Genomic DNA, 115,343 nt, shown 5'->3' with positions numbered 1-115,343 from the left:
CGCCAGACGCGGACGGTGCTGCCGGCGGACAGACCGGGCCGGACCTCGGCCTCTCCCGTGCGCGGCCGCCCGTCGGGGCCGAAGAAGCGGACTTCGACCGGATACAGCGTGTGCCGGGCCTCCTCGGAGCCGGGTTCCGGATGGCGGGGAGCATCCCGCACCAGCACGGCGTCGACGGGAGCCCGCGAGCGGGCGTCGGCCGCGGCGTCCGCCCGCAGCGAACCGTGCACCGAGTTGTGCACGATCACTGTGACCGTCGGGGCCGCCGCCGGTACCACCAGAGCCAGCACCAGCCCGGTCCACGCCTGCAGCACGTCGGAGCGGCGACGCAAGGGGCTGCGCCGCCACCGCCGCAGCCCTGCGCGTGCCCGCACGGGCGGCGGCTGCGCCCGCGGTTCCGGGGCGGTCATGTCGCCCCCCGCCCCGGCACCTGTTCCTCCGCGTGGGTCGCCGGATGGCGGTGGGCCGACTCCAGGACGTGCGAGGCCCCCCGCAGTGCCGCCGTGTGCGGTGCGGGAAGGGGCTGGACGGGGACCCGCAACTTCCGGGTGAGGTCGTACGTGAACTCCGGCCGCAGCGCGCCACCGCCCGCCAGAAGCAGGCCCCGCCCCAGGGCGTCCAGGGTCTGCTCGGACTCGTCGAGCCGCAGCATGTCGGTGACCATGGCGGCGACCGCCCCGGTGATGTCGCGGAAGGTCACGGAGCCGCCGATGTCGCCGGTGCCCAGCGCCGTCCGGTAGGCGTCCGTCACCTCGCCGTCGCAGAGCAGCGCGACCTCGGTGACATGCGCGCCGATGTCCGCGACGAGCAGCGGCCGGCCCAGGTCCGCGCCCGCTCCCAGGGCGATGGCCTTCGCGGTGGGGACGGTCAGGACCGTACGGGGACGCAGCACCTCGAGCGCGGTGAGAGCCGCGCTGCGGAAGCGGGGCCCGCCCAGCACGGGGGTGGTGATGACGATCAGCGGGCGGCTGAGTGCGGACACACGGCGCCGGAACAGACGCTCGAGCATCCGGGCGGTGCCCTCGGCGTCGACGATGTCACCGCGACGGACGGGATACACCCCGTCGGCGCCCGGGAACGTCACCGTAGGGACGTCGAGGATGACACCGCGGCCCGGGGACCAGGCCCGGGTGCGGGAACTGCCGAGGTCGATGGCGAAGCGCGGGCAGACCCGGCACACCGGCCGAGCCGTTCGACGGTGCCCGCCGGGCCGGACGCCGAAGCCGGTCACCGTCCCGCCTCCCCGTCCCGCGGGCAGCGCCCGCAGTAGCGGGCCTGCGGCACGACGGTGAGGCGATCAAGCGAAATGGGACGCGAGCACACGTGGCACACGCCGTAGTGGCCCTGGTCCATGCGTTCCAGCGCGGCCTCCACGTCGGACAGGACCATCCGCGCGGACGCGCTGAGCTTCACCTGGACCTCAAGCTGAGAGGCCGACCGCCGGCGGAGCGCGTCACCGGCGCGCGACGGTCGGGTGAACCGCTCCAACTGCTCCAGACGGAAAGCACGTTGCTCCTTCAGGCTCGCGCGCAGCGCCGCAAGGTCGTCGGCGGAGAGCGGCGCGGCGCCGGCGTCGGCGATCCGGTGGTTCACGAAGTCACCCCTCCAGGTGCAAGAAGGACAGGACCGGGAGCGCGCCCGTCACGACGCCCGGCGCTGGCAGCCGACGCAGCAGCGGGCGTAGGGCAGGATCTCCAGCCGCTCCACGGGGATCGGCCGCCTGCACTCCTGGCAGAGCCCGTATCCGCCGGCCTCGAGCCGGGCGAAGGCCGCGTCGATCTCCGTCAGCACCCGCTTGATGGACGTCTTCTGCGCGATCATCAGCTCGCGCGGCGCGTCGTTCCCCTCCCGCTCGATCGCCTCCAGTTGCATGAGGCGGGAGTTGCGCTCGTGCTGGAGACGCTGACCGACCTCGTGGGCGGTGAGACGTTCGGGAAGGGAATCGGAGCGGGCCGCGTCGAGCGACATGAGAGAAGTCCTTCCAGGGGAGTCGAACGCCGTGGAGTCCCGTCGCGGTGTGCTCGCGGACCCGGTGTCCCGCCGGCGGAACCCGTGCTCCCGCCGGTCGGCGGGAGGGCGAAGGGTTCATGGTGCAACCATCACCGGTGCGCGGAGCCCGCACCATCGGTTCCAGCACCCATTTATCGGGGGTCCGGCAGTGCATGGCGTGCGGGGCCGCGCGGCTCGGTGACCGGCGCGGACGGCTGCCGCTGCCGGTCGGCACAGGCTCCGGTGGCGCGGCAGGCCGAGCCGCCCCGAGTGCGGGCCGGGCCCGGCGGTGACCCATAGTGGATGGCACACCGCGAAGACTGTGGAGGTTCGGTACGCCGTGTCGCTGTTCTGGCGGATTTTCGCCCTCAACGCGCTGGTCCTAGGCCTGGCGACGGCGCTGCTGCTGTGGGCGCCGGTGACCGTATCGGTCCCGGTGCTGCTCACCGAGGCCGTCATCCTGGTGGGCGGCCTCGGCGTGATGCTGGTCGCCAACGCGGCCCTGCTGCGCATCGGACTGGCCCCGCTGGAGCGGCTCACCCGGCTCATGACCACCGTCGACCTGCTCCGGCCGGGCCATCGGCTGCCGGGGCCGCCCGGGCGGGGCGGCGTCGCCGAACTGATCAGCACCTTCAACGACATGCTGGAGCGGCTGGAGACCGAACGCGCCACCAGCAGCGCCCGCGCCCTGTCGGCGCAGGAGGCCGAACGCCGCCGCATCGCGCAGGAACTGCACGACGAGGTGGGCCAGAGCATGACCGCGGTGCTGCTCGCGCTGAAACGTGTCGCCGACCGGTCCCCGGAGCCCCTGCGGGCCGAGGTGCGGCAGGCGCAGGAGACCACCCGCGAAAGCCTCGACGAGGTGCGCAGGCTGGCCCGCCGGCTGCGGCCGGGTGTGCTGGAGGACCTCGGCCTGGTCAGCGCGCTCACCGCGCTGAGCGCCGACTTCGCCACCCACACCGGACTGCGCATCGAGCGCGACTTCGACCCCGGACTTCCGGCGCTCGCACGGGAGTCGGAGCTGGTGCTGTACCGCGTCGCCCAGGAAGGCCTGACCAACATCGCTCGTCACGCGGAGGCGGAGCACGTCCGGCTCGCCGTGCGCCGCACACCCGGCGCGGTCGTGCTGAGCATCGCCGACGACGGCCGCGGCACCGGCCTCGCACGCGAGGGCGCGGGGATCCGCGGCATGCGGGAACGTGCCCTGCTGATCGGCGCCACCCTCGAGATCGCACCGGGCGGCGCGGGCGGCACCCGGGTTTCCCTCTCCGTGCCCGAGGGCTCCGCGCCCGTCCCCGCGGAGTCCGCCGGCACGGAACGCGCCGGGAAGGAGGTGGCGTAGCCGTGCCCGACTCCGACGAGATCCGCATCCTGCTCGCCGACGACCACGCCCTGGTGCGGCGCGGCGTGCGGCTGATCCTCGACGGTGAGCCCGGCCTGCGGGTCGTCGCGGAGGCCGGCGACGGCGCGGAGGCGATCGCCATGGCCCGGAGCCACACCGTCGATCTGGCCGTCCTCGACATCGCCATGCCCCGCATGACCGGCCTTCAGGCGGCCCGTGAACTCGCCGCGCTCCAGCCCGGACTGCGCATCCTCATGCTGACGATGTACGACAACGAGCAGTACTTCTTCCAGGCGCTCAAGGCCGGGGCCTGCGGATACGTCCTGAAGTCCGTCGCGGACCGGGACCTGCTGGCGGCGTGCCGGGCCGCGATGCGCGGGGAGCCGTTCCTGTACCCGGGCGCGGTCACCGCTCTCATCCGCAACTACCTGGACCGGGCCAGGCAGGGCCACGAGACGCCCGACCAGATCCTCACCGCTCGCGAGGAGGAGGTCCTCAAACTCGTCGCGGAGGGCCAGTCCTCCAAGGACATCGCGGAGACCCTGTTCATCAGTGTCAAGACCGTTCAGCGCCATCGCGCGAACCTGCTGCGCAAGCTCGGCCTGCGGGACCGCCTCGACCTGACCCGCTACGCGATCAGGGCCGGCCTCATCGAACCCTGACGCGGCTCCGCACCTCGGCGCCTCTCGAACCCTGCCGGCCGCACACCCCCGACCGGTACGGCAGCCCTGCACCGGCGCCCAGGATGGGGGCCGGGACGCGAGGAAGGGCCGCCGAGTGGGCCGCCGCCCCCACCTCCTACACTCGGTCACTGCTCTCGGCCGCGGTCGGCGCGGCAGGAGGCCAACCCTGTGAAAGGACCCTGTTCGAGATGAGTTCCGCAGACCGTACCGAGGCACCGATCTACGCGGACCTGGTGGAGGAGCGTGGCGACGTTCCCGCGGAGGTCCGGCGGACCGCCGAGGAGACCCTGCGGGAAATGGGCCGGGTCATGGACTTCAGCGACGTGCTGGCCGGGCGCTAGGTCGGCCGACCGCCGGCGGGCGCACGATCCTGCCCGCCGGTGACGTGCGCCACCGCGCCCTGACGTCCGTACCGGCCGTCGGGCGGCTCGCACGGCAGGGCCCTGTCGAGTGGGGAGCGATCACGGGATATCTTGATGTCGAGCAATGTTGCAGACGTGGAGAGCGGAGCACCCGGTGACTGACTCGACCATCATTTACACGCACACTGACGAGGCGCCCGCCCTGGCGACGTACTCGTTCCTGCCTGTGATCCAGGCGTACGCATCGACGGCCGGTGTCACCGTGGAGACCCGTGACATCTCGCTCTCGGGACGGATCATCTCGCAGTTCCCCGAGTACCTCGCCGAAGGACAGCGCATCGACGACGCGCTCGCGGAGCTCGGGGCCCTGGCCAAGACGCCCGAGGCGAACATCATCAAGCTGCCGAACATCTCGGCCTCGATCCCGCAGCTGAAGGCCGCCGTCGCCGAGCTCCAGGAGCAGGGCTACGCGCTGCCGGACTACCCGGACGACCCGAAGACCGACGAGGAGCGCGACATCCGCGCTCGCTACGACAAGGTCAAGGGCAGCGCCGTCAACCCGGTCCTGCGTGAGGGCAACTCCGACCGCCGTGCCCCGGCGTCGGTGAAGAACTACGCCAAGGCGCACCCGCACCGCATGGGCGCCTGGACCGCCGAGTCGAAGACGAACGTCGCCACGATGTCCGCCGACGACTTCCGCTCCACGGAGAAGTCCGTGGTGATCGGCGACGCCGGTTCGCTGCGCATCGAGCTCAAGGGTGACGACGGCTCCACCACCGTGCTGCGCGAGTCGGTGCCCGTGCTCCCCGGCGAGGTCGTCGACGCCTCCGTGATGCGCGTCGCCGCCCTGCGCGAGTTCCTCACCGAGCAGGTCGCCCGCGCCAAGGCCGAGGGTGTGCTGTTCTCCGTGCACCTGAAGGCCACGATGATGAAGGTCTCCGACCCGATCATCTTCGGCCACGTGGTCCGCGCCTTCTTCCCGAAGACCTTCGCCCGGTACGGCGAGTCCCTCGCCAAGGCCGGCCTCACCCCGAACGACGGCCTCGGCGGCATCTACAAGGGCCTCGAGTCGCTCGCCGACGGCGCGGAGATCAAGGCGTCCTTCGACGCCGAGCTGAACGAGGGCCCGGCCCTCGCCATGGTCGACTCCGACCGCGGCATCACGAACCTGCACGTACCGAGCGACGTCATCGTCGACGCCTCCATGCCGGCGATGATCCGCACCTCCGGACACATGTGGGGCCCGGACGGCCAGGAGGCGGACACCGTCGCCGTGCTGCCGGACAGCAGCTACGCGGGTGTCTACCAGGTCGTCATCGACGACTGCCGTGCCAACGGCGCCTTCGACCCGTCCACCATGGGCTCGGTTCCGAACGTCGGTCTGATGGCGCAGAAGGCCGAGGAGTACGGCAGCCACGACAAGACGTTCGAGATCCCGGTCACCGGCACCGTGCGGGTCGTCGACGCCGCCGGCAACGCCGTGCTGGAGCAGGTCGTCAGCGCCGGCGACATCTTCCGGATGTGCCAGACCAAGGACGCGCCCATCAAGGACTGGGTGAAGCTCGCCGTCACCCGCGCCCGCGCGACCGGCGTCCCGGCCGTGTTCTGGCTCGACGAGAGCCGCGCGCACGACGCCCGGCTGATCGAGAAGGTCCGGACGTACCTGGCCGAGCACGACACCGAGGGCCTTCAGATCGAGATCATGTCGCCGGTGGAGGCGACCGCGTTCTCCCTGGAGCGCATCCGCCGCGGCGAGGACACCATCTCCGTCACCGGCAACGTGCTGCGTGACTACCTGACCGACCTGTTCCCGATCCTGGAGCTCGGCACCAGCGCCAAGATGCTCTCGGTCGTCCCGCTGATGAACGGCGGCGGACTGTTCGAGACGGGCGCCGGCGGCTCCGCCCCGAAGCACGTCCAGCAGCTCGTCAAGGAGAACTACCTGCGCTGGGACAGCCTCGGCGAGTTCCTCGCGCTGGCCGTGAGCTTCGAGCACCTCGCGACGACCACGGGCAACGCCCGCGCCAAGGTCCTCGCCGACACGCTCGACCGCGCCACCGGCACGTTCCTCAACGAGGACAAGTCGCCGAGCCGCAGGCTCGGCGGCATCGACAACCGCGGCAGCCACTTCTACCTGGCCCTGTACTGGGCCCAGGAGCTGGCCCGGCAGAGCGACGACGCGCAGCTCGCGGAGGCGTTCGCCGGTCTGGCCAAGACGCTCGGCGAGCAGGAGCGGACCATCGTCGACGAGCTGATCGCGGTGCAGGGCTCGCCGGCCGACATCGGCGGTTACTACCGTCCCGACGAGGAGAAGGCCGCGGCGGTCATGCGTCCGTCGAAGACCTTCAACCAGGCTCTGGCGATCCTGGCCTGACACGGCGGCGGGCGTACCGTCCGCCACCCGCGCATCCGCCCCGGCCGGCACTCGTGCCCGGCCGGGGCGGCCTGCGTCCGCACGGGATCACACGAGGGCGTACCCGGGAACACGGCAGTGCCGCAGCGCAGTTGACGTGAAGGACATGCCGGCCGGGCACGGCCCGGGACGGCGGCCGACCGTGGACGCACAAAGGAGTCACCCGTGGCACTCAGCCGTGAGGACCGAGAGAAGTTCCTGGCAGAGCCGCTCGTCGCCGCGCTGGCGGTCGACGCGGGGGAGGACGGCAGGGCACCCCTGACGGTGCCGATCTGGTACCAGTACGAACCGGGCGGCGACATCTGGGTCATGACCGCCCGCGACTCCCGCAAGGCGAAGGCGATCGAGGCCGCCGGCCGCTTCACCCTGATGGTCGACCGCGTCGAGCCGACGGTCCGCTACGTCTCGGTCGAGGGCCCGGTCGTCGAGAGCGTCCCGGCCACCAAGGAGCAGCTGGTGGAGATCTCGGCCCGCTATCTCGACCCCGCGAAGGTCGACGCCTATGTCGACTTCGCCTGGAAGGAGCACGGCGAGCAACTGGTCATCCGGATGCGCCCGCAGCGCTGGATCAGCTCGGACCTCGGGGAGGCATGACGGGCGGCGACCGGCGGGGCATGGAGCGAACACGCGGCGGATCCGGGACGTGGCGTGAGCGGCCGCTGCGAGGCGGGACATGAACGGCCGCGGCGGGCGGTGCCTTTCGCCGCCGCCCGCCGCGGCCGTTCGGCGTGTGCGCGGTCAGTCGCGCTGGACCATCGGCGGTCCCACGTAGTGGGAGCCCGACAGGCCGAGCGTCGCGTCGTACGCCAGCTTGTAGTCGCCGTTCTCGTCGTGGGCCTGGAGCGCGTCGGAGACGGCGTCGCGCAGGGCCTCGTCGCCCTTGGCCATGCCGATGCCGTACGGCTCCTCCGTGAACGGCTGGCCGACGACCTTCAACTTGCCCGCGTGCTGGGCGGCGTAGCCCTTGAGGATGGCGTCGTCGGTGGTGACGGCGTCGACCTTCCCCTCGAGCAGCTGTTTGACGCACTCGGTGTACTTGGGCGTCTCGACCGTCCGGGTGTTGTACTCCGGCTTCTTGATCTCACGGAGCGAGGTCGACCCCTTGGCCGAGCAGACCGTCTTGCCCTCCAGTGAGAAGGGTCCCGCGATCGTCCGGTCGTTCTCGCGGATCAGGAGGTCGGCGCCCGCCATGTAGTAAGGGCCGGCGAAGGCGACCTTCTTCTTCCGCTCCTCGTTCATCGTGTACGTCCCGACATACAGATCGACCTCTCCGTTCGAGATCGCCGCCTCGCGGACGCCGGTGTCCACCGTCTTGAACTCGATCATGTCGGCGGAGAAGCCGAGGTCCGCGGCGATCATCTTGGCGATCTCGATGTCGAAGCCGGACCGGTTGCCCTTCTCGTCCTCGAAACCGAGGAAGGGCTGGTCGTTCTTGGCGCCGATGACGAGCTTTCCGGCCTTCTGCGCCCTCTCCAGCGTCGGCGAGTCGATGTCGACACCCGTGGCGACCTTGTAGGTGGGCAGCTTGGGCAGGTCCTCGGCTTTCGCCTGCAGGGTGGGACCGTCACCGGCGCTGTCGGAGCCGCCGCCGCACGCGGTTGCGGTGAGTGCGACCGCGAGCACGGTGATCGCCGCGGCGGCGGACTTGTAGGCCTTCATGGTGCGACATCCTTCACTCGATTTTGCGAGGAGAGTAAGGAGTCGATGGTCCGAGTGTCATTACATCTGAGCTGAACTTGAGCATCACATTCCGGATACGGCCGGGCGTACCAGGCCCGCGCCCGCGGCGCGCCCCGGCGATCGTGCCGCGGGGCGCGCCCGTGGGGCGCGGTTCAGCCGACCCTGAAGGGCCGGGTGGCACCGCTGAAACCGGTGATCCTGCCGAACAGGCTCCTGGAGTCACCGAAGTGGACGATGCGGTACGTCCCCTCCGGCGTCCCCGGGGCCACCTTCCAGGTGACGACCGCCTTGGACGTGCCGGTCACGCCGTTCAGCCGCACCCAGCGGTACGTGGTGTCCCAGTCGCCGTCGTCCAGCCGGCGGACCCACCGGCCGTCCACCAGCCGCTGCACCTCGAGGAACGTGCCGCCACGGCGCAGGTTGTTCTTCGGATGGCCGGTCACGAACTCGGCGGTGACGGTGGCCCCCTGCCCGTACGACTCGGCCGGCTCGGCCAGCACGTCGCCGAACTTCCTGCCCGTCGGGGGGTTGTCCATCACCACGCCGGTCTGCAATGTCGTCTGACGGTCCGAATGGTCGGCCGGCGCGGGGCCGCGGCCGATGGTGGTGCCGTCCCTGAGCGAGGCCGCGAGCGAGGCGAACTCCTGCTGGTGGGCGGGCAGGGTGTACCTGCCGTAGAGCGTCGAACCGCCCTCGTACTGCTGGAGGTCGTACTCCTCCGGCGTGGTCACGTACTGGCTGTAGGCGTTCGCGTAGCCCTGCATCAGCACGTTCTCCAGCGGTACGCCCAGCTCCTGGGCGACCGTACGGCGGATGCGCAGGCCGGAGACGATCGTGTACTCGGCCGGGCCGGCAACGAGGTAGAACTGGCCGATCTTGACGATCTGCACCGGAAGGACCGTGGGCGTCGTCGGCGTGACCGCGTTGACCAGGCCGGTGGGCACCAAGTTCGCCTTCGGGTACTGGCAGCTCACCAGCCACTCGGGCGGGTCGATGTCGAAGGGCTCCAGCAGCTTCGCCACCGGGCTGTTCATGCCCTCCGTGAAGCCGGGGATCGCGGGCCCGTCCTCCACGCTGCCCGCGAGCGTCGAGGCGCCCACCATGGCCGGACAGGTGCGGTGTTCCTTGCCGTCGGGGGTGTACTTCCCGTCGACGGTCACCTGCTCCATGTTCACGAATCGCATCCGGGAGTCGACACCGCCGCTGAGCGGGACGGCGGCGGCGTCGTAGATCTCCTGCGCCTTGCGGAACTGCCGGTCGCCGATGATCCGGGTGTTCTCGAACTCGTCCTCTGTCGGGCCCGAGCCCGGCTTCAGGTTCAGATTGGGCGACATGTCACCGGCGTTGGTGTTGGGGAACGCCGCGACGAAGCCCTCCTTGTTCTCCAGGTAGCGCACACCCTGGTCGTCGTGCTCCCACTCGTACGCCGCGTAGCCCTTGTTGTCCGGGCTGAGCAGTGTGTTCTTGTTGGTGAGCGAGGTGTTGTGCGTGGCGAACCAGCTGATGGCGCCGATGTCGCGGTCGCCCTGGCGGAAGCGCAGCACGGTCATCGCCGGGTCGATCGCGCCGGGGAAGGCCGCCTTGTCGCCTGCCGGATTCTTCTCGAAGGCCGTTTTCGACCGGTTGACGCTCGCGTCGCCCAACTCGCCCCTGCCGAGGGTGATGGTGCCCGGTGCGAGGTCCTCATGGGCCTCGGCCACCGATTCGACGATCCCGTCGACGATCGCCCGGTAGGTGTCCTTCTGGAATCCGAGAGAGGCCAGGTTGTACGCGAGGTGGTGCGAGTGGCCGCCCGATCCGGCGTGCGTGTGTGTCGCGGACAGCAGCACGTTCTCTTCGCTGTAGAGCGAGCCGTAGCGCGCCTTCAGGCCGGCGACGACCCCTTGCTGCACGGCCTGGAAGATCATGGCCAGATCGGCGTTGACGTAGACGACCCGCTTCCCGCTGGTCCGGTCGGCGACCACGAACGCCCGGGAGCGCTGCCGCTGATGGATGCCCGACGCCTTCTGCTCGAAGCTCGAGTAGCCCATCATGCCCACCTCTGCGGCCTCTCCGGTGACATCGGATATGCCCCGGCCGACCAGGTAGGTCGTGGGCTCCGGCGCCGCCGAGCCGGACGCCGGGGCCCCGCCGGCCGGTGCCGCTCCCGGAACGGCCGCCAGGACCAGGGCGCCGAGCGACCCCGCGAGCAGTAGAGGGAGCGCCTTCGGGCTGGTTGTGGGGAACCGCATGCCTTCTCCCTCGTGCCGGATACCGGAACCGGTGCCGTCGGTGACAGGTGTGACCGACGGTAAGGGCGGTGGGCGGCCGGGGGAGAGGACCCAACCGGCCAGTAACGGGACTTCAGCGGCCACCGGCCTGTCCTCCAGCGGCCGAAATCCCTACAGTGGCGGCCCGGAGGTGAGCCGATGCCGTCGCACGAACCCGTACCCGCCGAGCGCACCCGCCGGCCGTCGGGCGCTCCGCTCACCGCCCGACTGGCGGACCCGCTGTACGGGTCCGCCACCATCACGCCCCATCTGCTGCGCTACCTCACCCTCGTGGCGGCGGAACGAGGGCACGACCTCGGCCCTTCCCTGCGCCGTGCGGGCCTGAGCGAGGCCGCCCTCAGCGCGGTCGGCCAGCGGGTGTCCTACCGTCAGGGCAGCTCCGTGATCAGGGAGGCAATGCGGGACCTCGGCGATCCCGCGCTCGGCCTCGCCGTCGGCCGCCGCCAAAGAGTCACCGCGTGGGGACTGGTGGGCCTCGGCCTCCAGGCGAGCCCGACCCTCCACGACGCCCTGCGTCTCGGCGTCCGCCACCACGGAGTCACCGGTTCCATGCTCGACCACCGCATGGAACCGGTGCCGGACGGCGCCGCCATCCTCGCGACCGTCCGGTACACCGACTCCGGCCTGCGGGCCTTCCTCCTCGAAGAGGCTTTCGGCAGCATCGTCGCCCTGATCAGGGACGCCTGGCACGAGGAGTTCGCACCGCACTTTCTCGCCGTACGGCACGACCGCCCGCCGTACGGCGACGAGTACGAACGGTACTTCCGCTGTCCCGTCACCTTCGGCGCGCCTGACGACCGGATCGTCTTCGGGTCGGAGTGTCTCAACAGCCCGCTGCCCGGCGCAGACGCGTACACCCTGGCACAGGTGGTCGAGCTCCTTGACGCGGCACGCACCCGCCGCCGGCAGCGGCAGGACCTGGTGCAGGGGCTGGAGGTGTCCGTCGCCCGCGGCCTGCCGCACGTCCCCCCTCTCGCCCAGCAGGCCCTGGCACGCGGCATGAGTGAGCGGACGCTGCGCAGAAGACTGGCGGAGGACGGCACCAGCTACGAGGCGCTCGTCGATTCGGTCCGGCTCGTACGGGCGGAGGAACTGATGACGACCAGCGACCTCCCGCTGCACCGGATCGCGGCCATGCTGGGCTTCAGCGACGCCCGGACCCTGCGCCGCGCCGTGGCCCGCTGGTTCGGTACCAGCCCCTCCGCGCTGCGGGGATCAGCGGCCCGCCGCCCGTGAGTCCGCCAGTCGCGCCCGCTCTGTCCGGTCCGTCCGGCTGCCCGCGGGCGGCTCGGCCCCCGGCTCCGGATGGGGCACCGTAAGTCCGGGGGCGCACAGCAGTCACCCGCCCCATACTTGATCCAGCGACGGCAGGGAAGGCGGTGCGGTGAGACATCCGGGATGGGGGCGGCGGACCGGAGGATCGACGCTGCGCCGCCGGGCGGCCGGTCTGGCCGAACGGTTCACCATGCACAACCGCCTCGAATGGCTCAGTCACGCCAGTACCGAGATCGGCACCACGCTCGACCTGGAACGGACAGCCCAGGAACTCGCCGAATTCGTCGTGCCCCGCCTCGCCGACGGTGCCGCCATCGACCTTCTGGAATCCGCGCTGCGCGGCGAGCACGTCCGGCCGGGCAGCGCCGGCGAGCGGCCCGTCATGCGGGCCATCGCCGTCGCCGCCGTTCCCGAGCTCATGGAGCTCGAGCCCGACCCCGTGGGCGAACTGACCCCGGTCAACAAGGACACGGTCGCGGTCAGTGCCCTGATGCGCCGGCAGCCGGTGCTCATGAGCCGGCTCGCCCGGGACGACTTCGCGCGGGTGGCGCCCACGGCACGGGCCGCCGAGAAGATGCGCGCCGCCGGGGTGCACAGCTACATGGTGGTTCCGTTGATCGCCCGCGGGGTGCTGTTGGGCGTCGCCGACTTCGTACGGGCGGGCCGCAGGCCGCCGTTCTCCCGCACGGATCTCGCGCTCGCCCTGCAACTGGCCTCCAGGGCCGCCGTCTTCGTCGACAACGCCCGCCTGTACAAGCGGGAGCGGGAACACGTCGTCAGCCTTCAGCGCAACCTGCTGCCCCGCACCACGCCGCGGACGCCCGGGCTCGACGTGTGCGCCGACTACGCACCGACCGCCGACGCGAGCGGCGTCGGCGGCGACTGGTACGACGTGATGGCGCTGCCCGGCGGCCGGACCGCTCTCGTCGTCGGCGACGTCATGGGACACGGGCTCGCCGCCGTGGCCACCATGGGCCGGCTGCGCGCAATCGCCCGCACCCTCCTCGCCCTGGACATCGTCCCGGAGCGGGTCCTCGCCCGGATGGACCTCGCCGCCCGTGACCTCGAGGACGACCAGGTCGCCACCTGCCTGTGCGCGGTGTACGACCCCGCCAACGGGGTGTGCACCATCGCCACGGCCGGCCACCCGCCGCCCCTGCTCGTCGACGCGGCGGGCAACGCCGACTACGTCGAGGTGCCGGTGGGAGCCCCGCTGGGCGCCGGCGTCATCCCCTACGACCCCGCGAAGGTCACCCTGCCCGCCGCGAGCCGGCTGCTGATGTACACCGACGGCCTGATCAAGACCCGAGCGACCGACATCGACGTGCAGCTCGCACGGCTGCGCAAGGCCGCGTCGGGCGCCGCTCCTGCCGTATTCCAGTCCTGCGGGCTGCTGGCCGGCGACTGGGGACCGGACAAACGCTTCGACGAAGCGGTCATGCTGGTCGCCACGGCGCACGACGCGCGCGCCGGCGAGAAGGTGGCCGTCTGGCCGCTTCCCGCCGATGCCACCGCCGCGTCCGCCGCCCGCCGGCTCGTGGTGGAGCAGCTGGCCGGATGGGGCCTCGACGGCCTCGCCGACACCACCGCACTCGTGGTCAGCGAACTGGTCGGCAACGCCCTGCGTTACGGCGGCGGACCGGGACAGCTGCGTCTCCTGCGCCACGAAAGGCTCGTCGTCGAGGTCTCCGACACCGGCCCCGACCTGCCGGTCATCCAGCACGCGACGCTCAACGACGAAGGCGGCCGCGGGCTGCAGCTCATCAACATGCTCTGCCGGCGCTGGGGTTCGTGCCGGACATCGGAGGGCAAGGTCGTCTGGGCCGAGCAGGACATCGTGCCCCCTGCCTGACCGATCCCCGCCCCAGCTGCCCGCGGTGGAACCAGCGGGGGCAGCGGCTCGTGTTACCCGCAGAGCACACCGCCGGGAAGAGGGGAGTCCACCGTGGCCGCGAGCGCCGTACGCGTCGACGGAAACAGTCTGCTGCTGGGCGGGGGAGTAAGGGTCCGGTTCATCAGGACGCTCCGCCTGCCCGAATCGGGGACGCACCAACTGCCGCCCGGGCTCGGTGAGTTCCCCGTACGGCGGGTCGAGGACCACATCGGCGCCGTGCCGCCCCGGATGCGCGAGCGCGGCGGCGTGATGCTGCCGGTCCATCTTCGCGAGGCGATGTGGCTCAGCTTCGCGGGCAGCAGCGAGCCCGCCGCCCTCCAGGTCGGCGTCGGCAAGGTGTGCGCCGTCTCCGGCAAGCCGTGGCGCGGCACACTGACCCGCAAGCCGCAGAACTATGTCGTGCTGCCCCGCCAGCCGTGGCTGGACGGTATCAACTCGGGCAAGGGCACGGTGCGTCAGTTCGTCGCCGTCCCGCTCGGCCTGGGAGCCACGGTGGAGGGGCAGGTCACCGGCGAGGAGACCTGGGGCGGCGTGCAGCTCCAGGCGTTCGGTCTGTCCGACGCGGCGCTGGCGGCCTGGCGCGAGGAGGAGCGGGTCCGCGCGGAACGGGCCGCACGTGCCACTCCGGTGTATCCGACGGCCGCGCCGCCCGGCGGCGCTCCCGCCCACGGGGCGCTGCCTCCGCCCGCTGCTCCTGCCTTCGGAGGGGCCCCGCCCGCCGCGCCCGCCGCGCCCGCCGCTCCCGGCGGTCCGCCGCGGGCCCGCTCCGCCGCGATGGGCCTCGGTGTGGGCGGCTCCATGCGGCAGGAGGTCTACCGCGACGACCGGCGTCTCTCCGACTGGGCGGACGAGCCCTCCGGTCGGGTGTTCGTCCACCTGGTGACCCCGCCGGAGTGGCGCCGCATCACCGGCGAGGAGCCGCCACCGTCCCCCGTCGACCGCGCGGCCTACACGCGTGCGGGACTGCCCTGGTACGAGTACTACGACGAGAGCGCGGCCGACCTGGCGCCGGCGGACCCCCTGAGCGGTGTGCAGCCGGTCGGCGACTGGCTCGGTGACGACCACGACCCCTGGCAGCCGCCGGCCCCGGGACAGATCGTGCCCCTCGGCGACGCACCGGGAAAGCCGGTCGCGGACGGCGACTGGTGACCGCCGTCCGCGACCTCACCCGTCAGGAGTGCGTCAGGGCAGCTTGGTGAACGGGGAGAGGAACGCCCTCGCGCCGGGGGCGTCCAGACGGTACGTCACATTGGTGGCGTAGCAGGGCGAGTCGCCCGTGATGGTCGTCGACACGAGGGTCAGCCGGCCCTTCAGCGTGGCGAAGTTCGGGCCGCCGGAGTCGCCGTAGCACGCCCCGCCGTTGCCCTGGGGCGCGGTCATGGCCAGGCGTATCCACGACTTGTTGAGCGCGTCGAAGGTGACGGGGGCCTTCATCCGGACGCCGCCGCCCGGGTGGGTGTGGCCGCCCGGCGCGCGCACGGCCTCCTGCGTCCCGTAACCGGCGACGACGAACGGGGTGTCGTTCAGCCCCTGCGTCCCGAGCGTGTCGAGGGCGCCGGCCTCCGGCAGCACCGCCGGGGTGAAGGACCAGCGGGCCCGCATCTTCGCGGCCGGCACCTCGACTACCGAGATGTCATGGGTGTCCGCCGCCGGACCCGGGTAGCCGGGGTGGTTGTGGGCGGTGCCCTCGACCGCAACGGCGTCCGCCACGGCTGCCGGGTCGTCGGGGTGCCGGGCGGCGGCCCGGTCCAGACCCGCCTGCACGTCCTGGTCGAGGGAGACGTAGAACCGCACGTTCTCCGGCCAGTCGGTGGTGCAGTGGGCCGCGGTGAGGAAGGTGTCCGCGTCGATCATCGTGCCGGAGCACACCCAGTCGACCCGGTCCGGCGTCGCCGGGTCGTTGTCGGCGTCCCAGGTGGCGACGAGGGCTCCGACCTCGGTGCGCTCGGGAGCGGGTGTCGCGTTGTACGAGTTGATCGCCGAGGACGGCAGGGCGACGCCAAGGACGATGGCGCAGGCGGCGGCGCTGACGCCGGTCAGGCGTACGGGCAGGGCAGTCAAGGGAAACCCTTCGGGTCAAGGGACGGTTGCTCTCCTGTGGGGTGATCGACAGTGAAGCGTGCCGGACACGGCACGGCAAGAGTCCCGGACACCGCAAACCGGCGGATCGCGTGCCGTGGCCCCGCAGCCAGGGCGCGCGCTCCTTCAAAAGGGAGGTCGGTCGGTCAGCCGGTCACAGGCGCTGCCAGAGCGCCGGGACGTAGACGGTGCCCGCCGCCCAGGTCCCGCCCGCGGGGCTCCCCGGCCCACCCGGGCCCGTGGTGGTCTTCAGCGTCAGCCCGTATCCCTGGAGCAGCGGCCCGGAGGCGACGCCCTTCGCCTTGGTTCCGGAGATCAACTCCAGCCGCTACCCCGGCACGACCTCACGCTGATCACGCACGAGGTCGTAAGAAGCCGCGCCGTCCTTTGAGGCAGTGCCGTACCCCGGCGAATCGTTCCTGTCCTCCGTTGATCGAGTGCGGGACCAGCATGACGATCAAGCAGCGTGACCGAGGCAACCCATACAGCCCCACCCGCAGCGTCGGCCCGGCCGGCACGTGCGTGGCCGGACCGTGAGCCGTCCCGGGCTGCGGCCCGGTCACATGCCGAGCGCGCCGCGCAGACCCACTCGGTCGGTTCCCAGTTTGGTGAAGACCGCGGACAGCAATTTCGCTACGGCATCCTCGCCGGTGCCGAGCTCAACGGCGATCGCCGCGTTGCCGAGTCCGAGCGCGGCGTGGCGCGCTGCCACGCTCTCCGCTTCGGAAAGGGTGTCCTGTTCCGTGGCCCGGCGGCGACGCGGGCGCAGTCCGGCGGCGGCGAGCTCGGCCCGTGCGCGGCTTGCGAGGGCGTCGGCGCCGCAGCCGGTCGCGGCTTCCATGCCGGAGTAGAGCTGATGGGCGGCGCGCTCCAGGTTGCCCAGGGCATGCAGGGCGGTGCCGTGGTCGATGAGCGCGTGGGCGAGTTCGTACGCGGCCGGCGACTTCTCGAGGTGCTCGACCGCTTCCTGGAGGAGGACGACCGCCTCGACCGGGTCGGTGGTCGCCGCCTGGACGCGCAGTGCGTGACCAATGACGCCGGCGGTGCCGAACGCGCGGGCTCGCGCGACCGCCTCCTCTGCGGTGGCACGGGCCTTCTCGGGTGAATGCTTGGCCTGCGCCAGGGCGAGGTCGAGTTGCCAGGGGCTCCACGCGGGGTTGCGTGTGCCTCGGCTGTCGAGGCGCCGGCCGGCTTCGGCGAGCTGCCGCTCGGCCTCGTCGTTCATGCCGCGGGCCAGGAGGAGCTTTCCCCACACGGCTTGGGGGTCGGGATAGATGACCGAGTTGGGGAAGTCCGTTCCGAAGCCGTAGGCCTCGGCAACGCGCTGGGCCTCCGCGGTGTCTCCGTGGGCGAGCTGGGTCTCGATGAGCGTGCCGACCGCCTGCCACTGGGCGGGGATTCCGCGCCCCACCCGGTCGGCGATCTCAAGTCCCTGGCGTACGAAGTCCTCCGCTTCGGTGAGCCGTCCCCGCCGGTAACGGACGTAGCCGAGCAGGGTATAGGCGAAGGACAGGTGCGCGCCGCGCCATCCTCGTGCTTCGAACTCGGTGATGGCATCGCCGAACAGCTCTTCGGCCCTGCCCGGCTGATCGCAGTACATGAGGGTGAGAGCGATGACGGCCGGCACCTCGAACCCGAAGTCCTGGTCGGTCCAGCTCAGACCGCCGTCCAGAGCCCGTTCCGCGCACTGCAGTGCCCTGGCGGAGGGTTCGCCGCGCATGACGCAGTCCCAGCCCCGCAGCCCGAGGATGTGGCGTTCGGCGAGGCTGTGGCCGGTCAGGCGCTTGGCGAGCTGGGCCAGCAGCCGGGAGCGGGCCGGTGAGTCCTGCTCGTCGATACGGACCGCATTCCATTTGAACTGCTCGGCCTGCATACGAAGTTTGGTGCGGGCGCTGGCGGTGCGGCGGGCCTCGTCCGCGAGGAGTTCGGTCGCCTCGGCCAACTTGCCGGTGTGGGCGAGGGCTTGGGCGAGCCGGTAGACGACGGCTTCCCGCAGGCCCTGCTCGATCTCGGGCTCTTCCAGCGCGGCGCGCAGGTGGTTGACGGTGGTTGTGGGTTCATGGAGCAGACCGGCCGAGCCGAGTTCGAACAGCACTTGGGCCCGGTCCTCGGGAATCGGCGGTTCACGCAGAGCGCGGGCCAGATAGCGGCGGGCGGCGTCGGGGGCTCCTGCGGAGAAGTTTTCTCGGGCGGCCCGACGCAACTGCTGCACGACCCATGGGTCGCCTTCCGGGTGCATCTCCAGCATGTGGCGGGCGGCGGCTCCGGCGCCTAGGCCGGCGTCGATCACGGCCTTCGCCGCCATGCCGTGCATGGCGACGCGTACGCCCGGACGGATGGACCGGTACACGGCGGTGGCGATCAACGGATGGAAGAACTCCACGACCTCGTCGCGATTCACCGTGGTCAGGACCGTCAGGATGCGCGCTGCGTGCAGTTGGTCGATGGCCTCGTTGATCTGAGCGTCGCCGAGCGCGGCGACGCTCGCTGCGATCCTGGTGGAAATACCGGTGCCGAGCACCGCTGCGGCCCAAGCGAGCCGGACGGTGGAGGGACCGAGCTGTTCGAGCCGTTCGATGAGCCCGCTGCCCTTGACGGCCGAAGCGAGATCACGGAGGTGGGGAATGTTGTCCCGTTGTGGCTTCAGGCCACGCTCGCGGGCCTTCGCGGTGAGCTCGACGACCTCGAACGGGTTTCCACCGGTGATCGTCCAGCATTCCCGGCAGAACAGGTCGTCGGTGCCGTCGCCGAGGGCGCTGCGCACCATGTGCGCCACCGCACTCGATGTGAGGGGCTCCAGCTGGTGCGGGCGTGCCCCGTGGCGTGAGGCCAGGGTGTGCAGCACGGTGGCGTCGGGAGGGAGCTCATCCGGCCTGCAGGCCACGACGATCAGCATCCCCAGATGCTCGGCGCGTGTGGCGAAGGCGGTGAGCCACGCGAGGGATTCCGCGTCTGCCCAGTGCGCGTCGTCGAGGATCAGCACGACGGGCGTGGAGCGCACCGACAGTCGGGTGACGACCCAGTCGAGACCGTCGCGCACGCCCTGGGGGTCAGGTGCGGCACCGTCCTGCGGGACGGTCAGACCGATCGCCGGTGCGACGATGCCGTACCAATGCCCCAGGATCTCGCGGTGCTCGCCCTCGCTCATGGCGGCGACCGTGGGCTGGATGAGCTGGCGCACCACATGAAACGGCACCTGCTTCTCCTGCTCGCCGCCGCGCGCGGACAGCACCGTGCAGCCGCGTTCGGTGGCGTGTCGGCGCGCTTCGGCGAGCAGGGTGGTCTTGCCCAGTCCGGCTGGTGCTGCGAAGACGAGCACCCCGCCCCGTCGCACACCCGAGCCGTTGGCCGAGGATCCGTACAACTGGTCCAACGCACGCCGGATCGCGCGGACTTCGGATTCCCGTTCGAGAATGGGCTGGTCATCCCATCCTTGCTGCTCCACGACCTGTGTCACATCTGGCCCCTCAAACGCGTGCCGCCGAGTGTACGGTCAGAGGGGTCGGGTGATACTCTTTGCGACCATTTTCAGGGAAATCGGCCACTCATTCGTGGGCGAGCCTGTACCCTCCGCTGACGCAGCCGCAGGCACGGAGTCGCGAGACCGGCGCGAAGGCGCACGGACCGTATGCCGTCAGTGTCGTGGGAGGGGAATCATGGCCAGCGCATCCGGCTGCGGGATACCTGCGGGAACCTCGCGCACCGTGGTGCCCGGAGCGTGGACCAACCGCCACCGGGATGCCACGCTCGCCACGGCGATCACAATCTCCGACGCCGCGAAGGAATCCCCGATGCATTTGTGCTGACCGGCCCCGAACGGAATGAACCTGTGAGGGCGTGGCCGGTCCGCCGATTCGGTGCTCCAGCGATCCGGATCGAATTTCCGGGGCTCGTGGAACAGTGCGGGGTCCCGATGGAGCGCGTAGGGGCTGTAGCCCAATTCGGCTCCGGCCGGGATCGAGGTGCCACCGATCCGCACCGGAACCAGGGCGCGCCTGGTGAAAAGCAGTGGCGAATGCAGGCGAAGTGCCTCCTGGAACACATTGGTCGTATACGTGAGACGGGCGATGTCGGAGGGACGGACGGGCCGCGTGCCGACCACTTCGTCGACTTCGGCGTGCAGGCGCTTCTCCACCTCCGGATGGCGGGCGAGTTCATGGAAGATCCAGGACAGCACCGTGGCCGACGTCTCCGTCGCTGCGAAGAAGATGGAGATCACTTCGTCCCGCACCTGCTCGTCGCTCATCGTCTCGCCCGTATCGGCGTCCACGGTGGACAACAGCAGAGACAGGAAGTCGTCACGGCCCGTCTCCCCGGTGCCGTACCGCGCGATCACCTCGTCGATGATCCGGCGCAGCCGTGCGGCGGCCGCGTCGAAACGCCGGTTCATCGCGATCGGGAACCGATCCAGCGACTTCGGCATGATCGCTCGCCTGAGGATGCCCTCCACGAGGATGGGGAATGAGCGGTGCACTTCCTCGACAGCCGACCGTCCGAGGTCGCCGGAGAAGATCATCGCCGCGACCGAGGACAGCGCGAAACGGCGCATCTCCGTCGTCACCGAGATGCCTTGTCCGGCGGTCCACGAGGTGGACATCTCGTCCGCCTGTCGGCACATCATCTCCGCGTAGGCGGCGATGTGATTGCGGTGGAACGCGGGTTGCAGCAGACGGCGCTGCTTGCGGTGGAACTCGCCGTCGGTCAACGGAAGACCGTTGCCGAACAGCGGGCGCAGCCTGTCGAAGACCCTGCCGCGCCCGAAGTTCTTCGCGTCACCGACGAGTACGGTCTGGATCAGGTCCGGGCTGGTGAGGACATGGACGGGCCAGGTGGCCACGTCGACCCTCACGATGTCGCCGTGCGTCCGCAGCGACTCCAGGAACGCTATCGGCCTGCGCCACAACTGCAGCGCGTGGCCGATGACGGGAAGGCTCCCCGGTGCCACCGCCGCGTCGCGTGTCGGATTGCCGTGCGCCACGCGCCACCTCTCCGTCGTACCGCTCATATTCCTTGGACCAGATCCGGGCGGGTGTACGTGGACTCGAGGCCCGAGACCCACCGTTCATCGCTGTAGCGGGTGCATTCGTACCTTTGCCAGAGGTCCGCGCCGATCATCCATTCCTGATAGCTCTTCACGCAGCGCGCGACTCCGGCACGCACCGAGGGGTCTGTCACAGCGAGCGCCTCCAGCACCTCGGGCAGAGCCTGTGCGGCGGTCAGGAAGTCCTCGACGCGCGAGCGGGTGCGCTCCTGGACGGCGAGCACGGCCTGTGGCAGTGACCACTCGTTCCACCACGCAAGGAGGGAGACGAGGTTGTTGTTGTCCCCGCAGGAGAACTCCTTCCGCAGGGAGAAGACGTCGTTGCCCCATGAGATGACGTCCAGGGCACTGCTCAGGAGTTCCTGGAACACCGAGCTGTTGTACACCTCCGGGGGAACCTCGATGCCCAGGCCGGCCTCCACCATGTCCATCATCGGCAGCAATTGGGAGCTGTGCCGGCGCATACGGACGTAGTCGTCGATCGTCGGCTGCTGTGCGGCGTTCCGGTTGACCGCCTCTTGGTCGAGGGAGCGCAGCATGAGAGGGATGTGTGCTCTGTAGCGCTCGCGGATGCTCGACGGCATCTCGGCCAGGATGCGGTCGCACAGGTCGATGAATCCGGCCACCAGTGGATTTCGGACCAGCTGCGGCGCGCTCTCGATCTTCCCCGTGGCGAGATACCCGGTGATCGCATCGGTGAGGGGACGCCACACCTCCACCCGATCTGCTCTGATGAGGTGGTCGTGCTGGTCATCGAGTACGAACGACCAGGCCATCCACTCGGCAAGCAGCACGACGTGCCGGTAGCGCGCCTCATGACACACCCGCCCGGACAGGTGCCCGAAACCGATGCCGGCGAACTGCTCCGCCGCGTCGGTGATCAGTCCATGGTGAAGCGCCCACGAAGTCGCCTCGTCGTTGGCCTGATCCGATTGCGGATGCTTGGAGGATTCGAACGGGAGATGAAAATCTGGAATGGTGAAGGAGTCAAGAAGGGTCACAAATCTCTCCATCAAGGAATCCGAATTCGATACTTCCCGCCAAATTCTTCTCACGTTCACGAGCGGGTATCGCAAGCTCGGCTGGGGTAGGTTCACAGGCTTCACGATCACTCGGCCGCAAAATCGGTCGATTCACACCCCCGTGCGAGAACATCCGGCGCCTCATGTGGTCAATTAACGCGCGGAACCGAGCATACTGTCAATATAATCCGGACGCGGAATACCCGGGCGCAACGGCAATCGCCGGAGGCCTATTCGAAGAGTCATATGCGAATGCCATAATTGCTGCATCAGGGGTCCGACACGCCGTCCACACCCGCGCGGGGGCGCGGTACTTACCGGAGGCCACCAGGTCAGAGGGATCCATCGTCATGGCCTGAGTGAGGAAGATCAGGCCGGCGGAATCGAAGCCTTCACACTCCTGTCAGGTATCCGGGGGCCGCCCGTGAGCTGCCTCCGGCCTGGCCGGCGCCGAAATCAGCGACCCCCTTGCTGGATGCACCAAGCCAGAGTTCACGCACGCGTGGGAGGGTCTGCTCGATCGTGGTAGCCCCGAAGAGTCACTCGTCGTGCCTTTCGGGGCCACGGCCACACGGCGAAGAGCAGCGGCGTCCTGTATCCATCGGCAGCCGGCAGCACCACCCGCGAGGGCAGGCTGACCAGAAACCGTGTCAGCGTCGCCAGGCTCCCGGAGGGAACCGAGAACAGCAGGCGGCCGGTGCTTTTCTTGCTGGATGTATGTGAAGCCGGACAAGCCCTTGCCCGGCGGCAGCTCACTGAATTCGCTGCCCGCCGCCGACAGGACACCCGTACGGAATGTGCGGGTCATCGGAGCCTGCAGCAGCGACGCCATCACCTACGGCGCCCGCTTCACCACCGCTGCCGCCGAAATCTTGAGCCGACTCGCCGACGGCGACCTCGATATCAGCTCCACCCAAGAATTCGTGCCAATTGCCGCCTTCGCCGGGGCCATCGACCGGCCCCTCGCCCATGCGGACGCCGTCGCAGGCCGTCCCCGCCAGAACGTCTCCGCGGGCGTACGGGCCGCTACACGGGCGGGGCGCCGTCCGTTTCGCCGGGCAGCGAAGGAAAGTTCTGCTCCGTCCAGACCGTCTTGCCGTCCCGCGAGTGCCGGGTGCCCCAGCGCGCCGTGAGCTGCGCGACGAGAAGCAGCCCCCGCCCACCCTCGTCGGTGCTCCGGGCCCGCCGCAGATGCGGCGAGGTGCTGCTCGTGTCGGAGACCTCGCAGATCAGCCGCTGATGGTGGATGAGGCGCAGCGTCAGCGGTCCGCCGCCCGCGTAGCGGTAGGCGTTGGTGACCAGCTCGCTGACGATCAGCTCCGTGGCGAAGGCCATGGCCTCGAGTCCCCACGCCGCCAGCTGGTCCGCCGTGAGCCGGCGGGCCCGGGCGGGCGCCGTCGGCTCCGCCGGAAGTACCCAGGTGGCCACCGACTCCGGCGCCAGGGTGAGCGTCCGGGCCAGCAGCAGCGCGACATCGTCGGTGGGCCGCACCGGCAGCATCCGTTCGACCACCGCCTGCGCCATCTCCTCCACCGGCCTGCGCGCACCGGAGATCACGGCGCACAACGCGGCCAGCCCGGCATCCACGTCCTGGTACGCGCCCTCCACCAGCCCGTTCGTGTAAAGGGCGAGCACGCTGTTCTCCGGCAGCGTCAGTTCGGCCGACTCGAACGGGAGCCCGCCCAGCCCGAGCGGGGGACCGGCCGGCAGCTCGGCGACGGCGGCCTCTCCCTCCGGCGTCACCACCACCGGCGGCGGATGGCCGGCACGGGCGACGGAGCAGCGCCTGCTCACCGGGTCGTAGACGGCGTACAGACACGTCGCGCCGACCACCTGCTCGCCCGGTGCGCCCTCGATGTCCTGCTCCTGCTCCCCGGCCAGCCTGTTCACCAGGTCGTCGAGATGGGAGAGCACCTCGTCGGGGTCGAGATCGAGGTCGGCCAGGGTGTGCACGGCCGTACGCAGGCGGCCCATGGTGGCCGCGGCGTTGATCCCGTGCCCGACGACGTCGCCCACCACCAGGGCGACCCTGGCACCGGACAGCGGGATGACGTCGAACCAGTCGCCGCCGACCCCCGTGGCGCCGCCCGCCGGCATGTAGCGGTGGGCGACGACGACGGCCGGATGGACGGGCAGTTCACGGGGCAGAAGGCGGCGTTGCAGCGCCAGCGCGGCACGGTGCTGTTGGGTGAAACGGCGGGCGTTGTCGAGGGAGAGCGCGGCCCGGGCGGCGAGCTCGCCCGCCAGGGTGAGGTCGTCCTCCTCGAACGGCTCCGGCAGCTGCGACCGCCACAGACTGACGAAACCGAGGACGAGCCCGCGTGCCTTCAGCGGCACCACCATCAACGAGTGCATGGTGCCCGGCGGCACCTCACCCTGCCCGAGAGCCCTGGCGTTGTCGGACACCTCGATGGAGGGCTCGAGCACAGGCAGCCCGGTGGACAGGCACCTGCCCTGCGGCGTGTCCTCGGGGAACGTGTTGACAGTCCCCACCCGGAACAGCAGCCGCTCCGTCTCCGCGGTAACGGTCAGGGACGCGGTCCTGCGCACCGGCCCGGCGCCTCCGTCCTCGACGGGTTCCTCACCGCGGCTGACCGATTCGAGCAGGTCGACCGACACACAGTCGGCCAGTTCGGGAACCGCCGCCCGGACGAGCTCCTGCGCGGTCGTCTCCACGTCCAGGGTGGTGCCGACGCTGGCGCCGGTCTCGGTGAGCAGAGCAAGTCGGCGACGCGCCCGGTGGCGGTCGGTGACGTCCTCGACAAGGTCCGTCACGCCCAGCACCCTGCCGGCCGCGTCCTCCACACGGAACGCGGACACCGAGACGAACCGCTCCCTGCCGGGGTTCACCGCCATGCGGCACGGCTGCTCGGTGAAGATCATCGGGCTGCCGGTCTCCAGCACCTTCCGCAGCCCCGCCTCCACGATCCGGGCGTCCGCCTCGACGAGGAATTCACCGATCCGGTGACCGCGCGCCTCCTCGGGGGTGACGCCGCCGATGCGTGCGATGGCCCGGTTGATCCGCAGGATGTTCAGGTCCGTGTCGTGCACGGCCAGACCGATCGGGGACCTGCGGAACAGCCCGTCCATCACGGACCGGTCGATCTCCCACTGCACCACCTCCTCGGCCGGCGCGGCCACCAGGTACCACTCGCGGCGGCCTTCCGCCCGGATCACCTGACGGGCCCGGATCCCGAAGCCGACCCTGCGGCCCTCACGGGTCCTGACGGGGACGGTCCCGAACCAGCCGCGCCGCCGGACGCAGGCAGCGCCGGCTTCGAGGACCTCCGCGTGGTCGTCGGGGTCGACCAGGACCTCCACCGCCGGACGGCCGAGCACCTCCTCGGCGGACCAGCCGACCAGCGTGCGGGCACGTTGGCTCCAGCCGATCACCAGGCCGTGGCGGTCCAGCACCACGGAGGCGGCTCGACCGTGCGAGTACGGGTCCTCCGGGCTCTCACTGATCCGGGTCACGGGTCCTGTCATCGCTCCTATCCTCCGCCCGGTCCTACGGGGACGCGAGCGATGAATTCCGGGCGGCGCGGCGGTCGGTGAAGAGACAGTACCGAAGGCACAGTGCGGAAGGGACAGTGCGAACTTCCGCAACGGACCATGTCAGGAGCACCCCATGCCGCGCATCACCCCGAATCTCTGGTTCGACACCCAGGGCAAGGAAGCAGCCGAGTTCTACGTCTCCGTCTTCCCGAATTCGCAGATCAAGCACATCTTGTACTACGGCGAGGCCGGTCCGCGGCCGGCCGGGAGCGTGCTGACCGTGGATTTCTCCCTCGACGGCCAGGACTACACCGCGATCAACGGCGGCCCGGACTTCACCTTCAGTGAGGCGATCTCCCTGCTGATCAACTGCGCGGACCAGGAGGAGGTCGACTACTACTGGGAGAAGCTGGGCGAGGGCGGTCAGGAGGGCCCGTGCGGCTGGCTGAAGGACAAGTACGGTCTGTCCTGGCAGGTCGTCCCGGTCGCTCTGGAGGAGCTCCTCACGGACGAGGACGAGGCGCGGGCACAGCGGGCGATGAAGGCCATGCTGGGCATGAAGAAGCTCGACGTGGCGGCGCTGTACGCCGCCGCCGACCAGGCATGACCTCAGGGCGCGGCCGGCCCGGCGCATCCGGGCCGGCCGCCCCGTGCCGGTGCCTCGCCGCCGACCGCGTGACGGCGGGCCGCCGTCCGGCGTGCCGGCGCCGACGGGAACGCGTACAGCACCTGCGCCTCGTCCCATTCGACGAAGCTGTCCACCAGGGTGGCGCCCAGCCCCTCGAGCAGCCGCCGCGACCGGTGGTTGGCCTCCTGGGTCAGCGCGACCACACCGGGTGACCCGGGCGGGACGCCGTCCTGGACCCAGGAGACGGCGGCGGCGACGGCCTCACGGGCGTAACCGCGGCCCCAGTGCTCGGGCAGGAGCTGGTACGACACCTCGGTCCTGCCGTCCCTGGCCCCGGCGGTCACCGACACGAGGCCGACGACCGCCTCGTCCGACTGCCGTACCACCGCGAAGACGCCGGGTGCGCCGACGCACCTCCGCTCGCGGATGCGTACGACGTTGCTGTCCACCGGCCCGCCGAGGTGGCGGCGGACCTCGGGGTCCGTCCACAGGCGGCTGATCACCGGCACGTCCGCCCGCTCGACCGGGCGCAGGGCAAGTCGTGCGGTGGCGAGCGCGGCGGGCCAGGCCGCCGGGGCGGACAGGAAGGACATGAAGCCGATCATGGCATGGACGCGGTGTGCCGTGGCGGACTCGCGAGGAGGCGACGGACGGTGGGGCCGACCGAGGGCGCCGCGCGGCGAGGCTCGAACGCAAGCGCCGATCCTGGTTCGACCGGTGGGTCCGATCCAGCCCCTCGGCTCGCAGAACGGCTCCGCGACGGTCGGCGGCGTTCGGCCACCTGGATGATCAATTCCAAGGGATACCTGCGCGATTCCCGTTTCTGGTGGCCGAAGCCCCATTGGGGTGGCGGCGCGATGACGGATACGCCACCGATGCGGTTGCCCTCAGCAGTGCAGCATGAACGAGGCTTCCCCGTGGCATCGGCCGTTGACCTGGAGCTGCACCAGATGGACACCAGGGTGGTAGCGCCGCGTGCTGATCTGCTTGAAGGAGTGTCTGCGTGTCGCGCGCCACGTCTCGCCGGGAGCCAGGGACCGCGTAGTGAGTTTGAAGACCTTGGGGGTACGCGTCCCGTTGGCTTTCATGTGGAGGACGACGTAGTCGACGACGAGGTGAGCGGTCTGATCGTGAGTGTTGGTCACCGAGTAGTCGAACAGCAGATAGTCGCCGACCCGGATCTCTGAGGCGTGGACGTGCGGGCCCTCGACTGCGACGGGACTGTCCGGGAAGTGACCGAGCAGCGTGAGGGCACCGGCGTGGCCGGACTTGATCAGGGTCCGCAGGCCGTGCCGTACCAAGCGGGTCGTCGTCGGCGCAGGGTCGCTCAGCCAGCGAGCCGCCACACCAGCGGCGATGTCGGGATGGTCACGACTGATGTCGTTGAGGTGGTTGGCCACTGATCTGCGGACGTACTCGGAGTCATCCCGGTACAGCGCGTCGAGCAGGTGCAGTGTGGGTGTCGGATCCGCGATCAGCTCCGGAAGCCGGGGCGCCCAGGGCAGTCGTGGCCGCGTGCCCTCACTGGCCAGCCGTCGGACGTGGAGGTCGGGATGCGAGGTCCACGGCGTCATGACCCGGAGCGCGCGTTCCAGGTCGGCCCGGAGGAAGGGCCGTACGGCGTTCTCCGAGGTCAGGCGCGGGGTGAGGTCTGCCAGCAGGGAGAGCGCCGGTTCGAAGGCGTCCAGGCCTCGTACGGCGACGGCCTCGGTGACGGGGAAGATCATCCATCCGGTGAACTCGCTGTCCCGCAGGGCGGAGCGCAGGACGCGCGCGAAGGCCGCATAGTCCCCCGGAAGATCAGCCAGGAGGGCATTTCTGATCACGGCGACACGCTCGGTGAAGCTCAGCCCGTCCAGGACGGCGCCGCATCCCCGGGTCTCATGCGCCGTGGTCCCGTCACCGGCTCGCGTAAGGCATCGGGCGAGGTCGGCGACGGTGTCCGCGCTGAGTAGTTCGTCAGCCGAGGGCACAGCGTCATTCTCCTTGATCGCGAGGGCTATGCGGTGTGCAGTACCTGAGCGTGCCGCATCTCGTGCACTGTCCCGATTCGGCTGAAGAAGCCCTGTGCCCGGGGGTCGGTCGGCATTTCCTTGGCCGCGCGCTCGGCGACGGCGGCGGACGACCAGATGATGAAGTCCAGGACGGTGCCGTCGTCGAACTTGGCGAGGTGGGCGCCCTGAAAGCCGTCGCCGTAGAGCTCCTTCAGTAGTTCGACGAGCCGCTCTCGGTGGGCGGTGAGGCCGGCGAGGTCGTCGGTGTCGAACCTGACGTACTCGATGGTTGCACTCATGGCATCACCCTTCGTCGATCACGTAACTCACGGATTTACTGGATCAAATCCGTGAGCCCACGTTATCACGGGTTCGCTGAGCTGAATCCAGTAGATTGAGGGCATGACCATCCGGGACCTGCAGGAAATGCCGTGGATCGGCGAGGACCCGGTCCTCGACCTGGCCAACACCGTCGTCGTCGGTGCAGGCCCGGGGCGCGGCGACGTCGACTTCCTCGCCGATCGGGAACTCACCAGGCGATGGCGCGCCCGCGCCGCCGACCGCAGATTGGCCGCCCTCTCCTTGGAGGAGTTGGAGCGGCTGCGTGGGTTGGTCCGCGACGCGCTGGACGCGACAGCCGGACAGCGGCCGCTCACCGACAGCCTGCGGAGCCGCCTGAACGAACTGGCCTCGTCCGCCCCCGTCGTCTTCCGGGTGACCGGCGACGGCGTGCTGGCACAACAGGAACAGGGTGGCGGCGCCGACGCCGTCGTCGCCCGCGAGACGCTCGTCCTGGCCGCGGGTCCGGACCGTCAGCGGGTGCGGCGCTGCAACGCCCCCAGTTGCGGCATGTTCTTCCTGGCCAGGCGCCGTGATCAGGCATGGTGTTCCCTCGGATGCGGCAACCGGGCCAGGTCCACCCGGCGCCAGTCACGAGAAACGGGAACCCCCAGCTGATGGGACAAGGGAACCCGAAATCAGGTGCTGTTGTGACACAAGACCTGGACTCCCTCGCGCTCGCACTCCAGGCGGAGACGGACGACCTGCTGCAGGGTGCGCCGCAGCTTGCTCCGTGGCGGCCGGCCGTGGGGATCGCTCCGAAGCTCCCGACGCCGAACTGGTCACGCTCGCGATGATGCAGGCCATGCTCGGCTTCACCTCCGAGCCCGGTGGCTCCGCGCCCTCTCCCACCTGCGGCATCTCTTCCCGTACTTGCCCAAGCAGCCCGGCTGCAACAAGCGGCTGCGCAAGAGCGCCGGACTGCATCGGCGCGTCACCCGGCTGCTGGCCAACGACACCTCCGTGCGGAGCGCGAAGTGTGGGTCGTGCACTCCACGCCGGTGGAATGCGGCCGTTCACGCGAGACCGTCAGGCGCTTTGACCTTGCCGGATGGGCTGAGTACGGGTACTGCGCCAGCCGCAGCCGCAGCCGCAGCCGCAGCCGCTTCCGCTGGGTGCGCCTGCACATGGTGTGCACCATCCAGGGCCTGCCCGTCGCCTTCGCCCTGACCGGAGCCAAGGCCGACAAACGCGAGACCCAGCAAGCGGCCGGGCGCCCACGGCGCGCTCGATGCGTGAACGCGGGACGCGCCGGAAGGGCTGCCTCGAAAGCCTGGCCGGCACCTGTCACGTACAGTGAGTGATGTGATACTGACGGACGGAAACCACCGCCTCGGACCGTCGACCGGCCGCCTGCTGATCAAGACCAGCCGGACCGGCCTCGGCCGCAAGGCGGGACACGACCTCACGATCGAGGCCACTCGATGGTCCGGGGACGCGATGGTTGTCCTCGGCGATCCTGAGAAGTCGTCGGTGACCGTGACGGTCGAGACGGGTTCGTTGGACGTGCGGGAGGGGAGGGGCGGGCTGAAGCCCCTCACCGATGCCGATCGGGCCGAGATCAAGCGCACGTTGGCGAGCGAGGCCCTGTTGCACACCGCCCGGCATCCGGTGATCACTTTCAGTTCCACCCGTATCGCGGGAACGCCTCAGTCCTTCGAGATCACCGGGGACCTCACCATCAAGGGCCGGACACATCCGGTGACGGTTCACGGAGCCGGCGACATGCCGCTGCACGGCTGGGCGACCGTCACGCAATCCGCTTGGGGAATCAAGCCGTACAGCGCGTTCCTGGGTGCGTTGCGGTTGGCCGACGAGGTCCGGATCGAGTTCGAAATGACGCAACCGAATCCGGCAACCGGAGGCGGGCAATCGCTGCGGTAGGCGCTGCGGGCGGGCCGCGTGGCGAAGGCGAGCACGAAAAGCGCATCCGGCGGTTACGCCAAGAAGTACACGGCGATGACTGAGGCTTGGCTGTCGCGCAGGGCTGTCGGTGGCCTCTCGCTCGCCTGGAGCGGCGGCGAAGTGGCGTGCGGTTCCCGCCGGGGCGCCGGCCCTGGTGCGGTGGCGTCCCGGGCGTGCCCGGCGGGGGGATCGAGGTCTGTGAGGAGTGAGGGTTGTTACCCGCCAGGAAGGCCCGTACTGGACCGCCGCATGTCACTGACTGTTGATGTCACAGCAATTCGGCACTCGTAGGTTCCGGAACCGCGCGACCCCGCCGCTCGTCGGCTGCGGGGCCCCTCCACCCGATGGAGTGACCGTGGAACGTCGTACATTCCTGCGCGGTGCCGTTATCGGCACCTCCGCCGCCGCCTTCGCAGGCACCCTGATGCAGGGTGCCGCGTACGCCGCCCCCGCCCAGCCGGGCCCTGGCCCCTACGGGGCACTCGGTTCGGCCGACGCCAACGGCATTCAGCTGCCCAGCGGGTTCACCAGCAGAGTCATTGCCCGCTCCGGCCAGAACGTCGGCTCCACGACATACAAGTGGCACAGTGCCCCAGACGGCGGCGCGTGCTTCGCCGACGGCACCGGCTGGATCTACGTCTCCAACTCCGAGATCTCCACCACCGGCGGCGCGAGCGCGGTCAAGTTCAACTCGTCCGGCACCGTGACCGGCGCGTACCGGATCCTGTCCAACACCAACCGCAATTGCGCCGGCGGGGCCACGCCATGGAACACCTGGCTGTCCTGCGAGGAGGTCAGCACCGGCTACGTCTACGAGACGGACCCGTGGGGCGTGAACGCCGCCGTCCGCCGTGACGCGATGGGGCGGTTCAACCACGAGGCGGCCGCCGCGGACCCGGTGCGCAAGGTGATCTACCTGACGGAGGACGCGTCGGACGGCTGCCTCTACCGGTTCGTCCCCACCACCTGGGGCAACCTGTCCTCGGGCACCCTCCAAGTGCTGAAAGCCGGCACCGGCACCTCCGGATCGTTCACTTGGGGGACGGTGCCCGACCCGGACGGTTCCCCCACCGCGACCCGCAACCAGGTCTCGGGCGTCAAGCGATTCAACGGCGGTGAGGGCTGTCATTACGCCGGCGACAACGTCTGGTTCACCACCAAGGGCGACAATCGCCTGTGGCAACTCAACCTCACCAACAACACCTACGAGCTGGCCTATGACGACTCGCTGGTCGTCGGCGGCGGAGCGCCGCTCACCGGCGTCGACAACGTCACTGGAGCCTCCTCCGGCGATCTGTTCGTCGCCGAGGACGGCGGCAACATGGAGATCTGCATCATCACGCCGGACGATGTCGTCGCACCCTTCCTGCGCATCGCCGGGCAGTCCAGCTCCGAGATCTGCGGCCCGGCCTTCTCGCCGAACGGCCAGCGGCTGTACTTCTCCAGCCAGCGCGGCACCAGCGGCTCCTCCTCCGGAGGCATTACCTACGAGGTGACCGGACCGTTCCGGGCGTAGCCCACGGGCTCCACTGCGGCGCCGCTCCTCAGCAGGGCGGCGTCGCAGTGGCGCGAGGGCGTGCAGGTCGGCGTTGCAGTGGCGCGCGCGTGCGCAGGACGGCGTTGCCATGGCGCAGCGTCCATCAGGACCGCCTCCCGCAAACCCGGCGTGCCGGAGGGAGCAGGCCAGTGACGCCTCTGCCCTGCCGGCGACTTCACTGTCGTGCCGCGGTTACGGATGCCTGCACGACGCGCGGGTGCCCGACCGACTGGGCCGGTGAGCGGCCGTAGCGCTCGCCCAAGCCGCGCGAGAGTTTCAGGCCCGCGACGCCGCGCCATCACCCTGAACGACACTTACACTGAGTAACAGGGTTGGTTGTCACTCACCAGGTCTGTCATGCGCTATCAGCGGGTGTTCGTACCGGCACTCGTCCTGTGGTTCCTGGTGATGGTGCCTGTGGGCACCGTGTCAGCACAGGGCGAGGAGGTCCCGCGCGGCCCGACGTTCGCTGCCCGGGCCCTGCAGGCGCTCATCGACGGCATCCAGTTCGGGGTGATCATCGCCATCACCGCGGTCGGCCTGTCCCTGATCTTCGGCACGATCCACCTGATCAACTTCGCTCACGGCGAGCTCGTGACGATCGGCGCCACCTTCGCGTTCTTCCTGAACGCCTCCGCGTCCGGTCCCGGCTGGCATCTGATTCCCGCGGCGATCGTCGCCGTGGCCTTCGGAGCGCTGCTCGGCGCGGCCATCGACCTGGGGCTCTGGCGGCCGTTGCGGGCCCGCGGCACCGGCTTGATCAACATGTTCATCGTCACCATCGGCCTGTCGTTGCTGCTGCGCCACATCGTGCTCGTGCTGTACGGAACCCGCCCCGGCTCCTTCGTGCAGTACGACATCCAGAACGCGCTCGACCTCGGCCCGGCCGGCATCACCCCACGGGACCTCACCGTCACCCTGCTCTCCGTGGCGGTGCTGCTCGGCGTCGCCGCACTGCTGCAGAAGACCCGCATCGGCACGGCCATCCGCGCCGTCTCCGCCAACCGCGACCTCGCCGAGGCCTCGGGCATCGACGTCCAGCGGGTCGTCCTCGTCGTCTGGATGATCGGCGGCGGGCTCGCCGCTCTCGGCGGCGTCTTCTTCGGACTCGTCGAGATCGTCACCTGGGACATGGGCTTCAAGCTGCTGCTGCTGATGTTCGCCGGTGTCATTCTCGGCGGTCTCGGCTCCGCGTACGGCGCGATGGTGGGCAGCCTCGTCATCGGCATCGTCGCCCAGATGTCCACACTGTGGTTCCCGGCCGACCTGCAGTACGCATGGGCGCTGCTCGCGCTCATCATCGTCCTGCTCGTCCGGCCGCAGGGCATCCTCGGCCAGCGCGAGCGGATCGGATGAGGGGCGGTCTGCCATGGACTTCGAGGTCATCCTCTCCGACGCCCTGCGCTCCGGGCTCGGCCCCATCGCCGCCATCTACGCACTCGCCGCCATGGGCCTGAACCTGCACTTCGGCTACACCGGACTGCTGAACTTCGGCCAGGTCGGTTTCATGCTCGTCGGCGGTTACGGGCTCGCGATCACCGTGTCGACCTGGGGCGCCTCCATGTGGCTCGGCGTTCTGGTCGGACTGGCCTCCGCGATCGTGCTTGCCCTGCTGCTCGGCCTGCCCACCCTGCGGCTGCGCGCCGACTATCTCGCCATCACCACGATCGCCGCGGGGGAGACGCTCCGGCTGTTCTACCGCTCCAGCTGGGCCGAGCCGACCACCGGCGGCGTGTTCGGGCTCCAGCGGTTCGCCAAGGACTTCTACGACCTGAACCCCGTCCCCCGGGGTTCGTACGGCGTGTGGCTGGTCGAGTTCAGCGCCCGGGACATGTGGGTGCTGATCGTCGCCTGGGGGCTCGTTGTGGTCGTCGGGATTCTGCTCGCCCTGCTGGTGCACAGCCCGTGGGGGCGCGTCATCCGGTCCATCCGCGACGACGAGACCGCCGTACGCAGCCTCGGCAAGAACGTGTACGCATACAAGATGACGAGCCTGGTGCTGGGCGGTGTGCTCGGCGGGGTCGCCGGCATGCTCCAGGCCATCCAGGTGCAGTCGGTGAGCGCGGACAGCTTCGACCCGGCCGTCACCTTCTTCCTCTACACGCTGCTCGTGCTGGGCGGTGCCGGGCGGATCCTCGGTCCCGTCATCGGCTCGATCCTCTTCTGGTTCGTGCTGACCTTCCTCGACAGCGCGCTGCGGCAGGCCATCGACAGCGGAGTCATCTCCTCGGAGCTCATCAACACCTCGGAGATCGGCGCCGTCCGCTTCGCCCTGGTCGGGCTCGCCCTGATCCTGCTCGTGGCGTTCAGACCGCAGGGCATTCTCGGCAGCCGGAAGGAGATGTTGCTCAGTGGCCGTTGATCCGCAGCGCCCGTCCGACGGCACGCCCGCGCCCGAGCCCGGTGTGCCCGCGCCCGAGCCCGGTGTGCCCGCGCCCGAGCCCGGTGTGCCCGCGCCCGAGCCCGGTGTGCCCGCGCCCCAGCCCGGTCTGCCCGCGCCCGAGCCCGGTGTGGGAAAGCCCGATCCGCTGCTCGTCCTCGATCAGGTGACCCGCACCTTCGGTGGCCTCGTCGCCGTACAGGTCGATCACCTGGAGGTGCAGCGCGGCACCATCACGGCCCTCATCGGGCCCAACGGCGCAGGAAAGACCACTCTGTTCAACGTGGTGAGCGGCTTCGACCGGGCCGACGGCGGTGAGTGGTCGTTCGACGGACAGCCGCTCGCCGGGCGCCCGGCGCACCGGATCGCCCGGTACGGCCTGGTCCGTACGTTCCAGCTCACCCGGACCATCGCCCGGCTCACCGTGCTGGAGAACATGCTGCTCGGGGCGACCGCACAGCGCGGCGAGCGGCTGCTGCCCGCGCTGCTGCCGCCCCTGTGGCGCGGACAGGAGCGGGAGATCACGGACAGGGCCGACGAGTTGCTGGAACGCTTCCGGCTCACCAAGCTGCGCGACGACCACGCGGGCACCCTCTCCGGTGGCCAGCGCAAGCTGCTCGAACTGGCCCGGGCGCTGATGACCCGTCCGGTCATGCTCATGTTGGACGAGCCCATGGCAGGGGTGAACCCCGCGCTGACCCAGTCCCTGCTCGGTCACATCACCGCGCTGCGAGACGAGGGTCTGACCGTGTGCTTCGTCGAGCACGACATGGACGTGGTGATGGGCATCAGCGACTGGGTGGCCGTCATGGCCGGGGGCCGCCTCGTGGCCGAGGGCCCGCCGTACACGATCGGCCGGAATCGTGCCGTCGTGGACGCCTACCTCGGCAAGCGGCACGACGAACCCGAAGCGATGGGCGAGGAGGCGTGACCCCATGCCCGAGAACGGAGAAGGGCCTGTGCTGGTGGCGGACACGATCGTCGCCGGGTATGTGCCGGGCGCCGATGTGCTCCGCGGCTGCAGCATCGAGGTGCGGCCGGGAGAACTCGTCGGTGTGATCGGCCCCAACGGAGCCGGCAAGTCCACCCTGGCCAAGGCCGTGTTCGGCCTGCTGCGCATCCGCGGGGGGACGGTGCGGCTGCACGGTGAGGAGGTCACCAATCGGCCCGCGCACGAGATGGTCCGCCGCGGCGTCGGATACGTACCGCAGTTGCAGAACGTCTTCCCCGAGCTCACCGTCGAGGAGAACCTGCGGATGGGTATGTATCTGCGGCCGAAGGCTTACGCCGAGCGGTCCGCCGCGGTCGAGGAGCTGTTCCCCGTCCTGGCCGCTCGCCGGAAACAGAAGGCCGGCTCGATGTCCGGCGGCGAGAGGCAGATGCTCGCGATGGCACGCGCGCTGATGATGGAGCCGCAGGTGCTGCTGCTCGACGAGCCGTCGGCGGGACTGTCCCCCCTCTTCCAGGACCAGGTGTTCGCCCGGGTGAAGGAGATCAACGGCGCGGGCGTCGCCGTGCTCATGGTCGAGCAGAACGCCCGCAGGTGCCTGCAGATCTGCGCCCGAGGCTACGTCCTGGACCAGGGGCGCAACGCCCACACGGGCGCCGGTATGGATCTGCTGCACGACGAGAAGGTGATCGAGTTGTACCTCGGCACTCTCGCCCGCGTCCGCTGAACTCGGGTTTCCTCGCTCCGGTCTCCTCCCTCACTCCTGACCCTTGCTCACCTCGGTGCTCACGGTCTTCAGCTGCCCCTTCTCGTTGTACGTGTACACCTCGATCGTCGCCTCGCCAGGTTCACCGGCGTCGGTGAAGTCGAGTGGACCGCTCACGCCGTCGTAGTCGATGTTCTTGCCGTCCGCCAGCAGCTCCTTGCAGGCGGCGAACGACGTGCACTTGTCGCCGTCCTTGGTGACGGCGTTCATCTCCTCGACGAACGTGCCGGGGTCGTCCGACCCAGCGGCCTCCGCGGCGAGCGCGATGGTCGTCACGCAGTCGAACGTCTGTGGCGCGAACTGCAGCTCCTTCAGGTCGGGCGCGAACTCCTTCAGCGTCTTCACGTACTGCGGGTTGGACGCCGATGCCGGAGCTGTCCCCTTCATCCCGGCGAGGGTGGCGGGCTTGCCGGGGGCGACGAGGGCAGGCAGTTCCTCACTGCGCAGCCCGTCGGTGCCGTACACACCGATCTGCTGGGGCCCGAGTCCGGCCTCGATCATGCCCTGAAGGATCTGTGTGCCCTCCTCGAAAGCGATCACCACGGCGGCATCCGGATCCGAGTTCTTGACCTGCTGCACGACCTGGTCGTAGTTCGTGGCCTTCGTGTCGTACGTCTCGGCGACCGTCACGGTCACGCCGCTGTCCTCCAGTGCCTTCCTCGTGGAGTCCAGCAGGCCGCGTCCGTAGTCGTCGGCTCGTGCCACCAGAGCCACCCGATCATGGCCGTCGCCCTTGATGGTCTTCGCCAGGACCGGCCCTTGCAGGGCGTCGCTCGGCGCCGTACGGAAGTAGAACCCGTCGTCCTCGTAATCGGTGAAGGTGGGTGCGGTGTTCGACCCGGAGCACTGGACGATGCCCTCACCGGTGATCCTGTCGATGATCGCCAGCGACATCCCGGACGCCGCGGCACCAATGATCGCGTCCACTCCGCCGGCCAGTACCCGATCGGCTGCCTGTGCCGCCACGGCCTCCTGGCCTGCCTCGTCACCGGAAACCAGGGCTGGGATCGGCTCGCCCAGGACTCCACCGGCGTTGTTGATCGTCTCTATCGCGAGCCTCGTCGACTGGATCATCGGCGGCCCGAGAAAGGCCAGCTGTCCCGTCTCCGGCAGGACGTAGCCGATCTTGAGCACTCCGTCCTCGTCACGGGCCGGAGCTGCGGATTCCGCACTGGTTGCCGCGCCGCAGGCCGTGACGAGAAGGACGGCTGCGCTCGTGAAAATTGCGGACCGCCGCACAGGCGTCTTCATGTCCGCCTCCTCTCACCAGAGGCTGGCGGCGGTCGACAGGCCGGCCTTCCGCCCGCCTTCTGTAATGAGGGTAGAACGCCCGGGTCATGTTTGGGATCCCGGAATGCCTGAAATGCAGAGAACGTGCGTGGGTCCGGACGCTGCCGGGCAGAGCCCGGCCCCGGCCCCCGTGAGGAACGCCGCGCGGACGAGGTGGGGCGTGAAACCGAAGTGCTCCGCGAGAGCTCCGATGCCGGTCACTCGACCTCCGGGCATGGCCGCCCGCGAAGTGCTGCGGGTGCAGGAAGCCCACCCGGCCGTCGTCTGCGCGCGCCCACGCTCACGCGCTGGACCTCGTCCCCGGCGGGGGCCGGCGGCAGTGCTGAGCCCGCGCCTTCCCGCGGGCGGGCCGCTGACGAGCGGCGGCCGCCCCCGCGTTCGGCGTGCTCGACCAGCTCGAAGCCGAGGCGTCGGAGGGCTCGACGCGATGAAACAATGCGCACCATGCATGCGCCCCTGCCCCCGCCACGCCCACAGTTTCCACCGCACCTCCTGTACCGGGCCCGTGACCTCGCCCTCCCGGGCCGCCGCACCGTCCTGGGCATCGCGGGAGCCCCGGGCGCCGGAAAGTCGACCCTCGCCGCCCATCTCGTCGACGGGCTCGACGGACTCGCCGTCCTCCTCCCCATGGACGGCTTCCACCTCGCCCAGGCCGAGCTCAAGCGCCTCGGCCGCGCGGAGCGCAAGGGCGCGCCGGACACCTTCGACCCCGCCGGGTACGCCGCCCTGCTCGCCCGGCTGCGCGCTCCCGCCCCGGACGCGCCGGTCTACGCCCCCGCCTTCGACCGCACCCGGGAAGAAGCGGTGGCCGGCAGCATCCCGGTCGCCCCCGAGGTCCCCCTCGTCATCACCGAGGGCAACTACCTCCTCCACGACGAAGGCCCCTGGGCACAGGTCCGCCCCCTGCTCGACGAGGTCTGGTACCTGGAGATCGACGACGCCGTACGCCTGAGCCGCCTGGTCGACCGGCATGTGCGCTTCGGCAAGCAGCGGTCCTTCGCCGAGCGCTGGGTCCACGAATCCGACGAGCCCAACGCCCGGCTGGTCGCCCGTGGCCGCAACCGCGCCGACTTCGTCGTCACCCAGTCGTTGTAGACCTGCGGCCCGCGTGCGCCACCGCCGCCGCCAACCTCCCCGCACGATCGGGCATCCTCGACGTCCTGCACTGCGACACGGGGCCCATCGCAAGACCGCAGACACCTTCACGATGTCCGCGAAGGAAGCGTCCGGGTCGTGCCGGACCACCACATCCCGCGTCAGCGGCGGGACACCGGGTTTCAGGCGACGGTGACGGCGTACGTGACGTGATCAGTTGTTGTTCGAACTCGGCTCGTGCGAGGTAGCCGAGTGCGGATCGGTGTATCACCACGACGGCTGAGCGCCGGCCTTGGGCACCGCAGGTTCAGAAGCTCGGGCTCGGACGGAGGATGTCGTCGATGTCCAAGGAGGGCCGATCCGTCGGGTAGCGCGGATCGGGGAGGCCCGGCGCGGCAGGATCGGGGACGTCCGTCGGATCAGCCGTGGGTTCGCCCTCGGGGCTGCACACGTGCGGAGCCGCCGGTTGCGACAGGTCTTCGACAGCCACCCGCTCGGTCCGGAACTCGATGTTGTCACCGAAGGCGGTACCGACATCCGAGGCGCTGCCGCCGATGTCGATCTCCTCGGGCAGCTCCTTGGCGGTGAGCGGCTTGCCGACGTACACGGCGATCAGGGCGCCGACGCACACGCTGCGGTCCGCGGCGTACAGCTTCCCGGGCAGCGGGACCACTTTCTCCTCGGTCCCGTCGACACGTACTTCCGACCGCTTCACGGACTGCATGGAGAAGTAGTAGTCGGGCCTGGGCTTCGTGCGATCGCGGGCCGCTTCCCGTCCGTCGGCAGAGGCGTAGGTGAGCTTCCGGACCTCCACCTGGACGCTGACCGGCTTGCACAGGGGGCCATCGAAGCCCTCGCTGCTCTTGCGGATCGTGACCTCGTTCCCGTCGGAGGTGATGTCGTCGGGAGTGAGGGTCTCCAACCGCACCCAGCTCAGCGTTTCCTCCCGGGACCAGTCCTCGTTGGGGTGGCACCCCGCGGCGTTGGTCGGGTACAGCGGGGTGGGTGAACTCGCGGGCGTGGCGCCGGCGATGCCGGTGGCGCTGCCCGTGCTGCTCGGGGAGGGCTCCGCGGCGGAGACGCCGTCAACCCCGCCGCCCGAGCAGCCGGTTCCCACGAGCGCGACCACCGCCACAGCAGCCGCGCAGACATGAAGACGTAAGGCATTTCCGCTGGGCACCGGCTCCCCCTCTTCCAGCCCTCGCACCGGCTGCACCGTGCAGCCTATGCCCAGGACACGGTGACAGGGGTGCGTAAATCCGATACGTAACCCGCCGCTCCGCCAAGCGTCCGGATGTCGCGCGGTGTGTCCTCGTTCGCCTGCATGCGGGCCCGTTGATGGTCTGCGGGGCACGTCTCGAGCCGGAGTTGTCGGCTGACAAGGTGGCAGCGTTGAGTCAGGCGCTCCCATCGGAGCGCTGAGCAAAGCCCTGGCCGGCCATCACCATCCCGCCCGGGGCTTTGCTCGTCTTCAACGTCCGGCCCCTGGGGCATCTGTGGACAGCCGCCAAGAATGGCGCGCCCGGCGAGGCGGAGTCTCGCGCCTGATTGCACGTGCTCTCGCTGTGGGATTGGTCCGTTCGTATCTGCCGGGGTGCGCGTGCTGCGGTGGGCGGCGACGGTGGTGCGAGCGCCGGTCGACCGCCGGTGCTTGGTGCTGTGTGAGGGAGCCACATGATGTTGCAACGCAATACCGTCGTCCGCAGTCTGCACGATCTGGGCCTGGCCGCGTGGTTCGGCGGTTCTCTGATGGGAGCGGTCGGGTTGAACGGGGCGGCCTCATCGGAGGTGGGCCAGGGGCGGCAGGGGGCACGGTTCGCCAGCGTGGGCTGGGCAAAGTGGGTGCCGGTCAACGCCGTGGCGATCGGGGCACATCTGGTCGGCGGTAGCGGGCTGCTGGCCGTGAACGCTCCCCGGGTCGCGGGCCAGCAGGGGGTGGCGGTCTCCACACTGGCCAAGACGGTGCTGACCGGTGCGGCGCTGGCCGCCACCGCTTACAGCCGCGCCCTGGGCAAGAAGATCGAGCTGGCCTCGTCCGACGACCCCGAAGACACCGAGAAGGCCTCCCGCCACCCCATCGACACCGACAAGGCCCAGCGACAGTTGGAGCGAATGCAGTGGGCGGTCCCGGCTCTGACCGGCGGCCTGGTGATCCTCAACGCCCTCCACGGCGAACAGCAGCGTGCCGAACAGCAGGTGTACGGGATGTGGCAACGGGCCCGCTCCATGGGTCCGGCCCTGATGCACTCCGGCTTCCACGGGCTCGGCAATCATGGAACGCGGTGCCGACGGAACCACCTGTCACACGCCCGCGGCGGTCATGCAACGGAGTAGGTGGAGTGGGAAGGCACTCGGGCTGAGACCGTCACACCTCCGTCCGAGCACCACCTGCACGCTACAAGCCCCACCTCAACAAGCCCCACCTCACGATCCCCGCCGGACTCTTACGGTCTCCGCTTCTACCAGGCCCGCCAGGACTGGCCGGACGGACGCGCCGTCCATCAGTTGTGGTCGGCCTCGACGGCTGGAGTCGCTTGGCAAAATACCAGCTGAGAGGCGCTTTTCCTGGGAGAAAGCGGCTGAGGCGACCGAAGGTCAGGGGTATATGAGGAGCGGGTGCCGGACCGCCGTTCTCACGGGACGGCACGGCGTGGGCGCTGCTCGGACCGCCGGGTGACACAGACCGCACCGTTCCCCCGCACGAGCAGGCCGGGGACCAGTGCCCCGCGGCCCGCACCCACCGACCGGCACGGCGGGGACCGAGTGGGATCCTGGGTAACGGCACGGTGTAGGCGTGGTCGGGACCGTAAGGAGCACGGTGGACCTGGAAAGCACCCTCGACGAGCTCTACGCGCTGCGTCCCCACGAATTCACCGCGGTCCGCAACCAGCGAGCGGCCGAGGCCCGTCGGGCCGGTGACCGCGAACTGGCCGAACGGATCCGGGCACTGCGCAGGCCGACCGTGTCGGCCTGGGCCGGAAACATGCTCGTCCGCAAGGAGCCGGACAAGGTCCGGCCGCTGATCAGCCTCGGCGAGGGTCTCCGCGAGGCCCACAGGAACCTCGACGGCGAGCAGTTGCGCGAGCTCGGCAGGCAGCAGCACCTCCTGGTCGGGGCGCTGGCCCGAGAGGCGCGGCAGTTGGCTGCGGAGGAAGGACACTCGGTCGGCGAGGCCGCGTTCCACGAGATCGAAGCCACTCTGCACGCGGTGCTGGCCGACCCGGAGGCCGCACGGCAGTGGGCCGCCGGGCATCTCGACCGGCCGCTGAACGCGCCGGTCGGCTTCACCGGGTTGGAGGCGAGCGCGGGGGCGACGGTGCGGCCGGCCCGCGCGGAACCCCGGCCGGGGCCCTCGCCGGAGCCGGCGGAGGACGCCGGGGCCCGTCGCCGCCGGGAGAAGCTGGACCACGCCCGGCAGGAGGCGGAGGTTGCCGAGCGGCAGGCCGGCGAACGCGAGCAGGCACGCGAGGAGGCGTCGGCGGCGCTCGATCGGTCACAGGCGGTGCTGGATGGGATCAGTGAGCGGGTGGCGGCTCTGGCCCAAGAGCTGGACGAGGCGAGGGAGCAGCAGCGTCGCGCCGAACGCGGGGTTCGGGACGCGCGTGACGAGGCCTCGCGTGCGTCCCGGGCGGCCCTGTCCGCACGGCGCCGCGCGGACAGGGCGGCGACGGTGGCGGAGCGGCTGGGTGGGGGGTCGTGACGGTGGCGGCGCCGCCGCGGAGCTGTTTCCCCCGCCCGGTCCCTTCCCGGAACCGGGCTCCGCCCGGACCTGTCACCGCGCTCCGCGCGGTGTTTCGGGGGCTCTGCCCCCGGACCCCCGTGCCCCCGCGCCTCAAACGGCGGCGGGCTGGAGCCGCCTGGGGCACTTCCCACGGCCGCCGGACCGTTAGGGGGAGTTCGAGGTCCCCGCGCGGAGCGCGGTACGGGGCCTGGGGCCTCCCGCGCCACGCGCGGAGCCGCACATCGGTACAGCGGGAAGGGGCACACAGGGGAACAGCCCCCCCCGGCGGCCCCGCCCCGGAAGGCCTCAGCCGCCCCCCGCCCTCCCCAGCGCCTTCACGATCTCGTCCGCGTTGCGGTACGTGCCCTCCTCCGGCAGCCCGCGGGCCCGGTCCACGACCGGGTCGGGGGCGTGGCGTTCCTCCAGGGCGCGGACGACCGCGGCGCGGTCCGCAGGGAACGTCGTGCGGTCCAGGTGACGGGCCAGTTCGAGCCGCAGGGCCTCCGCCTCGGTCTCCGCGCGCGCCCGGTCGCGTTCCTCACCGGGCGGCGGGACGGGTCCCGACGCGTCGACCCGGACGTCGTCGTCAGCGGCGGGCTCGGGGTCGTTGGCCTCCTCGACGTGGGTGTGCTGCCCGGACCGGAGGTAGCCCTCCAGTTCGTGCTTCATCTCGTCGTCCTTGCGTGGGCTGACGGGATTGCTGCCTCGCTCGATGTCCCCCATGTCAGGAGCACCTCCTTCGTGCGTCCGTACGTCCGTGCAAGTCGCGCCGGACGGTTACCCGCAAGGGGCGGAATGACGCGAAACGGGCACTACTTTTGGCCGGCGTGACGCGTGAGCAGCGTGCGGGTCTCCAGCGCGACCCGCTGCCCCTCGCCGGTAGGGACGACCACCACCGGGACCGTCGCACCGGCCGGGCTGACGACGGTGTCCTCCCGCACGTTCACCGGCCGCAGGCCGCCCGTGACGCCGAGTACGCCCAGACCTGCGCAGACCGCCTCCCGCACCTCCGGCTGGTCGCAGCCGATCTCGCCGGTGAAGACGAGAGCGTCGAGCCTGTCCAGTGACGCGGCGCAGGCGGCGACGCCGCGCCGGACGCCCAGGGTGAAGACGTCGAGGGCCAGGGCGGCCCGCCGGTCGCCGTCCGCCGCCGACCGTACGAGGTCGCGGGTGTCGCCCGAAGTGCCGGACAGGCCCAGCAGGCCGGATCCACGGTTCAGGGTCTCCGTGAGCTCCTCGGGCTCCATTCCGGCCGATGACTGGAGCCACAGCAGCAGTCCGGGGTCGACGCTGCCGCTGCGTCTGCTCATCACCATGCCTTCGAGCGGGGTGAACCCCATGGTGGTGTCGACGCTGCGGCCTTCGCGCACCGCGCACGCCGAGCAGCCGCCGCCCAGGTGCGTGATCACGATGTGGAGGTCGCGGGCAGGCCGGTCCAGCAGGGCCGCGGCACGGTCGAGGGCCCACGCGTACGACAGGCCGTGGAAGCCGTATCTGTGCAGCCCGTACCGGTCCGTCCATTTCTGGGGCAGCCCGTAGGTGCGCGCCGGCTGCGGCAGCCCGGCGTGGAAGGCCGTGTCGAAGCACACCACGTGCGCGGCGTGCGGCAGCAGCCGCCGTGTCGCGTCGAGGGCGGTGAGAGCGGGCGGCACGTGGAGGGGGGCCAGTTCCGCGGCCCGGTCGAGCTCCGCTCGCACCGTGTCGTCGACGAGCGTGGGGCCGAGGAGCCGGGGCCCGCCGTGCACGAGGCGGTGGCCGGTGGCCGCCACCGGCGGGGCTTGGCGCAGCAGTTCCTCGATCACCTGCCGCGTCCCGCTGCCGGGAGCTTCGCTTTCGTGCCGTGCGGCCAGTTCCCGTCCTTCGCCGTCGACCACGCTCAGGTGGAGGCTAGAGGACCCGGCGTCGACGACGAGCAGGTTCGAAGCGGTCGTGGTGCCGGCGTCCGTCATGATTCCCACGTCCATTCGGTGATCTCGGCGGGATCGACTCCGGTGCGTCGCAACTCCTCACGGAGCCGGTCCCGGTGGAGTGCGTAGCGGGATGCCAGATCCCCCGTGGCCGCCGGACGGCCGCGCAGATGGCGCAGTGCCGTGATCGCCAGGTCATGACGGGAGACGCCGTTGCTCGCCAGCAGGTCGTACGGGGTGGTCGTGGTGCCCTCCTCGACGTAGCCGCGCACATGGAACCGGCCGGGGTGGGGGCGGCCGTGCAGCAGCTGGTGCACGGCGGAGGGGTAGCCGTGGAAGTCGACGACGACAGGGAGTTCCGTGCCGAACAGGGCGTCGAAGTCGGCGTCGGTCATGCCGTGCGGATGCCGTTCCGGCGGCGCGAGCGCGCACAGGTCGACGATGTTCACGACGCGGATGCGCGCCTGCGGCAGGTCGCGTCGCAGGAGCTGGGCCGCGGCGAGGGTCTCGACGGTGGGAATGCCGCCCGCGCACGCCAGGACGAGCTCGGGGTCCTCGCCGTCGTCCGTCGACGCCCACCGCCAGACCGACGCGCCCGCCTCGCAGTGCGCGCGTGCCTCGTCGAGGGCGAGCCACTGCGCCGCCGGCTGCTTGCCCGCGACGACCAGATTGATCCGGCCGGTGTCGGAGAGCACCCGCTCCATGGTGACCAGCAGGGTGTTGGCGTCGGGCGGCAGAAAGACACCGGTGACCGTGCTCTTCTTCGTGAGCAGGTTGTTGATGAATCCCGGCCCCTGGTGGCTGTAACCGTTGTGCTCCTGCCGCCAGCCCTCGCTGGTGAGCAGGTAGTTGAGGCTGCTGACCGGCGCTCGCCACGGCACCTCGCGGGACATCTTCAGCCACTTGGCGTACTGGTTGAGCATGCTGTCGACGACGGACGCGAACGCCTCGTACGTCGGGAACAGCCCGTGCCGCCCGGTCTGCAGATAACCCTGGAGCCAGCCCTGGCAGTTGTGCTCCGAAAGGATCTCCAGCACCCGGCCGTCGGGGGTGAGGTTCTCCGCGTACTCCTCGACGGGCCACACGTATCCGCGGCCGGTCACCTTCAGCACACCGTCCAGCTTGTTGGAGGCCAGCTCGTCGGGGGACATGATGCGGAAGTCGCGGGCGGCGGCGGTCCTGCGCATGATCTCCGTCAGCCAGTCCGCCAGCACCTCGTTGGGGCTCGCCTTCGCCGAGCCGGGGCCGTCCGGGACGTCGACGGCGTACGGCTCGAGCGGCGGCAGGTCGAGCGGCCGCCGCAGCCGTCCCCCGTCCCCCGCAGCCTGCATGCCGATGCGCCGATCGCCGGACGGGCAGGCGTCGAGCACCTCCGCGACCGGCCGGCCCTCCTTGTCGAACAGTTCCTCCGGGCCGTACGAGCGCAGCCAGGCCTCCAGTGCGGCGAGCTGCTCCGGGTCGTCGTGGACACCGTCCAGCGGCACCTGGTGCGCGTGGAAGGTCCCCTCGATGCGTTTCCCGGCGACCTCGGCCGGCGCTCCCTGCCCCTTGAGGCTGCGCAGTACGATCATCGGCCACGCCTGACGCTCAAGGATCCGCCCGGTCCGTGCGCGGCCCTGGATGTCCCGGATGCCGGTGTGCGCGGCGCGCACCGCCGCGGCGACCGGCTCGCCGTCCGGATCGTCCGTCACGTCGACGATGCGCGGGTCCCAGCCGTAACCACGGAACAGGGACGTCAGTTCGTCGTCGGACATGCTCGCGAACACGGTCGGCGAGGAAATTTTGTAGCCGTTGAGATGCAGCACCGGCAGTACGGCGCCGCAGGTCACCGGGTCGAGATACTTGGACGAGTGCCAGGCGCCGGCCGTCGGGCCCGTCTCCGCCTCGCCGTCCCCGACGATGCACGCCACCAGCCGGTCGGGTGCGTCGAACGCGGCGCCGAACGCGGTGGACAGGGCGTAGCCCAACTCGCCGCCCTCGTGGAGGGTGCCGGGCACCGAGGGGGAGAGGTGGCTCGGGAAGCCGTCGGGAGCGCAGTAGCGCCGGGCCAGCTCCCTCAGCCCGGCCTCGGTCCTGGCCAGCGAGGGGTCGTAGTGCTCGTGCGTGCCTTCGAGCCAGAGACCGGCGTGGTTGGCGGGTGCGCCGTGGCCCGGCCCCGTGATGAGGAGGACGTCGGCGTCCCGCTCGCGGATCAGGGTGTTGAGCGCGGAGTACACCATCGTGATGCCGGGACAGGAGCCCCAGTGGCCGAGGAGCCTGGGCTTGAGGTGCTCGGGCCGCAGCGGTTCACGCAGCAGCACATTGTCACGCAGGAAGATCAGCGCGGCGGACACGTAGTCCGCCGCCCGCCGGTAGGTCCGTGTCATGGCCTCACTCCGGCGGGGTGCCCAGCGGATTGGCCGCCAGCGCCTTCGCGGTGCCGAAGAGGTTGGCCGCCATCGCCCGGCCGGTCCTGTGCGACCAGTCGCGCCCCCGCTCGTCGTCGAGGTAGTCGGGTCCCGGCCCCGGCCCGAGGTGCCAGTACGTCCACGCCTGGCCGGGAATGGTGTAGCCGATGTCCGCCAGCGCGCCGGAGATCTCGGTGATCACATGGTGCGCGCCGTCCTCATTTCCGGTGACCACCACCCCGGCGACCTTGTTGTAGGCGACGGGGCGGCCGTCGTCGTCGGTCTCGGAGAGCATCGCGTCCATGCGCTCCAGCACACGCTGGGCCAAGGAGGAAGGATGCCCGAGCCACGTCGGCGACGCGACGACGAGGATGTCCGACTCCATCAGCTTCCCGTGCACCTGCGGCCACTGGTCGCCCGGGCCGACGGCTTCGCTCACCACGCCCGGACGGATGTCCAGGTCCACCGCCCGGATGAACTCCACCTCGACCCCGTACTTCTCGAGTTGACCCGCGACGACCGTCGCCAGCGCATGGGTGTTGGAGGGCTCGGGGGACGTCTTGAGCGTGCAGTTGATCACCAGTGCCTTCATGGGCACACCGGTACCCGGTCGGCGCAGGGGCACGCCGGGCGCCGAGCCGTTCGGGTGAGAGCGCGATGTTTCCGCCGGCGCCCGCATGGTTACCCAGGACAGGCCGGGACAGCGGCGCACACGGCACAGTGAGGAGCGGAACACCGACATGGCCAGTACGAAAGTGTCCGACCACATCCTCCAGCGGCTGCGTGAATGGGACGTCACGCACGTCTTCGCCTATGCGGGCGACGGAATCAACGGGCTCCTCGCCGCGTGGGGCCGCGCGGGCAACAAGCCGAAGTTCGTGCAGTCCCGCCACGAGGAGATGTCGGCGTTCCAGGCCGTCGGCTACGCCAAGTTCTCCGGAAAGGCCGGCGTCTGCGCCGCCACCTCGGGACCGGGCGCGATCCATCTGCTCAACGGGCTCTACGACGCGAAGCTCGACCACGTTCCCGTGGTGGCGCTCGTCGGGCAGACCAACCGCAGTGCCATGGGCGGGTCGTACCAGCAGGAGGTCGACCTTCAGAACCTCTTCAAGGACGTCGCGTCCGACTTCTGCGAGACCGCGATGGTCCCGGAACAACTGCCCAACCTCATCGACCGGGCGATGCGCACGGCCTACGCCCGGCGCACCGTGACAGCGGTCATCATCCCCGCCGACGTCCAGGAACTGGACTACAGCCCGCCGAAGCACGCCTTCAAGATGGTGCCCTCCAGCATGGGCCTCGGCCGGTACGCGCCCGTGCCCGTCGACGAGGACGTCGAGCGGGCCGCCGAGATCCTCAACGCGGGCGAGAAGGTGGCCGTGCTCGTCGGCCAGGGAGCCCGCGGAGCCCGCGCCGAGGTCGAACGGCTGGCCGACGTCCTCGGCGCCGGCGTCGCCAAGGCACTGCTCGGCAAGGACGTCCTCCCCGACGACCTGCCCTACGTCACCGGCTCGATCGGCCTGCTCGGCACCCGGCCCTCCTACGAGATGATGCAGGACTGCGACACCCTGCTGATGATCGGATCCAGCTTCCCGTACACCCAGTTCATGCCGGAGCTCGACCAGGCGCGGGCCGTGCAGATCGACATCGACCCGCACATGATCGGGCTGCGCTACCCGTTCGAGGTGAACCTCGTAGGCGACGCCCGCGAGACGCTGCGGCGGCTGCTGCCACGGCTGCACCGCAAGGAGAGCCGCGCCTGGCGCGACGGGATCGAGCAGAGCGTCGACCGCTGGTGGGAGGTCATGCAGCGCAGGGCGGCCGTCGACGCCGACCCCGTCAACCCCGAATACGTCGTCCACGCGTTGGACGGGCTGCTCCCCGACGATGCGATCGTCACCGCCGACTCGGGCTCCGCCGCGAATTGGTACGCCCGCCATCTGCGGCTCCGCGGCAGGATGCGCGGCTCGCTGTCCGGGACGCTCGCCACGATGGGTCCCGGCGTCCCGTACGCCATCGGCGCCAAGTTCGCCCACCCGGACCGCCCGGCGATCGCCCTGGTCGGCGACGGCGCGATGCAGATGAACGGCATGATGGAGATGCTCACCGCGGCGAAGTACTACCGCGAGTGGTCCGACCCGCGGCTGATCGTGGCCGTGCTGAACAACGGCGACCTCAACCAGGTGACCTGGGAGATGCGCGCCATGTCCGGGGCCCCGCAGTTCGAGGAGTCGCAGTCCATCCCGGACCTGCCCTACGCCGACATCGCCGAACGGATGGGGCTGCACGGCGTCCGCGTCGAGAAGCCCGAGCATGTCGAGTCCGCCTGGAAGCAGGCCCTCGCCGCCGACCGGCCCTTCGTCATCGACTTCCGCACCGACCCGGCCGTGCCGCCGATCCCGCCGCACGCCTCGCTCGACCAGATCGAGGCCGCCGCGTCCGCGATCCTGCGCGGGGACAGCGACCGAGGATCGATGATCCGGCAGGGCTTCAAGGCCAAGGTGCAGGAGTTCCTTCCCGGCACCCGGCACCGCGGGGACCGGCCCGGCGCGACGAAGGACAGCGCCGACGACGACAGGTGACGGCCCTTCACCGGGTGCCGCGGACCCGGGTGTCTCCCGTTGGCGCACCGGCCGTCCCAGGAGGATCGTGGGGAGATGACCACCACCATCGGAGCGGAGGAGGAGTTCTTCCTCGTCCGGGCCGACGACCGGTCCGTCGAACCGGCGGGCAGCCGCATCGTGGCGCGAGCCCGCCGCACCGTCGGCGACCTGGTGTCCGGCGAATTCCACGAGGGCCAGCTCGAGGTCCGCACACCGCCGTGCGAGGGCGCCGGCGAACTGCACCGGCACCTGGAGGCGGTACGGAAGGCGGCCGGCGCGGCCTCCGGCGCGGAAGGGCTCGTTCTGTGCGCCACCGGCACGCCGGTCATCGGTGGCGCGGGAGCCCGCGTCCTCGGCGACCACCCCCGCTACCGGGCGGGGGTGCGCCAGTTCGGCACCATGCTCGACGACTTCACCGTCTGCTCCGTCCATGTGCATGTGCATGAGCCGGACCGTGAGGTGGCGGTGCTGACGGCGAACCATCTGCGCCCCTGGCTGCCCCTGCTGGTCGCCATGAGCGCCAACTCGCCCTTCTTCGAAGGCCGTGACACCGGATACGCGAGCTGGCGGACCGTCGTCCGCGGCCGCTTCCCCGCGCTCAGCGCCCCTCCGTACGTCGATTCGCTCGCCCACTACCGACGCCTGACAGCGGCCCTGGAGGAGTCGGAGGCGATGCTCGACGCGAACATCCCGTTCTGGGACGTACGGCCCAATCCCCGTGTGCCGACGCTGGAGATCCGGGTCATGGACGTGCCGTCGGACGTGGCGGACACCGCCGCGCTCACCGCCCTCGTCAGAGCGCTGGTCGTGGACTGCGCCGAGCGGGTCCGGCGCGGCGACAAGGGGCCGCGTACCTGCGGCGAACTGCTGCGCGCCGCTTACTGGCGGGCCGCCCGCGACGGCTGGCCCGGCAGCGGCGTCGACGCGCTCACCGAACGGGTGCTGCCGTTCGCCGTCCAGGCGGCACGGCTGGTGGACCGCGTACGGCCGCGGCTGGAGGAGTACGGCGATTGCGAGCGGGTCACCGCGTTCCTGCGGCGGCTGGACGAGCACGGGTGCGGCGCGCAGCGGCAGCGGGCGTCGTGGAGCCGCCGGTCACGGCCGGCCGATGTCGTCGACGACCTCGTCGCCGCCACGGCGGGGAAAGGACCGGTCAGCCCGGCGTGAGGGTCGTCACCAGGACGTCGCGGTGGGCCGGAAGGGCGTCGTCGACCGGCCGGATGGGCGATACGCCGTGCAGGGTGCCGCGGTCGTCGGAGACCAGCAGACTCGCCGGCTCGCTCAGCGTGGCCGACAGGATCTCGTCGCCCTCGGGGCTGTAGACGGTGCTTTCGCCACCGGTGGCGTTGTCGCGGCCGATGAGCAGCGAGGACACCAGCGTGACGCCGTCCCGGTGCCTGCCTTCCGGTGTCGGCTCCCCGCCGCCCTCCGCCGTGGCGACGACCCGGAAGGGATGGACCTTGACACTCCACCACTCGGCCACGTCCAGCGCGCCCGCCACCCTGCCCAGCAGACCGAGGATCTGGCGCAGCACCGGATCGGCGACGAAGGCGCCGGTCAACGGATCGAAATGGCGGTCCACCGACTCGTAGAGCGGATTGGTGTTGTCGGGCTGGACGAACACGGTGTGGGGCAGCAGCCGCAGTTCCCCGGTCACCGGCGAGAGGGAGAAGTGTCCGTAGCGCCGCAGTCTGCGGGTGCCGCGCCGGGCCGCGTACTCGTCCTCCGTGAGGTCCTGCCAGTGGGTCGCGAAGTGGGCCCAGGACGAGGCGTCGGCACCCAGGCACGTCAGCACGTCGGCCGGGGGCATGAGGTACGCGCCCGTGCCGGCGAGCGCGGTGCGGGCCGCCTCCTCGGCGGAACGGGCCGCCGCGTTCTCGTCCGCGGGGTCGAGGAAACCGGTGTCGGTGTCCACGGTCTGCCACCGCCCTTCCTCCGGTGGGGTGAGATCTCGGGCTCAAGCCATCATCGGGCGGCCCCCCACCGGGCGCACGTCCGCACGATCGGGACGCGGGGACCGCGGCCCCGCGGCTCATGATTGGCTCCTCCCGGTCCGGGAACCCGGCGAGCTGTACGGTCCGGCGGACCGGCGCCGGGTCCGGCACAGGCACGATCATCCGGCTCCGACGGTGAGGAAGTGGGCCATGAGCGAGCAGACACCCTCCCAGGCGGAGGGCGAACGGCCGGAGGACGAGCTCCGCGCGAACTTCCCCCGCAGCACGCCGTCCCAGGCGGAGGGCGAGCGGGACGACGAGCCCGAACCTCAGGCGGAGGACACGCCGGCCCAGGACCGGCACGGCCCCAAGACCTGACGGCGGGACCGTACGGACCGCCGGCCCGGCCCTTGCCTGGCGTGGCCGGCGAGGCCGGGCCTTGGCGTGGCCCGCCCCAGGGGGGCCGGCGAGCTCCGGGCCGGGTTCGGCATGGTCCCGGGCCTGATGACGGGACCGTACGGACCGCCGGCCCGGCGCTCCCGCGGCATGGTCGGCGAGCTCCGGGCCGGGCCTCGGTGGGGCCTCCGGCCGTCGGTCCGACCTCGGCGCGGCTTCGCGGCCGAATGCCCGTCCCGCTCGCGGCGGCAGTAACACCGCGAGCCTTCCCCACGGTCGGCCGCGGCCGACGTCGCGGAAGGCTCCGGCGTGGGGGAGGCGTGGGCGTCAGCTGTTGGGCGTGACGGCCGGCTGCCGGTGTCGAAGCAGTACGGACCCGGCGAGGAAGGCGCACGCCCCCGTGCACAGGACCGCGGCCGCTCTGCCCCAGGCGAACGAGTCGCCCAGGCTGCTCTGCAGCAGATTCAAGGTCCCGACGCCCGCGAGCGCGTGCAGCGCGGCGACGCCGACCGCCAGGCCGGCGGCGGCCGCCCAGACCAGCGCGGTGTCACACACCGCGAGCCATACGGCGACGATCAGGCAGAGCACCGTGACGGCGACGGAGAGGGTCTCGGCGTAGCCGCCGGAACGCAGGCCGGCGACGTCGGTGGGCAGATGGATGACGCCGCAGGCGAAGAGAACGACGGCGGCGGGCCAGCGCAGTCCCGAACGCATGGCCGGCGAGACGGTGTGGCCGTCCGGGCCGGCGGCCAGGGCGCCGTTCAGCGCCGCCATGGGCCACGGCGTCTTCGACGGCCGTGTCTCGGCGGCGGCGGTGGCCTGCGGCCCGGCGGGGACCTCGTGCCGGGAGGCGTCCTCCCCGGGGGACGGCGAGGGCTCGTGACCCGCGGCGGCCTCGTTCGCGGCCGATCGCCATTCGCCGGCGTCGGTGCCGATCATGTTGACCAGCTGTACGACGTCCTCGATGGGCCGGCCGACGGCGGCGGCGCGCAACGTGGTGTCCGCCTCGTGCAGGGGGCGTGGGTACTCGTTGAGCAGGGCGACCAGCTGCCTGACCTCCTCGAGCGGGCGGGAGACCGCCGCGGCGCGCAGGGCCAGGTCACCGGGGCTGTTGACCTCTCCGGTCCGCTTCAGCCGGCTCACGAGGGCGGCGACCTCGGCCACCGGACGCTCGGTGGCGGCCGTCCGGAGCAGAGTGTGGATGGGCGGCTCGCTGTCGTTGGGCGCCGGCTCCACCGTGGGATCGGCGGCAAGGGCCCGGTCGGTTTCACCGGCCCGGCGTTCGCCGGGGGGCCCGGGCGCCGGGGCGGGGGCCTGGATCGGTGTCTCCCTGCGGAGCGGGCTCGGGTCCTCGATCGCGTCGCGCACAGGCGTCGGTGCCTTGGCGACGGCGTCTTTGCGGGCGGCATCCTCGGCGACCGGGTCCTTGGCGGCCGCGCGTGCCGGCCTCCAGGCGTAGACGCCGCTGCGGACCGGGCCGGGCTTGTCGACCGGCGTGGCTATCGGCTCCCGCCTGTCGTCCGGGTCACCGGCCGTGGCCGGGTCGTCGGTCGTGTCCGTCAACGGAGCCTCAGCCTCTGCACCGGCCTGGGGCGCCCGCGGCTTCCCGGCCGGGGTGCGCACGGGGACCGGCTCCTGTGCGGGAGCCGGCCGCGGCCTCTCCGGTCCGCCGGAACCCGTGACCGTGCCGGTGCCCGGTCCCGTCCCGCGGAGGGGGGACGGGTCCTCGGGGAGCAGCGGACTCCCGGGCTCCGGGTGGACGGGGTCGAGAGGACCGGGCGGAATCGCGGCAGCGGGGAAGACCGGCGGGTGGGAAGGGATCGGCGGCAGCGGCGGAACCGCGCGGGCCGGGAACGCCGGGGCGGCGCTGCCGGCGCCCGTCGTGCCGTCAGGGGGCCGCGGGCGGTCGTCCTGGTGGTCGGACGGGGTATGGGTGTTGGGGTCGGTGCTCATGGCGCGGGCTCCGTTCGCGGAACATCCGGGTAGGCGTACACCGTGTCGTTCGTCGTGCGCCGCCTGAGCGCGCACACTTTGTTACATCTAACGGGCACAACGTGACATTGCGCCATCCGGGAACGTCGACCGTGGGCCACCAGGCGGAATCCCCCGCGGGGCCCGTCGTTCAGCCCTACGCGTCACCACGGCCGGACCACGGCCGCGCGGTCGCCGTTCCGGCCGCCGTGCCGCCGGCGCCGAGCAGCCCGGTCGGCGACAGACCGGCCTCGCCCTGGAGGCGACCGAGGTCCCGGCGTGCCCGCAAGGCGACGGGTCCCGGCAGCCAACCCCGTGCCGCCCGCGCCAGACGGAGCCACGGCTGGCCGTACACGGCGGGCGCGCGCCGTTCGATGCCCCGTACGAGACGGTCGGCCACGGGCTGCACCGGATAGACCTTCCCGGCCGGCCACGGCAGCGCCGCCCGAAGCTCCCGCATCACCCGGTGCTCGTCCGCGGCCCGGATCATCTCGGTGTCCGCCCAGCTGAGATAGCCGACTCCCACCCCTACGCCACGGTGGGCCACTTCGGCCCTGAGGGAGTACGCGAACGCCTCAGCGCCGGACTTGGCCGCGCAGTAGGCGGTCATCATCGGGGCGGGCGCGATCGCCGCGAGGGAGGCGACCTGGAGGAAGTAGCCCCGGGTGCGCAGCAGACCGGGGAGATGCACCTGGGCCGTGAGACAGGTGCCGAGGAGATCGACCTCGAGGATCCGCCGCCAGGTCGCCGGGTCCGTCTCCAGGAACGGCCCGCCCGCCGCAACACCGGCGTTGGCCACGACCACGGACACGGGCCCGAGACTTTCCTCCACCAGGGCGGCCGTGCGGGTCATGGCCTGTTCGTCGGTGACGTCGACGGGCCAGTGCCCAGCGCCGGGAAGGCTCGCCGCCACACGTGCGAGCAGCGGTTCCTCCAGGCCGAGCAGGGCGACCCGGGCGCCGCGCCCGGCGAGGCTCCTCGCCATGGCCGCTCCGAGGCCGCGGGCCGCGCCGGTCACCACCGCCGTACGGCCGAGAAGAGGAAGGTCTTCGGCCATGGTCGGGTCTCCGTCTCCGTCGGCTTCCCACCGGGTCACCGGTAGCGGATACCCCTTTCGGCGACGTCCATCGATCCGGTGCGGCGCCGCCCTCGCCCGTCGTGAGAAGGCCGGCGCCTCCCCCGTCGTCCACGGGTCATAGATCACCGGGTAACGGGCACTCGCTGGTCGACGACGTCCCTTCCAGCCGCTGGAGGACCCATGGCCGTGCACCACCAGCTGATCGGAAAACCGCCCGCCACCGTGTGGTCGGTGCTCAGCGACCGGGACCGTTACGGCGACTGGGTCGTCGGTACCGACGACAGCCGGCCGGCGTACGGCGACTGGCCGGACGTCGGGGCGGCCCTCGAATACTCCGTCCGGGTAGGGCCCTGGACCATGCACGGCAGAACGATCGTGCGGCACTGCGAACCGCCGCGGACACTCGAACTCGAGGCGGAGAGCGGTCGGCTGGGCACAGCGCGGATCGCCATCGACATCCGGCCGTGGGGCGAGGACACCCTGGTCGTCCTGGACGAGCATCCGCTGAAGGGGCCCGGAGGCACCTTCCACAACGCGGTGCTGGACGCGTTCCTCCTTGTGCGCCACCGCCGCATGCTCAGCCGCCTGGCCGACGTCGTCGAGAACTCAGGAGAGCGCGATGCCGGACGCAGTGGTGATCGGAGCAGGGCCTAACGGTCTCGTCGGGGCCAACCTCCTCGCCGACGCGGGCTGGAGCGTCGAGGTCCTCGAGGCGCAACCGGAACCGGGCGGCGCGGTACGCAGCGACCGGGGAGTCCATCCCGACTTCATCAGCGACGTGTGCAGCTCGTTCTACCCGCTGGCAGCCGCCTCCCCGGTGATCTCCGGTCTCGAGCTGCAGCGCGAGGGTCTGAGCTGGGGCCACGCCCCTCACGTACTGGCCCATCCCCTGACCGACGGCCGGTGCGCCGTCCTGCGGCGCCGCGCCGAGGACACCGCGGCGGGCCTGGAGACCTTCGCACCCGGCGACGGTGCGGCCTGGCGCGACCTGTACGACGTGTGGGAGCGGCTGCGGCCGGACATCGTCGACCTGCTGTTCACCCCCTTCCCGCCGGTGATCCCCTCGATGCGGATGGCCGCCCGGCTTCGGACCGGCGGCGGACTGCGGCTGGCGCGGACCCTGCTGCTTCCCGTACGCCGCCTGGGGGAGGAGGAGTTCGGCGGCGAGGCGGGCAGACTGCTGCTCGCGGGCAACGCGCTGCACGCGGATCTGGCGCCGGAGGCGGCCGGCAGCGGGGGCTTCGGCTGGCTGATGTCGATGCTGGGCCAGAGCCACGGCTTTCCCGTGCCCGTCGGCGGCGCGGGCATGCTGACCGAGGCACTGGTCCGCAGGCTGGAACATCGCGGCGGCGCGGTCCGGTGCGGTCGGCGTGCCGTCGAGATCGTGGTCCGCGAGGGCCGCGCGGTGGCCGTACGGACCGCGGACGGCGAGTCGGTCCCGGCGCGCCGGGCCGTGCTGGCGGACGTGTCCGTGCCTTCGCTGTACGGGGAGTTGGTCAACGAACGGCACCTGCCGTCCCGGGTCCTGCGCGATCTGCGCCGCTTCCAATGGGACTTCGCGACGTTCAAGGTCGACTGGGCCCTCAACGGCGCCGTTCCGTGGACCGCGGAGGCGGCTGCCGGCGCCGGGACCGTCCATCTCGCCGACGGCGTCGACGGGCTCACCCGGTTCGCCGCCCAGCTGGCCATGGGGCAGGTGCCCGACCGGCCGTTCCTGCTGTTCGGCCAGATGACCACAGCGGATGCCACCCGCTCCCCGGCGGGCACCGAATCGGCATGGGCGTACACGCACGTGCCCCACCGCACCAAGGGCGACGCGGGCGACGACGGTCTCACCGGCCGCTGGGACCCGCGGGAGGGGGAGGCGATGGCCGACCGGATGGAGGAGCAGGTGGAGCGGTACGCGCCTGGCTTCCGTGCCCGGATCATCGCCCGCCGCATCCTCGCCCCGCCGACGCTCGAGGCCGCCGACGCCAACCTCGCGGGCGGTGCCATCAACGGCGGAACGACCGCACTCCACCAGCAGTTGTTCTTCCGCCCCATGCCCGGCACGGGCCGTCCGGAGACGCCCGTCGAGGGTCTTTACCTGGCCTCCGCGGGGGCGCACCCCGGCGGAGGCGTGCACGGGGCGCCGGGCGCGAACGCGGCGCGGGCCGCGCTGCGGGTGCTGTCCCCGGGCCGGCTGCTGAGCCGGACACAGCGCGTCCTCGCCCGCCGGGGCCGTGGCGGTGAGCCGACGGACCCGGGCGGGCGGGAGACGCGAGGGCGGTGAGGTCAGCTGCCGCCGCTGCCGTACGGCCGGGTGATGACCTCCATGCCATGGCCGGCCGGGTCGTGGAAGTACATGCCGCGACCACCGTCGTTGTGGTTGATCTCGCCGGGCCGCTTTCCGTGCGGATCGGCGAAGTAGGTGATGCCCGCGTCCTGGATGCGCCGGAAGACCTGGTCGAACTCTTCCTCGGAGATCAGGAACGCGTAGTGCTGCAACGGGACTTCGTGGTCGACGGTCACGAAGTCCAGAGTGACGTTGTTGCTCAGGGTGAGGGGGACGAACGGTCCCCACTCCGGGCCGGTCTCGAGCCCCAGGATGCGGGCGAGGAATTCGGCGGACTCCCGGTTGTCCCGGGCCAGAACAATGGTGTGGTTCAGCTCTACTGACACTGTGGAATGCCTCCGTAAGGCAAACTCACGGGCACCTCCATGCCTCACCCGGTCGGTGACCGACACGCGATGCCGTGCCGGCGATCATAGGACAGCGCATTCTTCGATGTCATATTCGATTCCGGTCGCCGACGGGCGGCCCCCGACGGTGTGGAGTTCAATGAAGGCGCGGGGTCCGTACGCCTGCCGCACCTGCGGCACAGCACAGGGAGCTCGGGAGCGCCATCTGGGAGTGATCGACGCGTGAGCACCAGCGGCCACATCGTGAACACCGGGTCCGAGCGGCCGGAGGACTCGGCACTGCTCGTACTCGATCACGTCGGCCGGGTGCTCGCCTGCACCGGCGGAGCGGTGGAGTTGACCGGCCTGTCCGCCGGTGAACTTCAGGGCCGCACGATCGAGGAACTGCTGACGGACCCCGGTGTCTGGTCCGCGCTCCTGGACCACGACCCGGCCGACGACTCGCGCTCGGTGCGGACGGCACTGCTGCACGCCGACGGTTCCCGCCGGGTGCAGCTCGACCTGCTTCCGGTGGACGGCCCTCTGGCCGCCCGGTATCTGATCCGGCTGGTACCCGCCGCCGTGGCCGACCGACGGGAGGAGAACGACGCGCTGCTCCGGGCACTCTTCTCGCAGAGCGGCATCGGCCTCGCCGTCTACGACAGTGAGCTGCGGCTCATCAGAGGCATCTCATTGCCGAGCGACCCGCGTCCCTCCGCCCTGCTCGCCGGCCGCCGGCTCGGCGAGCTGCTGGTGCCGGAGGACGCGGCCGCCGTGGAGGAACGCCTGCACCGGGTGGTGGCCACGGGGGAGCCGCTGATCGACTTCGTCACCACGGCCCGGCTGAGCCGGGCCCCCGAACGCGAACGGATCGTCTCCCTGTCGGCCCTGCGCATGGCCGGCCGGGACGGCGTGGCCCGCGGTGTCGCGGTGACGTTCACGGACGTGACCGAGCAGGAACGGGAACGGAGCCGCTCGGCGCTGGTGGCCACCGCGGCCTCCGCGCTCGGCCGCTCCCTGGAGGTCGGCCGCAACACGCAGGTGCTCGCCGACCTGCTGGTGCCCGCCTTCGCCGACCTGGCCTGCGTGGACATCACGGAGGCCCTGCTCGTCGGCGAGGAGCCCGGGGAGTTCGTCACCGGCGCACCGCTGCGCCGGGTCTCCGCCGTCGCGGGCGGCGGCGAATGGCCGGACCAGCTGTATCCGCAGGGCTCCATCATCCGGGTCAAGGCCTACGAGAGCGACCGGCTGCGCGGCGGTTCCGCCGTCATCGTGCCCGACCTCGACGAACTGCTGCCCAGGATCGCCGGGGACCCGGAACGCCGGAGGCTGGTTCTGGCGCCGGGCGCCGCCTCGTACATGGTCGTGCCGCTGCAGGCACGCGGCCACGTCCTCGGCGCGGTGTCGGTGTGGCGTTCACGGCAGCGGGCGCCGTTCGACGCGCGGGACGCCGCGGTCGCCGAGGACATCTGCTCCCGAGCGGCCCTCGCCATCGACAACGCCCGCCGCTACACCCGCGAGCGCCGTACGGCGGAGAGCCTCCAGCGCAGCCTGCTGCCCCGTCCGGTGCTCAAGGTGACCGCGGCGGAGACCGCCGGCGTCTATGTGCCCGGCAGGACACTGGCCGGCACGGGCGGCAGCTGGTTCGACGTCATCACCCTGTCCTCGAGCCGGGTGGCGTTCGTGGTCGGGAACCTGCGGGGTCGCGGGCTCAACGCCGCTGCCGCGATGGGCAGTCTGCGCACGGCGGTGCGCACCCTCGCCGACCTGGACCCGCCGCCCGACGAACTCCTCACTCATCTGGACGACCTGGTGGTACGGCTCGCCGACGACGAGCAGCCCGGCGAGCCCGAGGGAACCGTCCGCGGGGCCACCTGCCTGTACGCCGTCTACGACCCGGTCACCGCCCGCGCACTGATGGCCAGCGCGGGACACGCGGCGCCCGTGCTGGCCCGGTCCTCCGGGGAGACCGGCCCCGTCGACATGCTTCCCGGACCGGCGCTCGGGCTCGAGGGCGCCCCCTTCGAACCGGTGGAGGTGGCGCTCTCACCCGGCGATCTGCTGGCCTTCACCGCCGGATCGCTCTCCGACGCGCCCGGGTCCGGCGCCGGACACGTGATCGACCACCTGCGGGAGATCCGGGGCACGGGTGCGGGCGACGCGGTCGCCGTGCCCGAGATCGCGCGGGACATGCTGGTTCCCTTCCTGGCGCGCCCCCCGGACGACGACGCGGCGCTGCTGCTCGCGCGGCTGTCCGTGTCGCCCGAAGGGTCCGTCATCGCCTGGGAGTTCCCGGCCGACGTGCGGATCGTGTCCGACGCGCGGGCGCTGGTGACCGAGCGGCTCACCGTATGGGGGCTCGACGAGCTGGTGTTCACCACCGAGCTGATCGTCAGCGAACTCCTCACCAATGCGATCCGCTACGCCGGTGGCCCGGTGAGGGTGCGGCTCATCAGGGACCAGCGGCTGGTGTGCGAGGTCTCCGACCCGAGCGAGACCCAGCCCCATCTTCGCCGGGCACGGCTGACCGACGAGGGCGGCCGCGGGCTTTTCCTGATCGCCCAACTGGCGCACCGGTGGGGGAGCAGGAACACGGCCGCCGGCAAGACCATCTGGACGGAGCAGCTGCTGCCCTGAGCGGAACCGGCGCCGCGGGACTGTCCGCGCGCCGCCTGACGTGGTCCACTGACCCACGGGGAGCGTGGCCGATGAACGCGAGACACAGACGGGGACGCAAGGACGACGGCCGTGGCCGGCCGGTACGCAGACGCACCGTGGCCGCCACGCTGACCGCTGCCGCCCTCACCGTGTCGCTCTACGGATGCACCGGCCCGGAGCCCGGACCGAAGGAGACCTCCACCTCGTCCGCCGCGCGCGGGACGTCGTACTTCACCGGGCTGCCGGCCAAGCAGGGACCGGTGCTCGCCGTGAAGATCGACAACGTCCGGCCGGCCCGCCCGCACACGGGGCTCGGGGCCGCCGACATCGTCTACGTCGAGCAGGTCGAGTCGGGACTCAGCCGGATACTGGCCGTTTTCTCCTCCACCCTGCCGCCGCGGATCGGCCCGGTGCGCAGCGCGCGGGAGTCCGATCTGGAGCTGCTGCGGCAGTTCGGCAGGCCCGCGCTCGTGTACTCCGGCGCCCAGTCGGCGCTGCGGCCGCTGATCGAGGCCGCGCCCGTCGCCGCGCTGCCGCAGGGGGAGGCGCCCGACGCTTTCGTCCGCTCCGGCGACCGCCCCGCGCCGCACAACCTCTACGTGCTTCCCGATCGTGCCCTCGCCGCCGCCCGCGACGTGAGTGACGCCTCGGACATCGGCATGCGCTTCGGCGCCGCTCCCGACGGCGGCCGTCCGCTCGAGGAGCACACCGTGCGCTATCCCGCGGCCCGGTACACCTTCAGCTGGTCACCGGAGCGGAAGCGGTGGCTCGTGGCGATGGACGGGGCCGCCGCGCGGACCACGGACGGGGGACGGCTCGAACCCTCGACGGTCGTCGTGCAGTACACGCAGGTCCGGCCCTCCAAGTTCCGAGACCGCGGCGGCAGCGTGTCTCCGTACACGGAGACGGTCGGCTCGGGCACGGCGCTGGTACTGCGGGACGGACGCGCCTACGACGCCCGCTGGCAGCGGGCGAGTGCCGACGGGGACACCGTCTTCACCGACGCGGCCGGTGAGCGGCTGGACTTCGCCCCCGGCCAGGTGTGGGTGCTGCTCACCGCCCGCTGAGCCTCGCCCGCGCCGTCGTCCCGCCCGCGGTGATCAGGCGGTGCAGGCGGTCCGCCGCGGCCCGGCCGAATGCCGGGCTGTTGATGTCCGTGTCGTACTCGACCACTTCGACGGCGCTGCCGGACAGACCGTCGCGCAGGGCGGCGAACAGCGCCTCGTCCAGGGCCGGATCGTGGTAGGGGCCGCCCGGCGCGCCGAGCGTCGACAGGCCCCGCAGCGGTACGCACACCTCGGCCGGACCGGTGGCCGCCCGCAGCTTGGCGGCGACGCGGCGGCCGAGCTCCGCACACTCCTCCGCCGTCGTGCGGACCACGGTGATCGACGGGTTGTGCACCCGCACGTCGCGTCCGCGCAGATGCCGGGGGAGGGTGTCGGGCGGACCGAACTTCACCATGTCGAGGGCGCCCAGGCTCACCACCTGGGGTGTGCCCCGGCGTCCGGCGGCGCTCAGCCGGTCCGGTCCCGCGGTGAGGATCCCGCCGACGAGGTCGTCGGCGAGCTCGCCGAGGGTCAGGTCCAGTACGCCCGCGAACAGACCCTGCCCGGCCAGCGACTCCAGCGTCCGGCCGCCGGCTCCGCTGACGTGGAACACCAGCACCTCGTAGCCCAGCCTGGTCAGCCGTTCACGGGCGGCGTCCACGCCCGCGGTCGTCACCCCCGCCATGCTCGCGGCTACGAGCGGCCTGCCACCGGCGGCGAGCTCCGTGGGGAGCAGCGCCTTTCGGTGTGCTTCGAAACCTTTCGCCATGCCGGCCGCCGCGTGCGCGGCGTTCGCCAGCACCGGGGCCAGGACGCTGTTCACGCCGGCGATGTCCACGATGCTGTACATCATGGTGATGTCGGACACCCCCACATAGGGCGACACATCACCGGCGGCCATCGAGGAGACCATCAACTTCGGCACTCCCAGCGGCAGTTCCCTCATCGCCCTGGTCGCGATCGACGTTCCGCCGCTGCCGCCCAGCGCGAGGACGGCGTGCAGCCGGCCCTCGTCGTACAGGCGCAGCACGCTCGCGGCGGCACCGCGGGCCATGGCCGTCACGGCCGTGCCGCGGTCCGCCGCCGCCCGTAGCCCGGCCAGGTCGGCGCCGGCCGCGCGGGCCACTGCGGAACGAGGCACGTCAGCCTCGATCCGCGGCTCGCCCACCACGCCGGCGTCGACCACCAGCACCTCGACCCCGGCGGCCAGCAGCCGTTCACGCAGCCAGCCGTACTCCACACCCTTGGTGTCCAGCGTGCCCACCAGTACAACTGTCGCCATGACACGTACTGTTCGCGGAAATCCGGCGGTCGACAAGAGTGCCCGACCGGTCGTCCCCGGTCAGGCGGCGGGCGGAGCGGTGCTGTTGCGGACCACCAGGCTGGTCGCCAGGTCGATGCGGGTCGCGGCCGGCCGCCTGCCGCGACCGAGGTCCAGCACGAGCCGTGCGGCGGCCTCGGCCATCTCCGTCAGCGGCTGCCGCACGGTGGTGAGCGGCGGGCCCACCCAGCGCGCCAGCGGCAGATCGTCGAAGCCCACGATGCTCAGGTCCTCCGGGATCCGGACCCCGAGTTCCCGGGCGGCCTCGTAGAGACCGAGGGCCTGAAGGTCGTTGCCCGTGAACACGGCGGTCGGCGGCTGCGGCAGGCGCAGCAGTTCGAGACCGGCGGCGTGGCCGGCCTCGTGGTGGAAGTCGCCCTCCCGTACGAGCTCGGCGTCGACCGGCACGCCGGCGCTCTCCAGCGCCGAGCGGTAGCCGTCGATGCGGGCGCGGCTGCACATCATCCGCGAGGGGCCGCCGATCACGCCGATCCGGCGGTGGCCGAGCTCGAGCAGATGCCGGGTGGCGGCGAGGCCGCCCTGCCAGTTCGTGGCGCCGACCGAGGGCACGTCGTCGCCGGGGTCGCCGGCCGGGTCCACCACGACGAACGGGATGTCGCGGCTGGTCAGCTGGGCCCGCTGGGCCGGATCGAGGTCGGAGAGGACGAGGATCACCCCGGCGGGGCGACGGGCGAGGACACCGTCCACCCACGTCTGGCCGGGCATGAGCCGCCCCGCGCTCTCCGAGAGGACCAGGGACAGTCCCTCTTCCCGCGCCACGTTCTCCACTCCTCGGATGACCTCCATGGCCCAGGAGCTCTCCAGCTCGTGGAAGACGAGGTCGATCATCCGGGACTGCTGCGAGGCACCGCGCCGCCGGCGGTAGCCGTGGCGGCGCAGCAATTCCTCCACGCGGGTGCGGGTCGAGGCGGCGACATCGGCTCGCCCGTTCAGGACTTTCGAAACTGTCGGAGCCGACACGCCGGCCGCGCGGGCGATCTCGGCCAGTGTGGCACCGCCCCCGACCGTTTCGTCCGAGGACGGATCCTCCGGTCGGGACTGGACGTCTGCGGGTCTCATGCAGGGATCGTAGCCCGCCGCACTGTGTGCACAAGCTCTGACCACTGATCGCGGAAAGCTTTCGTGGGACCTCTTGACGCGCCGGAAACGCACTCGTACCGTTCCGGCAACATTCGCAAGGCGATTCGAAACATTCGATGGGGGCAGTTATGGGGTCGGGCTTTCTCCGCAGAGGTACGGGTACGGCCAGATGGACCGCGGCGCTCGCCGCGACGGCGATGGCCGCGGTCCTCGCCGGCTGCGGCTCCGGCAGTGGCACGGGGGCCGCGAAGAGCGCCATCACCGCCTACGTCTACGGCGACGACGCGGTGAAGGTTCAGCAGGCGGCCGTCGAGGAGTTCAACAAGACGTCGGACGTCAAGGTCAAGCTGGTCCCGGTCCCCGGCGCCGAGTACGTCAACAAGCTCCGCACCGCCATGGGCTCGCCCAACGCCCCGGACGTCTTCTTCAACTGGGGCGGCGGCTCCATCAAGCCGTACGTGGAAGCCGGCCAGCTCGTCGACCTGTCCCCGCACTTCCAGAAGGACGAGACCCTGCGGAGCGGGTTCCTGCCGTCCGTCGTCGAAGCGGGCAGGCTCGCCGGCAAGGTCTACGGCGTACCCATGCGCGGCATGCAGCCGGTGATGCTCTTCTACAACAAGACCCTGTTCGCCGAGAACGACCTCCAGCCGCCGAAGACCTGGGACGACCTGCAGAAGGCCATCAGCACCTTCAAGGCGAAGAAGATCACGCCGTTCGCGCTCGGCGGCACCGACGCCTGGACCCAGCTCATGTGGCTCGAGTACCTGCTCGACCGCATCGGCGGCCCCGAGGTCTTCAAGAAGATCCAGAACGGTGACTCCTCCGCCTGGGGCGACCCCGCGGTCCTCAAGGCCGCGCAGACGACCCGGCAGCTGATCGACGACGGCGCCTTCGGCAAGAACTTCAACTCGGTGTCCTACTCCAACGGCGGCGCCCCCGCGCTCTTCGCCCAGGGCAAGGCCGCGATGCACCTGATGGGCTCGTGGGAGTACCCCACCCAGCTGGGCAAGGCCCCCGACTTCGCCAAGAAGGACCTCGGCTGGACCGCGTTCCCGACCGTGGCCGGCGGCACCGGTGACCCGGGCAACGTCGTGGGCAACCCCACCAACTACTGGTCGGTCAACGCCCGCACCAAGTACAAGGACGCCGCCATCGACTTCCTGAAGACGATGGCTTCCAAGGAGTACTCGAAGGCCCTCGTCGACAACGGCGACATCCCCACCACCGCCAACGCCTCCCAGATGCTCCAGACCTCGCCCAACCCCGGGTTCGCCGAGTTCCAGTACAAGATGGTCCGGACGGCCCCGAGTTTCACGCTCTCCTGGGACCAGGCGCTGGAGGCGAGCAAGGCCACCCCGATGCTCACCGAGATCAACAAGCTGTTCGCAGGCAAGTCGACGCCGGAGCAGTTCGTCGAGGCCCTGAAGGCGCTCAAGTAACCATGACACAAGTTTCCACACCGCTCGAGAAGCAGCGGAGCAGAGCGGCGGCCGCCACGAAGCGCGGCCGCCGCACTGCGGCGGGCCAGGGCTTCGGCCGTCCCTCCGTCACCTGGGCACTGCCCGGCATCCTCTTCTTCGGGCTCTTCGCAATCGTGCCGATGGCGCTGGCCGTCTATCTGTCCTTCTGCTCCTGGGACGGACTCACCTCGCCGACGCCCGTCGGACTCGACAACTGGACGCGGCTGTTCAAGGATCCGGAATTCCGCCAGGCCGGCTCGCTCAGCCTGCTGCTGACCGTCATCAGCTGGGCCTTCCAGACGCCCATCGCGCTGCTGCTGGGCGTATGGGCGGCAGGCAGGCAGCGCAACCGCGCAGTGCTCTCCGCGATCTTCTTCGTCCCCCTGCTGCTGTCCACCACGGCGATCGCGGTGCTCTTCCACTCGCTCCTCGACCCCAACTTCGGTGTGATCAAGGAGATCGGGCCCTGGTTCGGGATCGACCCCAACATCCTGGGCTCGTCCACCGGAGCGCTGCTCACCGTGGCCTTCGTCGGCGGCTGGCAGTTCATGCCGTTCCACACCCTGATCTACCAGGGCGGCACCCGGCAGATCCCGCAGGTGCTCCACCAGGCGGCCTCGATCGACGGGGCGGGACCGGTCCGGCAGTTCTTCTCGATCACCCTCCCCCAGCTGCGCAACACCATCACCACGTCGTCGGTGCTGATGATCGTCGGATCGCTGACGTACTTCGACACCGTGCTCATCATGACCAAGGGCGGACCGGGCACCGACACCACGATCGTGCCCTACCTGATGTACCGCACCGGCTTCCAGAGCTACGACCTCGGCTATGCCAGCGCCATTGCCACGGCGCTCGTCGTGGTGGCGACCACCCTGTCCCTGCTGATGGTGAAGTTCAGCGGATTCGGGGCCATGCGCTCCACCAGGGAAGGAATGTGACCGGCGTGTCCGTACAGCTGAACACCGCAAGGACCGTGCGCAGGACCCGCCGCCGGCCGAAGGGCAACCCGCTCGTCGGCCTGGGAGCACTGGCCTGGCTCGTCATCGTGCTGGTGCCGCTCTACACCCTGCTCTCCTCCTCATTGACCCGGCAGGGCCAGGCGCTCAGCGGTAATCCGCTGACCTTCCCGGCCGATCCCACGCTCGAGAACTACAACACCGTGCTCGGCAGCGGCTTCTTCACCCTGCTGGCCAACACCGCCGTCGTGGCCGTCGCCACGGTCGTCATCGTGCTGGCGCTCTCCGTCCCGCTCGCCTACGTGGCCGTGCGCACCAGGAGCAGGCTGTCGTCGATGGCCTTCCGGACCCTCCTGCTCGGCGTGGCCATCCCGGCCCAGGCCGTCGTCGTGCCGCTGTACCTCCTCATCGCCGAGATGGGACTGTACGACTCGCTGGCAGCGGTGATCCTGCCGACCGCCGCGTTCTCGATGCCGGTCGCCGTGCTGGTGCTCACCTCGACCCTCCGCGACATCTCGGAGGAGCTGTACGAGGCGATGGGGCTGGACGGCGCCACGCCGCTGCGCATGCTGTGGCAGCTCGCGGTGCCGATGTCGCGGGCCGGTATCAGCACCGTCGCGATCTTCTCGGCACTGCAGGCGTGGAACGGCTTCCTGTTCCCGCTGATCCTCACCCAGTCCGAGGAGCAGCGTGTGCTGACCCTCGGCCTGTTCGACTTCATGGGCCAGTTCGGGCTCAACGTCCCCGCCCTGCTCGCGGCCGTCGTGTTGTCCGTGATCCCCATCTTCACGGTCTATCTCTTCGCCAGGCGCGCCCTTGTCAACGGCCTGATGGGCGTCGGCGGCAAGTAACCCGCCATCGAGCCGGCACATTTGCCACCACCGAGAGGAACCCCTGCCCGATGGCAATTCCGCATGCCCCGGACGCGCCCACCACGCTCCCCGACGCCGAAGGCCCCTGGCGCGACCCCTCGCTCAGTGACGCGGCGCGGGTCGACGACCTCATGGGCAGAATGACCCTCGAGGAGAAGACGGCCCAGCTCTACGGCGTGTGGGTGGGCGCCGACGGCGACGGCGACGGTGTGGCCCCCCACCAGAACGACATGGTCGACCCCGTCGACTGGGACAGCCTCATCAGCCGCGGCCTCGGCCAGCTCACCCGGCCCTTCGGCACCGCTCCCGTCGACCCGGCGACCGGCGCGGTGGCACTGGCCCGCGCGCAGCGGGAGATCGCCGACGCGAACCGCTTCGGCATCCCGGCGCTCACCCACGAGGAGTGCCTGGCCGGCTTCACCGCCTGGTCCGCAACCGCCTACCCCGTACCGCTGGCCTGGGGCGCCACCTTCGACCCCGATCTGGTCGCCGGGATGGCGCGCCGCATCGGCGAGGACATGCGCGCCGTCGGCGTGCACCAGGGACTCGCCCCCGTCCTCGACGTCGTCCGCGACCTGCGCTGGGGGCGGGTGGAGGAAACGATCGGCGAGGACCCGTACCTCGTCGCCACCCTCGGCACCGCCTACGTGCAGGGGCTCCAGTCCACCGGGATCATCGCCACCCTCAAGCACTTCGCCGGCTACTCGGCATCCGCCGGTGCCCGCAACCTCGCCCCCGTCCGCGCCGGCGCGCGCGAACTCGCGGACGTCATCATCCCGCCGTTCGAGATGGCCCTGCGGGAGGGCGGCGCCCGCTCCGTGATGCACTCCTACGCCGAGATCGACGGAGTGCCCGCGGCGGCGGACGCCCGGCTGCTGACCGAACTCCTCCGGAAGACCTGGGGCTTCGACGGCACGGTCGTCGCGGACTACTTCGGCATCGGCTTCCTCGAGACCCTCCACAAGGTCGCCGCCGGGCGCGGCGACGCCGCACGGCTCGCCCTGACCGCCGGCGTCGACGTCGAACTGCCGACCGTCCGCGCCTACGGCGACGCGCTCGTCGAAGCGGTGAGGGACGGGCTGGTGCCGGAGGCGCTCGTCGACCGCGCGCTGCGCCGGGTCCTGCTCCAGAAGTGCGAACTGGGGCTGCTCGACCCCGACTGGTCCCCGCTGCCCCCGGTGCTCCAGGGATCGGACGGCGTGCTCCAGGGATCGGACGGCGAGACGGAGACCTTGCGCGGCACCGTCGACCTCGACCCGCCCGCCAACCGGGAGACCGCTCGTCTCGTCGCCGAGCAGTCCTGCGTACTGCTCGCCAACGACGCCGGGGTGCTGCCGATCCGCGACACCGCGCGGATCGCGGTCGTCGGACCCCGTGCCGACGACCCGCTGGCCGTGCTCGGCTGCTACTCCTTCCCCAGCCATGTCGGCGTATCGCACCCCGGGACTCCCCTCGGCGTGGACATCCCGACCGTGCTGGCGTCGCTGACCGACGAGTTCCCCCGTGCCGCGGTGCGCCACGCCGCCGGGTGCGACGTCGACGGGCTCGACACCTCCGGCATCGCCGAGGCGGTGCGTCTCGCGCAGGACGCCGACGTGTGCGTGGCCGTGCTGGGCGACCGGGCCGGACTCTTCGGCCGCGGCACCTCCGGCGAGGGCTGCGACGCCGCGGACCTCTCCCTGCCCGGCGTCCAGGCCGAGCTGCTGGACGCTTTGGTGGCCACCGGCGTCCCCGTGGTGGCCGTGCTGGTGACGGGCCGTCCTTACGCGCTCGGCCGCTGGGCGGACCGGCTCGCGGCAGTGGTGCAGGCCTTCTTCCCCGGGGAGGAGGGTGGACCCGCCCTGGCCGGGGTGCTTTCCGGGCGCGTCAACCCGTCCGGCCGGCTGCCGGTCGGTGTGCCGTACGGGCCGGGCGGGCAGCCCTGGACGTACCTCCAGCCGCCGCTCGGACTGGCGGGCGGGGTGAGCAACCTCGACCCCACACCGCTCTTCCCGTTCGGGCACGGACTCTCCTACACGACCTTCCAGTGGGAGGCCGGGCCGCCCGCTCCCGCGGAACTCCCCACCGACGGGTCGGCCGACATCGGCGTGGTGGTGCGCAACACCGGCGACCGCGACGGCGCCGACGTCGTCCAGCTCTATCTGCACGACCCGGTCGCCCAGACCACCCGGCCGCAGGTCCGGCTGATCGGCTACGCCAGGGTGGAGCTTGCGGCGGGCCGGGCGGCACAGGTCCGTTTCCGCTTCCACGCCGACCTGGCGTCCTTCACGGGCGTCGGCGGCCACCGGATCGTCGAACCGGGCGACCTCGAGCTGCGGTTCGCGACGTCAAGCGCGCCCGGCGACGCCCGGCACACAGTGCGGCTGCGCCTGAGGGGCCCGGAGCGGACCGTGGGCCACGACCGCGTGCTCCACCCCGACACCGTCGTCGAACCGCTCGACGGCTGACCCCGGGCCGCCCGCGGAGTCCTTCGGGGGCGCCACGGCCTACTCGCCGGCGCCCGCGGAGGCGGCGGGCAGCGTGAAGGCGGAGAGAAGTCCTTCCGTTGCGGCGCTGATCGCCGGGGCACGGGTCGTCTTGGGCACGGAGGTTCCCCTTCGGTGGGGCGGAGCCTTCCGGAAGGCCCAGTAGGGCGAGCTTCGAAACTTTCGAATAGGGGCTCCGTAATCTTCTGGAACCCGGGGCCCGGGAAATCGGTAAGTCATCCCCTTGCAGGGAAGTCGCACCGACGGGTGTGTGAGCCCCGGCAAGATCAGCGGGAGATGCGATGCTCGGAAGCGACGTATCCGAACGCCGCAGGGAGGCCTGACCCCATGTCACAGAACAGGTCGCAGGAGAGCTCGCGGCAGCGGACCCGGCAGATGCCGACGGACGGAGGCTGGGTCAATCCGCTGAGGAACCCGCTGGACAGGCGGCTGCCCCGTATCGCCGGCCCCTCCGGACTGGTCATCTTCGGCGTCACCGGGGACCTCTCGCGCAGAAAGCTGATGCCGGCCGTCTACGACCTGGCCAACCGCGGACTGCTGCCTCCGGGCTTCTCACTCGTCGGCTTCGCCCGCCGGGAATGGCAGGACCAGGACTTCGCCGAGGTGGTGCACCAGGCCGTCAGGGACCACGCCCGTACGCCGTTCCGCGAGGAAGTGTGGCGGCAGCTCTCGCAGGGAATGCGGTTCGTCCAGGGCGACTTCGGCGACGACGCCGCATTCGAGCAGCTCAGGTCGACCGTCGACGACCTCGACAGGGCCCAGGGAACCGGTGGCAATTTCGCGTTCTACCTCTCCGTGCCGCCGAAGTTCTTCCCCGAGGTCGTCCAGCAGCTCAAGGACCACGGCCTGTCCGACGCACCCGAGGGCTCCTGGCGGCGTGCGGTCATCGAGAAGCCGTTCGGCCACGATCTGGCGAGCGCCCGCGAACTCAACGAGATCGTTCACGAGGTGTTCGCATCCGACGAGGTCTTCCGTATCGACCACTATCTGGGCAAGGAGACCGTTCAGAACATCCTGGCGCTGCGGTTCGCCAACTCCCTTTTCGAGCCGATCTGGAACCGGTCGTACGTCGACCATGTGCAGATCACGATGGCCGAGGACATCGGCATCGGCGGCCGGGCCGGCTACTACGACGGCATCGGCGCCGCCCGTGACGTGATCCAGAACCACCTCCTCCAGCTGCTGGCGCTGACCGCTATGGAGGAGCCCGCATCCTTCGACGCCGCGTCCCTCGTCACCGAGAAGCTGAAGGTCTTCAAGGCCGTCAAGCTGCCGGCGGACCTGGCCCGGTCCACCGTGCGCGCGCAGTACACGGGGGGCTGGCAGGGCGGTGAGAAGGTCGTCGGCTACCTCCAGGAGGAGGGCATCGCCCCCGACTCCAGGACCGACACGTACGCCGCGATCAAGCTGGAGATCGACAATCGCAGGTGGGCGGGCGTCCCCTTCTATCTGCGCACCGGCAAGCGGCTCGGCCGGCGCGTCACCGAGATCGCGGTCGTCTTCCAGCGCGCCCCGCACTCACCGTTCGACTCCACGGCGACCGAGGAACTCGGCCAGAACGCCCTGGTCATCCGCGTCCAGCCGGACGAGGGCGTGACCGTGCGGTTCGGCTCCAAGGTGCCGGGTACATCGATGGAGCTGCGCGACGTGACGATGGACTTCGCCTACGGAGAGTCGTTCACCGAGTCCAGCCCCGAGGCGTACGAGCGCCTCATCCTCGACGTGCTGCTGGGAGACGCCAACCTCTTCCCGCGCACGGAGGAGGTGGAGGAGTCCTGGCGGATCCTCGACCCCGTCGAGGAGTTCTGGGACCGCAGCGGAAAGCCGGCGCAGTACCCGGCCGGCACCTGGGGGCCCGCCGAAGCGGACGACATGCTCGCACGAGACGGACGGAGCTGGCGAAGGCCATGAAGATCGACCTCACCGACACCACGGCCGGCAAGATCAACAAGGCGCTCGTCCGGGGCCGCCGCGCGATCGGCACCCCCGCCGTCGGCATGGTGCTCACCCTGGTCATCGTCACCGACGAGGAGAACGCCTACGACGCCATCAAGGCGGCGGGCGACGCCTCCCACGAACACCCCTCCCGCACCCTCGTCGTCATCAAGCGCCACGCCCGCTCGCCGCGCGACCGCCACGACACCCGCCTCGACGCCGAGGTGCGCCTCGGCAGCGACGCCGGAGCCGGCGAGACCGTGCTGCTGCGGCTGCACGGCGAACTCACCCACCGGGCGGACTCGGTGGTGCTGCCGCTGCTGCTGCCCGACGCGCCCGTCGTCGTCTGGTGGCCGGTGGACGCCCCGCCCGTCCCCGCCAAGGACCCGCTGGGCGCCCTCGCGCAGCGGCGCATCACCGACGCGTACGCCGTGGAACGGCCGATCGAGGAGCTCGACGCCCGCGCGTCCGGATACGAGCCGGGCGACACCGACCTCGCCTGGACCAGGCTCACCCCGTGGCGTTCCATGCTCGCTGCCGCGCTGGACCAGGCCCGTGCCGAGGTCGTCTCCGCGGTGGTCGAGAGCGAGGCCGACAACCCCAGTGCCGAGCTGCTCGCCCGCTGGTTCGCCGACCGGCTGAAGGTGCCGGTCGAGCAGGTCGTCACCGACGGGCCGGTCGTCACCGCGGTCCGGCTCCGCACCGCCGACGGAGAGATCCACATCGACCGCCCGGAGGGGCCCGTCGCCCGGCTCACCATCCCGGGGCAGCCCTCCCGTGTCCTCGCGCTGAAAGTACGCAGCACCGCGGAGCTCATCGCGGAGGAACTGCGCCGGCTCGATCCGGACGAGGCCTATGCATCGGCGCTGCACGCGCAAATCACCGCCCCCCCGCCCAAATCGGCGCCCGGCAGCGACTGAGCAACACGCGGGGCAACTCTGCGCGATTGCACGGTAACTCGATCACGGGGTGGGGCCTCCGCTGTTTCGCGGCCCTGCCCCGCCTCGGTGTGAAGGCGCTGTGAGGTGCCGTCAAGAAACCTCCCCCTTCAATGAATCTGCACACCGAATGCTCAGGCGGCACACCGTCTCCCAATTCCGGTCTCCCGTCCTGTCTCCGCCCTGACCTGCGGCTATCTGAGTCTGTGCGGGAATGTCCAGTTCTCTGCGGGATGACCGGCCGAGCGCCCCGCGTGCGAGTCTGGCGATCCCGTGAAGGAGATGGCGCCAATTCATGTAGGGACGTCCACGCGGCGGTAATCAGGTGCCGTTCTCGCTGGCAATCCGCTTGGCGTGATTGGCTGCCCAACGGCCTTACGTGCTTTGATCCTTCGCACCGCGGGATTCGAAGAAGGGTTCCCGGATCCGGGAATCCCCCCACGCCCGCCAGACGGCCGGTACCGCTCTTTTCGTGCCGGGCGCTGCAATTCGAAATATCCATCCGAAGGGAACTTCTCATGAGCTTCGTCCCCACCCAGGAGATCGCCGACTCCGAGCTGGACAACATCGCCGGCGGTCTCCACAGCGCCACGGTGAGCAACGCCACCGCCGCCCTTGACAGCATCGCCCCGGTCTCCGGCACCGTCGCCACCGTGACGGGCGTCGTCGAGGGTGCCACCGGCATCAACACCGCGGCCGTCACCGGCCCGGTCACCGGTCTCGTCGCCGGCCTGTAAGACCCGCGGCTCGCCGGCGCCCCTCTGCCGGCATTGCCGAGCCGTGTGCCCCGGAGCCGGCCAGGTCCCGGGGCGCACGGCCGCGCGTGGTTCCGGCGCCACCGCCCGCCGCGCGTGCCCGCCACCGTACGGAGTGCGGCCGGACCTTGCCCAGTTCCCCCGTAGGCCCCAGCAGTTGAGGGAAGAGCATCGTGCAGTTCCGCCAACAGGCCCTTTCCAAACTGCAGTCACCGGAAGAGATCGATCTCCCGGTCCGTTTCGCCAGGCCGCAGGGGCTGCTCGTTCTTGCCGTCACGGTCGTCGTCGTGATCGCGGCAAGCGTGTGGGCGGTGATGGGCAAGGTGTCCTCCACGGTCGACGCGCCGGGCATCCTCACCCACGCCCAAGGCAGTTACGTGCTGCAGAGCCCGGTCGCAGGCCAGGTCACGGAGGTCCTCGCCCAGGAGGGCGACAGGCTCCGCGCCGACGCACCCCTGCTGAAGGTCAGCACCCCGCAGGGCGTCACCGTCGTGCGCGCCATCGCCGCCGGCCGGCTGACCACCCTCGTCACCGCGATCGGCTCCGTCGTCACCCCCGGCGCGGACGTCGCGGCCGTCGAACGGATCGAGGAAGCGAACGACCCCCTGATGGCCGTGCTGTACCTGCCCGCAGACAACGCCTCCACGGTGCCCGTCGGCGCCAAGGTCGACCTGAGTGTGCAGTCCGTGGCGACGCAGAAGTACGGCGTGCTGCGCGGCCGGGTCAAGACGGTCGGCAGGACCGCCCAGAGCAGCCAGCGGATCACCGCGTTCCTCGGCAGCAGCCAGCTGGGCGAGCAGTTCTCCCGCGCCGGCCGGCCCGTCTCCGTACTGGTCGAACTGGACACCGCCCCGGGCACGGAGTCCGGATACCGGTGGTCCTCGTCCGACGGGCCGCCGTACGCGCTCGAATCCATGACCCTGACGGGCGGCGCCGTCCACCTTGCCGAGCAGCGCCCGATCGATTGGCTGCTGCCGTGACGCGGACCGAGAACAACGCACACCGGCCCCAGCAGCAGTTGCCGCCTGCAGCCGGCCGCGGCAGACACCGGCCGGAGGCGCCCGCGCAGGGCGGACGCCGCGGGACGCGCCGCGCCGCGCCGCCCTCCCGCCGCAAGCAGCAGCGGCGCGGCAGCAGGCCCCGTTCCGTGCGCACCCCCACCGTGCTCCAGATGGAGGCGGTGGAGTGCGGGGCGGCCGCCCTCGCGATGGTGCTCTCCCACTACGGCCGCCATGTGCCGCTGGAGGAGCTCCGCATCGCTTGCGGCGTCTCCCGCGACGGTTCGCGGGCCAGCAACGTCCTGAAGGCGGCGCGCAGTTACGGCCTCGCCGCCAAGGGCATGCAGATGGAGGCCACCGCGCTCGCGGAGGTGCAGCCGCCCGCCATCCTGTTCTGGGAGTTCAACCACTACGTCGTCTACGAGGGCACGGGACGCAGGTTCGGCCGCCGCGGGGTGCACATCAACGACCCCGGCAAGGGACGCCGTTTCGTCCCCGCGGAGGACTTCGACACCAGCTTCACGGGGGTGGCCCTGGTCTTCGAGCCGGACCGGAACTTCCGTAAGGGCGGCCGTAAGCCGGGCATCATGGCGGCGGTCCCCGCCAGGCTGCGCGGAACCGCGGGCACGCTCTTCGCCGCCTTCCTCGCGAGTCTCCTCCTCGTCGCGGTGGGTGCGGCCGTGCCGGCGCTCAGCCGTACCTACATCGACATGTTCCTGATCGGCCGACAGACCTCCCTGCTCGGGACCCTGTTCGCCGCCATGGCGGCGACGGTGGCACTGACGGCCGTGCTCACCGGACTCCAACAGGCGAACCTGCTGCGCGGGCGGATCATCTCCTCCACCCTGAGCAGCGCCCGCTTCCTGCGCCATCTCCTGCGGCTGCCCGTCACGTTCTTCGCCCAGCGCAGTCCGGCCGACCTGGTGCAGCGACTGCAGTCCAACGACGCGGTGGCGGAGACCCTCGCGCGGGACCTGGCGGCGGCCGCCGTCGACGGCGTGGTGGTGATCCTCTACGCCGCGCTCCTGTGGAGCTACGACCCCCAGCTCACCGTCGTCGGCGTGCTGATCGCCCTGCTCAACGTCGTGGCGATGCGCATCGTCATCCGACTGCGCGCCACCCACACCCAGAAGCTGCGCGCCGACAGCGCGCGGCTCACCAACACCTCGTACACCGGTCTGCAGCTGATCGAGACCATGAAGGCGACCGGTGGGGAGAACGGCTTCTTCCGCCGGTGGGCCGGCCAGCACGCCACGACCCTGGACGTCCAGCAGCGCCTCGGCGTCCCCAGTGCGGTCCTGGCCGTCGTCGCCCCGACCCTCGCCACGCTCAACAGCGCCCTCATCCTGTGGCTCGGCGGACTGCGGGCCGTGGAAGGCCATATATCGATCGGTCTCCTTGTCGCCTTCCAGGCGCTGGTGGCCCGCTTCACCGCACCGATCACCCGGCTGAACGGAGTGGCCGGCCGGATCCAGGACTTCGCCGCGGACGTCGCCAGGCTCAAGGATGTCGAGAGTTTCCCCGTCGATCCCCTCTACTCCCGCGAGGAACCGGACCCGAGCAGCCGCCGGCTCAAGGGACATGTGACGCTCGAGAACATCACCTTCGGCTACAGCCCGCTGGACGCGCCGCTGCTGAGCGGCTTCTCACTGACCGTCGGCCCGGGTCGGCAGGTCGCCCTCGTCGGCGGCTCCGGGAGCGGCAAGTCCACCGTCTCCCGCCTGATATCCGGTCTCTACACGCCGTGGGAGGGCACCATCCGGATCGACGGCCGGCTGCTGGCGGACATCCCCCGCGGGGCGCTGGCCGCCTCCGTCTCCTTCGTCGACCAGGACATCTTCCTCTTCGAGGGCACCGTCCGCGACAACGTCACCCTGTGGGACCCCTCCGTCCCCGACGAGGCCGTGGAGAGCGCTCTGAGGGACGCGGCCGTGCACGACGTGATCATGCGCCGGCCCGACGGCATCCACAGCCGCGTCGAACAGGACGGCCGCAACTTCTCCGGTGGACAGCGCCAGCGCCTCGAGATCGCCCGCGCCCTGGTGCGCCGGCCCAGCATCCTGGTGCTCGACGAGGTCACCAGCGCCCTGGACGCGGAGACCGAGCGCCTCATCATCGACAACCTGCGCCGCCGTGGCTGCGCGTGCGTGGTCATCGCCCACCGGCTGAGCACCGTGCGCGACAGCGACGAGATCGTGGTGCTGGACCACGGCTCCGTCGTCGAACGGGGCCGCCACGAGGAACTGGTGGCCGCCCAGGGACCGTACGCCGAACTCGTCAAGGAGCACTGACGTGTCATCCGTACCCCCGCCGGCCACCGCTTTCCACCAGGGCCACGAGCAGTCCGACGCGGTGCTCCGCGCACTCGGCGGCCTCGGCGCGCCCGTCGACACCACCGGCCTGCGCAACCTGCACCTGGAGGGGCCGCAGGTGCTGTGGCTCGTCGTGGGCGGCGCCTTGGACCTGTTCGCCGTGGACGCGGCGGAAGAGGGCCACTGGCACTTCCTCGGCCGACTCGAACCGGGCACGCTGCTCCTCGGCCCGGTCGAGGGCCCCCGGCACACCCTCACGGGCCGGCCCTCGCAGGACTGCGTGCTGCGCCGGATCCCGCTGCGGGAGCTTTACGTACCGGACCAGGCGTACCCGCCCGCCTATCAGGACCCGTACGGCCGGACGGCGGCCACCCAGCTCGAGTACGCCTTCGGGCTCGGCGTGGGCCGCGCTCTGGGGGTGCTGTTCGAGGCGCCGCTCGAGGGCCGCCCGGCCGGCGAGGAGGCCATGGCCGACGACGACGTCCTGTGGATGCAGGTCGAGCCGGGCAGTGTGCAGTACGGGGCCTCCTACAGCGCGGAGGCGGCGGGCGATCTGCTCGTCGAGGGCTCCATGTGGCAGAGCATGGTGAACCAGCAGTACCGGCTGCTGTCCGCGGTCGACGGCTGGATCGAAGCGCTGGAGCGCGCGCACGAGGACCGGACGGCCGCAGGCATCAAGGCGGGCGCCGATGTGCGCGCCCGGGCGGACGAGGCACTGCTCGCCTCCATCGGCAGGCCGGACCGCGCCACCCGCGCCACCCGCGCCACCCGCGGCGCCGGCGGCGCGGACGGCGACGACACGCTGCTGGCAGTGTGCCGGCACGTCGCGGACGCCGCCGGGATCGCGCTCACCGAACCCCCGAGGAACGGCCCGGCGGACGACCGCGTCGGCCCCGTCGAACGCATCGCCGTGGCCTCCCGTGTCCGTACCCGGCCCGTCCGTCTGCAGGGCCGCTGGTGGCGCACCGACGCCGGCCCGCTGGTGGGCCACCGGGCCGCCTCCGGCGCCCCCGTCGCACTGATCCGGCGCCGTGGACGCTATGAAGCGGTCAACCCGCTCACCGGCTCCCGCACCCGGGTCGGCAGCGACAACGCGGACGAGTTCGAGGAACGCGCCGTCATGTTCTACCGGCCGCTGCCCGAGCGGCCCGCGAGCATCTGGCGGCTGGCCCGCTTCAGCCTCCGCGGCAGCCGCAAGGACCTGCGGAACCTGGCCGTCGCCGGCCTCGTCACCGTCGGCCTCGGCGCCCTGGTGCCGATCGCGACCGGACAGATCCTGGGCGTGTACGTGCCCAAGGCGGAGAGCGGACTGATCGTGCAGGTCTCGCTCGCCCTCATGGTCACGAGCATCGTCTCCGCCGCGTTCATGCTGCTGCAGAACCTCACCGTGCTGCGGATGGAGGGCCGGATCGAGAGCACCCTTCAACCCGCGGTCTGGGACCGGCTCCTGCGCCTGCCGACCAAGTTCTTCGCCGAGCGGTCGACCGGAGAGCTGGCGAGCGCGGCCATGGGCATCAGCTCGATGCGCCGAGTGCTGTCCGGCATCGGCCCCGTGGCCCTGCAGTCCACCACTGTCGCTGCGATGAACGTCGTGCTTCTCCTCTGGTACAGCGTTCCGCTGGCGCTCGCGGCCATCGGCATGCTGCTCGTCATCGGCGCGGTGTTCCTAGGCATGGGGCTGTGGCAGGTCCGCTGGCAGCGCAGGCTGGTGGAACTCTCCAACAGGCTCAACAACCAGGCGTTCCAGACCCTGCGCGGACTGCCCAAGCTGCGGGTCGCCGCGGCGGAGAGCTTCGCGTACGCGGCGTGGGCGCGGCAGTTCGCCCGGTCCCGCGAACTCCAGCAGCGGGTCGGCCGGATCAAGAACCTGACCACCGTGCTGGACGCGGTCCATCTGCCGCTCTGCTCGCTCGTCATGTTCATGTTGCTCGCGGGACCGGCACGCGGCTCCATGTCGGCGGCGGAGTTCCTCACCTTCAGCACCGCCGTCACCATGCTGCTGACCTCCGTCACCCAGCTCACCGGCGTGCTGGTGTCGGCGGCCGCCGCACTGCCCATGTTCGAGCAGGTGCGCCCCATCCTCGACGAGGCCCCCGAAGTGCGCGGTGCGAGCGCGCAGCCGGGCACCCTGTCCGGCGCGATCGAGGCCAGGAGGCTCACCTTCCGGTACGCCGACGACGGCCCGCCGGTCCTCGACGACGTGTCGCTCCAGGTGCGGCAGGGTGAGTTCGTGGCGATCGTCGGCCCGAGCGGGTGCGGCAAGTCGACCCTGCTGCGACTGCTCATCGGCTTCGACCGGCCCCTCTCCGGCACGGTCCTCTTCGACGGCCAGGACCTGGCCGCGCTGGACCCCGCCGCCGTGCGCCGGCAGTGCGGTGTCGTGCTCCAGAACGCCCAGCCGCTCACCGGCTCGATCCTCGACTGCATCTGCGGCGCGGAGACCTTCTCGCAGGACGAGGTCTGGGAGGCAGCGGAGATGGCGGGCCTGGCGGAGGACATCAAGCGGATGCCGATGGGCCTGCACACCCTGATCTCCTCCGGCGGCGCGATCTCCGGCGGCCAGCGGCAGCGGCTGATGATCGCCCAGGCCATGGTGCGCCGCCCGCGCATCCTCTTCTTCGACGAGGCCACCAGCGCGCTCGACAACGAGACGCAGCGCGTGGTCATCGAGAGCACCCGCCGTCTGGACGCCACCAGGATCGTGATCGCCCATCGGCTGTCCACCGTGATGGACGCGGACCGGGTGATCGTGATGGAGGAGGGCCGGGTCGTCGAGGAGGGCCGGCCCGCAGAGCTGCTCGCCGACGCGGGCGGCCGGCTCCACGGACTGGTACGGCGGCAGCTGGCGTGAGCGGGGGCAGCGGGCCGACGTGGCGCGCGCTACCGCCTGCGGTGCGTGCCGCCGCCCGTGAGGAGGGCGTCGCCGACGAGCCTCACCCCGCGCGCCAGCCGCCCGAGCTGCTCGAGCTCGACCGCGTACAGCCGGATCGTGTTCTCGATGACGCTCTCCGCCACGCCCAGCGGAGGCAGTTCGCACCGGGAGGTCTGCAGGGCTGTCCGTACCGCCCGCATCTCGTGCTGTATCTGGAGCTGCGCGTGCCGGGCGAGCAGGACGGGGTGCCTGTTGAGGGTCGAGTAGGCGGCGTAGCGGGCGGGCAGTAGATCGCGCAGCCAGCGTGCGGCGGTCCGCTCCCAGTCATGGCTGCCGGGTGCCTTCACCTGGCAGGGCCAGTCCGGATCGACCGGGGAGAGGGTTCGGGACATTCGATGTCGCTCCGGGTGGTGCCGATGAACTCTGATCGAGAGGGGTGCGGCGGTCCCGGCCCAGGGGTTGACCGGGACCGCCGAGGGCTTCCGCGGCGGAATGCGGAGCCCGGATTGAACACCGGAGGACGGCGCGAGGAGGGAGCGCCGTACCCGGGTGTTCGGTTGGTGAGGGCTCGGGTGCGGCCCTCATGGCTACGGAGGACACCGGCGCCAGGAGCAGTAAATATATATACCGTCGAGTACGCAAGGGTATGAAAAATTTCATGCACCGCTGGGCATGAAAAATACCGGTAAGAGACCGGTTCGAGCACCGAAAGCCAGGCGGTTCAGTCGTCCAGGAAGAAGTCGTGCTGATCCGCCACCTGCTCGTAGCCCTCCAGCCGCACCTGCGTCCGCTCCGGATCGGCGTCCGCCATGGCCTGCAGTACGGCGGCGGACAGCACCCCGGGAGCGGCGTACGAGTCGAACACCAACCGCGACCCCGTCCCCGCGGTCAGCGTCACATCGGCCTCGTCCACCAGCGGCCCCAGTGTCAGATCGGTGATCAGCGCGACCCGCAGACCGGTTCGGCGGGCCGCCCGCAGCGCCGCCAGCGTCTCGTTGGCGTGCCGGGGCATCGCGAAGGCCAGCACCCACGTGCCGCCCGCCTCCCGGGACTGCAGCAGCGCGTCGTAGGCGACGCTGCCGCCGCGGGTCACCAGCCGCACATCCGGATGGATACGGCGTGCCGCGTACGCGAAGTACTCCGCGAGCGAGACGGAGATCCGCAGCCCGAGAACCGTCAGAGGCATCGAGAAGGCCAGCTCCCGGCCGATGCCGAGCACCCGGTCGGTGTCCGCCAGTACCCGCCGCAGGTTCTCCAGGTTCTGGATCTCGGCGTCGACGGCCGCCTGCAATTCGTTCCGGCGGATCTCCGCACGGGTCTCCGGCGAACCGGCCACCGCGCTCAGCGCGATCGGCTGCAACGCCTCCCGCAGCGCCGGGTAGCCGCTGTAGCCGAGGGACGTCGCGAACCGGGTCACCGACGGCTGGCTGACCCCGACCCGCTCCGCGAGGTCGGTGATCGACAGGAAAGCGGCCTCGGTCAGGTGGTCGATGATGTACTGCGCGATGCGCCGCTGACCAGGGGAGAGGCGGTGGCCGCCGAGCAGTGCGAGCACCCGCTCCGCGGGAGCGGGCTGCTGCTCCTCGGGCGGTCCGCCCGGGGTGATCGCGGCGGCCTGCGCACGTTCCTGCTGCCCTGATGGCACCGGTGTGCCCCCTTCTATGTCCAACTCCTGCTCAACATAGCCCACAGGCCGCGCCGGTCACGGTGATCGTCCACGCCGGTGCCGGCCCACCGCTGCCCGCGTCGAGGAGATGCGCCGCCCGCACGGCCGGGAGCATGCTGGCAGGGTGACCAGGTACGGCGACGACGTGTCGGAGGCCCCCGTCCAGGAAGGCCAGGACCCCGTGCACACCCACGGCCGCGACCCACAGGCCGACGAGCTCGTCATGGTCCTCGCCCAGGCCGAGGTCAGCGCCATCGAGGCCGTCGGGGGCTTCGCGGGCGGCCTGTACCTGCGGTCCGCCGCACCGGAGCTGCTGCGCCTTGCGGTGATCGCCGGACTGCCGTCGAAGCTGTTCCGGCACTGGTGGGGCATGCACGTGAACCGCCCCTTCCCGCACTCGGACGTCTACCGCACCGGTCAGCCGGTCTACCTCGGCGACGCCGAGGAGGCCATGCGCCGCTACCCCCAGCTCATGGCCGGCCTGCCGTTCCCCTTCGGATCCCTGTACGTGCCGATCTCCCACGACCGTGAGTGCTTCGGCGTCATCGGCGTGCTGCGTCCGGCCACCCCGGGTCAGCCGGTCGCCGAGGCCGACCGGCGACGTCTCCACGAAGTAGGTGACCGGCTCGGCGCCACGCTGGCCGCCATGGCGCCGAACCGGCCGCGCATCGAGTGGGACGCCGAACCACTGGCCGTGACCCTCCAGGCGCTGACCGCCCCGCCCCTGCGCTTCGGCGCGTTCGACTGGAACCTGGAGGCGGGCACTGTGACCGGCGACGAGGGCTGGTGCGCCATCCTCGGCACCGAGCCCTCGAAACTGCCGCTCACCGCGGAGGCGGTGGCCGCACGCATCGAACCGGAGGACGCCTACGGGCTGTGGGCCCTGGCACGCCGGTCCGCCGAGTCGGACCGGCCGGTCACCCGCAGACTCCGCCTCCAGGGCGCCGACGGCCGGCCACACCTGCTCGAACTCACCGGCCGCCGCAGACGCCCCTCGGACGAGGGTACGGCCACCCACCTGACCGGGTACCTGGTCGACCTCGGGGCCGGACCGGTCGTCCCGGAAGCCGCCGACCGGCTCCCGGTGGGCATCTGCTCGGTCGACCGCCTCGGACGCATCTTGTACATGAACGAGCGCGCGGAGAGGCTCCTCGGCCAGCCCCGCGCCGATCTGATCGGACGCGTCCTGTGGGAGGCCGTCGACTCGTTCGGGCAGGCCGCCCACGAGGACCACTACCGGGCGGCACTCCTCTCGCCGGACCCCGTCCAGTTCCAGGTCAGGGGATCCGGCGAATGGCTGTCCGTCACCCTCTACTCGAGCCTCGACGGTCTCACCGTCACCCTCGACGCGGGCGAACAGCCCACCTACGCCCCGGGATCGGTGGCCGCACCCGGCGCCGGACTCGGCTCGCCGGCGGACCGGGCCGTGGCCCTGTACCGCCCGGTCGCCCTCGCCATCGCGCTCACCGAGGCGGTCACGGCACGGCAGGTCTCCGCGGTGGTCACCGAGGAACTGCTGCCCGCGTTCGGCGGCCGCCAGCTGGCGATCTATCTCCTCAGTAACCGTCATCTGTACCTGGCATGGGAGACCGGGTTCCCCAGGGGCTTCCTCAATCGCTTCGACGGAGTGGGCCTCGACACGAAACTGCCCGGCGTCGAGACGCTCACCTCCGGCCGGCCCCTGTTCTTCGAGTCGATGCAGAACCTCGCCGCTGCCTACCCCGGCATCCCCATGGACGCGCACGTCGGCGCCCGGGCCTTCCTGCCGCTGATCGCCTCGGGCCGCCCCGTCGGATCCTGCATCCTCGGCTTCGACCAGCCCCGCGGGTTCAGCCCCGAAGAGCGCACCGTCCTCACGGCGCTCGCCGGACTCATCGCCCAGGCCCTCGAACGGGCCCGCAGGTACGACTCGGAGGCGGCGCTCGCCCGCGGCCTCCAGGACGCCCTGCTGCCGCGCCGGCTGCCCGCGGTCCAGGGGCTCGACACGGTGGCCCGGTACCTGCCGGGCACCCAGGGCATGGAGGTCGGCGGCGACTGGTACGACGTGATCGACACCGGCCGGGGGATGGCGCTCATCATCGGGGACGTCCAGGGCCACGGCGTCCAGGCTGCCGCAACCATGGGGCAACTGCGCAGCGCGGTACGGGCCCTCGCCGTCAGCGGTCACACTCCCGTTGAGGTGATGACCGGCACCAACCGGCTGCTCATCGACCTCGACCCCGGCCTCTTCGCCAGCTGCTGCTACATCTTGCTCGACCCGGCCACCGGCCGCGCCGACGCCGTCCGCGCCGGCCATCTCCAGCCCTTGCTGCGGCAGCCGGACGGCCGCACGGACGTCCTCGCCCTGCCGGGCGGAGTGGTCCTCGGGGTGGACGGCCGCGCCATGTACCCCGTCACGGAACTGGTCCTGGAGCCCGGCGCGGTTCTCGCCCTGTTCACCGACGGCCTCGTCGAACAACCCGGCACCGACATCGACCTGGGCATCGAAAGGCTGCGGCACACGTTCTCCGAACTGGGATACGCCCCGCTGTCGGACACCGCCGACCGACTCATCAACGAGGCCCGCCAGACCCCGGACCGCCCCGACGACATCGCCCTGCTGCTCGCCGCGCGGTGGTCCCAGAACGCCGGACCGCCCGACGGCGGACCCATGCCGTGACCTTTGCGGGCCACACACCTCGCCGTGCCGCGCTCGCCCGCCCAGGTCTCCCCGCCGCCCCGACTAACGTGGCCGCATGGACAGGCACGACACGACCGGCCGACGGACCGAAGATCCCGGCTTTCCGGCGCGGACCGCGCCCCGGTGCGGCGGACTCGGCGAACTGGACGAGGCCGTCAGCCGATGCCGCGCCTGCCCGAGACTCGTCGCCTGGCGGGAGCAGGTGGCCACGGACCGGCGTGCGGCCTTCTCCGGCTGGGAGTACTGGGGCCGGCCGGTGCCGGGCTTCGGCCCGGCCGACGCGTCGCTCGCCGTCGTCGGCCTCGCCCCTGCCGCCCACGGCGGGAACCGCACCGGCCGGATGTTCACCGGTGACGACTCAGGCGACCTGCTGTTCGCCGCTCTCCACGCCGTCGGCCTCGCCTCGCAGCCCACGTCCACGCACCGCGGCGACGGCCTTGTCCTGCACGGTGTGCGCGTCACCGCGCCCGTCCACTGCGCCCCGCCGCAGAACAGGCCGACAACCACCGAGCGGGACACCTGCCGTCCCTGGCTGGCGACCGAGCTGTCCCTGCTGACGAACCTGCGGGCGATCGTCGTCCTCGGCGGTTTCGGGTGGCAGGCCCTGCTGCCCGTCCTCGAGGCCACCGGACGCCGGCTGCCGAGGCCGCGCCCCGCGTTCGGGCACGGCGCCCATGTCGTGCTGCCGGGCGACGGCGAACGGTCGGAGCTGCATCTGCTGGGGAGCTACCACCCCAGCAGGCGCAACGTCTCCACCCGGCTGATGACCTTCCGGATGCTCGTCGACGTGCTCCGCGACGCCGCAGGCGTCAGCGGCTCCGCCCGTTGAGAGCCGGCGAGCCCTCCAGCGCGTGCAGCATCTTGTCGGGCGTGAGTGGCAGCTCCCTCAGCCGCACCCCTGTCGCGTGGTGCACCGCGTTCGCCACCGCCGCCGCGGTGCCGACGATGCCGATCTCACCGATGCCCTTGCTGCCCATCGGGTTGAGGTACGGGTCGTCCTCCTCGATCCACTGCGCCTCGACGGAATGCACGTCGGCGCAGACGGGTACGTGGTACGAGGCGAGATCGCACTCCACGTAGTCCCCGAAGCGCTCGTCCATGGTGCTGCCCTCCATCAGCGCCATCCCGATGCCCATCGTCATCCCGCCGATGAACTGGGAGCGCGCGGTACGGGCGTTGAGGATGCGGCCCGCAGCGAACACGCCGAGCATCCGGCGCACCGCCACCTCGCCCGTCACCGTGTCCACCTGTGTCTCGCAGAAGACGGCACCGAAGGCGTGCCGCGCGTGGGCGGGCTCCTTGCCCGTCTCCTCCCTGGTGTCGGCCGACACCGTCACGCCCTCCGCCGGCAGGGGCCCGCGCAGGTCCGCGAGGCGCTTGGCGAGGAGGGTGCACGCCTTGTGGACGGCCCAGCCCCAGGAGGCCGTTCCGCACGATCCTCCGGCCAGTGGCGCCGCCGGCAGGTCGGAGCTGCCGATCTCGACGGCCACCGTCTCCAGCGGCGTGTTCAACGCCTCCGCGGCGATCTGCCCGAGCACGGTCCTGGCGCCGGTGCCGATGTCGGTGGCGTTGACCCGGATCCGGTGGACGCCGTCCCGCCCGAGGTGGGCGCTGGCCCTGGAGGGGGCGATCAGCACGGGGTAGGTGCTCGCCGCGACGCCGGTGCCGAGCAGCAGATCGCCTTCCCGGGTGACGCCGGCACGCGGATCACGATCCTGCCAGCCGAAGACGTCGGCACCACGGCGGAGGCATGCGGTGAGGTTCCTGCTGCTGAACGGGAGTCCCGAATCGGGCTCGGTCGCCGGTTCGTTGCGCAGCCGCAGCTCGACCGGGTCCAGCCCGGTGGCGAAGGCGAGTTCGTCCATCGCGGACTCCAGGGCGTACATCCCGGGCGCCTCGCCGGGGGCGCGCATCCATGACGGGGTCGGCACGTCGAGGGCCACCACCCGGTGCACGGTCCGGCTGTTGGGGGAGACGTACATGACCCGAGCCGGGACGGCGGCCTGCTCCACGAACTCCCTCACCCGCGAGGTCTGGGTGACCACTTCGTGGGCGAGAGCCGTGATCCGTCCGTCGGCGTCCGCGCCCAGGCGGACATGGTGCAGCGTCGGCGCCCGGTGGCCCACGACGGCGGGCAGTTGACGGCGGGGCAGGGCCACCTTCACCGGGCGACCGGTGTGACGTGCGGCCATCGCGGCCAGCACCACCGGCGGGCGGGGCGTCCCCTTCGACCCGAAGCCGCCGCCGACGTGCTCGGACACCGCGGTGACCTGCTTCCTGTCCAGCCCGAACAGCTGGGCCAGCGCGTCCCTGACCGGGCCGGCGCCCTGGCTCGAGTCCCGGACCGTCAGCCGGCCGTCGTGCCAGTGAGCGGTGGCCGCGTGCGGCTCCATAGGATGGTTGTGCAGAGCGGTGAGCCGGTACGAGGCGTCGACGCGGACGTCGGCCGCCGCGTACGCGCCCTCGAAGTCGCCCCTCTCGCGCACCGCAGGGTGGCCCCCGTTCGCCTCTTCGGGCGTGTAGATGTCAGGACGGTCGCCGGTGAGCCGTACGTCGTGTTCCTCGGTCTCGTAGCCCACACGCAGGGCGGCGGCGCCGGCGCGGGCGTTCTCGAGGGTGTCGGCCACGACCAGGGCGACGTACCAACCCCGGTGCGGAACGCGGTTGTCCTGGAAGAGACGGAGCGTCGGGTCGTCCGGCTGCCCGAGACGGGGGGCGTTCTCGTGGCTGAGCACCGTCCGCACACCGGGCATGTCCAGTACCTCCGCCGTGCCGAGCGACGTGACGCGGCCGCGGGGGACCGCGGCGGGCACCGGCCAGCCGTACAGGCAGCCCGACGGGGTGTGTTCGGCGGCGTAGCGTGCCGCGCCGGCGGCCTTCTCGCGCGCCTCCCGCCGGACGGCGGGCGCACCCAGCACGGTGCTCGGCCTGCTCATGACCGCTCCTCGCCGAGGTCGTTGCCGTCCGCAAGCCCGGCGAGGACGTCGACAGCAAGGTTGCGTGCGAGCCGCACCTTGAACGCGTTGTCCCGCAGCGGCACCGCGGCAGCGAGTTCCGCCTCGGCCGCGGCGGCGAAGTTCTCGCGGCCGGCCGGCCCCCCGGCGAGCAGTTCCTCCGCCCTTCGGGCCCGCCACGGCCGGTGGGCGAGGCCGCCGAACGCCAGCCCCACGTGCCGGACCCGGCCGTCCCCGACGGAGAGGACCGCGGCGACGGAGACGAGGGCGAAGGCGTACGAGGCACGGTCGCGGGCCTTGCGGTACGCGGACCGCGCCCCGGTGGGCATGGGCGGCAGCTCCACGCCCGTGATCAGCTCGCCGGCCCGCAGCTCGGTGTCCACGTCGGGGCGGTCACCGGGCAGCCGGTGGAAGTCGCTGACCGCCAGCGACCGGTCCCCGTCGGTGGAGTGCAGATGGACCGTGGCGTCGAACGCGGCGAGGGCGACCGCCATGTCGGAGGGGTGCGTGGCGACGCAGTGCTCCGAGTGCCCCAGCACGGCGAGGTCGCGGTGGACACCCTCCCGCGCGGGGCAGCCGGTGCCCGGCGCACGCTTGTTGCAGGGCTTGGAGATGTCCTGGAAGTAGGTGCAGCGGGTGCGCTGGAGCAGGTTCCCGCCGGTGGTCGCCGCGTTCCGCAACTGCCCGGAGGCTCCGGAGAGAAGCGCCTGCGACAAGGCGAAGTAGCGCGTCCGGACGGCCGGATGGGCCGCGAGGTCGCTGTTGCGCACGGCGGCGCCGATGAGGAGCCCGCCCCCCGGCACGCCCTCCACCGTGCCGAGCGGCAGCCGGCTGACGTCGATGAGCACGTCGGGCGTCGCGACGCCGAGCTTCATCAGGTCGACGAGGTTGGTGCCGCCGGCGAGGTACTGCGCTCCGGTGTGCGCGGCGTACGCGGCGACGGCCTCGGCGGCCGTGCCGGGTCGGACATAGGCGAAGGGTTTCACGGTGTCACGTCCTCGATGGCCGCCACGATGTTGGGGTAGGCGCCGCAGCGGCACAGATTGCCGCTCATGCGCTCACGGATCTCACCGGGTGTGAGGGTGACGGGTCCGTCCGCCCCGTTCCACCGCCCGGTCACCAGCGACGGACGGCCGTCGGCCGCCTCCGCCAGCATCGCCACCGCCGAGCAGACCTGCCCAGGTGTGCAGTAGCCGCACTGGAGGGCGTCCCTGGCCACGAACGCCTCCTGCACGGGATGCAGTTCGCCGCCGGGGGCGAGGCCCTCGGCCGTGGTGATGTGCGCCCCGTCGTGGGACACGGCCGGCATGAGGCAACTGTTCACCCGCCGGCCGTCGGCGATGACGGTGCAGGAACCGCACTGGCCGTGGTCGCAGCCCTTCTTCGGACCGGTCAGGTCCAGGTGCTCGCGCAGGGTGTCCAGGACCGTGGTGCGGTGGTCGAGCGTCAGCGTGTGACTGACGCCGTTGACGTGCAGGGTGACCGCGGAGCGATGGGCGTCCGCGGCGGTCGTGGCGCCCGCGGTCCCCGGTCGGCTGGTCGGTTCCACTCCGCAGCCCTTTCCCGTCGGATGGCATGTTTCGCTCTATTTCCTACCAGCCTGCGGGGAAATGCGCGGTTCGGCCGCTCATGAGCCCTCCGGTCCGTCCACGTTCCGCCGTTCGAGCGGTCGCAGCGCCGGGCCCTCCAGTACGGAGCCGTCGACACCGAACCGGGAGCCGTGGCAGGGACAGTCCCAGCTTCGCTCCGCCTCGTTGAACGCCACCAAGCAGCCCAGGTGGGTGCAGCGGGCGGACACCGCGTGGCACACCCCTTCGTCGTCGCGGTACACGGCGCAGCGCTGCCCGTGCAGACGTACGACCGCGCCCGTGCCCGGTTCGATGTCGGAGGCGGAGTCCACATGGGTGGTGCGCAACCGGTCCCCGACGAAGTGCTTGCCGATCTCGGCCTGCTGGGAGAGCAGGGTGGGGACCTCCCGCAGGGTGCTCCGGATCCGCCGGGGATCGTAGAGACCGGCCCACGGGGCCTTGACGGCGCAGATCAGGCCGGCCAGCAGTCGCCCCGCCAGCACGCCGCTGCTCATGCCCCAGCCGCCGAAACCCGTGGCGACATAGGTGTGCTCGGCACCCGGATGGAAGGGCCCGATCAGTGGCACGGTGTCGCTCGAGTCGTTGTCCTGCGCCGCCCAGCGGTACATGGTCTCCTCCACCGGGAAGTGCGTGTGCATCCACTCGTCCAGGCGCTCGATCAGCTCGGGGACGTCCACCGTGCCGGGGGTGAAGGTCTCCCCGGTCACGATCAGCAGCCGGCGGCCGTCGCCGAGCGGGGCCGTGCGCACCGACCGTTTGGCGCCTTCCTCGCAGATGTACATCCCGGCCGGGTCACGGTCGGCCGGCAGCGCCGCGGCCACCACCAGCTCGCGTCGCGGCGACATCCGGGCGAACAGCAGCGCCCGGTCGAACACGGGGAAGTGCGTGGCGATCACGACATCGCGTGCGGTGACCGTCCGGCCGCTTTCCGTGGTGAGCCGACAGGGCGAGCCCTCGTGCAGTCCGGTGACCCGGGTCCGCTCGTAGATCCTGTTGCCGTATGCGGTGAGGTCCCGTGCCAGGGCGAGGAGGTACTTGCGCGGATGGAACTGTGCCTGCTCCTCCATCCGTACGGCTCCGGCGACGTCGAAGGGCAGCCCGGTGTCCTCGACGTACGAGGCATCCAGACCCGCCTCCGCGGCGGCCTCGGCCTCCGCCCTGAGGGCGGAGCGCTGAGCGTCGTCCTGTGAGTAGACGTACGCGGGGCCGCGCTCCAACTCGCACGCGATGCCGAGGGCGGCGGAGACCTCGGCGACGCGTTCCACCGCCGCCTGCTGGGAGCGGGCGTAGAGCCGGGCCCCGTCGGGGCCCCTGGTCCGGCGCAGCCGGTCGTAGATCAGGCCGTGCTGTGCCGTCACCTTCGCCGTGGTGAACCCCGTGACACCCGTCGCGATGCGGTCGGCCTCCAGCACCGCCACGGAGCGTCCGCCTTCCCGCGTCAGCTCCCACGCCGTGCTCAGCCCGGCGATGCCGCCGCCCACCACGGCCACGTCGACGGTGATGTCGTCGGTGAGCGGAGGGCGGTCGGTGGCTTCGGTGGTGCGGATCCAGTGCGAATCGGTCGTGCGCGGGTGCGTGGCCCCGGCCGTGCGCGGGGCTGGAGATTGGTTCGACATGCGGTCCGGGTGCCCGGCAACGGACCGGTGAAGCCTCTCCGCCCCTCGTCGGCCGGGGGTGACTGACCGGAGGCGGAGGGGGTACCCGGGGAACAGAAATCCGGCGCCACGCAACCTGCCGGTACCGAACGGACAAGGAGGTGTCAGCCGTGGACACCCGGGCCGACACCGAAAGAACCACCGGTCGCATCCCGGAGAAGGAACGGATACGCACCTGCAGGCCCGCGGTCCTGCCCGGACGCGAATCCGACCGACAGGGGGAGGGCAACCCGGAAGCGCACATCATCCGGGGCGAGGACTGAACCGACCGTCTGACAGCGTACGGAGGCGCCAGCCATGGACGGATCCGGACTTTCCGAACCGGAAAGGCTGATCCTCGCGGAGATCGAACAGGACCTGCGGGCCGACGAGTTCCTGGACCGGCGGCTGCGGACCATGAGTCCGGGACCGCCGCTCGCGCGGATGACCCACCGGTTCCGCTCGCACCTGCTCGCCGCCGGCGTGGGCGTGCTGGCGGCCCTGACGTTCGTCCTGTTCGCGATGGCGGCATCCACCTCGAAGCCCGTCCTGATCTGGGCGTTCGCCGCCACTTGGGCCCTGACCCTGGTCGGGCTGCTCACACTCGTCTGTCGTTGGTCCACGCGGCTGGCCCGGCGAAGCCGTGCCCGGGGCCCTCGGCGCGCGGGACCGCCGTGATCGGTGGCCGGCCATGGGGATAGCGAGGACCGGTCCCGGCAGGCGCAGGGAGACACCTCAACAACGACTGGACCGGCTGTGGGGCGAACTTCTCCGTGAGGTGAGGGTCGCCCTCGCCGGTGTCCAGCTGCTGTTCGTCTTTCTGCTCGCCGTCGCCTTCACTCCGCTCTTCCCGCGTCTCGGCGAGAGCGACAGACTCATGTACGTGGTGTGCCTGCTCCTCGGGGCGGCCGCCACCGGCATGCTGACGGCGCCGGTGAGCATCCACCGTGTGGTCACCGGCCGCGGAATGAAGTACGAGGCGATCAAGTGGGCCTCGCGGTTCACCATCGCCGGGCTGGCGATCCTGCTGTGCATGGTGGCCCTCGGCCTGCTGTTCGTGCTGCGCAACGTCACCGCGCTGAGCGACACGACCGCTCTGATCCTGGATGTGACCGTCGTCGGCGGTCTCACTCTGTGCTGGCTGGTGCCGGCGGTCCTGATGCGTCGCGGGAGCCCCGCCTCGCCGGCCTCGCAGCACGGGCAGGACGCCTCGGAGCCGAGCGGGCACGGGCCGCGGGAGGCGCGCCCGGGCAGCGACGAGTGCCACCGGCCCTGAAAGACGAGTACCGCCGGCCCCGTCGGGGCCGGCGGTACTCGTCGCTGTGGGCCTCAGCCCCCGTGACCGCCACTGCCGAACGCGCCGCCGCTCTCGTCGGAGTCACGGGGCGGCTTGTTCTCGGGTGCGGGCCGGGAGCCCATGTTGCCGTAGCCGTGGAGCTCGTGAGGTGTCAGTCGCCCCGGCACCTCGTGTCCCTCGGAGAGATCGAACTCGTCGGGCTCCAGGCGGCTCTCGTAGTGCGTCTGGTGATCGGGCCGCACCGGCTGCTCCTCGGGCCCCGGCGGGGCGTCGCGCCGCCTTCGCGCGCCGACCTGCCAGACCACGTAGACGAGCAGTACGAGAAGACCGATCACGATCAGTCCGAACACGATGACCGCGGGTGCTCCCTCTCCGGCCGCAAGGACAGTGGCGACGTCCCCCGCCGGCTCGTTGAAAGTGACCATGTCTACCGGGTACCCAATCTCGTCGGTATCACCGCCGGTGAGCGGCCGGACCCCCGAATGGACGCCCCGCTCAGGCGGCGGCTCGGCCCGCTCCGGTGAGGGCCCGAAGCAGGTCGTCCCGGCTCATCGAGGACCGGCCGGGGATGCCGAGGCCGGTGGCGCGGGCGTAGAGGTCCTTCTTGCTGAGCGCGGCCAGGTCCTCCTTCTTGCCGGCGCCCTTGCGGCGGCCGGTCCCGGCGCTCTTGGCCCGCTCGGCGCCCTTGCTGCCCTTGGCGCCCTTCGTGTCCCGTGTCCCTTGCCGCGCATGGGTGTGGTCGTCCGTCGCGGTGAAGGGACCCACGGGGAGGGTGACCGGTCCGAAGCTGAGCACCCCTGTCCACATCGCTCTGGCCATCGCCCTTCACCTCCGTGTCGCCACGCGGCCGCGAGGCCCCGGATCCAGTGTCCTCGTCCCACGGCCGATGCCCCACCTGTGGCAGACGGATACAAACGTCCGTTCGAGGTCGCGGTGCCGGCTGCGCCGGGGGGTGCCGGGTCGCGGGGCGCCCGGGGGTCAGCGGCCGCGCGGGGTGACCAGGCCGGACTCGTAGGCGAGGACCACGAGTTGGGCGCGGTCACGGGCGTGGAGCTTGGCCATGGCCCGGTTGATGTGCGTCTTCGCGGTGAGCGGGCTGATCACCATGCGATCGGCGATCTCGTCGTTGGACAGGCCCTGCGCCACCAGGGCGACGGCCTCGCGTTCGCGGTTGGTCAGCTCCTCCAGCCCCGTGGCGGTGCCGGTGCCCGTGTGGAGCGGCTGGTCGACGTACCGGTTGATCAGCTTGCGGGTGATCGACGGTGCGAGCAGGGCGTCGCCGCGGGCCGCGACCCTTACGGCGTGGAGGAAGTCCTCCGGCAGGATGTCCTTGACGAGGAATCCGGCCGCGCCGGCGCGCAGCGCCTCGAAGACGTATTCGTCGAAGCCGTAGTTGGTCAGGATGACGACGTGCACGCCGGCCAGGGCGGGGTCCGCGGCGATGCGCCGGGTCGCCTCGATGCCGTCGACGCCCGGCATCTGGATGTCGATGAGCGCGATGTCCGGCAGGTGCTCCCTGGCCAGAGCCAGGCCCTCCAACCCGTCGCCGGCCTCGCCGACCACCTCGATGTCGTCCTCGAGGTCGAGCAGGGCGCGGAAGCCGCTGCGCAGGAGCCGCTGGTCGTCGACCAGCAGGACACGGATCATGACGTCTGCTCCACGGGGAGTTCGGCCTGGACGGTGAAGCCGCCCTCGCCGCGCGGTCCGGCGAGCAGCCTGCCGCCGAGGGCGGTGACACGTTCGCGCATGCCGAGCAGTCCGACGCCGGGGACCGGTGCGGCGCCCGGTGCGGCCTTGCCGTCGTCGTCGATGCGTATCGCCAGGGCGTCCGGACGGCAGTCGATCCGGACGGAAGCCGTGCCGGCGGCGGCATGCCGAGCGACGTTGGTGAGCGACTCCTGAACGATCCGGTAGACGGTCCGGCCCACAGCCGCGGGCACGTCGGGCCGTTGTCCCTCGATCGTCAGCGTCGCGTCCAGGCCGGTGGAACGGGCCCGTTCCACCAGTTCGATGACGTGGTCGAGCCCCCGCGGCGGGGTCGTGTCGTCGTCCCGCAGGGCCTCCAGTGTCGCGCGCAGCTCCCGGGTCGCCTCACGTCCGGCCTCCTGGATCGCGAGCAGGGCCTCCGGGACCTGCTCGCCGCGCTTGCGGGCCACGTGGACGGCGACCTCTGCCTGCACCTTGATGATGGAGATCTGGTGGGTGAGCGAATCGTGCAGTTCCCGCGCGATGTGCAGGCGCTCCTCGTCGGCACGGCGCCGGGCGGTCTCCTCCCGGGTGCGCTCGGCCTCGTCCGCCCGGCGCTCGGCCTGCCGCAGCGCCTCACCCGCGGCGCCGGCGGCTACCAGCCAGGCGATCTCGAGGGCGCCCCGGGCCTGCGTGAAGGCCTCGCCGGCGGGCAGGCCGGAGGCCAGGGCCGCGAGGGGGAGGCAGGCCAGCACGGCCACGCTCGCCACCACCGTGAGGGTGCGGTGTCCCGCCCGTACGGCCGCGTACACCGCGAACAGGTACGCGACGGCCGGGACGTCGAAGCCGACCGCCTGGTGTCCCACCGCGCACAGTCCGGTGACGGCCAGGACGGGGACCGGAGCCCGGCGGCGCGCGGCCAGCGCCAGGCCGCCGGCCGTCAGCAGCGCGTATCCGAGGGGGGCGAGGTCCGAGGCGGAGTGCTGTCCGGACAACCCGGTGACCAGAAGCGCCGCCGCCACGCCGACGGCGATCGCCCCGTCTGTGACACCGGCCCGGGCGCCGGGCCGCAGTGTAATCATGCGCGCACTTTAGCGGGGTGGCGCAGCGGTGCGAGTCCCACTTGCGGACCAGCGACCGGCTACCGCGCACGCAGTACCCGTGCGGCGCCTACGGCGTTCGCGGCAGCCGGCCGCTCGGCCGCGTTTCCGCCGTAGCTACCAGCGGCTGTGCACCTGGGCGCGGATCCGCCGGTCGTACAGATCGCGGACCGCGTCCAGCGTGCTTCCCGACAGCGGCGGCTCGTCCGCCGCCGCGGCGTTGGCGCGGGCCTGTCCGGCGGAGCGCGCTCCGGGGATCACGCTCGTCACGCCCGGCTGCTGGATGATCCAGCGCAGCGCCGTGAGCGCCGGTGTGCTGTCCGGCCCCGCGAGCGCCGCGAACTCGGCGGCGGCCTCGACGCCCGTCGCGAAGTCGACGCCGGAGAAGGTCTCGCCCTGATCGAACGCCTCGCCGTGCCGGTTGTACGTGCGGTGGTCGTCGTCCGCGAAAACGGTGTCCTTGGTGTACCGGCCCGACAGCAGCCCGGACGCGAGCGGCACCCGCGCGATGATGCCCACGCCCGCCTTGGCCGCTGCGGGCAGGACCTTTTCGAGCGGCTTCAGGCGGAACGGGTTGACGATGATCTGGACGCTTGCCGTGCCGGGCCTGGCGATCGCCGTGAGCGCCTCCTCGCAGGTCTCCACGCTCACGCCGTACGCGGCGATCCGCTGTTCGGCGACGAGCGTGTCCAGGGCGTCGAAGACTTCGTCAGCAGAGTAGACAGCGGTGGGCGGGCAGTGCAGCTGGACCAGGTCGAGCTTGTCCACGCCCAGGTTCTTACGTGAACGGTCGTTCCAGGCGCGGAAGTTGTCCAGGACGTAGTTCTCCGGGAGCTGCTCGACGCGCCGGCCCATCTTCGTCGCCACGAACACGCCGGCGTCCGGCCGCTCGCTCAGATACCGGCCGATGAGCTGCTCGCTTCGCCCGTCGCCGTAGACATCGGCCGTGTCGAAGAAGGTGACGCCCGACTCGACGGCCGCGTCGAGGACGGCGATCGCGTCCTCGTCCGCGACGGCGCCCCAGTCGGCGCCCAGTTGCCAGGTGCCGAGTCCGACCACGGAGACGTTCCTGCCGGTCCTGCCCAATACCCGCTGTTCCATGCGCCGCATCCTATGGGGCGGCCCCGCCGGGTCACCGGGGCGCAGCGGTGCTCTCCCGCTCGATCAGCTCCGGCATCGGCACGTGGACGGAGCGGGCGGCGCCGCCGTCCAGCAGGGCAGTCAGCTCCTGGGCGGCGATCCGCCCGAAGGTCACCGGGTCGCGGGAGAGCGCGGTGAGGAAGGGATGGACCATGCGGCACAGCACGGAGTCCTCCCACGACACGACCGACACATCGCCAGGGACCGAGAGGCCGATGCCGGTGACGACTGCCGCACCGGCGGCCGCCATCACGTCGTTGTCGTAGACCAGCGCCGTCGGCCGGCTGCCCGAGGTGAGGACCCGGCGGGTCACGGCCGCGCCCTCGGTGTCGGAGTAGTCGGTGGGCACCGAGCGGACCTCGGCCAGACCACGGCGCTCGGCCTCCGCGCGCAGCGAGCGGATACGCCGGTCGGTGTGAGCGAGCGAGGACAGGCCGGCGATGTGCACGATCCGCCGGTGGCCGAGCTCGTGCAGCCGGCCCACCACGTGGGCCATGGCCCCGGTGTCGTCGGCCCGAACCTGCGACAGGTTCGGATGTTCCTCCGGGAGACCGCCGATGACGACGCCGGGCAGGCCGAGCTCGTCCAGCAGGGCCGGCCTCGGATCGTCGGTGCGCGGGTCGACGACGAGAACGCCGTCGACACGGTGCTCCGCCCACCAGCGCCGGTAGACGGCGCACTCGGCATCCACGTCCTCCACCACCTGGAACAGCAGGCCGAGTTGGCGCTCCGAGAGGACCTCCTGGATTCCGGAGATGAGCTGGAGGAAGAACGAGTCCACGCCCAGGGTGGTGGCGGGCCGCGCGAGGACAAGCCCCACCGTCGCCGCGCCTTCTCCGGACAGCGCGCGGGCGGCGGTGCTCGGCCGCCAGCCCAGCTGCTCGGCGACCCGGCGGACCCGGTCGCGGGTGATGTCGGAGACGCCGGGGCGGTCGTTGAGCGCGAAAGAGACAGCGCTCTCCGAGACCCCGGCGCGCCGGGCGATGTCCTTCATCGTCGGCCGCCGCGCGGGTGCGCGTCTGCTCGGCGGAGTGTCCTTGGCGGACGGGGTGCTGGCAGTCACCCGGACCCCCTTCCCGTGGTCCCCCGGCCCGTCGGCGAACCGGGCCGTGCGCATCTTATGGCCTGCGGCGGGCGAGGTCGAACGATCGGCGCCCTGACTAAAGCGCTTGAGTCATACAAGCCTAAAGCGCTTTAGTCGATCAATGCAAGATGCCCGCTTGGGGCAGTTGAGCTGGGATGACTTGTAGCCGAAGGGATTTAGTCGGCGAATCTGTTGACTTTCTCCGGCGGTGCAATGCAAGGTCTGCTGGGCAAACGGCCGCCGCCCGCTTCCGCGGTGCCGGCCGCCGATGCCCGTCACGCGTCTGGTCCGAGCAAAGGAGCCGTTCACCGTGCGCATCAACCGCAGGGCAGTCGCCGCTGCCGCCGTCATCGCCGTCGTCCTGCCGCTCAGTGCGTGCGGGGGCTCAGAGGGGGGCTCGACCGACGCCTCCGGCAAGGTGGAAGGCGGGATCACCTTCCAGACCTGGAACCTCCAGGCCAACTTCAAGGACTACTTCAACGGCCTCATCGCCGACTTCGAGAAGCAGCACCCGGGCACCGATGTGAAGTGGGTCGACCGGCCGGCCGAGGGCTACGCGGACAAGATCAGCGCCGACGCCGCCGGCGGCACCCTGCCCGACGTCGTGAACGTCTCTCCGGACCTGGTCGCGCCGCTGGCCAGGGCCGGCCTGGCGCTCGACCTGGACAAGGCCGCCCCGCAGTACAAGAAGGAGTACCTTCCGGGCGCGTGGGACGCGCACCGCATACCGGGTGCGGAGGGCACCTACGCCTTCCCCTGGTACCTCAACACCGGCCCCCTGTTCTACAACAAGCGTCTTCTGAAGGACGCCGGTCTCGACCCCGAGAAGCCGCCCACGACCTACGACGAGGTCTTCGACGCCGGACTGGAGATGGCGCGGCAGAGCAAGGGCAAGGTCGCCGCTCTCGCCAACGTGCCCACCATCGAGGACTTCGGCCGCTACGGCGTCCCGCTCATGAACGAAGAAGGCACCGCCTTCTCCTTCAACGACCCGAAGGGCGTCGAACTGCTCACCCGCTACAAGGAGTTGTACGACGCCAAGGCGCTCGACCCGCAGGCGCTCACCGCCACTCCGGAGTCATCGGGGCACAAGTTCCTCACCGAGTCCGTGGCCATGAACCCGGGCAGTGCGCTCGACCTCGCCAACTTCAAGAAGCAGGCCCCGAGCCTCTACGAGAACATCGGCATCACCGACCAGATCACCAGTACCGGCAAGGCCAACATGTACGTCATGGGCGTCATGGTGAACGCGCGGAGCAAGCAGAAGCCCGCCGCCGTGGCCTTCGCCCACTTCGTCACCGACGCCACCCGTCAGATGGAGTTCGCCAAGAAGGTGGCCATCTTCCCCAGCACCGCGGGCTCCCTCGACGACCCCTACTTCACCGAGGAGGACGGCACCGACGAGACAAGGGTCAGGGTCGCGGCCGCCGAGTCCCTGAAGACGTCCGTCAATTATACGCCCGTGCTGTTCAGCGAGCAGATGAAGACCGAGCTGCGCAACGCCGTGGCCCGGGCGCTGCAAGGGAAGCAGAGCCCCCAAGAAGCTCTTGACAACGCTGTCAAGGCCTGCGACCGGCTGCTCCGGCAGAGCTGATCGGCACCTGTCGTGAAGACTTCCACCGCCTCCGGCACGATCACCTCCGACGCCGCCCCCGTGGGCCCGCCCGTCCACGGCCCCGGGCGGGGCTTCGCGGGGCGCCGCCCGCACCGCGGCATCCGGCGCCATCTGCCGTACAGCCCCTGGCTGTTCGCGGCGCCGGGACTGCTCGTCGTCGGCGCGTTCAGCCTTTACCCGTTCCTGAGCACCCTCGTCAACGCGTTCACCGACCGCCGCACCCTCGTCCCCGGCGAGTTCGTGGGCCTGGCGAACTTCCGTGAGCTGCTCGACGACGAGATGTTCTGGATCGGCCTGCGCAACAGCAGCCTGTACGTGCTCGGAGTCGTCCCCGCCCTGGTGATCCTGCCGCTGCTGCTGGCCATGCTCGTCCAGCGCCACATCCCCGGCATCACCTTCTTCCGCTCCGCCTTCTACACCCCGGTCGTCGCCTCGATCGTCGTGGTGGGGCTGATATGGGTCTGGATGCTCGATGACCGGGGACTGGTCAACTCGGTGCTGGAGGCGGTGGGGGTCGGCCGCGTCGGATTCCTGAGCGACCAGTGGCTCCTGCTGCTGAGCGCAATGGGCGTCACGGTGTGGAAGGGCCTCGGCTACTACATGATCATCTATCTGGCGGCGCTGGCGAACGTCCCGCGGGAACTGCACGAGGCCGCCGCCGTCGACGGTGCCGGGCCCGTACGCCGGTTCTTCACCGTCACCGTCCCCGCCGTCCGCTCCACCATGGTCCTCGTCGGGGCCCTGTCCTCGGTCGCCGCGTTCAAGGTGTTCTCCGAGGTCTATCTGATGGCGGGTCCCTCCGGCGGGCCGGCCGGCGAGGACACCACGCTGGTGATGCTCGTCCAGCGTGTCGGCACCGGCCTCTCGGGCCGCGTGGGCTACGCCTCCGCCATCTCCGTCGTCGTCTTCGTCGTCACCGTCGCGCTGATGCTGCTCGTGCTGCGCGCCGACCGCAAGGAGGACGCATGAGCGTCATCAACGTCACCGACGCCGACGCCAAGCGGATCCCGGCCACCCAGCTCGTACTGCGCTACGTGCTGCTGCTGGCCGTGCTGGCGCTGACCGTAGGACCGTTCCTGTGGCAGCTGTCCACCTCGCTGAAGGGCCCGCACGAGGACATCTTCAGCTCCCCGCCCAAGTTCCTCCCCGGCGAGCCGACCCTGGACAACTACGTACGCGTCGCGCGGACCGTCCCCGTCTGGGACTACGCCCTCAACTCGCTGAAGGTCGCCACCGCCAACGTCGTCACCAATTGCGTGGGAGCCGCCCTCGCCGGCTACGCGCTGGCCCGGATGCGCTACCGGGGCCGCAGGGCCGCGACGCTGGCCTTCATCCTCGCCATGCTCGTCCCCGTCGAGGGCATCATCATCGCCCAGTTCACGACCATGCGGGACCTCGGCCTCAACAACACGCTCCTCGGGGTGCTGCTGCCCGGCTCCATCGGGGCCATGAACGTCCTGCTGATGCGCAACGCCTTCCTGAACCTGCCCCACGAGGTCGAGGAGGCGGCGTACGTGGACGGGGCGAACGTCTGGCAGCGGTTCTGGCGGATCGCCCTGCCGTCGGTCAAAGGCACCCTCGCCGTCGTCGCGATCTTCGCGTTCATGGGTGCCTGGGACGACTTCCTGTGGCCGCTGATCGTGCTGAGCGACCCGGAGAACTTCACCCTCACCATCGGCCTCAACTACCTCCACGGCACCTTCGCCAACGACGAACGCCTGGTCGCCGCGGGCACGATCATCGCCGTGCTCCCGCTGATCGTCCTCTTCGCCTGCCTCCAGCGGTTCTTCTTCCGAGGCGTCGGCGAAGGCGCCGTCAAGGGCTGACAACGGGGCCGCGCGGACCAGGCGCACCGTGGCCGCGCAGCCACCCGACCGACACCCCACGAGACTTTGGACGTCGCCGCCTCATGAGCTCCGCCCCGCCGCGCTTCGGCGCCAACTACACGCCCAGTCAGGGCTGGTTCCACCACTGGCTGGACTTCGACCTCGACGACGTGCGCGCCGACCTCGACTCGATCGCCGGCCTCGGACTCGACCACATCCGGGTCTTCCCGCTCTGGCCGCTGTTCCAGCCCAACCGCGCGCTCGTCCGCCCCCGTGCCGTGGAACAGCTCGTGCAGCTCGCCGACGCCGCGGCAGAGCGGGACCTGGACGTCAACGTCGACGGACTCCAGGGCCATCTGTCCAGCTTCGACTTCCTGCCCGCCTGGACGCGGACCTGGCACCGGCGGAACATCTTCACCGATCCCGAAGTGGTCGCCGGACAGGCCGAGTACCTCAGGACACTGGCCGCGGCCCTCGCCGACCGGCCCAACTTCATCGGCATGACCATCGGCAACGAGATCGCACAGTTCGCCGCGGCACCGCACCCCGACCCCGACCGCATCACCCCCGCACAGGCAGGCAGCTGGCTCGACCGCCTCCTGGCCGCCTGCGAGGAGGGCGCGCCGGGACGGATGCACCTGCACGCCGAGTACGACGCCTCCTGGTACCAGGACGACCAGCCCTTCACTCCCGCCCACGCCGCCCGGACCGGCGCGGTCACCGCCGTGCACTCCTGGGTGTTCAACGGCACCGCGCAGCGGCACGGCGCCACCGCCACGGCCACCGAGCACCACGCCGCCTACCTCGTCGAACTGTCGAAAGCCTGGGCGCTGGAGCCGCATCGCCCGGTGTGGCTCCAGGAGGTCGGTGCGCCCGCGCCGCACATCCCGCCCGAGCACGCCGCCGCATTCACCGACGCCACCGTCGCCAACGCCCTCGACTGCCCGGACCTGTGGGGCGTCACCTGGTGGTGCTCCCACGACGTGTCCCGCTCGCTCGCCGACTTCCCCGAACTCGAGTACACCCTCGGCCTGCTGACCAACGACCGCCGCGTCAAACCCGCCGGACGGGCCGTCGCCCGGATCGCCGAGGAGTGGCGCGGCCGCGAACACCGGCCCGCCACGCGCACCTGTGCCCTCGTCGTCGACGCCGGTGACGACGAGCGGGCGCCCCGGCGATCGGTCTGCGCCCCCGGCGGCCCCGTCTTCGAGGCCTTCGCCCGGCTCACCGCCGACGGCGCCCGCCCCACCACGGTCCTCGCCGGCCGCGCCGACGACCCGGACCACCTCGCCGCCCGCGGCATCACCGAGGTCGTCACCCCCGAACAGGCCGGTTTCCTTCAGGGACCGGCCGCCCGCACCGCACCGTAAGCCGTCCACGACACGATACGGAGCACACGAAATGGCCCCCCACCCCAGCAGACGAGCCGTCCTGAGGGCATCCGCCGCGGCGGCCCTCGTCCCCGTCCTCGCACCGGGCACGGCCGCCGCCGCGAACCGGAACGCGCTCGGCGCGCCGTACGCCTCCTACTGGTACCCGGACTCGCTGCCTTCCGGCAGCCCCGGCGAAGGCATCACCTGGCGCAGCCTGAAGACCTGGCGCGCACAGGACGACGCCGACCTTCCGTTCAACAGGGCGGCGGTCCCGCTCGCGTGCCGGTTCACCCCGACCCCGGTCAATGCCACCGCCCGCGCCGGTCGGGCCCGGATCCAGTCCCTCGTCTCGTTCGCGCCCACGGCCTCGAACCCGTCCCAGGGCGCACCGACCGCCGACTACTACGCCACCACCCACTGGGGCTACGTCGACGAACTGGTCTTCTGGGGCGGCTCCTCGGGCGAGGGCCTGGTCCTCGCTCCCAACGCCCCCGTCATCGACGCCGCCCACCGCCACGGTGTGCCGGTGCTCGGCAATGTCTTCCTGCCGCCCGTGGCCTACGGCGGCGATCTGCGCTGGACCCGGGACCTCGTACAGAAGGATTCCTTCGGCCGCTTCCCGCTCGCCGCGCAACTCGTCGCCGTCGCCGTCGCGTACGGCTTCGACGGCTGGTTCGTCAACGCGGAGACCGGCGGTGGCGACAGCGCGCTGGCCGCCGACATGCGCGGCTTCCTCGCGGAACTGAAGCGTCTCGGCACGGCGAAGGACCTGCGTGTCACCTGGTACGACTCGATGACCGTGAGCGGCTCCGTGACCTGGCAGGGTGCGCTGAACGAGCGCAACCGTCCCTTCTTCGAGGCTGCCGACTCCATGTTCGTGGACTTCCGCTGGTCGCGCTCCACCCTCGCCTCCTCCGGGCAGCTCGCCGACCGACTCGGGCGCAGCCGGTACGAGTTGTGGGCCGGGGTCGACGTGGAGGCGAGCGGCTGGAACAAGTCCGTCGACTGGGACGCCATCATCCCCGAGAGCGGCGACGACATCGTCTCCCTCGGCCTCTACCGCCCGGAATGGACCCGCAACCACCTGCCCGCGGGCCGCACGCCGGAGCAGTTCCACGCGGCCGACGACCGCTTCTGGAGCGGCCGGTCGCTCGACCCGTCGCGGCCGGACGCCGCCGACGCCTGGCGTGCCCCGGCGCTCGCCGTGGCCGACCGCTCCACCGTCGCGGGCCTGCCCTTCGCGACCGTGTTCAACACAGGCCACGGGCTGCGCTGGTACGAGGAGGGCAAGGAGGTCTCCGACGCCGGTTGGAACCACCTCGGGCTCCAGGACCGGATGCCCTCACGCCAGTGGGTCGTACGGACCGAAGGCAGCCGGCCCAGGGTTGCCTTCGACTTCGGCGACGCCTGGCACGGCGGCAGCAGCCTCCTTGTCGACGGTTCCCCCGACGCCCCCGTCACCGTCGACCTGTACGCCACCCGTCTGCCGCTCGGACCGGACACGGTCGTCGAGTTCACCCATCGGGCCGACGCGGGCCGGGTCACCGTCGAACTCGCCCTCGCCACGGCGGAACCCGCCGCACCCGGCGAACCCCACCCGTACACCTGTGTCCCCGTCGGGACCGCCGAGGACGGCTGGGTCACCCGGACCCTACGGCTGAGCGGCCTGTCCGGGACCGTGCACGCCCTCGGCGTCCGGCTCACCGGTGCCGGCGGCCCGGTGCGGTGGCGCCTCGGCGCGCTCGCCGTGCACGACGGCGGCGAGCGGGCCCCGGCCGCCCCCGCCGCCCTGCGGATCACCGACGCGACGGACGAGGGCATGCGCCTCGTCTGGCAGGCGGCGCCTGGCGCCGTCGACGAAGCAGTGGCGCCGGCGGTACGCCACTACACCCTGCACCGGCTGCTGCCCGACGGCACACGGCGCTTCCTCGGCGCCACCTGCCAGCGCGCCTTCTTCGCCCGTGACCTGCGGCCCGAACCGGGCGAGCGATCGGCCCGGTTCGAAGTGCGCGCGGTGGGGGAGCTCTACACCACGTCCGCTCCCGCGACCGTCGTCCGTCCCTGGTAACACGCCCCACCCCCGACCCCCGGAGCACCCTTCATGCATGACGACCGCACCCTCGTCGAAGCCCGCCTCAGGCGTGTCCTCGACGAACGCATCCGCCCCGCCGTGTACCCCGAGTCCGTGCCGCTCGACGTCCTGGTGTGGAACGCGCCGGGCGAGCCCGTCCCGGTCGAGGAAGGTCTCGCCGCAACGCCGGAGCCGGTCGCGGTGGGCGACATGTGGGGGGCTCCGTGGGGCACCAGCTGGTTCACCGTCACCGGCACGGTCCCCGGCCGGTGGGCGGGCCGGACCGTCGAAGCGCTCCTCGACCTCGGCTTCGACGAGAACATGCCCGGCTTCCAGTGCGAAGGCCTCGTCTACCGCCCCGACGGCACCCCGGTGAAGGGCCTCAACCCGCGCAACCAGTGGGTCCGCGTCGCGGAGCCCGCCGAGGGCGGGGAAGAGGTCCGCCTGCACATCGAGGCCGCTTCGAACCCCGTCATCCTCGACTACCACCCCTTCCTTCCGACGCGGCTCGGCGACAAGGAGACCGCGGGCAGCACTCCGCAGTACCGGCTCGCCCGCATGGACCTCGCCGTCTTCGACGAGACCGTGTGGCAGCTCGTCCTCGACCTCGAGGTGCTCGGCGAGCTGATGCACGAACTGCCTGCGGACGGTGCCCGCCGCCACGACATCCTGCGCGCCGTCGGCCGCGCCCTCGACCGCGTCGACCTCCATGACGTGGGCGGCAGCGCCGCCGCCGCCCGCGCCGAGCTCGCCGGCGTCCTCGCCACGCCCGCCCGGCCGTCGGCGCACCGCATCAGCGCCGTCGGCCACGCCCACATCGACTCCGCCTGGCTGTGGCCGCTGCGGGAGACCGTGCGCAAGGTCGCCCGTACGACGGCCAACATGACGGCCCTGCTGGAGGACGAGCCGGACTTCGTCTTCGCCATGTCCCAGGCGCAGCAGTTCGCCTGGATCAAGGAACACCGCCCGGAGGTCTACGCGAAGGTCAAGAAGGCGGTCACCGACGGCAGGTTCGTCCCCGCCGGCGGGATGTGGGTCGAGTCCGACACGAACATGCCCGGGTCGGAGGCGATGGCCCGACAGTTCGTGCACGGGAAGCGGTTCTTCCTCGACGAGTTCGGCATCGAGAACGACGAGGCCTGGCTGCCCGACACGTTCGGCTTCGCCGCCGGGCTGCCGCAGATCATCAAGGCGGCGGGCTCCAAGTGGCTGCTGACGCAGAAGATCTCCTGGTCGCAGACGAACAAGTTCCCGCACCACACCTTCCAGTGGGAGGGCATCGACGGCACGCGGATCTTCACCCACTTCCCGCCCGTGGACACCTACAACTGCTCCATGAAGGGCAGCGAGATCGCCCACGCCGAGAAGAACTTCAAGGACAAGGGCATGGCCAGGCACTCGCTCGCGCCGACCGGCTGGGGCGACGGAGGCGGCGGCACCACCCGTGAGATGGTCGGCAAGGCGGCCCGCCTGCGTGACCTCGAGGGCTCGGCGACGGTGACGTGGGAGACACCTGCGGAGTTCTTCACCAAGGCGGAGGCCGAGTACACCCATCCGCCGGTGTGGGTCGGCGAGCTGTACCTCGAGCTGCATCGCGCCACACTCACCAGCCAGGCGAAGACCAAGCAGGGCAACCGGCGCAGCGAGCATCTGCTGCGCGAGGCCGAGCTGTGGGCGGCGACCGCCGCCGTCCGCACCGGATTCGGTTACCCGTACGAGCAGTTGGACCGGATCTGGAAGACGGTGCTGCTGCACCAGTTCCACGACATCCTGCCCGGCTCGTCCATCGCCTGGGTGCACCGGGAGGCGGAGAAGACGTACGCGGCCGTCGCGGCCGAGCTGAACGACATCATCGGCGCGGCCCAGCGTGCCCTCGCCGGTGACGCGGCCGCCGGCGGGGAGCTGGTGTTCAACGCCGCCCCGCACGAGCGGCACGGCGTCGCCGCCGGCGGCGCGGCCCGCACCGCGGAAGGCGGCACCGCGCAGCTCTCCGAGCGCGTCGGCGGCGGTTTCGTGCTCGACAACGGTCTCCTCCAGGTCGAGATCGACGGCCGCGGCCTGGTGGTCTCCGTCTACGACATCGGTGCCGAGCGGGAGACCGTGGCGCCGGGCGGCGCCGCGAACCTGCTCCAGGTCCACCCCGACTTCCCCAATATGTGGGACGCCTGGGACGTCGACGCCTTCTACCGCAACACCGTCACCGACCTCACGGACGCCGACGAGGTCACCGCCGCCGGCTCGGGACCTGCCGCTGCGGTGCGTGTCGTCCGCTCCTTCGGCGACTCGAAGGTCACCCAGCTGATCGCCCTCGCGGCGGGCGCCAAGCGCCTCGACATCGACACGGAGGTCGACTGGCACGAGACGGAGAAGTTCCTCAAGGCGTCCTTCCCGCTCGACGTCCACGCAGAGCGGTACGCCTCCGAGACCCAGTTCGGCCACTTCCACCGGGCCACACACACCAACACCAGCTGGGAGGCCGCCAAGTTCGAGGCCTGCAACCACCGCTTCGTCCACATGGAGGAGCCGGGCTGGGGTGTCGCCCTCGTCAACGACTCGACGTACGGCCACGACGTCACGCGCACCGTCCGCGCCTTCGACGCCGGGACCACGACCACCCTGCGCGTGTCCCTGCTGCGCGCCCCGCGTTTCCCCGACCCGGAGACCGACCAGGGCGTGCACCGCTTCCACCACGCCCTCGTGCCCGGCGCCTCCATCGGCGACGCCGTACGGGAGGGCTACCGCATCAACCTTCCCGAGCGCCGCGTTCCCGGTGACGCCGAGGTCGCGCCGCTGGTCACCGTCGACAACGAAGCGGTCGTCGTCAGCGCGGTCAAGCTCGCCGACGACGGCAGCGGTGACGTGGTGGTGCGGCTGTACGAGGCGACGGGCGGGCGGGCCCGGACACGGGTGACGCCCGGCTTCCCGGCCGCCGGGGTCTCGGCCACGGATCTGCTGGAGCGGACCCTCGCAGACGTACCCGCGCCCGAACTGGTCGACGGCCACGTGACGTTGAGTCTGCGGCCTTTCGAGCTGGTCACGCTGCGGCTGGTCCGCGCCCGACCGTTCGGCGGGTAAGTCACGCGCGACGGCCCGCCGGTCCCCCTCCTCGGATGGACCGGCGGGCCGTCGAGCCTGTCGGCAGCAGCCTCAGCGGCGGCCGAGAGAGCAATCGGTCAGCGGGTCCCGGCCGGCGCCGGGCATGGCCACGGTGTGACCGGCGGCCGGCTCCCTGCCCTGTCCGATCCACTCCTCCATCGCCGTGAACGCGGAGCGGTGACAGGGCGTCAGCGGACGGAGCCGGTCGGGGAACACGTCGTACAGGGAGTCGACGTGGGTGCCGCCCTCGACGCGGTAGTAGCGGAAGAGGCTGTCACGGCCTGCCTCGCGCACCATCCGCGCGTACACGTCGGACCCCTCACTGATGGGCAGCAGCACGTCCAGCGTGCCGTGCAGGGTGATGAGCGGCTTCCCTATCCGGCCCGTCAGCGCGATCCGGTCCACGGCCCTGTGCACCTCGGGCGGCCGGGAGGCGTAGTCGTAGTCGGCGTCGCACGCCGGGGTCCCGGGAGCGCAGAACGGCGTCCCGGCCTCCGTAGCACCGTCGAAGGCGGGATCCAGTTCCTCGCGGTAGATTCGCTGTGTCAGGTCCCAGTAGTACTGGTGGTGGTAGGGCCACAGGAACTCCGAGCCCGCCGGGTACCCGGCCGCCACCATCTCCCGGTGCGCCCGCGCGGCGCCGGCTCCGCCGGCCGCATACACCGGATAGCCGCGCAGTGCGGGCGGCAGGAACGTCAGCAGGTTCGGGCCTTCCGTGCGCCACAGGGTGCCCTCCCAGTCCACCCCGCCGTCGTACAGCTCGGGGTGGTTCTCGAGCTGCCAGCGCACCAGATAGCCGCCGTTGGACATGCCGGTGGCCAGCGTGCGCCGCGGTGGCCGGTGGTAGCGCTGGGCCACGACCGCACGGGCGGCCCTGGTCAGCTGGGTGACCCGTTCGTTCCACTCGGCGACGGCATCTCCGGGCCGCCGGCCGTCCTGGTGGAACGCCGCCCCGGTGTTGCCCTTGTCGGTCGCGGCGAAGGCGTAGCCGCGGGACAGCACCCAGTCGGAGACGGCGCGGTCGTTGGCGTACTGCTCGCGTACCCCGGGCGAACCCGCGACGACCAGGCCGCCGTTCCACCGGTCGGGGAGCCGGATGACGAACTGGGAGTCGTGGTTCCAGCCGTGGTTGGTGTTGCCCGCCGAGTCGTCGGGGAAATAGCCGTCGATCTGGATGCCCGGCACACCGCTGGGCGTGGCGAGCCCGGCCGGAGTCAGCCCCGCCCAGTCCGCCCGGTCGGTGTGCCCGGACGCGATCGTCCCCGCCGTCGTCAACTCCGCCAGGCAGGAGAGCTCCTGGTGTCCGGCGCCGGGCACCCGCAGCGTCTGCTGCCGTGCGCAGTGGCCCGGCTCACGGGCCTCCGCGGCGGGGACGGCGGTCAGGCCGAGCAGCAGCGCGGCCCCTGCGACCACCCGTACGGCACGGCCGAGTCGGCCGGACCGTCCGCGGTGCTCGGGTGAGATGCCTGGCGGCAGGACGAACGGCACGGAAGGGCCTCCTGAGGTGAAGTCGCGGGAAGGGCGGACGTCCGGGGCACCCGTGTGCCGGGACGGTCGAAACGAAGGAGCTCAGGGGCACTTGCCGTCGGCGATGACGTAGTGCCCGGCCGGTGACTCCTTGAGCGTGTGGGTGACGAAGGTGTTGTAGAGGCCCATGTTCTGGCCGGAACCCTTGGCGTACGTATAGCCGCCGGCGATCGTCGCCCGGCCCGTCCGGACATGCGCGTAGTTGCTGTCCGTCCAGCAGATCGCCGCCGCCCCCGTGGTGGACGCGGTGATCCGGGCCGACCGGGCGCCCTCCGCCCCGGCCGCGTCACGGGCGGCGACCCGGTAGGTGTGCGTGGACCGTGCGGCGAGAGAGGTGTCCCTGAAAGAAGTGCCCTGCGGGGTGGCGACCCGGGAGCCGTCGCGGTACACGGCGTAGTCCGCGGCGCCGTCCACCGCCTGCCAGGCCAGGGCGATCGACGTGACGTCTGCGCCGGTCACCGCGAGCCCGGCCGGGGCGGGCAGGCCGCCGGGACCCGGGTCGCCGCCGTCCGCCAGTCGGAAGAACCCGGCCACCCAGTGGCTGGAGCAGATCGAGTCGATGAAGTGCGCCGTGCCCGTACGGCCGCACTGCTCGTTGCCGCTGCCCGGGTCGACCGGCGTCCCGTGTCCGATCGCGGGCACCCGGTCGACCTCGACGGCGACCTGCCCGTTCCCGTCCAGATACTGCTCCCTTCGGGTGCCGTTGGCGCCGATCGTCGACGTTCTGTCGGGGGTCTGGTCGATCCCGTGCACGGCGGTCCACTGGTCCCTCAGCTCGGCCGCGTTCATCGGCGCGACCGTGGTGTCGTTGTCGCCGTGCCACACGGCCACCCGCGGCCACGGTCCCGTGTACGTCGGGTAGGCGTCCCGGACCCGCTGCGCCCACACGGCCGGCGTACGGTCCGTGCCCGGGTTCATGCAGACGAACGGGCCGGTGTCCCGGGTGCAGTCGTACGGCATGCCGGCGATCACGGCGCCCGCCTCGAAGACGTCCGGATAGGCGGCGAGCATGACCGACGTCATCGCGCCCCCGGCGGAGAGACCTGTGACGAAGGTGCGACCCGCGTCGGCGCCGTACTCGGACTCCGCGTGGGCGACCATCTGTCGCACGGAGGCTGCCTCGCCCTGTCCGCGCCGGTTGTCGGACGTCTGGAACCAGTTGAAGCAGTTGTTCGCGTTGTTGGCGGACGTGGTGCCCGCGAAGACCACCAGGAAGCCGTGCCGGTCGGCGAGGGTCGTCAGGCCCGAGTTGTCGGCGTACACCTGCGCGCTCTGCGTGCAGCCGTGCAGGGCCACCACGACGGCCGGTTCCGGCGCGAGCGACGCCGGCCGGTACACGTACATGTTCAGATTGCCCGGGTCGGCACCGAAGTCGACCACGTGCTCGAGGGCGACGGCGGCGTGCGCCGAGGGAGCGGGGGAGACCAGTAGTCCGCCCGTGACGACGGCGAGCGCCGCGCCGAGCCGCCCGGCGGCCCGGCGCAGCCGGCGGACGGTCCGCACGCGCACCGGCTCGGGCGTGCTTCCACACAGCGGCATCCGGACCTCCCACAGGTGACGAGACGATTCCGGTCACAGTAGGAACGGTCCGTGCGCCGAGGAATGGTGACGCCACCCATAGCCGCGCACGCCGACGGCGGTTCGCGCCCCCTTGCGCCGCCGGGCACACCGCTGCTAGGACCTCCCCCCGGACAGGGCCTGGATGCGGCCCGGCCGTGGTCGTGCCCCTCGTGCGGCGCAGACGTCAGTGCCGACATGAGAAGCCACCCTTCCAGGCGGCGTACCGGCACTGGTCGCCGCCTGCGAAGTAGACGAACTCGGCGTTGCGGACGTCGGTGTTGACCTGACTGTTGTTGCCGTCGGTCGCCGCCTTGAGCGCCCACGTCGTGCAGGAGTCGACTCCGGCCAGTGCGGTGATCATGTCGCATTCGGGGGTTTGCTGCCCGAGGTCGGCGTCGAGCCGGCCAGGACGACCACGTCGAGGGGTCCGGTCCCGCCCCGGATGTCGTCGATGGCACGGTCATCGAGGCGGTGCCGATGCCGCCGGCGCCGTTCATCGTGAACGCCGGGCCGTTCCACGAGCCGCGGGCGACGTCGAACGCGCTGCCGAGCCGGATCCTGTCGGCCGCCGCGAGCGCCGGCTGATGCGCGACCAGCACCGATTCCGCAGCGGCCGCGCGTGACTTGGCAGCTTGTAGCGGAACATACAAATGGTCGCGACACGTCGGAAGATGTAAGGCGGCATCGGTCTCCGTTCGTCTCCCTGTTCCGTGATTTTCGTGCACAAACCGCACAAAATTGACAGCGGAGGGGGCGCACCTCTCGCGTTACGTGAAAGTAATGCTCCTTACATCTGGCCAATGGATGCGTCGTTATGTAACTTCGCTGCTGTGCCTGGCGGCCGGATTCCGTCGGCAGAAAACCACCGAGAGGTTCCACGCGATGAACGCTCGTATCGCACGCCCCGCAGCGGCAGCCGCCGTCGCGGCGGTCACGCTCGTGTCCCTGTCCGCCTGCGGAGGTGAGCCCACCGCCGCCCCGACCGGCAAGGTCGTCGTCGCCGGCGTGGAGGTCGTGAAGGACCAGAGGCTGCACGACCTCCTGCCCGAGAAGATCAGGAAGACCGGTAAGGTCCGCGTCGCGACCGACGTCCCGTATCCGCCCTTCGAGATGTTCGTGAAGGAGGGCGAGCCCGCCCTCACCGGCCTGGACTACGACCTCGGCCAGGCACTGGGCGCCAAGCTCGGCGTGCGGTTCGTCTTCACCCCGCAGAAGTTCGACGGCATCGTCCCCGCCATCCAGGCGGGCAAGTTCGACGTCGCCATGTCGGCCATCACCGACAACAAGGAGCGGCAGAAAGTCGTCGACTTCGTCGACTACTCCCGGTCCGGCTCCGGCGTCCTCGTCGCGGAGGGCAACCCCGCGAAGGTGACGGCCCTCGACGACCTCTGCGGACGCAAGGTCGCCGTCCAGGCGGCAACCAACCAGCTCGACCTCCTCAAGTCACACCAGGCTGCCTGCTCCGCCGCAGGCAAGGGCGAGATCGGCATCCAGACCTTCCCCAAGGACTCCGACGCCCAACTCGCGCTGCGCTCCGGCAAGGTGATCGCCCAGGTGCTGACCAAGCCCGCCGCCGGCTGGGTGGCCAAGACCGCGGACGACGGCAAGGCCTTTGACCTCGTCGAGGACCCCGCGGCACCGGGCGGCTACAACGCCTCGCCCAACGGCATCGCGGTGAGCAAGGAGCTGCCGCAGCTGACGGACGCCATCCAGAAGGCCCTCCAGTCCCTCATCGACGACGGCACGGTCGAAGCGGTCTACGGCACGTACGGCGTCGCCTCGATCGCCGTCGAGGAAGCCACCAAGAACGCGGCGGTGGACTAGAGATGACCGGCAGCGCCAAGACCCTCGCTCCGCCGGTGGACCTTGCCGCCCCGGGCGTCCGCGAACTCGAGATCGTCCCCGTCCGCAACTACGGACGCTGGACCGCCGCCCTCGCGTCCGTCCTCGCGCTCGTCGGCCTGGTCGGTTCCCTCGCCAAGAACCACAACCTGCGCTGGGACGTCGTCGGCGACTATCTCTTCGCCGACCTCGTCTTCGACGGCCTGGCCACCACTCTGTGGCTGACCGCCGCCGCCATGCTCCTCGGCCTGGCGCTCGGCACGCTCGTTGCCGTCATGCGGCTCTCCTCGAGCCCTGTGCTGTACGGCCTGGCCACCGCCTTCGTCTGGGTCTTCCGCGGCACCCCACTGCTCGTCCAGATCATCTTCTGGGGGTACGCGGCGGCCCTCTACCAGTACGTGAAGATCGGCATCCCCTTCACCGACGTCACGTTCTTCCAGGCCGAGACGAACGCGCTGCTGACCCCGGCGATCGCGGCCCTGCTCGCCCTCGGGCTCAACGAGGCCGCTTACGCCTCCGAGATCGTCCGCGCCGGCATCCAGTCCGTAGACCCCGGACAGGCCGAGGCCGCCCACTCCCTCGGCATGCGCCCCGCGCTCACCATGCGCCGGATCGTGCTGCCCCAGGCCATGCGCGTGATCATCCCGCCGATGGGCAACGAGACCATCAACATGCTCAAGATGACCGCCCTCGTCTCGGTCATCTCCGCACACGACCTGATGTCCAACATCCAGGACGTGTACGCCCAGAACTACCAGGTCATCCCCATGCTGGTCGTCGCCAGCATCTGGTACCTGGCCCTCGTCACCCTCCTCGGCATTCCCCAGGCCTGGCTGGAGCGGCGTTACGGACGCGGGACCACGCGCGCCGGACACGTCTCGCCGTTCCGCCGCCTGCTCGGCGGGACCACGGAGTGGATCGGCAAGAAGAGCAAGGAGCAGAGCCGATGACCACTCCCATGGTGCGTGCCGAAGGCGTCCGCAAGCAGTTCGGCAGACTGGAGGTCCTCAAGGGCATCGACCTCACCGTCGAACGCGGCCAGGTCTGCTGCCTCCTCGGACCCTCCGGGTCGGGAAAGTCGACCTTCCTGCGCTGCATCAACCACCTGGAGAAGGTGGACGGCGGCCGGCTCACGGTCGACGGGGATCTCGTCGGCTACCGCCAGCACGGCGACAAGCTCCACGAACTGCGCGAGCGCGAGGTCGCGGACCGCCGACGGGACATCGGCATGGTCTTCCAGCGGTTCAACCTGTTCCCGCACATGACGGCCGTGGAGAATGTCATGGAAGCCCCCGTCAAGGTCGCCGCGGTCCCCCGGACCGAGGCCCGCGAGCAGGCCCACGCCCTGCTCGAACAGGTCGGACTCGGGGACCGCGCCCGGCACTACCCCGCCCAGCTCTCCGGCGGACAGCAGCAGCGCGTCGCCATCGCCCGCGCGCTCGCCATGAAGCCCAAGCTGATGCTCTTCGACGAGCCGACCTCGGCCCTGGACCCCGAACTCGTCGGGGATGTCCTCGACGTCATGCGGCGGCTGGCCGCCGAAGGCATGACCATGGTCGTCGTCACCCACGAGATCGGCTTCGCCCGCGAGGTCGGCGACACCGCCGTCTTCATGGACGAGGGCGTCGTCGTGGAGGCCGGAGACCCCCGTCGGGTGCTCGTCGAACCGGAGCGGGAGCGCACCCGCGCCTTCCTGTCGAAGGTCCTGTGACCGCCCCCGTCCGCCGGCCGCTCCCGGTCCCCGTCCTCCTTGGCCTCGCCCGCGCCCGCCGTGACGACTACCTGCGGGACCTGGAGCAGCTCGTCTCCATGGACTCCGGCTCCTACAGCGCCGAAGGCGTCAACCAGGTCGCCGACTGGGTCGAGCGGCGGCTCAAGCTGATCGGGTTCGACGTCGAGCGCGTCCGCTTCCCGCCGTCGCCCGACGGGCACCAGGTCGGCGACGCTCTCGTCGGCCGCAGGCGAGGCGCCCTTGCCGAGGTGGCAGGCGGCCGCAGGATTCTCCTCGCTGCCCACATGGACACCGTCTTCGAGGAGGGAACCGCCGCGGCCCGACCCTTCCGCGTCGAAGACTCCATGGCCCACGGCCCCGGCGTCAGCGACGACAAGGGGGGCCTCCTCGCAGGCCTCACCGCTCTTGAGATTCTCGGTGAGCTCGACATCGACTCATACGCCGAGCTGGTTCTCCTCGCCACCCCCGACGAGGAGATCGGCTCACCCGCCAGCCGCACACTGATCGAGAACATCGCCAGGGGCATGCACTTTGGTCTCGGCCTCGAATGCGCCCGGGAGAACGGCGACCTCGTCATCGCACGCAAGGGCGTCGCAGACTTCCGACTCACTGTCACCGGCCGGGCGGCCCACGCCGGCATCGAACCCGAGCGCGGGGCGAACGCCGCCCTCGCCGCCGCCCACCTGACCGTCGCCCTCCAGGCACTCAACGGCCACTGGGACGACGTCACCGTCAACGTCGGCGTGGTCCGGGCCGGGACCCGCGCCAACATCGTCTGCCCCGAGGCCGAACTGCGCATCGAGGTCCGCGCCGCTACGACGACCGACATCAAGCGTGTCACCCGGGCCATCCGGGAGGCCGCAGCTCACCCGGGCGTCCCCGGAGTCACCGTCGAGGTCGAGCAACTCGACCTGTGCCCCCCCATGGAGGACACCCCTGCCTCCCGGCGCATGCTGGACCACGCCCGACGGGCCGGCGACGCGGCTGGGATCGAGTTCGGCGTCGCGGCGACCGGCGGGGTCGGCGACGCCAACATCATCGCCGGCACCGGAGTACCCGTCCTGGACGGCCTGGGACCGGTCGGCGGCGCCGACCACACACCCCAGGAGTGGCTCCACATCACCAGCGTTCCCCAGCGTGTCGCCATGCTCGCCGGCCTGATCGCCTCCCTGGGTCAAGCCCGCACCACCTGAACGTCGTCGGCGCACGGTGGAGAGCGACTCCGCTGCTCTCCACCGTGCGCCTGTCGACCCGGTGGACCAGACACGGACTCGTGCCGCACAAGCCCTTTCACTCCCTCTCACACCCCCGGAGGCACCCATGCGCGTCCCGTCCGCTCCCGCACGCCGCACCATCCTCGCCTGCGGCCTCACCGTCGCCCTTCTCACCGTTGCTTCCTCCGCCCACGCCGAACCCCCGCCGGCCCCGACCCGAGCAGGCTCCCTCGTACTGATCGGCGGAGCCCTGAAGGAGGACAACACCCGGATCTATGGGGAGATCATCAAGCGGGCCGGCGGCCCGAAGGCCCGCATCGGCGTCATCACCGCCGCCTCCGTGCCCGAGAGCCAGGACCCCCACGCCGACGACCCGGAACGCTGCAGCAACTCCGCCTGCAACGGCGCCTACTACGCCGATCTCTTCGAGCGGCACGGAGCCGCCGACGCCCAGTGGGTCCCCCTGGACATCGACCACGTGGCCAACGCCGACTCGGACGCCGTCGTCGCCCAGGTCCAGTCCATGACCGGCTTCTTCTTCGGCGGAGGAGACCAGTACCGCTACATCACCACCCTCCTCCGGGGCGACGAGCACAAGGACTCCAAGGTCCTCGCCGCCATCCGTGCCAAGCTCGCCCACGGAGCCGTGGTCTCCGGCTCCTCGGCCGGAGCCCAGATCGCCTCCGGCCCCGACATGGTCAGCGGCGGCGAATCCTACGAGGCCCTCCGGGACGGCAGCGCCCCCGGCTACTTCGACGACCCGACCCGACTCGGATACATCCCCCAGGGCGGCTTCGGCTTCCTCCGATCCGGCCTCGTCGACACCCACACCGGCGCCTACGGGCGCGAAGGCCGGGCGCTCCGCCTCGCCGCCGACACCGCCCACGCCCGCGTCTACGCCTTGGAGGAGAACACCGCCCTGGTCGTCGACCGGCCGGGCACCAGCCGCGAGCACGTGACGGTCCTCGGCCCGAACGGCGTCGCCATCCTCGACCTGCGTGACGCGCGCGCACATGACACCGCGCACGGCTGGTCCCTCCGCCGAGCCCGATACAGCTACCTCACCGACGGTGACCAGTACGACGCCCGCACCTGGACGCCGCAAGTCGCCCCCGACAAGCGGTTCCTGACGCCCGCTGCCGCGAGGCCCGTGCCGGCCAACGACGACGTCTTCTACTCGGCCTCGAACCCGCACGGCACCGCCTACTCCTTCCGGACCACCGCCCGCGCGCTCGCGGCGACGCGAGCGCAGAACAGCGCGACGGCGACGACCTTCGAGACCGGACCGCAGTTCACGGTGACCTTCACCAAGGCGCCGGGGTTCGCCGCCTTCACCGGCGACGGCACCGACGCCCGCACACTCGTCGCGCTGCAGATCGACGTCGCGCCCCAGCGGTGAGCGGCGGAGCCGGCATCACGTGCCGTGCGGGCTCCGCCGTTCCCATACTCTGGCGGACGGCCGGCGGTGGAACCCTCGGCGAGCCGGCTCAGCGCAGGATGACGCGCGGCGCGGTCCCCGCCCACCGTGTCGATCTGGTCTGATCCAGCCGTGCCCAGCGGCCCGAATCGCCACCGCCCGAACGACCCACTGCCCTCCGAACGGCGGGGAGAACGGATCCAGCCGCGAGGGGCCCGCTCACAGGAGGCCGGTGCGCCGGGCGATCCTCTCCGCCTCCTTCATCCGCTCGTGGCCGTCGCCGCCGATCCGGTCGAGTACGGCGGCGACGAGCGACTCGACGATTGCCAGGGCCGGAGTCAGGCTGTCGTAGGGGGAGTTCGAGGAAACCTGGGTGATGAGGACGACGTCCGCATGAGCGGCGGCGGGGGAGAGCCACGGGTCGGTGAGCACGATGACCTT

At 71.2% G+C, this 115,343-nt stretch carries 95 protein-coding genes and 1 pseudogene (2 of these 96 running past the window's edge); 53 read left to right on the top strand and 43 right to left on the bottom strand.

Annotated features, from left to right (window positions below):
• The 4 genes in view from MDN94_RS26225 to MDN94_RS26210 are tightly spaced (at most 48 nt apart) and all read right to left on the bottom strand, a layout consistent with a single transcriptional unit that may run on beyond the window.
• A protein-coding gene (locus tag MDN94_RS26225; RefSeq protein ID WP_482728368.1) for an Rv1733c family protein crosses the window boundary here: on the bottom strand, positions 1-410 show its 5' portion. It extends 211 nt beyond the left edge of the window; the window shows 410 of its 621 coding nt (coding positions 1-410); it begins with the start codon at positions 408-410; its stop codon lies beyond the left edge, outside the window.
• Positions 407-1,231 (bottom strand): rod shape-determining protein, encoded by an 825-nt coding sequence (locus MDN94_RS26220; RefSeq protein ID WP_482728367.1) that lies wholly within the window; start codon positions 1,229-1,231, stop codon positions 407-409. Before MDN94_RS26220 ends, MDN94_RS26225 begins: the two co-directional genes overlap by 4 nt.
• A complete protein-coding gene (locus tag MDN94_RS26215; protein WP_482728366.1) occupies positions 1,228-1,593 on the bottom strand; it encodes a TraR/DksA family transcriptional regulator in 366 nt (121 codons plus the stop codon). Before MDN94_RS26215 ends, MDN94_RS26220 begins: the two co-directional genes overlap by 4 nt.
• Positions 1,594-1,641: 48 nt before the next feature.
• Positions 1,642-1,968: a TraR/DksA C4-type zinc finger protein gene (locus MDN94_RS26210; protein WP_482728365.1), complete on the bottom strand. Its 327-nt coding sequence runs from the start codon at positions 1,966-1,968 to the stop codon at positions 1,642-1,644.
• A 361-nt stretch (positions 1,969-2,329) separates the two neighbouring features.
• On the opposite strand from MDN94_RS26210, the gene MDN94_RS26205 reads away from it, so the two are divergent.
• The 5 genes from MDN94_RS26205 to MDN94_RS26185 all read left to right on the top strand — a co-directional run bounded on the left by MDN94_RS26205 (position 2,330) and on the right by MDN94_RS26185 (position 7,383).
• Positions 2,330-3,331 (top strand): HAMP domain-containing sensor histidine kinase, encoded by a 1,002-nt coding sequence (locus MDN94_RS26205; RefSeq protein ID WP_482728364.1) that lies wholly within the window; start codon positions 2,330-2,332, stop codon positions 3,329-3,331.
• 2 nt (positions 3,332-3,333) lie between these two features.
• Positions 3,334-3,993, top strand: a complete 660-nt coding sequence (locus MDN94_RS26200) for a response regulator (RefSeq protein ID WP_482728363.1) — start codon at positions 3,334-3,336, stop codon at positions 3,991-3,993.
• A gap of 209 nt (positions 3,994-4,202) precedes the next feature.
• On the top strand, positions 4,203-4,355 hold the full coding sequence (locus MDN94_RS26195; RefSeq protein WP_482728362.1) for a hypothetical protein: 153 nt from the start codon (positions 4,203-4,205) through the stop codon (positions 4,353-4,355).
• 175 nt (positions 4,356-4,530) lie between these two features.
• Entirely contained in the window at positions 4,531-6,750 is a 2,220-nt protein-coding gene (locus MDN94_RS26190) for an NADP-dependent isocitrate dehydrogenase (protein ID WP_482728361.1), read from the top strand.
• Positions 6,751-6,954: 204 nt separating this feature from the next.
• On the top strand, positions 6,955-7,383 hold the full coding sequence (locus MDN94_RS26185; protein WP_441264694.1) for a pyridoxamine 5'-phosphate oxidase family protein: 429 nt from the start codon (positions 6,955-6,957) through the stop codon (positions 7,381-7,383).
• A gap of 144 nt (positions 7,384-7,527) precedes the next feature.
• On the opposite strand, the gene MDN94_RS26180 is transcribed toward MDN94_RS26185, so the two are convergent.
• Both MDN94_RS26180 and MDN94_RS26175 read right to left on the bottom strand, forming a co-directional pair.
• A complete protein-coding gene (locus tag MDN94_RS26180; protein WP_482728360.1) occupies positions 7,528-8,448 on the bottom strand; it encodes a glutamate ABC transporter substrate-binding protein in 921 nt (306 codons plus the stop codon).
• A 173-nt stretch (positions 8,449-8,621) separates the two neighbouring features.
• Positions 8,622-10,700 carry a neutral/alkaline ceramidase gene (locus MDN94_RS26175; protein ID WP_482728359.1) on the bottom strand — a complete coding sequence of 693 codons (2,079 nt, stop codon included), beginning with the start codon at positions 10,698-10,700 and terminating at the stop codon, positions 8,622-8,624.
• A 177-nt stretch (positions 10,701-10,877) separates the two neighbouring features.
• On the opposite strand from MDN94_RS26175, the gene MDN94_RS26170 reads away from it, so the two are divergent.
• The 3 genes from MDN94_RS26170 to MDN94_RS26160 all read left to right on the top strand — a co-directional run bounded on the left by MDN94_RS26170 (position 10,878) and on the right by MDN94_RS26160 (position 15,057).
• Positions 10,878-11,975, top strand: a complete 1,098-nt coding sequence (locus MDN94_RS26170) for an AraC family transcriptional regulator (RefSeq protein ID WP_482728358.1) — start codon at positions 10,878-10,880, stop codon at positions 11,973-11,975.
• A 229-nt stretch (positions 11,976-12,204) separates the two neighbouring features.
• Positions 12,205-13,866 (top strand): SpoIIE family protein phosphatase, encoded by a 1,662-nt coding sequence (locus MDN94_RS26165; RefSeq protein WP_482729086.1) that lies wholly within the window; start codon positions 12,205-12,207, stop codon positions 13,864-13,866.
• Between the two features lie 93 nt (positions 13,867-13,959).
• Positions 13,960-15,057 carry a hypothetical protein gene (locus tag MDN94_RS26160; protein ID WP_482728357.1) on the top strand — a complete coding sequence of 366 codons (1,098 nt, stop codon included), beginning with the start codon at positions 13,960-13,962 and terminating at the stop codon, positions 15,055-15,057.
• A gap of 33 nt (positions 15,058-15,090) precedes the next feature.
• Here MDN94_RS26160 and MDN94_RS26155 read toward each other — a convergent pair whose 3' ends face one another.
• From MDN94_RS26155 to MDN94_RS26130, 6 genes are all read right to left on the bottom strand, one after another.
• Positions 15,091-15,969 carry a trypsin-like serine protease gene (locus MDN94_RS26155; RefSeq protein WP_482728356.1) on the bottom strand — a complete coding sequence of 293 codons (879 nt, stop codon included), beginning with the start codon at positions 15,967-15,969 and terminating at the stop codon, positions 15,091-15,093.
• A gap of 172 nt (positions 15,970-16,141) precedes the next feature.
• Positions 16,142-16,306: a hypothetical protein gene (locus MDN94_RS26150; protein WP_482728355.1), complete on the bottom strand. Its 165-nt coding sequence runs from the start codon at positions 16,304-16,306 to the stop codon at positions 16,142-16,144.
• Positions 16,307-16,546: 240 nt separating this feature from the next.
• Positions 16,547-19,444 (bottom strand): ATP-binding protein, encoded by a 2,898-nt coding sequence (locus tag MDN94_RS26145; RefSeq protein ID WP_482728354.1) that lies wholly within the window; start codon positions 19,442-19,444, stop codon positions 16,547-16,549.
• 177 nt (positions 19,445-19,621) lie between these two features.
• Positions 19,622-20,992, bottom strand: a complete 1,371-nt coding sequence (locus tag MDN94_RS26140) for a cytochrome P450 (RefSeq protein WP_482728353.1) — start codon at positions 20,990-20,992, stop codon at positions 19,622-19,624.
• Positions 20,989-22,029 carry a terpene synthase family protein gene (locus MDN94_RS26135; RefSeq protein WP_482728352.1) on the bottom strand — a complete coding sequence of 347 codons (1,041 nt, stop codon included), beginning with the start codon at positions 22,027-22,029 and terminating at the stop codon, positions 20,989-20,991. The genes MDN94_RS26140 and MDN94_RS26135 overlap by 4 nt, the downstream gene beginning before the upstream one ends.
• 1,047 nt (positions 22,030-23,076) lie before the next feature.
• Entirely contained in the window at positions 23,077-25,536 is a 2,460-nt protein-coding gene (locus MDN94_RS26130) for a SpoIIE family protein phosphatase (protein WP_482728351.1), read from the bottom strand.
• Between the two features lie 142 nt (positions 25,537-25,678).
• Between MDN94_RS26130 and MDN94_RS26125 the strand changes: the two genes are divergently transcribed.
• Complete coding sequence (locus tag MDN94_RS26125) at positions 25,679-26,152, top strand: VOC family protein (protein ID WP_482728350.1); 474 nt, start codon at positions 25,679-25,681, stop codon at positions 26,150-26,152.
• A gap of 2 nt (positions 26,153-26,154) precedes the next feature.
• Here the strand turns inward: MDN94_RS26125 and MDN94_RS26120 are convergent, their stop codons facing one another.
• The 3 genes from MDN94_RS26120 to MDN94_RS26110 all read right to left on the bottom strand — a co-directional run bounded on the left by MDN94_RS26120 (position 26,155) and on the right by MDN94_RS26110 (position 28,466).
• The gene (locus MDN94_RS26120; protein ID WP_482728349.1) at positions 26,155-26,766 is read right to left on the bottom strand and encodes a GNAT family N-acetyltransferase; all 612 of its coding nucleotides are present in this window, start codon (positions 26,764-26,766) and stop codon (positions 26,155-26,157) included.
• A gap of 294 nt (positions 26,767-27,060) precedes the next feature.
• Positions 27,061-28,146: a DNA alkylation repair protein gene (locus tag MDN94_RS26115; RefSeq protein ID WP_482728348.1), complete on the bottom strand. Its 1,086-nt coding sequence runs from the start codon at positions 28,144-28,146 to the stop codon at positions 27,061-27,063.
• Positions 28,147-28,172: 26 nt separating this feature from the next.
• A complete protein-coding gene (locus MDN94_RS26110) occupies positions 28,173-28,466 on the bottom strand; it encodes a hypothetical protein (protein WP_482728347.1) in 294 nt (97 codons plus the stop codon).
• Between the two features lie 103 nt (positions 28,467-28,569).
• Here MDN94_RS26110 and MDN94_RS26105 point away from each other — a divergent pair, with 103 nt between their 5' ends.
• The 8 genes and pseudogenes from MDN94_RS26105 to MDN94_RS26070 all read left to right on the top strand — a co-directional run bounded on the left by MDN94_RS26105 (position 28,570) and on the right by MDN94_RS26070 (position 36,004).
• Positions 28,570-29,124 (top strand): ABATE domain-containing protein, encoded by a 555-nt coding sequence (locus tag MDN94_RS26105; RefSeq protein WP_482728346.1) that lies wholly within the window; start codon positions 28,570-28,572, stop codon positions 29,122-29,124.
• Positions 29,125-29,156: 32 nt separating this feature from the next.
• Positions 29,157-29,705, top strand: a pseudogene (locus MDN94_RS26100) (transposase family protein); the annotation flags it as partial.
• Positions 29,706-29,802: 97 nt separating this feature from the next.
• Positions 29,803-30,390, top strand: coding sequence for a YceI family protein (locus tag MDN94_RS26095; RefSeq protein WP_482728345.1), 588 nt, complete (start codon positions 29,803-29,805; stop codon positions 30,388-30,390).
• Between the two features lie 376 nt (positions 30,391-30,766).
• Positions 30,767-31,927: an alkaline phosphatase PhoX gene (locus MDN94_RS26090; protein WP_482728344.1), complete on the top strand. Its 1,161-nt coding sequence runs from the start codon at positions 30,767-30,769 to the stop codon at positions 31,925-31,927.
• A 378-nt stretch (positions 31,928-32,305) separates the two neighbouring features.
• Positions 32,306-33,304, top strand: a complete 999-nt coding sequence (locus tag MDN94_RS26085) for a branched-chain amino acid ABC transporter permease (RefSeq protein WP_482728343.1) — start codon at positions 32,306-32,308, stop codon at positions 33,302-33,304.
• Positions 33,305-33,317: 13 nt separating this feature from the next.
• Positions 33,318-34,310, top strand: a complete 993-nt coding sequence (locus MDN94_RS26080) for a branched-chain amino acid ABC transporter permease (protein ID WP_482728342.1) — start codon at positions 33,318-33,320, stop codon at positions 34,308-34,310.
• On the top strand, positions 34,300-35,259 hold the full coding sequence (locus MDN94_RS26075) for an ABC transporter ATP-binding protein (protein ID WP_482728341.1): 960 nt from the start codon (positions 34,300-34,302) through the stop codon (positions 35,257-35,259). The genes MDN94_RS26080 and MDN94_RS26075 overlap by 11 nt, the downstream gene beginning before the upstream one ends.
• A gap of 4 nt (positions 35,260-35,263) precedes the next feature.
• The gene (locus tag MDN94_RS26070; protein WP_482728340.1) at positions 35,264-36,004 is read left to right on the top strand and encodes an ABC transporter ATP-binding protein; all 741 of its coding nucleotides are present in this window, start codon (positions 35,264-35,266) and stop codon (positions 36,002-36,004) included.
• 30 nt (positions 36,005-36,034) lie between these two features.
• On the opposite strand, the gene MDN94_RS26065 is transcribed toward MDN94_RS26070, so the two are convergent.
• Positions 36,035-37,294, bottom strand: coding sequence for an ABC transporter substrate-binding protein (locus tag MDN94_RS26065; RefSeq protein WP_482728339.1), 1,260 nt, complete (start codon positions 37,292-37,294; stop codon positions 36,035-36,037).
• A gap of 474 nt (positions 37,295-37,768) precedes the next feature.
• Between MDN94_RS26065 and MDN94_RS26060 the strand changes: the two genes are divergently transcribed.
• A complete protein-coding gene (locus MDN94_RS26060; protein ID WP_482728338.1) occupies positions 37,769-38,428 on the top strand; it encodes a nucleoside/nucleotide kinase family protein in 660 nt (219 codons plus the stop codon).
• A gap of 307 nt (positions 38,429-38,735) precedes the next feature.
• On the opposite strand, the gene MDN94_RS26055 is transcribed toward MDN94_RS26060, so the two are convergent.
• Positions 38,736-39,608: a hypothetical protein gene (locus tag MDN94_RS26055; protein WP_482728337.1), complete on the bottom strand. Its 873-nt coding sequence runs from the start codon at positions 39,606-39,608 to the stop codon at positions 38,736-38,738.
• A gap of 497 nt (positions 39,609-40,105) precedes the next feature.
• On the opposite strand from MDN94_RS26055, the gene MDN94_RS26050 reads away from it, so the two are divergent.
• Entirely contained in the window at positions 40,106-40,762 is a 657-nt protein-coding gene (locus MDN94_RS26050; protein ID WP_482728336.1) for a hypothetical protein, read from the top strand.
• A 484-nt stretch (positions 40,763-41,246) separates the two neighbouring features.
• Positions 41,247-42,128: a hypothetical protein gene (locus MDN94_RS26045; protein WP_482728335.1), complete on the top strand. Its 882-nt coding sequence runs from the start codon at positions 41,247-41,249 to the stop codon at positions 42,126-42,128.
• Between the two features lie 327 nt (positions 42,129-42,455).
• On the opposite strand, the gene MDN94_RS26040 is transcribed toward MDN94_RS26045, so the two are convergent.
• From MDN94_RS26040 to MDN94_RS26025, 4 genes are all read right to left on the bottom strand, one after another.
• A complete protein-coding gene (locus MDN94_RS26040; protein ID WP_482728334.1) occupies positions 42,456-42,872 on the bottom strand; it encodes a DUF2795 domain-containing protein in 417 nt (138 codons plus the stop codon).
• An 89-nt stretch (positions 42,873-42,961) separates the two neighbouring features.
• Positions 42,962-44,098, bottom strand: a complete 1,137-nt coding sequence (locus tag MDN94_RS26035; RefSeq protein ID WP_482728333.1) for an acetate/propionate family kinase — start codon at positions 44,096-44,098, stop codon at positions 42,962-42,964.
• A complete protein-coding gene (locus tag MDN94_RS26030) occupies positions 44,095-46,422 on the bottom strand; it encodes a phosphoketolase family protein (RefSeq protein WP_482728332.1) in 2,328 nt (775 codons plus the stop codon). The genes MDN94_RS26035 and MDN94_RS26030 overlap by 4 nt, the downstream gene beginning before the upstream one ends.
• Positions 46,423-46,426: 4 nt before the next feature.
• Positions 46,427-47,035, bottom strand: a complete 609-nt coding sequence (locus tag MDN94_RS26025; RefSeq protein WP_482728331.1) for a flavodoxin family protein — start codon at positions 47,033-47,035, stop codon at positions 46,427-46,429.
• A 148-nt stretch (positions 47,036-47,183) separates the two neighbouring features.
• On the opposite strand from MDN94_RS26025, the gene MDN94_RS26020 reads away from it, so the two are divergent.
• Together MDN94_RS26020 and MDN94_RS26015 are read left to right on the top strand one after the other, a co-directional pair.
• A complete protein-coding gene (locus MDN94_RS26020) occupies positions 47,184-49,025 on the top strand; it encodes a thiamine pyrophosphate-requiring protein (protein ID WP_482728330.1) in 1,842 nt (613 codons plus the stop codon).
• Between the two features lie 75 nt (positions 49,026-49,100).
• Positions 49,101-50,213 (top strand): carboxylate-amine ligase, encoded by a 1,113-nt coding sequence (locus tag MDN94_RS26015; protein WP_482728329.1) that lies wholly within the window; start codon positions 49,101-49,103, stop codon positions 50,211-50,213.
• On the opposite strand, the gene MDN94_RS26010 is transcribed toward MDN94_RS26015, so the two are convergent.
• Positions 50,200-50,961 (bottom strand): 2OG-Fe dioxygenase family protein, encoded by a 762-nt coding sequence (locus tag MDN94_RS26010; protein ID WP_482728328.1) that lies wholly within the window; start codon positions 50,959-50,961, stop codon positions 50,200-50,202. The genes MDN94_RS26015 and MDN94_RS26010 overlap by 14 nt on opposite strands.
• Before the next feature lie 229 nt (positions 50,962-51,190).
• Between MDN94_RS26010 and MDN94_RS26005 the strand changes: the two genes are divergently transcribed.
• Complete coding sequence (locus tag MDN94_RS26005) at positions 51,191-51,358, top strand: hypothetical protein (protein WP_482728327.1); 168 nt, start codon at positions 51,191-51,193, stop codon at positions 51,356-51,358.
• A gap of 345 nt (positions 51,359-51,703) precedes the next feature.
• Here the strand turns inward: MDN94_RS26005 and MDN94_RS26000 are convergent, their stop codons facing one another.
• Together MDN94_RS26000 and MDN94_RS25995 are read right to left on the bottom strand one after the other, a co-directional pair.
• The gene (locus MDN94_RS26000) at positions 51,704-53,329 is read right to left on the bottom strand and encodes a hypothetical protein (RefSeq protein WP_482728326.1); all 1,626 of its coding nucleotides are present in this window, start codon (positions 53,327-53,329) and stop codon (positions 51,704-51,706) included.
• A 175-nt stretch (positions 53,330-53,504) separates the two neighbouring features.
• On the bottom strand, positions 53,505-54,404 hold the full coding sequence (locus MDN94_RS25995; protein ID WP_482728325.1) for a short-chain dehydrogenase/reductase: 900 nt from the start codon (positions 54,402-54,404) through the stop codon (positions 53,505-53,507).
• 201 nt (positions 54,405-54,605) lie between these two features.
• On the opposite strand from MDN94_RS25995, the gene MDN94_RS25990 reads away from it, so the two are divergent.
• Together MDN94_RS25990 and MDN94_RS25985 are read left to right on the top strand one after the other, a co-directional pair.
• Positions 54,606-55,079: an SRPBCC family protein gene (locus tag MDN94_RS25990; protein ID WP_482728324.1), complete on the top strand. Its 474-nt coding sequence runs from the start codon at positions 54,606-54,608 to the stop codon at positions 55,077-55,079.
• On the top strand, positions 55,045-56,697 hold the full coding sequence (locus MDN94_RS25985; protein ID WP_482728323.1) for a phytoene desaturase family protein: 1,653 nt from the start codon (positions 55,045-55,047) through the stop codon (positions 56,695-56,697). Before MDN94_RS25990 ends, MDN94_RS25985 begins: the two co-directional genes overlap by 35 nt.
• A 2-nt stretch (positions 56,698-56,699) precedes the next feature.
• On the opposite strand, the gene MDN94_RS25980 is transcribed toward MDN94_RS25985, so the two are convergent.
• On the bottom strand, positions 56,700-57,086 hold the full coding sequence (locus tag MDN94_RS25980; protein ID WP_441264669.1) for a VOC family protein: 387 nt from the start codon (positions 57,084-57,086) through the stop codon (positions 56,700-56,702).
• A gap of 243 nt (positions 57,087-57,329) precedes the next feature.
• Here MDN94_RS25980 and MDN94_RS25975 point away from each other — a divergent pair, with 243 nt between their 5' ends.
• Together MDN94_RS25975 and MDN94_RS25970 are read left to right on the top strand one after the other, a co-directional pair.
• Entirely contained in the window at positions 57,330-59,723 is a 2,394-nt protein-coding gene (locus tag MDN94_RS25975) for an ATP-binding SpoIIE family protein phosphatase (protein WP_482728322.1), read from the top strand.
• Positions 59,724-59,794: 71 nt separating this feature from the next.
• Positions 59,795-60,811 (top strand): DUF3048 domain-containing protein, encoded by a 1,017-nt coding sequence (locus MDN94_RS25970; RefSeq protein ID WP_482728321.1) that lies wholly within the window; start codon positions 59,795-59,797, stop codon positions 60,809-60,811.
• On the opposite strand, the gene MDN94_RS25965 is transcribed toward MDN94_RS25970, so the two are convergent.
• Both MDN94_RS25965 and MDN94_RS25960 read right to left on the bottom strand, forming a co-directional pair.
• Entirely contained in the window at positions 60,798-62,072 is a 1,275-nt protein-coding gene (locus tag MDN94_RS25965; protein WP_482728320.1) for a Tm-1-like ATP-binding domain-containing protein, read from the bottom strand. The two genes, MDN94_RS25970 and MDN94_RS25965, sit on opposite strands and share 14 nt — an antisense overlap.
• Positions 62,073-62,132: 60 nt before the next feature.
• Entirely contained in the window at positions 62,133-63,191 is a 1,059-nt protein-coding gene (locus MDN94_RS25960) for a LacI family DNA-binding transcriptional regulator (RefSeq protein ID WP_482728319.1), read from the bottom strand.
• 149 nt (positions 63,192-63,340) lie between these two features.
• On the opposite strand from MDN94_RS25960, the gene MDN94_RS25955 reads away from it, so the two are divergent.
• The 10 genes from MDN94_RS25955 (at position 63,341) to MDN94_RS25910 (ending at position 78,778) form a co-directional block, all read left to right on the top strand.
• Complete coding sequence (locus MDN94_RS25955) at positions 63,341-64,651, top strand: extracellular solute-binding protein (protein ID WP_482729085.1); 1,311 nt, start codon at positions 63,341-63,343, stop codon at positions 64,649-64,651.
• A gap of 2 nt (positions 64,652-64,653) precedes the next feature.
• A complete protein-coding gene (locus MDN94_RS25950) occupies positions 64,654-65,613 on the top strand; it encodes a carbohydrate ABC transporter permease (RefSeq protein ID WP_482728318.1) in 960 nt (319 codons plus the stop codon).
• A 5-nt stretch (positions 65,614-65,618) separates the two neighbouring features.
• A complete protein-coding gene (locus MDN94_RS25945; RefSeq protein WP_482728317.1) occupies positions 65,619-66,482 on the top strand; it encodes a carbohydrate ABC transporter permease in 864 nt (287 codons plus the stop codon).
• A gap of 50 nt (positions 66,483-66,532) precedes the next feature.
• On the top strand, positions 66,533-68,950 hold the full coding sequence (locus tag MDN94_RS25940) for a beta-xylosidase/alpha-l-arabinosidase (RefSeq protein WP_482728316.1): 2,418 nt from the start codon (positions 66,533-66,535) through the stop codon (positions 68,948-68,950).
• A gap of 414 nt (positions 68,951-69,364) precedes the next feature.
• On the top strand, positions 69,365-70,900 hold the full coding sequence (gene zwf / locus MDN94_RS25935) for a glucose-6-phosphate dehydrogenase (RefSeq protein ID WP_482729084.1): 1,536 nt from the start codon (positions 69,365-69,367) through the stop codon (positions 70,898-70,900).
• Entirely contained in the window at positions 70,897-71,844 is a 948-nt protein-coding gene (gene opcA, locus MDN94_RS25930) for a glucose-6-phosphate dehydrogenase assembly protein OpcA (RefSeq protein WP_482728315.1), read from the top strand. Before zwf ends, opcA begins: the two co-directional genes overlap by 4 nt.
• A 536-nt stretch (positions 71,845-72,380) precedes the next feature.
• Entirely contained in the window at positions 72,381-72,599 is a 219-nt protein-coding gene (locus MDN94_RS25925; protein ID WP_482728314.1) for a type A2 lantipeptide, read from the top strand.
• Positions 72,600-72,790: 191 nt separating this feature from the next.
• Positions 72,791-73,597, top strand: coding sequence for a hypothetical protein (locus tag MDN94_RS25920; RefSeq protein WP_482728313.1), 807 nt, complete (start codon positions 72,791-72,793; stop codon positions 73,595-73,597).
• Complete coding sequence (locus tag MDN94_RS25915) at positions 73,594-75,906, top strand: NHLP family bacteriocin export ABC transporter peptidase/permease/ATPase subunit (protein ID WP_482728312.1); 2,313 nt, start codon at positions 73,594-73,596, stop codon at positions 75,904-75,906. Before MDN94_RS25920 ends, MDN94_RS25915 begins: the two co-directional genes overlap by 4 nt.
• Before the next feature lies 1 nt (position 75,907).
• On the top strand, positions 75,908-78,778 hold the full coding sequence (locus tag MDN94_RS25910) for an NHLP bacteriocin export ABC transporter permease/ATPase subunit (RefSeq protein WP_482728311.1): 2,871 nt from the start codon (positions 75,908-75,910) through the stop codon (positions 78,776-78,778).
• Positions 78,779-78,807: 29 nt separating this feature from the next.
• On the opposite strand, the gene MDN94_RS25905 is transcribed toward MDN94_RS25910, so the two are convergent.
• Both MDN94_RS25905 and MDN94_RS25900 read right to left on the bottom strand, forming a co-directional pair.
• Complete coding sequence (locus tag MDN94_RS25905; protein ID WP_482728310.1) at positions 78,808-79,191, bottom strand: hypothetical protein; 384 nt, start codon at positions 79,189-79,191, stop codon at positions 78,808-78,810.
• Between the two features lie 329 nt (positions 79,192-79,520).
• A complete protein-coding gene (locus MDN94_RS25900) occupies positions 79,521-80,444 on the bottom strand; it encodes a MurR/RpiR family transcriptional regulator (protein WP_307704857.1) in 924 nt (307 codons plus the stop codon).
• 244 nt (positions 80,445-80,688) lie between these two features.
• Here MDN94_RS25900 and MDN94_RS25895 point away from each other — a divergent pair, with 244 nt between their 5' ends.
• Both MDN94_RS25895 and MDN94_RS25890 read left to right on the top strand, forming a co-directional pair.
• Entirely contained in the window at positions 80,689-83,124 is a 2,436-nt protein-coding gene (locus MDN94_RS25895) for a SpoIIE family protein phosphatase (protein WP_482729083.1), read from the top strand.
• A 76-nt stretch (positions 83,125-83,200) separates the two neighbouring features.
• The gene (locus MDN94_RS25890) at positions 83,201-83,974 is read left to right on the top strand and encodes a uracil-DNA glycosylase (protein ID WP_482728309.1); all 774 of its coding nucleotides are present in this window, start codon (positions 83,201-83,203) and stop codon (positions 83,972-83,974) included.
• On the opposite strand, the gene MDN94_RS25885 is transcribed toward MDN94_RS25890, so the two are convergent.
• The 4 genes from MDN94_RS25885 to MDN94_RS25870 all read right to left on the bottom strand — a co-directional run bounded on the left by MDN94_RS25885 (position 83,955) and on the right by MDN94_RS25870 (position 89,304).
• The gene (locus MDN94_RS25885; RefSeq protein ID WP_482728308.1) at positions 83,955-86,081 is read right to left on the bottom strand and encodes a xanthine dehydrogenase family protein molybdopterin-binding subunit; all 2,127 of its coding nucleotides are present in this window, start codon (positions 86,079-86,081) and stop codon (positions 83,955-83,957) included. The two genes, MDN94_RS25890 and MDN94_RS25885, sit on opposite strands and share 20 nt — an antisense overlap.
• Positions 86,078-87,085, bottom strand: coding sequence for an FAD binding domain-containing protein (locus MDN94_RS25880; protein ID WP_482728307.1), 1,008 nt, complete (start codon positions 87,083-87,085; stop codon positions 86,078-86,080). The genes MDN94_RS25885 and MDN94_RS25880 overlap by 4 nt, the downstream gene beginning before the upstream one ends.
• Positions 87,082-87,648: a (2Fe-2S)-binding protein gene (locus tag MDN94_RS25875; protein ID WP_482728306.1), complete on the bottom strand. Its 567-nt coding sequence runs from the start codon at positions 87,646-87,648 to the stop codon at positions 87,082-87,084. Before MDN94_RS25875 ends, MDN94_RS25880 begins: the two co-directional genes overlap by 4 nt.
• A 78-nt stretch (positions 87,649-87,726) precedes the next feature.
• Positions 87,727-89,304, bottom strand: a complete 1,578-nt coding sequence (locus tag MDN94_RS25870; RefSeq protein WP_482728305.1) for an FAD-dependent oxidoreductase — start codon at positions 89,302-89,304, stop codon at positions 87,727-87,729.
• A gap of 149 nt (positions 89,305-89,453) precedes the next feature.
• On the opposite strand from MDN94_RS25870, the gene MDN94_RS25865 reads away from it, so the two are divergent.
• From MDN94_RS25865 to MDN94_RS25855, 3 genes are read left to right on the top strand one after another with little or no spacing between them, the layout of a single operon-like run.
• The gene (locus tag MDN94_RS25865; protein WP_482728304.1) at positions 89,454-89,606 is read left to right on the top strand and encodes a hypothetical protein; all 153 of its coding nucleotides are present in this window, start codon (positions 89,454-89,456) and stop codon (positions 89,604-89,606) included.
• A 34-nt stretch (positions 89,607-89,640) separates the two neighbouring features.
• The gene (locus MDN94_RS25860; RefSeq protein WP_482728303.1) at positions 89,641-90,000 is read left to right on the top strand and encodes a DUF3040 domain-containing protein; all 360 of its coding nucleotides are present in this window, start codon (positions 89,641-89,643) and stop codon (positions 89,998-90,000) included.
• Between the two features lie 13 nt (positions 90,001-90,013).
• Positions 90,014-90,598 (top strand): DUF6328 family protein, encoded by a 585-nt coding sequence (locus MDN94_RS25855; RefSeq protein ID WP_482728302.1) that lies wholly within the window; start codon positions 90,014-90,016, stop codon positions 90,596-90,598.
• Between the two features lie 53 nt (positions 90,599-90,651).
• Here MDN94_RS25855 and MDN94_RS25850 read toward each other — a convergent pair whose 3' ends face one another.
• The 6 genes from MDN94_RS25850 to MDN94_RS25825 all read right to left on the bottom strand — a co-directional run bounded on the left by MDN94_RS25850 (position 90,652) and on the right by MDN94_RS25825 (position 95,539).
• Positions 90,652-91,044, bottom strand: a complete 393-nt coding sequence (locus MDN94_RS25850; RefSeq protein WP_482728301.1) for a DUF6479 family protein — start codon at positions 91,042-91,044, stop codon at positions 90,652-90,654.
• A gap of 70 nt (positions 91,045-91,114) precedes the next feature.
• Entirely contained in the window at positions 91,115-91,438 is a 324-nt protein-coding gene (locus MDN94_RS25845) for a hypothetical protein (protein ID WP_482728300.1), read from the bottom strand.
• A gap of 159 nt (positions 91,439-91,597) precedes the next feature.
• Positions 91,598-92,266, bottom strand: coding sequence for a response regulator (locus MDN94_RS25840; protein WP_482728299.1), 669 nt, complete (start codon positions 92,264-92,266; stop codon positions 91,598-91,600).
• Positions 92,263-93,387 (bottom strand): sensor histidine kinase, encoded by a 1,125-nt coding sequence (locus MDN94_RS25835; protein ID WP_482728298.1) that lies wholly within the window; start codon positions 93,385-93,387, stop codon positions 92,263-92,265. Before MDN94_RS25835 ends, MDN94_RS25840 begins: the two co-directional genes overlap by 4 nt.
• Positions 93,388-93,522: 135 nt before the next feature.
• A complete protein-coding gene (locus MDN94_RS25830) occupies positions 93,523-94,515 on the bottom strand; it encodes an aldo/keto reductase (protein WP_482728297.1) in 993 nt (330 codons plus the stop codon).
• Positions 94,516-94,537: 22 nt separating this feature from the next.
• Positions 94,538-95,539 (bottom strand): LacI family DNA-binding transcriptional regulator, encoded by a 1,002-nt coding sequence (locus tag MDN94_RS25825; protein ID WP_482729082.1) that lies wholly within the window; start codon positions 95,537-95,539, stop codon positions 94,538-94,540.
• 400 nt (positions 95,540-95,939) lie between these two features.
• Between MDN94_RS25825 and MDN94_RS25820 the strand changes: the two genes are divergently transcribed.
• The 6 genes from MDN94_RS25820 to MDN94_RS25795 all read left to right on the top strand — a co-directional run bounded on the left by MDN94_RS25820 (position 95,940) and on the right by MDN94_RS25795 (position 105,589).
• Positions 95,940-97,223, top strand: coding sequence for an ABC transporter substrate-binding protein (locus MDN94_RS25820; protein WP_482729081.1), 1,284 nt, complete (start codon positions 95,940-95,942; stop codon positions 97,221-97,223).
• 60 nt (positions 97,224-97,283) lie between these two features.
• Positions 97,284-98,213 (top strand): carbohydrate ABC transporter permease, encoded by a 930-nt coding sequence (locus MDN94_RS25815; protein ID WP_482729080.1) that lies wholly within the window; start codon positions 97,284-97,286, stop codon positions 98,211-98,213.
• The gene (locus MDN94_RS25810) at positions 98,210-99,070 is read left to right on the top strand and encodes a carbohydrate ABC transporter permease (RefSeq protein WP_482728296.1); all 861 of its coding nucleotides are present in this window, start codon (positions 98,210-98,212) and stop codon (positions 99,068-99,070) included. The genes MDN94_RS25815 and MDN94_RS25810 overlap by 4 nt, the downstream gene beginning before the upstream one ends.
• 83 nt (positions 99,071-99,153) lie before the next feature.
• Positions 99,154-100,440 carry a glycoside hydrolase 5 family protein gene (locus tag MDN94_RS25805; protein WP_482728295.1) on the top strand — a complete coding sequence of 429 codons (1,287 nt, stop codon included), beginning with the start codon at positions 99,154-99,156 and terminating at the stop codon, positions 100,438-100,440.
• A gap of 31 nt (positions 100,441-100,471) precedes the next feature.
• The gene (locus MDN94_RS25800; RefSeq protein WP_482728294.1) at positions 100,472-102,511 is read left to right on the top strand and encodes an endo-beta-N-acetylglucosaminidase; all 2,040 of its coding nucleotides are present in this window, start codon (positions 100,472-100,474) and stop codon (positions 102,509-102,511) included.
• A 33-nt stretch (positions 102,512-102,544) separates the two neighbouring features.
• Entirely contained in the window at positions 102,545-105,589 is a 3,045-nt protein-coding gene (locus MDN94_RS25795; RefSeq protein WP_482728293.1) for an alpha-mannosidase, read from the top strand.
• Positions 105,590-105,661: 72 nt separating this feature from the next.
• Here the strand turns inward: MDN94_RS25795 and MDN94_RS25790 are convergent, their stop codons facing one another.
• From MDN94_RS25790 to MDN94_RS25780, 3 genes are all read right to left on the bottom strand, one after another.
• On the bottom strand, positions 105,662-107,098 hold the full coding sequence (locus MDN94_RS25790; protein WP_482728292.1) for a 3-hydroxybutyrate oligomer hydrolase family protein: 1,437 nt from the start codon (positions 107,096-107,098) through the stop codon (positions 105,662-105,664).
• An 81-nt stretch (positions 107,099-107,179) separates the two neighbouring features.
• A complete protein-coding gene (locus MDN94_RS25785; RefSeq protein ID WP_482728291.1) occupies positions 107,180-108,646 on the bottom strand; it encodes an extracellular catalytic domain type 1 short-chain-length polyhydroxyalkanoate depolymerase in 1,467 nt (488 codons plus the stop codon).
• 235 nt (positions 108,647-108,881) lie between these two features.
• Positions 108,882-109,058, bottom strand: coding sequence for a hypothetical protein (locus MDN94_RS25780; RefSeq protein ID WP_482728290.1), 177 nt, complete (start codon positions 109,056-109,058; stop codon positions 108,882-108,884).
• Between the two features lie 521 nt (positions 109,059-109,579).
• Here MDN94_RS25780 and MDN94_RS25775 point away from each other — a divergent pair.
• The 5 genes from MDN94_RS25775 to MDN94_RS25755 all read left to right on the top strand — a co-directional run bounded on the left by MDN94_RS25775 (position 109,580) and on the right by MDN94_RS25755 (position 114,884).
• Positions 109,580-110,521, top strand: coding sequence for an ABC transporter substrate-binding protein (locus MDN94_RS25775; protein WP_482728289.1), 942 nt, complete (start codon positions 109,580-109,582; stop codon positions 110,519-110,521).
• Positions 110,522-110,523: 2 nt separating this feature from the next.
• On the top strand, positions 110,524-111,489 hold the full coding sequence (locus MDN94_RS25770; protein WP_482728288.1) for an amino acid ABC transporter permease: 966 nt from the start codon (positions 110,524-110,526) through the stop codon (positions 111,487-111,489).
• Between the two features lie 8 nt (positions 111,490-111,497).
• Positions 111,498-112,250, top strand: coding sequence for an amino acid ABC transporter ATP-binding protein (locus tag MDN94_RS25765; RefSeq protein WP_482729079.1), 753 nt, complete (start codon positions 111,498-111,500; stop codon positions 112,248-112,250).
• On the top strand, positions 112,247-113,464 hold the full coding sequence (locus tag MDN94_RS25760; protein WP_482728287.1) for a M20 family metallopeptidase: 1,218 nt from the start codon (positions 112,247-112,249) through the stop codon (positions 113,462-113,464). The genes MDN94_RS25765 and MDN94_RS25760 overlap by 4 nt, the downstream gene beginning before the upstream one ends.
• A 127-nt stretch (positions 113,465-113,591) precedes the next feature.
• Entirely contained in the window at positions 113,592-114,884 is a 1,293-nt protein-coding gene (locus tag MDN94_RS25755) for a cyanophycinase (protein WP_482728286.1), read from the top strand.
• A 237-nt stretch (positions 114,885-115,121) separates the two neighbouring features.
• On the opposite strand, the gene MDN94_RS25750 is transcribed toward MDN94_RS25755, so the two are convergent.
• Positions 115,122-115,343, bottom strand: partial view of a MurR/RpiR family transcriptional regulator gene (locus tag MDN94_RS25750; protein ID WP_482728285.1) — the end only. It continues 657 nt past the right edge of the window; 222 of the gene's 879 nt are visible here — the last part of the coding sequence; its start codon lies beyond the right edge, outside the window; its stop codon occupies positions 115,122-115,124.

The sequence above is a fragment of the Streptomyces sp. WAC00040 genome, from assembly GCF_056835925.1.
Note: the sequence above shows the minus strand (reverse complement) of the source record. Positions and strands in the feature narration are given on the sequence as shown.

Bases quoted from the DNA above. Each gene is read 5' to 3' on its own strand.
- zwf (WP_482729084.1), top strand. From the start codon at position 69,365: ATGCCGACGGACGGAGGCTGGGTCAATCCGCTGAGGAACCCGCTGGAC.
- MDN94_RS25810 (WP_482728296.1), top strand. From the start codon at position 98,210: ATGAGCGTCATCAACGTCACCGACGCCGACGCCAAGCGGATCCCGGCC.
- MDN94_RS26175 (WP_482728359.1), bottom strand. From the start codon at position 10,700: ATGCGGTTCCCCACAACCAGCCCGAAGGCGCTCCCTCTACTGCTCGCG.
- MDN94_RS26035 (WP_482728333.1), bottom strand. From the start codon at position 44,098: ATGACGGACGCCGGCACCACGACCGCTTCGAACCTGCTCGTCGTCGAC.
- MDN94_RS26210 (WP_482728365.1), bottom strand. From the start codon at position 1,968: ATGTCGCTCGACGCGGCCCGCTCCGATTCCCTTCCCGAACGTCTCACC.
- MDN94_RS25835 (WP_482728298.1), bottom strand. From the start codon at position 93,387: ATGATTACACTGCGGCCCGGCGCCCGGGCCGGTGTCACAGACGGGGCG.
- MDN94_RS26000 (WP_482728326.1), bottom strand. From the start codon at position 53,329: ATGAGCACCGACCCCAACACCCATACCCCGTCCGACCACCAGGACGAC.
- MDN94_RS26130 (WP_482728351.1), bottom strand. From the start codon at position 25,536: ATGACAGGACCCGTGACCCGGATCAGTGAGAGCCCGGAGGACCCGTAC.
- MDN94_RS25840 (WP_482728299.1), bottom strand. From the start codon at position 92,266: ATGATCCGTGTCCTGCTGGTCGACGACCAGCGGCTCCTGCGCAGCGGC.
- MDN94_RS25940 (WP_482728316.1), top strand. From the start codon at position 66,533: ATGGCAATTCCGCATGCCCCGGACGCGCCCACCACGCTCCCCGACGCC.
- MDN94_RS26020 (WP_482728330.1), top strand. From the start codon at position 47,184: ATGGCCAGTACGAAAGTGTCCGACCACATCCTCCAGCGGCTGCGTGAA.
- MDN94_RS25755 (WP_482728286.1), top strand. From the start codon at position 113,592: ATGCGCGTCCCGTCCGCTCCCGCACGCCGCACCATCCTCGCCTGCGGC.
- MDN94_RS25765 (WP_482729079.1), top strand. From the start codon at position 111,498: ATGGTGCGTGCCGAAGGCGTCCGCAAGCAGTTCGGCAGACTGGAGGTC.
- MDN94_RS25925 (WP_482728314.1), top strand. From the start codon at position 72,381: ATGAGCTTCGTCCCCACCCAGGAGATCGCCGACTCCGAGCTGGACAAC.
- MDN94_RS25845 (WP_482728300.1), bottom strand. From the start codon at position 91,438: ATGGCCAGAGCGATGTGGACAGGGGTGCTCAGCTTCGGACCGGTCACC.
- MDN94_RS25965 (WP_482728320.1), bottom strand. From the start codon at position 62,072: ATGGCGACAGTTGTACTGGTGGGCACGCTGGACACCAAGGGTGTGGAG.
- MDN94_RS26065 (WP_482728339.1), bottom strand. From the start codon at position 37,294: ATGAAGACGCCTGTGCGGCGGTCCGCAATTTTCACGAGCGCAGCCGTC.
- MDN94_RS25890 (WP_482728309.1), top strand. From the start codon at position 83,201: ATGGACAGGCACGACACGACCGGCCGACGGACCGAAGATCCCGGCTTT.
- MDN94_RS25990 (WP_482728324.1), top strand. From the start codon at position 54,606: ATGGCCGTGCACCACCAGCTGATCGGAAAACCGCCCGCCACCGTGTGG.
- MDN94_RS26140 (WP_482728353.1), bottom strand. From the start codon at position 20,992: ATGAGCGGTACGACGGAGAGGTGGCGCGTGGCGCACGGCAATCCGACA.
- MDN94_RS25960 (WP_482728319.1), bottom strand. From the start codon at position 63,191: ATGAGACCCGCAGACGTCCAGTCCCGACCGGAGGATCCGTCCTCGGAC.
- opcA (WP_482728315.1), top strand. From the start codon at position 70,897: ATGAAGATCGACCTCACCGACACCACGGCCGGCAAGATCAACAAGGCG.
- MDN94_RS26120 (WP_482728349.1), bottom strand. From the start codon at position 26,766: ATGTCCTTCCTGTCCGCCCCGGCGGCCTGGCCCGCCGCGCTCGCCACC.
- MDN94_RS26030 (WP_482728332.1), bottom strand. From the start codon at position 46,422: ATGACACGGACCTACCGGCGGGCGGCGGACTACGTGTCCGCCGCGCTG.
- MDN94_RS26060 (WP_482728338.1), top strand. From the start codon at position 37,769: ATGCGCACCATGCATGCGCCCCTGCCCCCGCCACGCCCACAGTTTCCA.
- MDN94_RS25885 (WP_482728308.1), bottom strand. From the start codon at position 86,081: ATGAGCAGGCCGAGCACCGTGCTGGGTGCGCCCGCCGTCCGGCGGGAG.
- MDN94_RS26015 (WP_482728329.1), top strand. From the start codon at position 49,101: ATGACCACCACCATCGGAGCGGAGGAGGAGTTCTTCCTCGTCCGGGCC.
- MDN94_RS25780 (WP_482728290.1), bottom strand. From the start codon at position 109,058: ATGATCACCGCACTGGCCGGAGTCGACTCCTGCACGACGTGGGCGCTC.
- MDN94_RS26050 (WP_482728336.1), top strand. From the start codon at position 40,106: ATGTTGCAACGCAATACCGTCGTCCGCAGTCTGCACGATCTGGGCCTG.
- MDN94_RS26025 (WP_482728331.1), bottom strand. From the start codon at position 47,035: ATGAAGGCACTGGTGATCAACTGCACGCTCAAGACGTCCCCCGAGCCC.
- MDN94_RS25800 (WP_482728294.1), top strand. From the start codon at position 100,472: ATGGCCCCCCACCCCAGCAGACGAGCCGTCCTGAGGGCATCCGCCGCG.
- MDN94_RS25950 (WP_482728318.1), top strand. From the start codon at position 64,654: ATGACACAAGTTTCCACACCGCTCGAGAAGCAGCGGAGCAGAGCGGCG.
- MDN94_RS25860 (WP_482728303.1), top strand. From the start codon at position 89,641: ATGGACGGATCCGGACTTTCCGAACCGGAAAGGCTGATCCTCGCGGAG.
- MDN94_RS25895 (WP_482729083.1), top strand. From the start codon at position 80,689: ATGGTCCTCGCCCAGGCCGAGGTCAGCGCCATCGAGGCCGTCGGGGGC.
- MDN94_RS25850 (WP_482728301.1), bottom strand. From the start codon at position 91,044: ATGGTCACTTTCAACGAGCCGGCGGGGGACGTCGCCACTGTCCTTGCG.
- MDN94_RS25905 (WP_482728310.1), bottom strand. From the start codon at position 79,191: ATGTCCCGAACCCTCTCCCCGGTCGATCCGGACTGGCCCTGCCAGGTG.
- MDN94_RS25770 (WP_482728288.1), top strand. From the start codon at position 110,524: ATGACCGGCAGCGCCAAGACCCTCGCTCCGCCGGTGGACCTTGCCGCC.
- MDN94_RS25775 (WP_482728289.1), top strand. From the start codon at position 109,580: ATGAACGCTCGTATCGCACGCCCCGCAGCGGCAGCCGCCGTCGCGGCG.
- MDN94_RS25985 (WP_482728323.1), top strand. From the start codon at position 55,045: ATGCCGGACGCAGTGGTGATCGGAGCAGGGCCTAACGGTCTCGTCGGG.
- MDN94_RS25855 (WP_482728302.1), top strand. From the start codon at position 90,014: ATGGGGATAGCGAGGACCGGTCCCGGCAGGCGCAGGGAGACACCTCAA.
- MDN94_RS26165 (WP_482729086.1), top strand. From the start codon at position 12,205: ATGCACAACCGCCTCGAATGGCTCAGTCACGCCAGTACCGAGATCGGC.
- MDN94_RS26070 (WP_482728340.1), top strand. From the start codon at position 35,264: ATGCCCGAGAACGGAGAAGGGCCTGTGCTGGTGGCGGACACGATCGTC.
- MDN94_RS25870 (WP_482728305.1), bottom strand. From the start codon at position 89,304: ATGTCGAACCAATCTCCAGCCCCGCGCACGGCCGGGGCCACGCACCCG.
- MDN94_RS26080 (WP_482728342.1), top strand. From the start codon at position 33,318: ATGGACTTCGAGGTCATCCTCTCCGACGCCCTGCGCTCCGGGCTCGGC.
- MDN94_RS26180 (WP_482728360.1), bottom strand. From the start codon at position 8,448: ATGAAGGCCTACAAGTCCGCCGCCGCGGCGATCACCGTGCTCGCGGTC.
- MDN94_RS26085 (WP_482728343.1), top strand. From the start codon at position 32,306: ATGCGCTATCAGCGGGTGTTCGTACCGGCACTCGTCCTGTGGTTCCTG.
- MDN94_RS25955 (WP_482729085.1), top strand. From the start codon at position 63,341: ATGGGGTCGGGCTTTCTCCGCAGAGGTACGGGTACGGCCAGATGGACC.
- MDN94_RS25805 (WP_482728295.1), top strand. From the start codon at position 99,154: ATGAGCTCCGCCCCGCCGCGCTTCGGCGCCAACTACACGCCCAGTCAG.
- MDN94_RS26125 (WP_482728350.1), top strand. From the start codon at position 25,679: ATGCCGCGCATCACCCCGAATCTCTGGTTCGACACCCAGGGCAAGGAA.
- MDN94_RS25795 (WP_482728293.1), top strand. From the start codon at position 102,545: ATGCATGACGACCGCACCCTCGTCGAAGCCCGCCTCAGGCGTGTCCTC.
- MDN94_RS26195 (WP_482728362.1), top strand. From the start codon at position 4,203: ATGAGTTCCGCAGACCGTACCGAGGCACCGATCTACGCGGACCTGGTG.
- MDN94_RS26110 (WP_482728347.1), bottom strand. From the start codon at position 28,466: ATGAGTGCAACCATCGAGTACGTCAGGTTCGACACCGACGACCTCGCC.
- MDN94_RS25970 (WP_482728321.1), top strand. From the start codon at position 59,795: ATGAACGCGAGACACAGACGGGGACGCAAGGACGACGGCCGTGGCCGG.
- MDN94_RS25825 (WP_482729082.1), bottom strand. From the start codon at position 95,539: ATGAAGGACATCGCCCGGCGCGCCGGGGTCTCGGAGAGCGCTGTCTCT.
- MDN94_RS26040 (WP_482728334.1), bottom strand. From the start codon at position 42,872: ATGGGGGACATCGAGCGAGGCAGCAATCCCGTCAGCCCACGCAAGGAC.
- MDN94_RS26170 (WP_482728358.1), top strand. From the start codon at position 10,878: ATGCCGTCGCACGAACCCGTACCCGCCGAGCGCACCCGCCGGCCGTCG.
- MDN94_RS25995 (WP_482728325.1), bottom strand. From the start codon at position 54,404: ATGGCCGAAGACCTTCCTCTTCTCGGCCGTACGGCGGTGGTGACCGGC.
- MDN94_RS26105 (WP_482728346.1), top strand. From the start codon at position 28,570: ATGACCATCCGGGACCTGCAGGAAATGCCGTGGATCGGCGAGGACCCG.
- MDN94_RS25830 (WP_482728297.1), bottom strand. From the start codon at position 94,515: ATGCGGCGCATGGAACAGCGGGTATTGGGCAGGACCGGCAGGAACGTC.
- MDN94_RS26005 (WP_482728327.1), top strand. From the start codon at position 51,191: ATGAGCGAGCAGACACCCTCCCAGGCGGAGGGCGAACGGCCGGAGGAC.